The 115,343-nt window shown below is 62.0% G+C and carries 93 protein-coding genes and 3 pseudogenes (1 of these 96 running past the window's edge); 56 read left to right on the top strand and 40 right to left on the bottom strand.

Annotated features, from left to right (window positions below):
- Positions 1 to 195 precede the first annotated feature (195 nt).
- Positions 196 to 504 carry a hypothetical protein gene (locus Pan216_RS01480; protein WP_145253810.1) on the top strand — a complete coding sequence of 103 codons (309 nt, stop codon included), beginning with the start codon at positions 196 to 198 and terminating at the stop codon, positions 502 to 504.
- Positions 505 to 622: 118 nt separating this feature from the next.
- Here the strand turns inward: Pan216_RS01480 and pheT are convergent, their stop codons facing one another.
- Entirely contained in the window at positions 623 to 2,644 is a 2,022-nt protein-coding gene (gene pheT / locus Pan216_RS01475; protein WP_145253807.1) for a phenylalanine--tRNA ligase subunit beta, read from the bottom strand.
- A 564-nt stretch (positions 2,645 to 3,208) separates the two neighbouring features.
- On the opposite strand from pheT, the gene Pan216_RS01470 reads away from it, so the two are divergent.
- From Pan216_RS01470 to Pan216_RS01450, 5 genes are all read left to right on the top strand, one after another.
- Complete coding sequence (locus tag Pan216_RS01470; RefSeq protein WP_419193140.1) at positions 3,209 to 4,912, top strand: hypothetical protein; 1,704 nt, start codon at positions 3,209 to 3,211, stop codon at positions 4,910 to 4,912.
- Positions 4,913 to 5,114: 202 nt separating this feature from the next.
- Complete coding sequence (locus Pan216_RS01465) at positions 5,115 to 7,370, top strand: transglutaminase TgpA family protein (RefSeq protein ID WP_145253802.1); 2,256 nt, start codon at positions 5,115 to 5,117, stop codon at positions 7,368 to 7,370.
- 41 nt (positions 7,371 to 7,411) lie between these two features.
- On the top strand, positions 7,412 to 8,803 hold the full coding sequence (locus tag Pan216_RS01460) for a hypothetical protein (protein WP_145253799.1): 1,392 nt from the start codon (positions 7,412 to 7,414) through the stop codon (positions 8,801 to 8,803).
- Positions 8,804 to 9,129: 326 nt separating this feature from the next.
- Positions 9,130 to 9,927: an SDR family NAD(P)-dependent oxidoreductase gene (locus Pan216_RS01455; RefSeq protein WP_145253796.1), complete on the top strand. Its 798-nt coding sequence runs from the start codon at positions 9,130 to 9,132 to the stop codon at positions 9,925 to 9,927.
- Positions 9,928 to 10,096: 169 nt separating this feature from the next.
- Positions 10,097 to 12,364: an FAD-dependent oxidoreductase gene (locus tag Pan216_RS01450; protein ID WP_145253793.1), complete on the top strand. Its 2,268-nt coding sequence runs from the start codon at positions 10,097 to 10,099 to the stop codon at positions 12,362 to 12,364.
- Between the two features lie 144 nt (positions 12,365 to 12,508).
- Here Pan216_RS01450 and Pan216_RS01445 read toward each other — a convergent pair whose 3' ends face one another.
- The gene (locus tag Pan216_RS01445; RefSeq protein WP_145253791.1) at positions 12,509 to 12,916 is read right to left on the bottom strand and encodes a 2Fe-2S iron-sulfur cluster-binding protein; all 408 of its coding nucleotides are present in this window, start codon (positions 12,914 to 12,916) and stop codon (positions 12,509 to 12,511) included.
- Positions 12,917 to 13,199: 283 nt separating this feature from the next.
- On the opposite strand from Pan216_RS01445, the gene xylA reads away from it, so the two are divergent.
- Together xylA and Pan216_RS01435 are read left to right on the top strand one after the other, a co-directional pair.
- Entirely contained in the window at positions 13,200 to 14,516 is a 1,317-nt protein-coding gene (gene xylA, locus Pan216_RS01440) for a xylose isomerase (protein ID WP_145253788.1), read from the top strand.
- Positions 14,517 to 14,651: 135 nt separating this feature from the next.
- Complete coding sequence (locus tag Pan216_RS01435; protein WP_145253786.1) at positions 14,652 to 14,849, top strand: hypothetical protein; 198 nt, start codon at positions 14,652 to 14,654, stop codon at positions 14,847 to 14,849.
- A gap of 111 nt (positions 14,850 to 14,960) precedes the next feature.
- Here the strand turns inward: Pan216_RS01435 and Pan216_RS01430 are convergent, their stop codons facing one another.
- The 4 genes from Pan216_RS01430 to Pan216_RS01415 form a co-directional block, all read right to left on the bottom strand.
- Positions 14,961 to 15,299, bottom strand: a complete 339-nt coding sequence (locus Pan216_RS01430) for a gamma-butyrobetaine hydroxylase-like domain-containing protein (RefSeq protein ID WP_419193139.1) — start codon at positions 15,297 to 15,299, stop codon at positions 14,961 to 14,963.
- A gap of 22 nt (positions 15,300 to 15,321) precedes the next feature.
- Positions 15,322 to 15,486, bottom strand: coding sequence for a 50S ribosomal protein L33 (gene rpmG / locus Pan216_RS01425; protein WP_145253780.1), 165 nt, complete (start codon positions 15,484 to 15,486; stop codon positions 15,322 to 15,324).
- 36 nt (positions 15,487 to 15,522) lie between these two features.
- Entirely contained in the window at positions 15,523 to 15,810 is a 288-nt protein-coding gene (locus Pan216_RS01420) for an FmdB family zinc ribbon protein (protein ID WP_145253777.1), read from the bottom strand.
- Positions 15,811 to 15,872: 62 nt separating this feature from the next.
- Positions 15,873 to 16,616 carry a hypothetical protein gene (locus Pan216_RS01415; protein WP_145253774.1) on the bottom strand — a complete coding sequence of 248 codons (744 nt, stop codon included), beginning with the start codon at positions 16,614 to 16,616 and terminating at the stop codon, positions 15,873 to 15,875.
- A 353-nt stretch (positions 16,617 to 16,969) separates the two neighbouring features.
- On the opposite strand from Pan216_RS01415, the gene infC reads away from it, so the two are divergent.
- From infC to pheS, 4 genes are all read left to right on the top strand, one after another.
- The gene (gene infC / locus Pan216_RS01410) at positions 16,970 to 17,497 is read left to right on the top strand and encodes a translation initiation factor IF-3 (protein ID WP_145253771.1); all 528 of its coding nucleotides are present in this window, start codon (positions 16,970 to 16,972) and stop codon (positions 17,495 to 17,497) included.
- A 206-nt stretch (positions 17,498 to 17,703) separates the two neighbouring features.
- On the top strand, positions 17,704 to 17,901 hold the full coding sequence (gene rpmI, locus Pan216_RS01405; protein WP_145253768.1) for a 50S ribosomal protein L35: 198 nt from the start codon (positions 17,704 to 17,706) through the stop codon (positions 17,899 to 17,901).
- A 326-nt stretch (positions 17,902 to 18,227) separates the two neighbouring features.
- Positions 18,228 to 18,596 (top strand): 50S ribosomal protein L20, encoded by a 369-nt coding sequence (gene rplT / locus Pan216_RS01400; protein WP_145263530.1) that lies wholly within the window; start codon positions 18,228 to 18,230, stop codon positions 18,594 to 18,596.
- Between the two features lie 92 nt (positions 18,597 to 18,688).
- Positions 18,689 to 19,681, top strand: a complete 993-nt coding sequence (gene pheS / locus Pan216_RS01395; RefSeq protein WP_145253765.1) for a phenylalanine--tRNA ligase subunit alpha — start codon at positions 18,689 to 18,691, stop codon at positions 19,679 to 19,681.
- 36 nt (positions 19,682 to 19,717) lie between these two features.
- Here pheS and Pan216_RS01390 read toward each other — a convergent pair whose 3' ends face one another.
- A complete protein-coding gene (locus tag Pan216_RS01390; protein WP_145253762.1) occupies positions 19,718 to 22,741 on the bottom strand; it encodes a PAS domain S-box protein in 3,024 nt (1,007 codons plus the stop codon).
- A gap of 327 nt (positions 22,742 to 23,068) precedes the next feature.
- Here Pan216_RS01390 and Pan216_RS01385 point away from each other — a divergent pair, with 327 nt between their 5' ends.
- Positions 23,069 to 24,007 (top strand): hypothetical protein, encoded by a 939-nt coding sequence (locus Pan216_RS01385; RefSeq protein WP_145253759.1) that lies wholly within the window; start codon positions 23,069 to 23,071, stop codon positions 24,005 to 24,007.
- A 105-nt stretch (positions 24,008 to 24,112) separates the two neighbouring features.
- On the opposite strand, the gene Pan216_RS01380 is transcribed toward Pan216_RS01385, so the two are convergent.
- Positions 24,113 to 26,068 (bottom strand): response regulator, encoded by a 1,956-nt coding sequence (locus Pan216_RS01380; protein ID WP_419193138.1) that lies wholly within the window; start codon positions 26,066 to 26,068, stop codon positions 24,113 to 24,115.
- Between the two features lie 238 nt (positions 26,069 to 26,306).
- On the opposite strand from Pan216_RS01380, the gene Pan216_RS01375 reads away from it, so the two are divergent.
- From Pan216_RS01375 to Pan216_RS01365, 3 genes are all read left to right on the top strand, one after another.
- Positions 26,307 to 27,053 (top strand): lipoate--protein ligase family protein, encoded by a 747-nt coding sequence (locus Pan216_RS01375; RefSeq protein ID WP_145253753.1) that lies wholly within the window; start codon positions 26,307 to 26,309, stop codon positions 27,051 to 27,053.
- A gap of 264 nt (positions 27,054 to 27,317) precedes the next feature.
- Positions 27,318 to 28,685, top strand: a complete 1,368-nt coding sequence (locus Pan216_RS01370; RefSeq protein WP_145253750.1) for a fatty acid desaturase family protein — start codon at positions 27,318 to 27,320, stop codon at positions 28,683 to 28,685.
- An 81-nt stretch (positions 28,686 to 28,766) separates the two neighbouring features.
- A complete protein-coding gene (locus Pan216_RS01365) occupies positions 28,767 to 29,495 on the top strand; it encodes a DUF4339 domain-containing protein (protein WP_145253747.1) in 729 nt (242 codons plus the stop codon).
- A 286-nt stretch (positions 29,496 to 29,781) separates the two neighbouring features.
- On the opposite strand, the pseudogene Pan216_RS01360 reads toward Pan216_RS01365, so the two are convergent.
- Positions 29,782 to 30,900, bottom strand: a pseudogene (locus Pan216_RS01360) (IS481 family transposase); the annotation flags it as partial.
- A 381-nt stretch (positions 30,901 to 31,281) separates the two neighbouring features.
- Here Pan216_RS01360 and Pan216_RS01355 point away from each other — a divergent pair.
- Complete coding sequence (locus tag Pan216_RS01355) at positions 31,282 to 32,442, top strand: ISAs1 family transposase (RefSeq protein WP_145253744.1); 1,161 nt, start codon at positions 31,282 to 31,284, stop codon at positions 32,440 to 32,442.
- A 398-nt stretch (positions 32,443 to 32,840) separates the two neighbouring features.
- Here Pan216_RS01355 and Pan216_RS01350 read toward each other — a convergent pair whose 3' ends face one another.
- The 5 genes from Pan216_RS01350 to Pan216_RS01330 all read right to left on the bottom strand — a co-directional run bounded on the left by Pan216_RS01350 (position 32,841) and on the right by Pan216_RS01330 (position 39,896).
- The gene (locus Pan216_RS01350; protein WP_145253741.1) at positions 32,841 to 34,301 is read right to left on the bottom strand and encodes a hypothetical protein; all 1,461 of its coding nucleotides are present in this window, start codon (positions 34,299 to 34,301) and stop codon (positions 32,841 to 32,843) included.
- 890 nt (positions 34,302 to 35,191) lie between these two features.
- Entirely contained in the window at positions 35,192 to 36,919 is a 1,728-nt protein-coding gene (tnpC, locus tag Pan216_RS01345; RefSeq protein ID WP_145253738.1) for an IS66 family transposase, read from the bottom strand.
- Between the two features lie 358 nt (positions 36,920 to 37,277).
- A complete protein-coding gene (gene tnpB, locus Pan216_RS01340) occupies positions 37,278 to 37,670 on the bottom strand; it encodes an IS66 family insertion sequence element accessory protein TnpB (RefSeq protein ID WP_145253735.1) in 393 nt (130 codons plus the stop codon).
- Positions 37,671 to 37,672: 2 nt separating this feature from the next.
- A complete protein-coding gene (gene tnpA / locus Pan216_RS01335; protein WP_145253732.1) occupies positions 37,673 to 38,026 on the bottom strand; it encodes an IS66 family insertion sequence element accessory protein TnpA in 354 nt (117 codons plus the stop codon).
- Between the two features lie 1,576 nt (positions 38,027 to 39,602).
- Positions 39,603 to 39,896, bottom strand: coding sequence for a hypothetical protein (locus Pan216_RS01330; protein ID WP_145253729.1), 294 nt, complete (start codon positions 39,894 to 39,896; stop codon positions 39,603 to 39,605).
- A gap of 556 nt (positions 39,897 to 40,452) precedes the next feature.
- Here Pan216_RS01330 and Pan216_RS01325 point away from each other — a divergent pair.
- The 4 genes and pseudogenes from Pan216_RS01325 to tnpC (Pan216_RS27940) all read left to right on the top strand — a co-directional run.
- Complete coding sequence (locus tag Pan216_RS01325; RefSeq protein ID WP_145253726.1) at positions 40,453 to 41,556, top strand: hypothetical protein; 1,104 nt, start codon at positions 40,453 to 40,455, stop codon at positions 41,554 to 41,556.
- 861 nt (positions 41,557 to 42,417) lie between these two features.
- Positions 42,418 to 42,582, top strand: coding sequence for a hypothetical protein (locus Pan216_RS27950; RefSeq protein ID WP_419193137.1), 165 nt, complete (start codon positions 42,418 to 42,420; stop codon positions 42,580 to 42,582).
- Positions 42,583 to 43,932: 1,350 nt separating this feature from the next.
- Complete coding sequence (locus tag Pan216_RS27945) at positions 43,933 to 44,091, top strand: hypothetical protein (protein WP_419193100.1); 159 nt, start codon at positions 43,933 to 43,935, stop codon at positions 44,089 to 44,091.
- A 253-nt stretch (positions 44,092 to 44,344) separates the two neighbouring features.
- A pseudogene (gene tnpC / locus Pan216_RS27940) lies at positions 44,345 to 45,076 on the top strand (IS66 family transposase); the annotation flags it as partial.
- A 256-nt stretch (positions 45,077 to 45,332) separates the two neighbouring features.
- Here tnpC (Pan216_RS27940) and Pan216_RS01305 read toward each other — a convergent pair.
- Genes Pan216_RS01305 through Pan216_RS01295 form a run of 3 tightly spaced genes read right to left on the bottom strand, consistent with a single transcriptional unit; the run spans position 45,333 to position 47,937 of the window.
- On the bottom strand, positions 45,333 to 45,935 hold the full coding sequence (locus Pan216_RS01305; protein WP_145253712.1) for a Maf family protein: 603 nt from the start codon (positions 45,933 to 45,935) through the stop codon (positions 45,333 to 45,335).
- Complete coding sequence (locus Pan216_RS01300; RefSeq protein ID WP_145253709.1) at positions 45,932 to 46,441, bottom strand: hypothetical protein; 510 nt, start codon at positions 46,439 to 46,441, stop codon at positions 45,932 to 45,934. Before Pan216_RS01300 ends, Pan216_RS01305 begins: the two co-directional genes overlap by 4 nt.
- Before the next feature lie 8 nt (positions 46,442 to 46,449).
- Positions 46,450 to 47,937: a leucyl aminopeptidase gene (locus Pan216_RS01295; RefSeq protein ID WP_145253706.1), complete on the bottom strand. Its 1,488-nt coding sequence runs from the start codon at positions 47,935 to 47,937 to the stop codon at positions 46,450 to 46,452.
- Between the two features lie 132 nt (positions 47,938 to 48,069).
- On the opposite strand from Pan216_RS01295, the gene Pan216_RS01290 reads away from it, so the two are divergent.
- A complete protein-coding gene (locus Pan216_RS01290; RefSeq protein WP_145253703.1) occupies positions 48,070 to 49,638 on the top strand; it encodes an ABC transporter substrate-binding protein in 1,569 nt (522 codons plus the stop codon).
- A 227-nt stretch (positions 49,639 to 49,865) separates the two neighbouring features.
- Here Pan216_RS01290 and Pan216_RS01285 read toward each other — a convergent pair whose 3' ends face one another.
- From Pan216_RS01285 to Pan216_RS01260, 6 genes are all read right to left on the bottom strand, one after another.
- On the bottom strand, positions 49,866 to 50,285 hold the full coding sequence (locus Pan216_RS01285) for a hypothetical protein (RefSeq protein WP_145253699.1): 420 nt from the start codon (positions 50,283 to 50,285) through the stop codon (positions 49,866 to 49,868).
- A gap of 62 nt (positions 50,286 to 50,347) precedes the next feature.
- Positions 50,348 to 51,289: a DUF1559 domain-containing protein gene (locus Pan216_RS01280; RefSeq protein ID WP_145263528.1), complete on the bottom strand. Its 942-nt coding sequence runs from the start codon at positions 51,287 to 51,289 to the stop codon at positions 50,348 to 50,350.
- A gap of 291 nt (positions 51,290 to 51,580) precedes the next feature.
- Positions 51,581 to 52,741: a magnesium/cobalt transporter CorA gene (gene corA / locus Pan216_RS01275; RefSeq protein WP_145253697.1), complete on the bottom strand. Its 1,161-nt coding sequence runs from the start codon at positions 52,739 to 52,741 to the stop codon at positions 51,581 to 51,583.
- 929 nt (positions 52,742 to 53,670) lie between these two features.
- Positions 53,671 to 54,324, bottom strand: a complete 654-nt coding sequence (locus Pan216_RS01270; protein WP_419193708.1) for a response regulator transcription factor — start codon at positions 54,322 to 54,324, stop codon at positions 53,671 to 53,673.
- Positions 54,325 to 54,948: 624 nt separating this feature from the next.
- Entirely contained in the window at positions 54,949 to 55,701 is a 753-nt protein-coding gene (locus Pan216_RS01265) for a DUF4198 domain-containing protein (RefSeq protein WP_145253691.1), read from the bottom strand.
- A gap of 103 nt (positions 55,702 to 55,804) precedes the next feature.
- Complete coding sequence (locus Pan216_RS01260) at positions 55,805 to 57,223, bottom strand: sulfatase-like hydrolase/transferase (protein WP_419193136.1); 1,419 nt, start codon at positions 57,221 to 57,223, stop codon at positions 55,805 to 55,807.
- 429 nt (positions 57,224 to 57,652) lie between these two features.
- On the opposite strand from Pan216_RS01260, the gene msrA reads away from it, so the two are divergent.
- The 5 genes from msrA to Pan216_RS01240 all read left to right on the top strand — a co-directional run bounded on the left by msrA (position 57,653) and on the right by Pan216_RS01240 (position 62,450).
- On the top strand, positions 57,653 to 58,192 hold the full coding sequence (gene msrA / locus Pan216_RS01255; RefSeq protein WP_145253686.1) for a peptide-methionine (S)-S-oxide reductase MsrA: 540 nt from the start codon (positions 57,653 to 57,655) through the stop codon (positions 58,190 to 58,192).
- 744 nt (positions 58,193 to 58,936) lie between these two features.
- Positions 58,937 to 59,071, top strand: coding sequence for a hypothetical protein (locus tag Pan216_RS27935; protein ID WP_419193135.1), 135 nt, complete (start codon positions 58,937 to 58,939; stop codon positions 59,069 to 59,071).
- Positions 59,072 to 59,638: 567 nt separating this feature from the next.
- Positions 59,639 to 60,199, top strand: a complete 561-nt coding sequence (locus tag Pan216_RS01250) for a DUF421 domain-containing protein (protein ID WP_145253683.1) — start codon at positions 59,639 to 59,641, stop codon at positions 60,197 to 60,199.
- A gap of 491 nt (positions 60,200 to 60,690) precedes the next feature.
- Positions 60,691 to 61,758 (top strand): sodium:calcium antiporter, encoded by a 1,068-nt coding sequence (locus Pan216_RS01245; protein WP_145253680.1) that lies wholly within the window; start codon positions 60,691 to 60,693, stop codon positions 61,756 to 61,758.
- A gap of 68 nt (positions 61,759 to 61,826) precedes the next feature.
- Entirely contained in the window at positions 61,827 to 62,450 is a 624-nt protein-coding gene (locus Pan216_RS01240) for an SGNH/GDSL hydrolase family protein (protein WP_419193134.1), read from the top strand.
- Between the two features lie 64 nt (positions 62,451 to 62,514).
- Here Pan216_RS01240 and Pan216_RS01235 read toward each other — a convergent pair whose 3' ends face one another.
- Positions 62,515 to 63,342, bottom strand: coding sequence for a plasmid pRiA4b ORF-3 family protein (locus Pan216_RS01235; protein ID WP_145253674.1), 828 nt, complete (start codon positions 63,340 to 63,342; stop codon positions 62,515 to 62,517).
- 129 nt (positions 63,343 to 63,471) lie between these two features.
- A complete protein-coding gene (locus Pan216_RS01230; RefSeq protein ID WP_145253671.1) occupies positions 63,472 to 63,834 on the bottom strand; it encodes a winged helix-turn-helix transcriptional regulator in 363 nt (120 codons plus the stop codon).
- Between the two features lie 86 nt (positions 63,835 to 63,920).
- Here Pan216_RS01230 and Pan216_RS01225 point away from each other — a divergent pair, with 86 nt between their 5' ends.
- Positions 63,921 to 64,364 carry a cupin domain-containing protein gene (locus Pan216_RS01225; protein ID WP_145253668.1) on the top strand — a complete coding sequence of 148 codons (444 nt, stop codon included), beginning with the start codon at positions 63,921 to 63,923 and terminating at the stop codon, positions 64,362 to 64,364.
- A 102-nt stretch (positions 64,365 to 64,466) separates the two neighbouring features.
- Here the strand turns inward: Pan216_RS01225 and Pan216_RS01220 are convergent, their stop codons facing one another.
- Positions 64,467 to 65,516 carry a DUF1559 domain-containing protein gene (locus tag Pan216_RS01220; protein ID WP_145253665.1) on the bottom strand — a complete coding sequence of 350 codons (1,050 nt, stop codon included), beginning with the start codon at positions 65,514 to 65,516 and terminating at the stop codon, positions 64,467 to 64,469.
- 449 nt (positions 65,517 to 65,965) lie between these two features.
- Here Pan216_RS01220 and Pan216_RS01215 point away from each other — a divergent pair, with 449 nt between their 5' ends.
- Together Pan216_RS01215 and Pan216_RS01210 are read left to right on the top strand one after the other, a co-directional pair.
- Complete coding sequence (locus Pan216_RS01215; protein WP_145253662.1) at positions 65,966 to 66,235, top strand: hypothetical protein; 270 nt, start codon at positions 65,966 to 65,968, stop codon at positions 66,233 to 66,235.
- A 94-nt stretch (positions 66,236 to 66,329) separates the two neighbouring features.
- Positions 66,330 to 66,533, top strand: a complete 204-nt coding sequence (locus Pan216_RS01210; protein ID WP_145253659.1) for a hypothetical protein — start codon at positions 66,330 to 66,332, stop codon at positions 66,531 to 66,533.
- A 40-nt stretch (positions 66,534 to 66,573) separates the two neighbouring features.
- Here Pan216_RS01210 and Pan216_RS01205 read toward each other — a convergent pair whose 3' ends face one another.
- Positions 66,574 to 67,767: a glycosyltransferase gene (locus tag Pan216_RS01205; protein ID WP_145253656.1), complete on the bottom strand. Its 1,194-nt coding sequence runs from the start codon at positions 67,765 to 67,767 to the stop codon at positions 66,574 to 66,576.
- Positions 67,768 to 67,971: 204 nt separating this feature from the next.
- Here Pan216_RS01205 and Pan216_RS01200 point away from each other — a divergent pair, with 204 nt between their 5' ends.
- Positions 67,972 to 68,082, top strand: a complete 111-nt coding sequence (locus Pan216_RS01200) for a 30S ribosomal protein THX (protein WP_145253654.1) — start codon at positions 67,972 to 67,974, stop codon at positions 68,080 to 68,082.
- Here the strand turns inward: Pan216_RS01200 and Pan216_RS01195 are convergent, their stop codons facing one another.
- Genes Pan216_RS01195 through Pan216_RS01185 form a run of 3 tightly spaced genes read right to left on the bottom strand, consistent with a single transcriptional unit; the run spans position 68,083 to position 70,384 of the window.
- A complete protein-coding gene (locus Pan216_RS01195; protein WP_419193133.1) occupies positions 68,083 to 68,502 on the bottom strand; it encodes a VOC family protein in 420 nt (139 codons plus the stop codon).
- Positions 68,495 to 68,992: an Hsp20/alpha crystallin family protein gene (locus Pan216_RS01190; RefSeq protein ID WP_145253651.1), complete on the bottom strand. Its 498-nt coding sequence runs from the start codon at positions 68,990 to 68,992 to the stop codon at positions 68,495 to 68,497. The genes Pan216_RS01195 and Pan216_RS01190 overlap by 8 nt, the downstream gene beginning before the upstream one ends.
- Before the next feature lie 48 nt (positions 68,993 to 69,040).
- Positions 69,041 to 70,384 carry an FHA domain-containing protein gene (locus Pan216_RS01185; protein ID WP_145253648.1) on the bottom strand — a complete coding sequence of 448 codons (1,344 nt, stop codon included), beginning with the start codon at positions 70,382 to 70,384 and terminating at the stop codon, positions 69,041 to 69,043.
- 283 nt (positions 70,385 to 70,667) lie between these two features.
- Between Pan216_RS01185 and Pan216_RS01180 the strand changes: the two genes are divergently transcribed.
- The 3 genes from Pan216_RS01180 to tpx all read left to right on the top strand — a co-directional run bounded on the left by Pan216_RS01180 (position 70,668) and on the right by tpx (position 74,984).
- Positions 70,668 to 72,086: a magnesium chelatase ATPase subunit I gene (locus Pan216_RS01180; protein ID WP_145253645.1), complete on the top strand. Its 1,419-nt coding sequence runs from the start codon at positions 70,668 to 70,670 to the stop codon at positions 72,084 to 72,086.
- 563 nt (positions 72,087 to 72,649) lie between these two features.
- Positions 72,650 to 74,350: a vWA domain-containing protein gene (locus Pan216_RS01175; RefSeq protein ID WP_145253642.1), complete on the top strand. Its 1,701-nt coding sequence runs from the start codon at positions 72,650 to 72,652 to the stop codon at positions 74,348 to 74,350.
- A 133-nt stretch (positions 74,351 to 74,483) separates the two neighbouring features.
- Positions 74,484 to 74,984: a thiol peroxidase gene (gene tpx / locus Pan216_RS01170; protein WP_145253640.1), complete on the top strand. Its 501-nt coding sequence runs from the start codon at positions 74,484 to 74,486 to the stop codon at positions 74,982 to 74,984.
- A 13-nt stretch (positions 74,985 to 74,997) separates the two neighbouring features.
- Here tpx and Pan216_RS01165 read toward each other — a convergent pair whose 3' ends face one another.
- From Pan216_RS01165 to trpC, 3 genes are all read right to left on the bottom strand, one after another.
- Positions 74,998 to 75,762 carry a TIGR04283 family arsenosugar biosynthesis glycosyltransferase gene (locus Pan216_RS01165; RefSeq protein ID WP_419193132.1) on the bottom strand — a complete coding sequence of 255 codons (765 nt, stop codon included), beginning with the start codon at positions 75,760 to 75,762 and terminating at the stop codon, positions 74,998 to 75,000.
- 116 nt (positions 75,763 to 75,878) lie between these two features.
- Positions 75,879 to 76,862: a GNAT family N-acetyltransferase gene (locus Pan216_RS01160; RefSeq protein ID WP_145253635.1), complete on the bottom strand. Its 984-nt coding sequence runs from the start codon at positions 76,860 to 76,862 to the stop codon at positions 75,879 to 75,881.
- Between the two features lie 2 nt (positions 76,863 to 76,864).
- The gene (trpC, locus tag Pan216_RS01155) at positions 76,865 to 77,674 is read right to left on the bottom strand and encodes an indole-3-glycerol phosphate synthase TrpC (protein ID WP_145253632.1); all 810 of its coding nucleotides are present in this window, start codon (positions 77,672 to 77,674) and stop codon (positions 76,865 to 76,867) included.
- Between the two features lie 250 nt (positions 77,675 to 77,924).
- On the opposite strand from trpC, the gene Pan216_RS01150 reads away from it, so the two are divergent.
- The 6 genes from Pan216_RS01150 (at position 77,925) to Pan216_RS01125 (ending at position 84,011) form a co-directional block, all read left to right on the top strand.
- Positions 77,925 to 78,326 carry a secondary thiamine-phosphate synthase enzyme YjbQ gene (locus Pan216_RS01150; RefSeq protein WP_419193131.1) on the top strand — a complete coding sequence of 134 codons (402 nt, stop codon included), beginning with the start codon at positions 77,925 to 77,927 and terminating at the stop codon, positions 78,324 to 78,326.
- 2 nt (positions 78,327 to 78,328) lie between these two features.
- Positions 78,329 to 79,465 (top strand): CPBP family intramembrane glutamic endopeptidase, encoded by a 1,137-nt coding sequence (locus Pan216_RS01145; protein ID WP_145253626.1) that lies wholly within the window; start codon positions 78,329 to 78,331, stop codon positions 79,463 to 79,465.
- A 4-nt stretch (positions 79,466 to 79,469) separates the two neighbouring features.
- Positions 79,470 to 80,663, top strand: a complete 1,194-nt coding sequence (locus Pan216_RS01140) for a hypothetical protein (protein ID WP_145253623.1) — start codon at positions 79,470 to 79,472, stop codon at positions 80,661 to 80,663.
- 103 nt (positions 80,664 to 80,766) lie between these two features.
- Positions 80,767 to 81,462, top strand: coding sequence for a hypothetical protein (locus Pan216_RS01135; protein ID WP_419193130.1), 696 nt, complete (start codon positions 80,767 to 80,769; stop codon positions 81,460 to 81,462).
- A 23-nt stretch (positions 81,463 to 81,485) separates the two neighbouring features.
- Positions 81,486 to 81,902: a DUF2752 domain-containing protein gene (locus tag Pan216_RS01130; protein ID WP_419193129.1), complete on the top strand. Its 417-nt coding sequence runs from the start codon at positions 81,486 to 81,488 to the stop codon at positions 81,900 to 81,902.
- A 747-nt stretch (positions 81,903 to 82,649) separates the two neighbouring features.
- The gene (locus Pan216_RS01125; protein ID WP_145253615.1) at positions 82,650 to 84,011 is read left to right on the top strand and encodes a tetratricopeptide repeat protein; all 1,362 of its coding nucleotides are present in this window, start codon (positions 82,650 to 82,652) and stop codon (positions 84,009 to 84,011) included.
- Positions 84,012 to 84,218: 207 nt separating this feature from the next.
- Here Pan216_RS01125 and Pan216_RS01120 read toward each other — a convergent pair whose 3' ends face one another.
- The 3 genes from Pan216_RS01120 to Pan216_RS01110 all read right to left on the bottom strand — a co-directional run bounded on the left by Pan216_RS01120 (position 84,219) and on the right by Pan216_RS01110 (position 86,036).
- Positions 84,219 to 84,563: a DUF952 domain-containing protein gene (locus Pan216_RS01120; RefSeq protein ID WP_145253611.1), complete on the bottom strand. Its 345-nt coding sequence runs from the start codon at positions 84,561 to 84,563 to the stop codon at positions 84,219 to 84,221.
- Positions 84,560 to 85,675, bottom strand: a complete 1,116-nt coding sequence (locus Pan216_RS01115) for an alkaline phosphatase D family protein (protein WP_145253608.1) — start codon at positions 85,673 to 85,675, stop codon at positions 84,560 to 84,562. The genes Pan216_RS01120 and Pan216_RS01115 overlap by 4 nt, the downstream gene beginning before the upstream one ends.
- 157 nt (positions 85,676 to 85,832) lie before the next feature.
- Positions 85,833 to 86,036, bottom strand: a complete 204-nt coding sequence (locus Pan216_RS01110; RefSeq protein WP_145253605.1) for a hypothetical protein — start codon at positions 86,034 to 86,036, stop codon at positions 85,833 to 85,835.
- A 551-nt stretch (positions 86,037 to 86,587) separates the two neighbouring features.
- On the opposite strand from Pan216_RS01110, the gene ffh reads away from it, so the two are divergent.
- The 8 genes and pseudogenes from ffh to Pan216_RS01070 all read left to right on the top strand — a co-directional run bounded on the left by ffh (position 86,588) and on the right by Pan216_RS01070 (position 96,621).
- A complete protein-coding gene (gene ffh, locus Pan216_RS01105; RefSeq protein ID WP_145253602.1) occupies positions 86,588 to 88,126 on the top strand; it encodes a signal recognition particle protein in 1,539 nt (512 codons plus the stop codon).
- 33 nt (positions 88,127 to 88,159) lie between these two features.
- Positions 88,160 to 88,654 (top strand): 30S ribosomal protein S16, encoded by a 495-nt coding sequence (rpsP, locus tag Pan216_RS01100; protein WP_145253599.1) that lies wholly within the window; start codon positions 88,160 to 88,162, stop codon positions 88,652 to 88,654.
- Between the two features lie 175 nt (positions 88,655 to 88,829).
- Positions 88,830 to 89,513 (top strand): tRNA (guanosine(37)-N1)-methyltransferase TrmD, encoded by a 684-nt coding sequence (trmD, locus tag Pan216_RS01095; protein ID WP_145253596.1) that lies wholly within the window; start codon positions 88,830 to 88,832, stop codon positions 89,511 to 89,513.
- 4 nt (positions 89,514 to 89,517) lie between these two features.
- Positions 89,518 to 89,865: pseudogene (gene rplS, locus Pan216_RS01090) on the top strand (50S ribosomal protein L19); the annotation flags it as partial.
- 308 nt (positions 89,866 to 90,173) lie between these two features.
- Positions 90,174 to 90,566, top strand: coding sequence for a YraN family protein (locus Pan216_RS01085; RefSeq protein ID WP_145253590.1), 393 nt, complete (start codon positions 90,174 to 90,176; stop codon positions 90,564 to 90,566).
- Positions 90,567 to 90,777: 211 nt separating this feature from the next.
- On the top strand, positions 90,778 to 92,460 hold the full coding sequence (locus Pan216_RS01080; RefSeq protein ID WP_419193707.1) for an ArnT family glycosyltransferase: 1,683 nt from the start codon (positions 90,778 to 90,780) through the stop codon (positions 92,458 to 92,460).
- A gap of 74 nt (positions 92,461 to 92,534) precedes the next feature.
- Positions 92,535 to 95,651: a YCF48-related protein gene (locus Pan216_RS01075; RefSeq protein ID WP_419193128.1), complete on the top strand. Its 3,117-nt coding sequence runs from the start codon at positions 92,535 to 92,537 to the stop codon at positions 95,649 to 95,651.
- Positions 95,614 to 96,621: a ribonuclease H family protein gene (locus Pan216_RS01070; RefSeq protein ID WP_145253581.1), complete on the top strand. Its 1,008-nt coding sequence runs from the start codon at positions 95,614 to 95,616 to the stop codon at positions 96,619 to 96,621. The genes Pan216_RS01075 and Pan216_RS01070 overlap by 38 nt, the downstream gene beginning before the upstream one ends.
- An 8-nt stretch (positions 96,622 to 96,629) precedes the next feature.
- Here the strand turns inward: Pan216_RS01070 and Pan216_RS01065 are convergent, their stop codons facing one another.
- The 4 genes from Pan216_RS01065 to Pan216_RS01050 all read right to left on the bottom strand — a co-directional run bounded on the left by Pan216_RS01065 (position 96,630) and on the right by Pan216_RS01050 (position 101,004).
- A complete protein-coding gene (locus Pan216_RS01065) occupies positions 96,630 to 98,525 on the bottom strand; it encodes an alkaline phosphatase D family protein (protein WP_145253578.1) in 1,896 nt (631 codons plus the stop codon).
- 34 nt (positions 98,526 to 98,559) lie between these two features.
- A complete protein-coding gene (locus Pan216_RS01060) occupies positions 98,560 to 98,997 on the bottom strand; it encodes a hypothetical protein (protein WP_145253575.1) in 438 nt (145 codons plus the stop codon).
- 44 nt (positions 98,998 to 99,041) lie between these two features.
- The gene (locus tag Pan216_RS01055; protein WP_145263524.1) at positions 99,042 to 99,977 is read right to left on the bottom strand and encodes a DUF1559 domain-containing protein; all 936 of its coding nucleotides are present in this window, start codon (positions 99,975 to 99,977) and stop codon (positions 99,042 to 99,044) included.
- Positions 99,978 to 100,350: 373 nt separating this feature from the next.
- Entirely contained in the window at positions 100,351 to 101,004 is a 654-nt protein-coding gene (locus Pan216_RS01050; protein WP_145253573.1) for a DJ-1/PfpI family protein, read from the bottom strand.
- A 291-nt stretch (positions 101,005 to 101,295) separates the two neighbouring features.
- Between Pan216_RS01050 and Pan216_RS01045 the strand changes: the two genes are divergently transcribed.
- The 8 genes from Pan216_RS01045 to Pan216_RS01010 all read left to right on the top strand — a co-directional run.
- Positions 101,296 to 101,931: a hypothetical protein gene (locus Pan216_RS01045; protein ID WP_145253570.1), complete on the top strand. Its 636-nt coding sequence runs from the start codon at positions 101,296 to 101,298 to the stop codon at positions 101,929 to 101,931.
- A gap of 3 nt (positions 101,932 to 101,934) precedes the next feature.
- A complete protein-coding gene (locus Pan216_RS01040; protein ID WP_145253567.1) occupies positions 101,935 to 103,113 on the top strand; it encodes an AAA family ATPase in 1,179 nt (392 codons plus the stop codon).
- Positions 103,110 to 103,829, top strand: a complete 720-nt coding sequence (locus Pan216_RS01035) for a hypothetical protein (RefSeq protein WP_145253564.1) — start codon at positions 103,110 to 103,112, stop codon at positions 103,827 to 103,829. The genes Pan216_RS01040 and Pan216_RS01035 overlap by 4 nt, the downstream gene beginning before the upstream one ends.
- Entirely contained in the window at positions 103,819 to 106,581 is a 2,763-nt protein-coding gene (locus Pan216_RS01030; protein WP_145253562.1) for an iron-containing alcohol dehydrogenase, read from the top strand. The genes Pan216_RS01035 and Pan216_RS01030 overlap by 11 nt, the downstream gene beginning before the upstream one ends.
- A 174-nt stretch (positions 106,582 to 106,755) precedes the next feature.
- Positions 106,756 to 109,590, top strand: coding sequence for a hypothetical protein (locus Pan216_RS01025; protein ID WP_145253559.1), 2,835 nt, complete (start codon positions 106,756 to 106,758; stop codon positions 109,588 to 109,590).
- A 447-nt stretch (positions 109,591 to 110,037) separates the two neighbouring features.
- Entirely contained in the window at positions 110,038 to 112,218 is a 2,181-nt protein-coding gene (locus Pan216_RS01020) for an HAD-IIB family hydrolase (protein ID WP_145263522.1), read from the top strand.
- Entirely contained in the window at positions 112,215 to 114,182 is a 1,968-nt protein-coding gene (locus Pan216_RS01015) for an alpha-amylase family glycosyl hydrolase (RefSeq protein WP_145253556.1), read from the top strand. Before Pan216_RS01020 ends, Pan216_RS01015 begins: the two co-directional genes overlap by 4 nt.
- A 41-nt stretch (positions 114,183 to 114,223) precedes the next feature.
- A protein-coding gene (locus tag Pan216_RS01010) for an HAD-IIB family hydrolase (protein ID WP_145253553.1) crosses the window boundary here: on the top strand, positions 114,224 to 115,343 show its 5' portion. 1,526 nt of this gene lie beyond the right edge of the window; only the first 1,120 of its 2,646 coding nucleotides appear in the window; the start codon lies at positions 114,224 to 114,226; the stop codon falls past the right edge of the window.

Genomic DNA, 115,343 nt, shown 5'->3' with positions numbered 1-115,343 from the left:
ACCGAGGGCCCGGCGGGCATCTGAGGCGACGTGGAAGGTCTTCTTTCCGAATGGAGGGTGCCACGCGCAAAGGTGGAGGTTTTGCCCGATCCATCTATGCGCGTCCCAGAGGCTCCAGTAGAATTGAGGGTAGGGATTGACGCCCACCATGCCCGACAGGGTGACAACTACCGCAGCGGAGGCCGGCGGAACCAGATGATTCACTATACCTGCGATCTTTGCGGGAAACAGATGGCTTCCAACGACAAGGATCGCCATGTGATCCACATCGAGATTCGACCGGCCGACAGCAAGTGGGAACTGACCGAGGAAGACATCGACGAGGACAACCTCGCGAAGGTCAGTCAGCTCATCAAGCAGGCCGAAGGGAAGGGGACCGATCCCTACGACGACCCGACGCCGATTCGGATCCGCTACGACTCCTGCCCCACCTGCAAGGAGAAGTTCCTCAAGAACCCCTTCAATTGCAAGCCGGTCGCCAAGGTGACCTTTAGCGAGAACTAAGCATTTGGGGTTTTCGGATTCGCCGTGCGACACTGGCTGCTTGCAGCCAGTGATTGGCGCACGCTTGGGAACACTGGCTGGCAAGCAGCCCGTGGCACCCTACGCCGGTTGTTCCCAACTACGCCCGTAGCTCGCCACCGAACTTGCTGGTCAGCGCGTCGATGACGGCGGACTGGTAGCCGTCGACTTCGTCGCGGGTGAGGGTTCGCTCCGGCGAGCGGAAGGTCATGCGGAACATCACCGATTTCTTGCCCTTCTCGATCGGCTTGCCGCGGTAGATGTCGACGTAGCGCAGATCTTCCAGAAGAGGCCCAGCCGTCGCGCGAACCGTTCCTTCCAAGTCCGACCATGCGACCACTTCGTCCAGGACGATCGAGAGATCACGCTGCATGCTCGGCTGGTCCGGCAGCGGCGTGACGTGGGCGACGAGCCGCGCCGCGTCGATCAGCGGAGCGACTTGCAACTCGGCTCCCACCACCTGGCCCCGCAAGTCGATCCCGTCGCGGATCTCGTCGGCGATATGCCCGATGACGCCGATCCGCTTGCCGTCCAAGATCATCTCGGCTCCCTCGCCCATTCTAAAGCCGACGACCTCGCGCGGCTTGAACGAGACCCCGAGCCGCAGACGGGTGAAGAGCTGTTCGAGATGACCGCGAACGCTGAAGAAGTTGTACGTCGTCATCAGGCCGACCGCGACCGGCTCCTCCGGCAAGGCGTCTCCCGACCCGGGAAGGTAGATCTGGGCCGACTCGAAGAGGTGAATGTCCTCACAGCCGCGCGCTTCGTTGACGCGGGCGACCGACAGAAGGTTCGGCAAGAGCGACTGCCTGAGCCGGTTTTCTTGCTTTCGGCTGGAGTGCTTGACCAACAGCGGCTCCTCGGTCGACCACGGACGGATCGACTGGACGGTCGCGGCGTCGGTGAAGCTGAAGGTGACCGTCTCGCAGTACCCGAACCCGACGAGCTGATCGCGGAGGATCTTCATCACGCGCTCGTCGGAACGGCGCGGCTCGATGGCCAAGGGGATGGCTCGATCCTCGGGGATGCTGTCGTAGCCGTAGATGCGGCCGACTTCCTCGATCAGGTCGATCTCACGCGTCAGGTCGCGACGGAAGCTCGGCGGCTTGCCCGCGATCACGCCGTCGTCGCGCGATTCGATCTCCATCCCGAGATCCCCGAGAATACGCGCCGCGTCGTCCTCGGCGACCTCGATGCCAAGGACCTTCGGGAGGCGCGCGACCCTAAGGGAGATGGTCGGCCGCTCCGTCTCCTCGGTCCCCAGGTGAATGAAGCCCTTGGCGACCTTCCCGCCGGCGAGCTCTTGGAGAAGGTGGCAGGCCCGATCGCTCGCCCACGCGACCCCCTCGGGGTCGATCTTGCGCTCGAAGCGGTAGGAGGAATCGCTGGAGAGATCGAGTGCGCGCGAGGCGTGCCGCACCCACATCGGGGCGAACTCGGCGGTCTCGAGCAGGATGTTGGTCGTTCCCTCGTGGACTTCGGTTTCGGCGCCGCCCATCACGCCGGCGAGGGCGATGGCTTTCTCCGCGTCGGCGATGACCCCCATCTTCGGGGAAAGCTGAAACGTCCTCTCCTTGTCGACGATGCCGACGAAGGGTTCCCTCTCTTTGGCCGGTCGGACGACGATGCGGTGGTCGGCGAGGCGGTCGTAGTCGAACGCGTGCAGCGGTTGGCCGCACTCGAGCAAGACGTAGTTGGTGATGTCGACGACGTTGTTGATCGGCTTGAGTCCCAAGGATCGCAAGTGTCGTTGCATCCAGGTGGGGCTGGGAGCGATGGTGACTCCCTCGATCACGCGGGCGCGGTACCGCGGGCACCAGTCGTGGGCGTTCCCCTCGATCGAAACGCTGGTCAAGTCCTCGACCGATGTCTTGGATTCATCGAAGCTCGTGTCGGGGAAGAGGAGTTCCTTGCCGAAGAGGACCGCGACCTCACGCGCGACGCCCAAGTGGCCGAGGCAGTCGGGGCGGTTGCTCGTCACCTCCAAGTCGATGGCGAAGTCGCCGTCGACCTCCTCGATGCCTTCGAGGTTCAGTCCGCTCATCATCAAGCGATCGACGAGGGTCTCGATCGACATGTCGAGACGTACGTACTGTTTGAGCCAATTCCAACTGACGATCATGACGCGTCCGTAGCTGATGTCGTTCGGGATGATAGGCGGCCCGCGCGAGGAGCGCCTCGGGGGCCGCGATGCAACGAGTTCCGAATAAGTCTTGGTATGGAAGGGACTGCTTTTGTCGACATCGGCGGGGCTTGGGAGCGGGGGATGACCAGCGATCGGGCGGTCGGACGAAGGGGCGGCGACGATGGGGCCGCTCCGGTCCGATTCGCGTCCCAATGATTGGCCCGGCGACAACCGAGGGCTCGTCTACTTTAAGGCGGGGCGGGGAGGTCAATCCGTTGCGACTCGACTGAGGTCCCCGAGTGGACTCGTCGGCGCATTCGTTTCAGCAGTCACGGTCGCGCTAAGAGTCGCGACCCTTCTCCAATTTCACCAAGATTCCCTCATTCCGCATCAGTCCCGGACTCAGCGGGGGGCGGCATCGTGCATAGTTTCTCCGTGCACCGAGGACGCGAGTAGCCTGTGAGGCCAGTTCCCGCAAGCGTTCTCGGTCGCTGCATGCGGTATCCCTGGAAGCTTCGAAACGACGGTCCAACATCGGTTCGAAACGCGTGGAGGACAGGAATGATCAAGAAGTTCGCCTTGCCCGTCGCGGTCCTGGTCGTCGGCGTTATGTCGACCAGTTCTGCTTGGGCGTTTTGCGGCGGCAAGAAGTACTCCTGCTGTAAGAAGAGTGCTTGTTGCCAGCCCCAATGCTGTTACACGACCTACAAGAAGGTCTGCCAAACTTGCTACAAGACCGTTTGTGAAACGGTTTACGAGAAGCAGACCCGCACCCGTTGCAAGACCGTTTGCGACAAGGTGTGGAAGGAAGAATGCAAGACAGTCATGAAGCCGTGCTACGAGACTCGCTACCGCGAGTGCCAGTACACGGTCTGCAAGCCGGTTTACGAGACCAAGATGGTCGAGAAGCAGATCAACTGCTGCAAGCCGGTTTACGAGACCAAGTACCGGACCTGCTCGTACACGGTCTGCAAGCCGGTTTATTCGACCAAGATGTGCACGAAGAACGTCGTGACCTGCAAGCCGGTCTACGAGACGAAGTATCGCACGTGCACCTACACGGTCTGCAAGCCGGTTTACTCGACCAAGATGTGCACGAAGAACGTCGTGACCTGCAAGCCGGTCTACGAGACGAAGTATCGCACGTGCACCTACAAGGTCTGCAAGCCCGTCTACGAGACCAAGATGGTGACGAAGAACATCGTCACGTGCCGTCCGGTCAAGGAGACGAAGTACCGCGAGTGCACCTACACGGTCTGCAAGCCGGTCTGCGAGACGGTGATGAAGACGGTTCGCCGTTGTGTCACCAAGCCGATCTGCGAGACGAAGACGGTCTGCGAGACGGTCTACGACAAAAAGCAGGTCTGCGAGTGCGTTCCGGGCAAGACCTACTGCAAGAAGGTTCGCGATCCGGGTTGCTGGGTCTGCGATCCCTGCACCTGCAAGCGGAAGTGGGTCAAGGGCCAGAAGCGGACGATCACGTGCAAGGAGCCCGATCGCCACGTGACCCGTTGCGTCAAGGTCCCGCGCACCGTCGCTCGTGAGGTCAAATGCGTTCGCTACGAGAAGAAGATCGTCTGCGAGCAGGTTCCCTGCAAGGTGACCCGCTACGAGAAAGAGACCTGCACCAAGCGGATTCCCTACACGGTCTGCCGCATGGTTCGCGAGTGCAAGCAGGTTCAGTGCCCTGTCCGCACCTGCCGCATGGTCACCGAGTGCAAGACCAAGCAGGTTCCCTACACCGTCTGCCGGATGGTGAAGGATTGCAAGCAGGTCCAGTATCCTGTCCGCACCTGCAAGATGGTCCAAGAGTGCAAGACCAAGCAGGTTCCCTACACCGTCTGCCGGATGGTGAAGGAGTGCAAGCAGGTTCAGTATCCTGTCCGCACCTGCAAGATGGTCAAGGAATGCCGCACCAAGCAGGTTCCTTACCGGGTCTGCCGTATGGAGAACTACTGCAAGACGATCCAGGTTCCGGTGAAGACCTGCCGCATGGAAAAGCAGATCTGCACCAAGAAGGTTCCCTACCGCGTCTGCAAGATGGTTCCCGAGCAGATCAAGTGCAAGAAGTGCGTGCTCGTTCCCCGCAAGGTCGAGGAAACCTACACCGTGTGCGTCCCGCGCAAGGTGACCAAGAAGGTTCCCTACCAGGTCTGCAAGTGCGTCCCGGTCTGCGTCTGCAGCGAGCCGACTTGTGATTCCTGCGACAGCGGTTGCAGCGAGGCTGGCGAGAGTGGTTGTGCCTGCAACGGCGACGACGACTAAGCTCGCGAGCGTGACGTGTCCCACCGAGAACCTGCGAAGGATCTAGGACCAAACGACCTCGAGCGGTCCCCTTCGCGAACCTGACGTTCTCTCCAGAAACCCCCGGCCGGGTCAACCCGCCGGGGGTTTCGCTTTTCATCCCTCCCCGTAGCCGCTACCGTCAACGTGATGATCACTCGTTCGACGAAAGCGACAGGCCCCGATGGATCCGCGGCGACTCCACCTCATCGTCACCTACTTGATGCTCTGCCTCGGCACCACCGCGCTTTGGATGGGCGAGGCCGAATACGTCTTTCCCTACCCGATCCTCGTCGTGGTGTGCGCGATCGTCGCCTACATCTGGGTCGACGGAAAACGTCTCACGAGGATGTCGACGCGACTGGCGAACATTCTCGGACTAATCATCATGACGCTCATCGGCGTGGAGGTCGTTCAAGGAGTCGTCAGCGCCGTCACGGCACTCGCGCACTTTCTCGTTTATCTCCAGGTCGCGATGTTCTTCCGCGAGAAGAGTACCGATGAACTCTGGCGGCTCTACGGGCTCAACCTCCTTCAAGTCGTCATCGGCTGCGTGCTCAGCCAGTCGCCCCTCTTCGGTATGTTGCTGTTGGCGTATCTCTTGCTCGCGGTCCTCTCGTTGGGGCTGTTTCAGCTCGTTCGGCACCAGGACCGACTCGGGCCAGAGATGCTTGGCAAGCGGGTTCGAGTTCCCCGCCTGGCCTTTTCCGGCGTGCTGCGGCGGCTGAGCCTCTTGTTCCTCGCGAGCATTCCCCTCGGGTTGGCGATCTTCTTCTTCGTTCCCCGGGGAGGCGCCATGTTCCACGTCACGACGATCGACGCCTCGAGCGCCTCCTCGCTGCGGACCGGGTTCTCCCACACCGTCAGCCTCGACGAGATGTCGCGAATCCTTGAGAGTGACGACATCGTCTTCGAGGCCTGGGTCACCAACGCCGAGGGCCAGGATGCGCGACTGCCGCCCGAGATCATGTGGCGGGGTAACGTCTACACCTCCTACGTCGACAAGCAATGGCGAACCTCGCCGACCTCCTTCCGGCGCAGCTTGCGCAATTGGTCGAAGCAGCCACCCTTGCAGTCCGATCAGCTCCTCGTCCGGATTGAACAGGAACTCCAGACGGGGGCGTCGCTCTTCGCGCCCAAGCCGCTCTACTGGGCCGAGGTTCACGTTCAGGGCTACGAGGAACGCTACCTTCCCTACGATGGCCGATTGGTGCTTGGCAAGGTCGGCGATCGCAGCGGCGGGGAGCCCAAGGACATCCGCTACTCGTTGATCATTGGCGCCCGCCAGAGTCTGACGCACGATCCATTCGAATTGCCCCCCTCGGCCCGCTACCTCCGGATGGCGACCAGGGTCCCCGACCACCTCGGACGGATGGCCGAACTGGCCCGCAGGCTGACCGCTGACCTCGCCCCCGATCGAGTCGACGAGAAGATTCGCCGTCTGATGACCTACCTCAAAGTCGAAGGTGGGTTCTCCTACTCGCTCGACATCATCCCCGTTGATCAGGGGCTCGACCCGGTCGAGGACTTTCTCTTCGAACGAAAGAGCGGCCATTGCGAATACTTCGCGTCGTCGCTGGCGCTCATGCTTCGGGCGATCGGAATTCCCTCACGCGTTGTCACCGGGTTCAAGGGGGCGTCCTACAACAGCGCCGGCGGCTACTACCGGGTTCGGGAGTACCTCGCCCACAGTTGGGTCGAAGCATACATCCCCGAACTCAAGTCGTGGCGGACACTCGATCCAACCCCCGCCACGGGTCGCGACGAGATCCTGGCGCTGCAGCAGTCCTTGCTCGATCCCGTGATCGACTTCTTCGCGGCGGCGGGCCGCGTCTGGGTGAGTTCGATCATCCAGTACAGCAACCAGGACCAACGTCGCTTCACCTTCGAGTTCCTGAATACCCTGGGGCGGGATCTCTTCGGTTTCTCGGAGGAGAACGCCGAGCCTGCCATGGCGAATGTCGACGAGACGATGCCGGGCTTCTGGTGGATTCCCCGTTGGGCGATTGTGCTGGCGTTCGTCGGAGTGCCGCTACTCTTTCTGGCCTCGTGGGTCGCGCCGTCGCTTTGGCGTCGCTGGCGACGGTATCTCGGGAGATCACCCCGTCGCCGGTCGCTGAGGCCCGGTCAGGTCCTGCCCCTCTATGGGCGTTGGCTGCGGCTCTTAGCGCGACAGGGCGAGCGGCGTCAGGCGACGCAAACGCATCGTGAGTTCGCCCTCGATGTGTCGCTGCGGTGGCAACAGGACCAGGAGCTGCGCCCCTGGGCCGACCTTCCACTTGCGATGGTCGACCGCTACTACGCGGTTCGCCACGGCCATCAGTCCTTGGAGCCAAGCGATGCCAAGGACCTCGAGCAACGTCTCGCTGGGTTCGAGCGGCAGATCAAGTCGAGACGTCGTCCGAGTCCCGCGACGACACTCGCCGGTCGCGAAACGTAGAATGCAGCATGTCCGAACATCGCCCTGGGAGCCGTCACGTTATGATCGTTCGTTTCGTTCCGATGCTGCTCTTGCTCGGTTGCTCCGTCGCGCTGGCGGACGAGGCCGCCAACCGGGACCGCATCCAGCCCTACGCGAAGAACCCGCACTACTGGCAATACAAGGGGAAGCCGGTACTCCTGCTCGGCGGCACCATCGAGGACAATCTCTTTCAACTTGCCGACGTCACCTTCGAGCTCGAGAGTCTCGTCCAGGTAGGGGGGAACTTCGTCCGCAACACGATGAGTTCCCGCGACCAGGGGAACCTTTGGCCCTTCAAGAAGGTTGGCGAGGACTACGACCTCGAGCAGTGGAACGATGAGTATTGGCAGCGTTTCGAGCGGTTCCTGAGTGAAGCGGCCAAACGCGACGTGATCGTTCAACTCGAGGTTTGGGCGACCTTCGACTTCTACCAGGGAACGTGGCGGGACAACAATCCGTTCAACCCAAACCTCAACAGCAACTACAAGCCGGGAGAGGCCAAGCTGCCCATTCGCGTCAACTCGCATCCGACCAGGACCGAGAACCCCTTCTTCGAGACGGTGCCCGGCGAGGACAACAACGAGCTCGTGCTCAAGTACCAACAGCGGTACGTCTCGAAATTGCTCGATCATTCGCTCAACTACGGTAATGTTCTGTACTGCATGGACAATGAGACCTCCGTGACGCCCAAGTGGGGAGCCCACTGGGCGAAGTTCATCCGCGATCGGGCGGCCAAGGAGGGGCTCCACGTCGAGACGACCGAGATGTGGGACTCCTGGGACCTCAAGCATGAGTCGCATCGAGCGACCTTCGATCACCCCGAACTCTACAGCTTTGTCGACCTTTCCCAGAACAACCATCAGCGGGGCCAGCGACACTACGACAACGCGATGGCGATTCGGGAGCGCTTTCTAAAGAGCACGCCCCGGCCGGCCAACAACGTGAAGATCTACGGGGCGGATACCGGCCGTTTTGGCCGGGCACGCGACGGGGTGGAGCGTTTCTGGCGGAGCATCTTCGCGGGGCACGCCGCCGCGCGGTTTCACCGGCCGCCCTCGGGATTGGGTCTGGGCGAGGTCGCTCTTCAGAACCTCCGCGCCGCCCGAGCCTTCACCAACGCGTTCACGATCTTTACCTGCGAGCCGAACAATTCGATCCTCGGTCAACGGGCTCCCAACGAGGCCTACGCCCTGGTCGATCCGGGGAAGGTCTATGCTCTCTATTTCCCCGCACGCGGGTCGGTGACGCTCGACGTGGTCGGCATCGACGCCAAGACATGGTCGGTGCGGTGGTTTCAAATCGGGACCGGCGAGTGGAAAGACGAAGAGACGGCGACGGCCAACTCCGGTCGCCTCACGCTGCAAACCCCCGAGAACGATGCCTGGGGCGTCCTGGTGACACCGAAAGGATAGAGCACTTTCCGGGAACGCTTGCCAACGTCATCTTGGGGGCATTCTCTTGGGTGCCATGCCCACGCTTGCGTGGGCATGCTCGGAGAGGATCACGCTTGCGTGGGCATGCTCAGAGAGGATCACGCTTGCGTGGGCATGCTCAGAGAGGATCACGCTTGCGTGGGCATGCTCAGAGAGGATCACGCTTGCGTGGGCATGCTCGGAGAGGATCACGCTTGCGTGGGCATGCTCGGAGAAAAGTGGGCAAGCCGAGGCAGACGCCAAGTAAACACGACGCTCACTCCTGAGCGTCCCGGTAAGGCTTCAACAACGAGGAGCAGAGAACGATGAAGATCAACGGCAAAGCGGCCATCGTGACCGGTGGCGGTACCGGCGTGGGCAAAGCGACGTCGCTAATGCTCGCGCAAGGCGGGTGCGCGGTGGTCATCAACTATTCGCGTTCCAAGGAGGATGCCGACCAGACCGTCGAGGAGATCAAGGCGGCGGGCGGACAAGCGATCGCGGTGCAAGGGAACGTCTCGAAGGACGACACGGCCCAACGCCTCGTTCAGGGGGCGCTCGAGTCGTTCGGGCGGCTCGATGTCCTGATCAACTGTGCCGGGACCACGGAGTTCATCCCCTTTGGCGACCTCGACCGGGTGACCGAGGACGTTTGGCAGAAGATCATGGCGGTCAACCTGATCGGTCCCTTCCAGTGCGCCCGGGCGGCCGCGCCGGCGATGCGCGAGACCGCCAAGCCCGAGGGAGGCGTCATCGTCAACGTCTCCTCCACCGCGGCTCTGCTGGCGAACGGCAGTTCGATTCCCTATGCGGCCAGCAAAGCGGCTTTGAACAATCTCACGGTGTCGCTGGCCCGAACGTTCGCCCCGGAGATTCGCGTCAACGCGGTGGCTCCCGGTTTCATCGACAGCCGCTGGGTCAAGAACGCCCTCGGCGAGAAGTACGAGAAGGGGAAGGCGACCATCTCGTCGAACTTGCCCCTCGGACGCGTCTGCCAGCCCGAGGACGTCGCGGCCGCGATCGTCGGTTTCGTCACCGGCAGTGATCTGGTAACCGGGCAAATCCAGGTCTGCGACAGCGGCATGCTCATCATCGATCCGTTGGGCAAGGGGGCCCTCGAGTAATCGCTGTGCGACGTTAAGCCTTCGGTCTAAAAGAGTTCCGATTCGCCGGGGAGGGAGGTAGACTCGGCGGAACGTCGAGCGATTCTCGGCGATCCGGTGTCCAATGGTGGAAGATCAGGCTCTAATTCCGAAGGGAGCCATCTATCCACACCTGCGAGCGGAACCCAACATGCCACGCTTTTTACTCCTTTCGGCCATCTTGCTCAGTCCCCTGGGCGGGATTGCGTCCGCGTCCGACGTCCTGGTGGAAGCCGAGAGCTTCGACGATCATGGCGGCTGGAAACTCGACACCCAATTCATTGACGAAATGGGATCGCCTTACCTCCTCGCCCACGGGTTGGGCGAGCCGGTCAAGGACGCGACGAAGGAAGTGACCTTCCCGGAGACGGGCACCTATCGCGTCTTTGTGCGGACGAAGGACTGGGTCGCTCGATGGAAGGCTCCCGGCACGCCTGGTCGCTTTCAACTCCTCGTCGATGGCAAGCCGCTCGAGGAGACCTTCGGCACCAAGGGAGCCGAGTGGTCCTGGCACGATGGCGGGACCGTCAAGATCACCAAACCGAACGTCACCCTCTCGCTCCACGACTTGACCGGCTTCGACGGTCGCTGCGACGCGATCCTCTTCACCAAGAAAGGCCAGGCGCCGCCCAACGAGTTGGCCAAACTCACGCCCTGGCGAAAGAAGCTGCTCGGGCTGCCCGCCGAGACGGAGGAGGAGGGCCCCTACGATCTCGTCGTCGTCGGTGGTGGCTACTCGGGCATGGGAGCCGCGCTCTCGGCCGCTCGGATGGGGTGCAAAGTCGCGCTGATCCAGAACCGACCGGTCCTCGGTGGCAACGGCAGCAGCGAAGTTCGCGTCTGGGCCATGGGTCTTATCCGCCGCGGCAAGTTCTCGCGCGTTGGCGAGATCATTGAGGAATTCGCCGACAAGGCCACCCTCTCGCCTGGCACCAAGGAGGAATTCGGCGACGAGAAGAAAGAAGCCCTCGTTCGAGCGGAGAAGAACATCGACCTCTTCCTCAATCACCATGCCGACCGCGTGGAGATGGAAGGCAATCACATCCTCTCGGTCGGGGCGTTCGATACCCGCACCGGGGCGCGTCGCGACTTCAAGGGAAACCTCTTCGTCGACTGCACCGGGCACGGCACGATCGGGGCCCTCGCCAACGCCGACTGGGACATGACCGACAAGGGCCGCATGGGGATGAGTAACATGTGGCGTTGGGAGAACACCGACGAGCCGCGGACCTTCCCCGAGACGCCCTGGGCTCTCGACCTCGAGATGAAGGACTTCCCCTATCCCAAGCGTTTTCACGGCCAATGGTTCTGGGAAAGCGGCTTCGACAAGGATCCGCTCGCGGACGCCGAGGGGATTCGCGACTGGAACCTCCGAGCGGTCTACGGCGCGTTCAACGCGATGAAGAACGGCGATGGGGCGGCCGATCATCCCAACGCTCGCTTGATCTGGCTCGCGTTCATCGGCGGGCCACGGGAATCGCGCCGGTTGATGGGCGACGTGATCTTGACTCAGGAGGACATCGTCGCGAAGAAGGACTTCCCCGACGGCTGTGTCCCGAGCACCTGGTCGATTGACCTCCACTACCCGAAGGAGCAGTACGCGGAGAAGTTCAAAGACAACCCATTCATCTCCTACGCGGTCCATGACCGCCGCGTCGATCGCCAGTTCGGTTATCCGGTGCCGTATCGCTGCTTCTACTCACGCAACATCGACAATCTCTTCATGGCCGGCCGCTGCATCAGCGTGACGCATCAGGCCCTCGGCACCGTGCGGGTGATGAAGACCTGTGGGATGATGGGCGAAGTCGTGGGCAAAGCCGCGGCGCTTTGCACCGAGTTCAATTGCAAGCCGCGCGATGTCTACACAAATTATCTCGGCGACCTCTTCGACTTGCTCGAGTTGCCGGGCAAGGCTCGTCGCATCACCATCGGGGGCCCGACGACCATTCCCGACGACGTGCTTCCCAATGCCGGTTCGCGTGGGCCCTACACCGGGCTCGATCCCGGAAAGCTCGACGGCATCGTCATCGACGACCAGCAAGCCAAGAAGGTTGGCCAATGGACCTCGGGAACGGGGCTCAAGGGCTACGTCGGCTACAACTACCTCTACAGCAGCGGCGGCAGTGACGCGAGCATTCAGTTCGATTTTGTGCCCAAGCAGAGCGGACTGCACGAGGTGCGACTTGCCTATCTGCCGCACGAGAACCGTTCGTCGAACGCCCACGTCGAGGTTCACGCGGCCGACGGCATCAAGACGGTCTCGGTCGACATGAAGAAAGATCCGCCGCTGGCCAACGGCTTCATCTCGCTCGGGGAGCATCTCTTCAAGAAGGGGCAGCCGGTGAAGGTGATCCTTTCCGCCAAGCCGTCCAAGGGGACGGTTCACGCGGACGCGGTCCAGATCCTGCCGCTACAGTAGCGGGGGGGGAATTGCTCCGAGGGAGGTGTTCGCGGAGCGATATGATCCGCGAATTGAGGGGATGAGCTGGAGCGGCGTGCCCCAGCTCGTGTCGTCTGACGACTCTAGCGGCCGCTGACGGCGATCGCGCCGGCCGACGGTTGCTCATTTGAAGAACGCATCGCCGGTGAGATTCATCGCCGGCATCGTTTCCACTTCGATATCGCCCGTGACCTTGACCTGACAGGAAAGACGCATCTCGTCCTCGCGTCCGATTGCGCTCGGCGCGACCGCAAGGCGGATTTTTTCCTTCATCGACTTCGGCGAGCAGTTTTCGGCGCCCTTCTTGATCAGGACGCTGCATGTGCCGCAGTGGCCGCCCCCGAGAAAAGGCATCGTGCGGGAGCAGTTCGTGTAGGACGCGATCGAATTGGAAAAGGTCGCGACGGAATTGTCCGCGCCGAGCCCCACGTGGTGCAACCCGACTTCATTGGCGAGCGCGACTTCGCGAAGGTTGGCTCCTTCCTCGACTTCGATCTCTTTCTTTTCCTTGACGAAGGTGATCTTCGGCATGCTCTAGTCTCCACCGATGTGTTGTAAGCGCGGGAGCTTCGCCATGGGCGCCGTGCGCCTTCTCCACGGACCGTCAACGTGTCGTGCTCGACTTCGCGGGGTCGTGGCGCGTTGCCTCCCAGGAACAACCACTATATAGAGCCACGAGTCGTTCCGATCCACCCCGACGCTCCCGCTCGACTTCCTGGTTGAGATGACGTGGTCGCCCTGCTATCGTAGCCCGCACGTTGGGTGTTTCACGATACTGACCGCCTCCAGCATGCAATCCACAGGGTAACTGACGATGACCTACTTCTCCGAAGTCGACAAGATCCGCTACGAGGGGCCCGAGTCGACCAATCCGCTCTCATTCCGGCACTACAACCCCGACGAAGAGATCGAAGGCAAGCCGATGCGCGAGCACTTCCGCTTCGCGGCGGCCTATTGGCACACGATGCGAAACATGGGGAGCGATCCCTTCGGCCCCGGATGTGCTCTGCGTCCTTGGGAAGACGGGACCGACTCGGTCGAGATGGCCCTCAAGCGGGTCGAGGTGATGTTCGAGTTCCTGGTGAAGATGGGACTCGACTACTACTGCTTCCACGACCGCGATGTCGCCCCCGAGGGGAAGAACTTGGCGGAGACCAACGCCATCTTCGACAAGATCGCCGAGTCGCTCCAGGCGCAACAGGAGAAGACGGGCATCAAGCTCCTTTGGGGAACCGCCAATCTCTTCAGCAACCCTCGCTATGTCCATGGAGCGTCGACGAGCTGCAACGCGGACGTCTTCGCCTACGCCGCCGCGCAGGTCAAGAAGTGTCTCGAAGTGACCAAGGCACTCGGTGGTGAGAACTATGTGTTCTGGGGCGGGCGAGAAGGGTACGCGAATCTCTTCAATACCGATCTCAAGCGCGAGTTCGATCACCTCGCTCGCTTCTTCCACATGGCTGTCGAGTACAAGGAGAAGATCGGCTTCAAGGGCCAACTGCTCCTCGAACCGAAGCCGAAGGAACCGACCAAGCACCAGTACGACTTCGATGTCGCCAACTGCATGGCGTTTCTGCGGACCTACGGCCTGGAAGACCACTTCAAGATGAACATCGAGGCCAACCACGCCACGCTGGCCGGTCACAGCTTCGCCCATGAGCTCGCTTATGCCCAGACGCAGGGGGCGCTTGGGTCGATGGACGCCAACCGGGGCGACTTGTTGCTCGGATGGGATACCGACCAGTTCCCGATGGACGTCGCCGAGACGGCTCATGCGATGCTGATCCTGCTCGATCAGGGCGGGATCGCTCCGGGCGGCATCAACTTCGACGCCAAGGTTCGCCGGGAGAGCTTCGAGCCGGTCGACCTCTTCCACGCTCACATCGGCGGGATGGACGCGTTCGCGCACGGGCTGAAGATCGCCGCGAAGATCCGCGAGGACGAGGTGCTCGAGGACTTGCTCAGCGGTCGCTACGCATCGTGGGACTCGGGTGTCGGCGAGGAGATCGAGTCGGGCAAGGCCGACTTCGAGAGCCTCGAAACGTACATGCTCGAGAAGGGGGATGCCGACAAGAACGTCTCCGGTCGCCAGGAGATGATCGAGAACGTCATCAACCGCTACGTTTTCGGCTGAGACGTTGTGATTCGGGGGGACGTTGAACACGGCGTCCCTCTGAGGGAAGATTGATCCGCCTCCCCGGCGATCGTGAGCTATGGTTTCAGTGGAAGCGGACTCAGGTCGTGATGAATCAGTGTTGGGGAGGCGTCGATGAGTAGTGTGAGTGGTGCCGCTGGTTCCGAGGCGCTCCAGCAAATCAACCAACTCTATGCCGTGCTGCAGGAGTCCGTGACCAAGCAGACCGAGCACACCAAGACGCTGAGCAAGATCAGTGTCGAGCAGTCGATCCAGGCGCAAAAGCAAGCGTCGTTTGAGGATGCGTACCACGCCCTCAACACGGTTGCCTAGGCTGGAGCGTCAGCCTATCCTTCCTGTCTTTGCTCTTTTGTGACTAGTGCCGTGATTATTCAGGCGATCGCTGAGCCTGGGCTCGTCAGGCGATGGCTGAGCCTTGGCTCGTCAGGCGATGGCTGACTCAGAGACACCGTCGTCGGTGGCGAGTTGGCGGAGATATTCCCAGGTGAAGATGCCGACATCATGCCCGTCCGCCCAAATTGGGCAGATGGCGTAGTTTCCGACCATGCGCAAGTCGGCCATCTCGCTGCTCGGAATGCTCCCCAGCAGCGCCAGCGGATCCTTGGAATCGTCCGCTCGTGCCGTCCGCTCGCCGGCGGAGGGGCAGTTCTCGCGGAGAAGCTCCCACGGATAGTCGTGTCGAAAGCCGTCGGACCAGAGGATGACGAGCTTTCGGCCGACTTTGTCGAGTTGAATCTTGGCGGGGACGGCGCTCGAGGTCACGGCTGGTCCCTCCAAAAATGTCCTATTTGCGCTTCTCGACGTGAAGCGTGTGCTTGCGGAGAGCGGGGCAGTACTTCATAAGCTCCAGCTTGTTCTCGCCACGCTTTTTGCGAATGGTGTAGTTGTGGTTGCCGGTCTCCTTGCAGACCATGTGCAAGATTTCGACGATTTTCTTCTTCTTGGCCATCGTTGGTTTCCAGTGATCTCGAGATCGCTACAGGGGTTATCGCTTAATCGCGTCGGGTCCCTTGCCGGCGGCCTTTTCGTAGTAGCCGTCGCCCGACTTGACGTACTTGGTGAATCCCTTTTCCGCAAGGTTCTTGTTGGAAAGAACTTCGGCGGAGCGTCCGGCGCCATGAATTGTCGGCGCCGAGAGGACGCGGTGAACCGGCCCTTGGCACTTGGGGCAGTGCGTGAGGGCGTCGTCCTTGATCGATTGGATTTCCTCGAAGCCGCCGCGGCAATGCTCGCAGCCAGGGGGCTCCGAGGAGACGTATTCGAAGATCGGCATCTCAATCGTTCCTCAGCGGGAAAGTTTTCACCCGCGATCGCGCGATTCGCCAAGCAGTTAGTTTATCGCGCCGAAATCGCCTCGGAAAGAGGGACTACCACGTTCGGGATGACGTAGGAGTCGACGAGCTGGACACCCGTCTCGAATTGTTGGCGATAAGACTCAACGAACGAGAGCGACATTGCCTGGTTCCAGTACTGACGAACCGTGAAGTAGACGCTGATGGCGTCTTCGTTGAACTGGTTCGTACGGACCTGGTACGAGTTGGTGCGGGTGACGACGCTCAAACGGCACTGGAGCCGACATTCCTCGTCGAGGGCGATCGTCAGGGTCGGCTCGAAATTGATCAGCTTGCCCTCGGGCATGCCGACGAGGCTGCCGAGTCGCCCTTCGGAGGCGAAGACTTCGCCGACAATCTCGTCGTGGTTGCCTTTGAAGCTGAAGTCGAAGCCGAACATGACGTCGACGGCCTCGCAGTCGAGTGGCGTGACCGAAAGGAGGTGCGGCGCCAGCTCGAGCATCAATTCATGCTGGGCGTGGCAACTGTCCGGGCTCGGCGGGTTCATGTAGCCCGAACAGGCCCGGCGTGGCTCCAGCGAGATCCATCGGTACGACCCCAGTTCGCGATCTTCCTCCAGCACATATTCGTTGGCATCCTGACCATAGAAGTTGGTCATGGTCGGGAATGCTTTTCCAATCTGGCCGAAATAGTGAAGAACGGTATCTCGGGAGCGGGGGAGTTCCAGCTCCGTGTTGAGGTAGCAGTAGAGGTAGAAATCGTCGCTGAAGGAGGCATAGGGATTCATGCACTGGCCCCCGTGTGGTTGGCATGTGGTCGCGGCCGGGCCGCGGTGAATGACGTGCGATCTTCCCGCGGGACAATCGCGGCTTCACTATTCATTCTCCGACATTCTCGAGCGATGGCAAGCCTGGCGAATCCCCGTGGGGAGGCGAGGGAGGAAGATTTCGCCCGAAAAATACAACCTTCGACGCGCTCGCGGCCGGGGTGGCGGCATCGTCGTAAATAGTCTTCCCGAAAGGGAGTTGACGTTCCCATGGGGTAGCGGGTATAGAGGTATACTGGCGAAGAGATGCGGGTTCTCCCAGGCGCAGTCCGCGGCCCGCGTCGCGAAAACAAAGATGGAGGTCAGACAACTTAGTGTCATCCCGTTCGCAGGCACCTAACAACACCGACACGACACGTGTCAACGATCAAATCCGAATCAGTCCACTTCGCGTCATCGATGCCAATGGCGAGTCGCTCGGTATCATTTCTCGGGACGAAGCCATCGACGCCGCGAGGCGGCAGGATCTGGATCTCGTCGAAGTCGCTTCCCAGGAGCGTCCACCGGTCTGCAAGATCATGGACTACGGGAAGTACAAGTACGAACAGACCAAGAAGCTTCGCAAAGCGCAGAAGACGCAGTCGCAACTCAAGGAGATTCGGGTTCGGCCCCGCTGTGGGCAAGCCGATCTCGATACCAAGATTCGCCACGCTCGCGATTTCCTGGGCCATCGCCACAAGGTCATGATCACGGTCCAGTTCCGTGGTCGTGAGCTGGCGCATGTGGAGCTGGGGCTTGAGCTGGTCAAGTCGATGGTCGCGGAGCTGGGGGATGTCGCCAAGGTCGAACGTCACCCGACTCGGGATGGACGCCGTATCACGGCAATTCTCTCGCCCAGATAGCGCCCCAGTCGATCCGGCACCGCGTTGGCCCCGGCCCGCGACATGCGAGCTGGGCGTGGCACGACCGGTCTTTCCGCTTTCCTCTCTGTGGGTCTTTTCATAAACCAACCGTTTGCGCTACGTCCGCGCGTACTCCCCCGATGGTGGAGCACCGACGCGGGCGGGGCCGCGCGAAACGGTTCGAGCACGAATAGGCGAGCGATATCATGCCGAAAATGAAGACGAACAAGTCCCTCACCAAACGATTCAAGGTGACGGGCACGGGGAAGGTCGTCCGCCACAAGTGCGGCAAGAGTCACCGGATGGTCAGCTTTACCGGCAAGCGTGTTCGGCAGTTGCGCCGGACCACCACCGTGGGCGGACTTCGGGCCAAGAAAATCCTCCGCGCCATGCAAGCGGACTAGGACTGACGCCGCGCCCTTGGAGCGGATCGGTTCAGCGTCCACGCCACGGGGCCGGACGAAACCGACGTCCACGCCAGGTGGGCGGACGAGGACAGCCTCGGTGCCAAACCGGACACAGCCGGCGGTGCTCGCCGTCACTTGTGTCCTGGACAGTGCCTCGGTCGAGACTCCTTCTTCCCGATGGGATCGGGTCGCGAGTCGACCGCTCAACGCGACGGATCGAACAGCCTCAACAGAGAGACCTACTCGCGGCCAATCGTCCCACGCGGCTTCCGCGACGATGAGTAAAAGGCGCGAGCTACCACAGAACGGGAACGAAACAGATGGTGCGTGCACGTAAGGGAGCCGCCCGCCTCCAGGCGAAGAAGCGGCTGTTCAAGGCGGTTAAGGGCTATCGCGGCGGTCGTCGCCGTCTTCTGCGGACCGTCAAGGTCGCGATCCTGCGGTCGGGCCAGTATGCCTACCGCGATCGTAAGGTCCGCAAGCGGATGATGCGGCGCCTCTGGATCCTTCGGATCAACGCCGCTTGCCGCCAGCGCGGTTGCCGCTACAGCGAGTTCATGCACGCGCTGAAGGAGTCGGGCATCGACCTAAACCGCAAGGTGCTCGCCCAATTGGCAATCATCGATCCCGCCGCGTTCGACAAGATCGTCGAGACCGCGGGCGTCGGCCAACTAGCCGCCGCCTCGGCGTAGTCCTCGTGGACCGGTCGTCGTTTCCACGAACGGGCCTTCGGGCTCGCGGCGGGAATTCGCCACAGCCGGGTTAGTCGCATGGGAAGGAACCGATGGCCGAGGACGATCTGACGTCGTCGCTGAAACGGCTCGAAGAGGCTCGGTCGGCCGCGTTGGCCCTCATCGACAGCGGCGACCTCGAGCAGGCCAAGTCGAAGTACCTTGGTCGCAAGGGCGAGTTCCGGCAGCTGCAGCAGCTTCTGGGAAAGCTTCCCGCCGACCAGAAACCCGAGTACGGCAAAGCCTTCAATCAGTGTCACCGCGCCGTCGAGGACGCCTTCAAGGCGGCCCAGGCGGGGCAGTCAGCCAAGAAGCCCAAGGGGCCTCGTTTCGATCTCCTTCCGGGCGCTCGCTTTCCCGTTGGCGTCCGTCATCCCCTGATCCAGACGATCGAGGAGATTTCCGACATCTTCGGCCGGATGGGGTTCCGTCTCGCCGAGGGTCCCGACGTCGAGGACGTCTTTCACAACTTCGTTGCCCTGAACATCCCCGACGATCATCCCGCCCGCGACCCGCGCGACAACTTCTACATTGACGACTCGTTGATGCTGCGCAGCCAAACCAGCACGGTGCAGATCCGCGTCATGGAGAAACAACCGCCACCGGTTCGGATCATCTCGATCGGACGGGTTTACCGGCCCGATACCGCCGACGCGACCCACTCCCCGATGTTCCATCAGGTTGAGGGACTCTACGTTGCCGAGGAGGCGACGATGGCCGACCTGAAGACCATCTTGCGGATGTTCTGCCAGACCTACCTCGGCGAGCACGTCGACATTCGGTTTCGCCCCTCGTTCTTCCCGTTCACCGAGCCGAGCATCGAAGTCGACATGCGCTGGAGCGAGTCGGAAGATCGCTGGATCGAGCTTGGGGGAGCGGGCATGGTCGACCCGAACGTCTTCAAGGCGGTCGGCTACGATCCCGAGAAGGTTTCCGGGTTCGCGTTCGGGCTTGGGGTCGAACGCCTCGCGATGCGCCGGCACGACGTCAGCGATCTTCGCCTCTTCTTCGAGAACGACGTTCGCTTCCTTCGTCAGTTCGCGTGAGTCGGGCGGAGCACGTCGACTTCCGACGGTCTTCGCTCAGACGCGTTCGGCTGACCCTTCCAGCACCCCGGTGACGACGCGAAACAAGTCCTCGAGTCGGAACGGCTTCTTGATATAGCCGTCGGGCGCATCTCCATCCTCTCCTTCGACCACGTCCTCTTTCGTGAATCCGCTCATGAGCACGACTTGCGCCGACGGTTGAATCTGTCGGATGAACCGCATGGTCTCGAGGCCACCGAGACGTGGCATCGACATGTCGATGAGGGAGAGCACGATATCGTCGGCGTGAGCGGCGAAGGTCTCGATTCCGTGTTGGCCGTCGACGGCGAGCAGGACCTCGAAGCCGCGACTTTCCAGCGCCTGCTTGAGAATCGATCGGATGAAGGACTCGTCGTCGATGACCAGGGCCGTGCCATGGTGTGTCGACTCCCTGGAGGGCGCGCTGCTACGCGGTAGCGTCGGCTCGTGGGGGGCGCCGCTCATCTGGGGAAACGCGACGGTGAACGTGGTCCCCAGGCCGGGGGTCGTGTCGCAGGTGATGAGCCCATGATGTCCGCGGATCACGCCCAGAACTGCCGCCATCCCTAGGCCCCGACCGGTCGGTTTCGTCGTGAAAAAGGGATCGAACATCTTCTCCAGCGTCGAGGGGCTCATGCCGCACCCTGTGTCGGTTACCTTGGCGTAGACGTACGTCCCCGGCTCGCATGTTCCGCCGGCGAGGTTGCTCTCGCAGTCGAAGGAGTCGTAGGGGGCTCGTCCGGTCTCGATCGTCAGTTCGCCCACTTCATCGCCGATCGCGTCCGACGCGTTGGTGACCAAGTTCATGATCACTTGCCGCAACTGAACTTCATCGGCTTCGACTTTGGGAAGGTTCTCGCCGAGCTTGAAATGTACCGCCGTCTTCTTGGAGAGGGAAACGTGGATCATCTGCTCCGTCTCGCAGACGAGTGAGGACAAGTCGACCGGCTTGATCACGAAGCTCCCCCGGCCGGAGTAGGAGAGCAGTTGGCTGCACAACTCCGCGGCGCGTTCCGCGGACTCACCGATTCGGACCAGCATGTCGCGGTTGTCCCGGCTGATCGTCGGTTCGTCGACAAGCAGGTTGGCGTAGCCGAGGATGGCGGTGAGGATGTTGTTGAAATCGTGCGCGACGCCGCCGGCGAGGATGCCGAGACTCTCCATTTTCTGGGCGTGAAGCATTTGGGTTTGAAGCGCTCGAACTTCCTCTTCCGTCTTCTTGCGCTGGGTGATGTCGCGTGCGACGGCCAGCATCGACTTGACCTGGTCCGGATGCTCGGGGTGCCAGAGCGGGACGGCATGCTGCTCCAGCCATCGCCGCGTGCCGTCATTCGAGCGGATTTCAAAAGTTTGGAACGTCTTCTCCCCGCGAAAGACCGCTTCGATTCCCTTGCGAAACTCCGCGTGATGCTCGCGTTCGACGATGTCGTAGGCGCTCTTGCCGAGGACGTCCTCCAAGGATTCGATGCCGAGCATCCGCAGGCCGGCGGGATTCATGTCGAGAACCTTGCCCTGCCGATCCATCAACTTGACGCACTCCGGTTCCGATTCGACGATGGCGCGTAAATGCGTCTCGCTCTCTCGGAGAGCCTCTTCGGCCGAACGTCGCTGGGTGACGTCCTCATGAGCGACGACCGCCTTGGCGGAGCCGCCGCTGGGAAAGGGGGTGACGCGACAGACGAACCAGCGATGGTCATCGTGGCGACCGAGGGCGTACTCGATTTCAACGAAGTCCGTTTGGCCATCGAGGACCGCGCGCACCCCATCCTCGCATGCTTGCGCGTCGGCTTCCTTCATCGCGTCGTCGCGGACCTCGAAGTAGTTGACCCCCTCGACGAACGAGCTCGGCCGGGAGTCGTCAACACTGTGGAACTCGCGCCAAGCGCGGTTGACGGCGAGGATGGTGCCGTCGTCGCCAATCGCGGCGATTCGAGCCGAGAGGCTGTCAATGACGCCACGGGCGAAGATCTCGGCGACTTGGGTTCTCTTAGCCGCATCGTGGAGACGGTCTCTCGCACGCGACACCAGGAAGGTCGATCCCAGGATCAGCGAGGCGGCGAGGAGAAAGCCGACGCGTTGTAACCAGATTCTCCCCGGATATGCCGGCCAGCCGTCGCGCGGAACCGCCGCCATCGTCCACGACCCGTAGGGCAAGGGGACTTCCGCCACGACGGGGTTGTCCTTAAAGATCGCCTCGTCGCCAAAGAAGACCTCGCCATGGGAGCCGATGCCCTCCACGCTTCGGATCGCGATATTGATGGGAAGTTCGTTGCGGAGACCGCTTTCCCGGATAAGCGCCTCTTTACCGACGACCGCGGAGATCACGCCCCAGAACTGCTCCTTGCCATCGGCGTCGGGCAAGAAGACGGGAATGCGGCCGATGAACCCCGTGCCTCCTTGGACGAGTTCGATCGGGCCCGCCAGGACGAGTTGTCGCGTGCGCCTTGCGAAATCAATGGCTTCAAAATGACTGGCCGTCTCTCGATGGTCGAGCCCCATGATGACTTCGTTTCCCTCGATCGGATAGAAGATCTCGACGATGAGGTCCGGAGCGACCGCGATGTGCCGCAGTTGGGAGTCTCCCTGAAAGAGCGGCTTGACGGCTTTGGCGAACTGCTCTTGGGTCACATCGGGAAGAATGGCGATGATGCCGGGAAGACCGCGCATCAACTGGATGTTGCCCTGCAGGCACGACTCCAGCCGGGTCCGGGCTTTGGTGAGTTCTTCCTGGACTTCGGCTCGGATGGAGGTGGCGAATTGTTGGGTGGTCGCGTAGTCCGCGAGGAGGGCGGTGAGGAATAGCCCCGCCGCGATCAGAATCGCCGTCGCGCGAAAGGGCGACGTTCCTGGTTCGTAGGAGCCACCTCTGCGATGAAGAAAGGGAAGCAGATCGCTATTGGCCCGAAGCTGATCGAGATTCTCCACGTCGGGACAGGCACCGTCGCCGATTTTCTTCGCCACGTTGCCGGTTGAGGTTGAGGGCGCCACGGACTGGGGGCGACGCGTTTGGTCGTGATTCTCATTCGGCGAATGGGAAGTCATGAAATTGGTTTCCGTCGTTTCCACCGTCTTGCTAGGATTCTATTCGTCGCCGTCGCCTTTCTTCCGCTCTCCGTGGTAATTCTCAAGTTTCATGCCAAATATGAGACGAACGATGCGCTCCATGGGGATAGTCACCCCCCCCCATGTCCGGTTGCCGTCGCGTGGTCAGCAAGACATTCCACCGATTGGCCGGGATTCCCAGTCCCGCGTGGTTCCCCAGTTTTTGACCACCCTTTACTCTACCTGATTCCACCAAGTCTCTCTTGGTTCTTTCTCGAACCTCGTCTATTTGGTCCTTTCGAGGAGCGATCTTGAGGGAGGGCGTCGGTGACTCTTGGGCGTGCGCGAGTCGTGGTTGCTTTTACTCTATTGGGGACGGGGTGCCTCACGGGCAAACTCCCCCACGTTGGGCGCGATGCTCCCCGCGAGCATGTGCTACGAACCGGACCCTTCGTCTTCACCACCGACTTCGAACTCGCTCGGCGGGATCCGCTCGTCGATGATCTCTTGGGACTGCGTCAAGCGATCCACGAAACACTCTTCCTACCGGAAGGCAACGGACTTGTGCGGATCGTGGTGTTTGACAGTCAGCAGGGCTACGACGAGTTCGTTCGGACCAACTTCCCGGAGTTGCCAAGTCGCCGGGCCTTCTTCGTGCAGCAAGCGCAAGGGGAAATGGTCGTGATCGCCGCGCAAGGGGATCGGCTCCGGGGGGACTTGAGGCACGAGGCGACCCACGCCTTGCTGCACCGGTCGATGATGTCGGTTCCGCTTTGGTTGGACGAGGGGTTCGCGGAATACTTCGAAGCGGGTCCGGAAGGGCTCAACAGTCGGCATGTCGCGCGGCTCGACGTCGATGCCCAGCGAGGCTGGAAGCCCGATCTGCGCCGCCTCGAGCGAATGCGCGATCTCTGGCAGATGAACGCGAGCGACTACCGCGAGAGTTGGCTCTGGGTCCACTTCGCATCCTGCCAGTCGTCGCAAACCAGGCGGGAACTACTCACCTATGTCACCAATCTCGCCCACGGGGAGCCCGATTCGCTGGCCGATCGCTTGGAACGAGTCGACCCGCACTACGTCGAAGCGTGTCTCGCCCATCTTGATGATCTGGCCGGAAATCTCGCGAACAAGACGCTTCCCGAGGAAGGGGAGAACTATCACGTCGGATCGTCGATTCCGATTTTGCCCGCGGGAGACGTGATCCGATCGTTCCTGCCGCGGCGTCCCTCCCTGGTTGGGACCGACTCGGCCTCTCCCGATCGCTAGCTGGATGGCATTGGCCGTCAGGCAACGCGTCGTTCAATGGTTCTCGCGGGTGCTTCTGGCCACTTGTCGGCAAGTGGCATTCGGAGGGATTCCGCCTGCAAGCGGCTACGATCCCGACGCATGAATCTTGGAAATGTTGCCGTCGATCGCTTCGCGGGTAGTGCGCGAGAGTTCTTCGAGCCGGAATGGCTTCGTCAGAAAGGCAAGCACACCCATCTGGGCGACACTGTCGTAGCGATCCGATTTTGAATAGCCGGTCGTCACGATGACGCGCACGTTCGGGTCGTGTTCCCGCAGACGCGCGAGAGTCTCCTCGCCGGAAAGTCTCGGCATCGAGAGATCGAGGATGACCAGGTCGATCGAGTCTCCTTGATCCCGGTAGATTTCCAAGGCGCTGAGGCCGTCCTCGGCTTCGAGCACCGTGTAGCCGAGTCGGGTGAGGATTCGCTGGCCGATGCCTCGGACCATCGGCTCGTCGTCGATCAAGAGAATGGTCTCGTGGCCGGTCGCATAGCCGGCATCCTCGAACTCCTTGGGACTGGGAGCCCCCGACGACTCTGACTCCGCGGCGGGGAGGTAGGCGGCGATCGTGGTTCCGTCCAGGGACCGCTCTTCCACTTCGGTCCAGCCTCCGTGTTGATTCATCAGGTCGTCCGCCCAGGCGATGCCCAGATCTTCCTCGACGAGGGTCGAATCAGAGAGCGACAGCGTCCCAGGGGAGGCTTCGCGTTGGGCGAAGCTGCCGGAAAGCCCTGTGTCGGCGACGGCGATGCGGACATACTCACCGGCCCGGCGCCCATTCCGTTTGCACTCCTCCTCTCGCAAGACGCGACTCGAGGTCGAGATCGCCAGCCGCAACGGCGCCGCCTCGTCGCGGTAACGCCTCGCCTCGAGGGCCTCGCGAGCGCGAATGCAGAGAGTCAGCACCAGGTGGTGGATCTGCTCGGGATCGGCGAAGACCTCGGGCAGCCCACCCTCCTGTTCCAGACTGACGTCGATCCGGCGATCGAACGTCCTGCCGACGATGTCGACCACTTCGCCGACCAAGCTCTCCAAATAGACGCGCTTGCGACGCGGGGCCGAACTCTGGCCAAAGGCCAGGAGTTGGCCGACGAGCTGCGCCGATCGTTCGCTGGCGGTGAGCGATTGTTCGAGAAGCTCGGCGATGTCGCCGGAGACCTCTTCCTGCGCGAAGGAGATGTTGCCGATGATCACCTGAAGCAAATTGTTGAACTCGTGAGCGATTCCCCCGGCGATCTGTCCGATCGCCTCCATCCGCTGTGCCTGTCGCAAGCTCTCCTTGAGGAACCGGCGCTCGGTCACGTCGTTGGCGATCCCGGCGATGCGGACGACATTGCCCTCGGCATCCTTGACCGGGAAAGCGCGATTGCGAACCCAGCGCAGAGAGCCGTCGGGACGTAGGATGCGGTACTCGCAGTCGAACTCGGTTGTGCGGGTAAAGCTCTGGTCGTTGAGCGCCGTCGAGCGATCTTGCGGGTGAATCCGCAAGAGCCACGGGTAGTACGACAAGTCCTTGGGAGGGGCCGAGCCCCAGACCGCTTCGTAGTAGGGACTCATGTAGAGGAGCTGGTGCGTGGTGCCGTCGACCATCCAAAAGACCGCCCGGATGTGCTCGACCAACTGGCGGAATTGCTCTTCCTTGCGGGCGAGGGTCAATCGGTTCTGGTCGTTTTCCGCGACCCGCCGTTCCGCGATCGCGAGCCGCGTGTGAAGCGAATCGGACGAAAAGGGTTTGGCGAGAAAGTCGTTCGCGCCGGCGTCGAGCGCGGCCTGAATGTCATCCGCGGAGTCGTGGGCGGTGATCATGAGGATGAAGGGCTCCACCGCAAGGGCCTCGTCGCGAACGCGCCGACAGAGGTCGAGCCCGCTCGATCCGGGAAGGGACCGGTCGAGCAAGACGAGCGACGTGGTTCCCTCCCGCAAGGACGGCCACGCCGATTCCCCGTCCCGAAAGGCACTTACCTGGTGGCCCCGGCGTTCGCAGATCGCTTGCAGCAACAGCAGTTCGTCCGGGTTGTCTTCGACCAGAATCACATGCACTGACGCTCGCCTCCTATTTCGTGCGTCCGAGAGGGGCGTGGCAACCAAACGTCACTCCCGTCATTGTCCCACTACAATACCGAGATTCCAAACGGAAACGCTGGCGCTGTTTTGAGTCACACGCTCAATCGCGTCGCCCGGCGGGAGCAAATGTCCCGGTTTGCCGATACGCACCCGGAATCGCTCGCGCGTTGATCGCCGGGAGGAAGAGTCCACTACCATTGGAGTCAGGTCGATCGTGAGCATTGATTGTCGTCTCATTCCTCAAGCGACGTTCGACGGCGTCACCAACATGGCGATCGACGAGGCGATCCTCGATCAGACCCTCGCGGGCAACTCCGCGCCCGCCACGCTCCGCTGGTATCGCTGGTCGCGGCCTACCCTCAGTCTCGGCTATTTTCAAGAATGGCAGGAACGACCGCCACAGCTCGCCGAGCTTCCCTGCGTCCGGCGGATCACTGGCGGAGGGGCGATCCTCCACGATCGCGAGTTGACCTACAGCCTCGTCTTCGCCCCCGGCCGTTGGCCCGATCCCGACTTTCGACAGATGGTCCGCCAGTTTCACACGCTGGTGACCACCAGCCTGATCAGCACCTTGCCACCCGAATTGAGTCCCGGAAAGTCTTCGTCCGGCGGCGAACCGTTTCTATGCTTCGAGCGCCGTAGCGAGGGCGATGTGGTCCTCGGTGGCTCGAAGATCTTGGGCAGCGCCCAGCGAAACCGTCGGGGCGCCCTGCTACAGCATGGATCGATCCTGATTGAACGGAGTGACGCGACACCACAGCTTCCCGGGCTAACCGATGAAGGAGCCTCGTTGCCGGAGGCGGGACTCGCGGAAACGTTGACCGAACGGCTGGCGAGTCTCTGGGATCTCCGCGTCGAACCCGGCCCGTTGACCGACGACGAGCGGGAGCGAGCCGAGGAATTCCGACTCGGCAAGTACGCCCATCCCGAATGGACCGAGTCGCGCCGACACCCGCGATGATCGTCCCATGCCGCCGAGAGTCGCTGTCCACCCTTCTTGGGTGAGGGCCGGTCTGTACCGATTCTCCGACGAAAAGATTGCCGCAAATGACGGCGAGACGTCGAACCTGATCTGTGAGAGTGGCGAGTCTGGGTAAAATAAACCGCTGCCTAGGGGAGGTCTTCTTCCCCTCGACGAGGGTTCGCGAAGAAGGTACATCCTCGCCCAAGGCCTGTACGCCGACGCTCGAGTCGGAATCATCGAAAGGAACTTTTGGGGACTCCGATGGCCACCGTGGAAGCACCGACGCACGAAGCACGCACGCTGAAGAGTTCGGCCCTGAAAGAGGGGCTGCGGAAACTCGTTCAAGCCGACAACACCACCAACATCTTCTACCTGGTGCGGACCTGGCTCTTCCTCGTCGCTTGCATCGGGGGAGCGCTCCTCTTCGATGCCTGGCGCGTCGAGCAGGGGCTCGCGTTTTGGTGGAGCGTTCCGGCCTACGCCCTCGCGATCGTTTGCATCGGGGCCGGTCAGCATCAATTGACGGGCTTGGCCCATGAAGCCTCGCATCACACGCTCTTTCGTCATCGCATCGCCAACGATCTGGTCTCCGATCTGTGCTGCATGTTCCCGCTCTTCAGCTCGACGCATCATTACCGCCTTCAGCACATGGCGCATCATCAGTTCGTCAACGATCCGGAGCGCGATCCCGATGTCTCGCAACTGCGCACCAGCGGTCACTGGCTCGACTTCCCGCTGCCCAAGGACGAGTTCCTGCGGACGCTGCTGGCTCAGCTCTGGCCGCTAAACTTGATTCGTTACATCCGCGTGCGGGCTCAGTACAACGCCATCGGGACCGACAAGAACCCTTACATCAAGAAGAACGTCAAGCAGTCGAAGCTTCCGGTTCGGGTTGGCATCATCTACCTGCTTTCGATGGTGGCATTGCTCACGCTGCTGGTGACGTTCGGCCAGACGCTCTTGCTGGCGATCGTTCCGGTTGTCATGTGGGTGTCGGTGATGACCTTCTACGCCGTGATTCCGAAGAGCCTCTTTCATCAGAGCCGGGTTCGTCCCGTGGTGTCGTCGCGCACGATGACTTTCTTGCGGATCACGTTCCTGACGACGCTCTTTCTCTCGATCGCGTGGACGACGCATTTGACCGGTCATTGGGTGGCGATCGACTTCTTCCTTCTCTGGGTGATGCCGATCTTCACGTCGTTCTCGTTCTTCATGATCCTTCGGCAACTGGTTCAGCACGGCAACGGCGATCGGGGTTGGTTGACCAACACCCGTGTCTTCTTCATCAACCCGATGATCAACTTCGCGGTCTTCCCGTTCGGACAGGACTACCATCTGCCGCATCATATGTTCGCGACCGTTCCCCACTACCGGCTGCGGCAGCTCCATGAGCTCCTGCTGACCTTTCCCGAGTATCGTGAGGAGGCGACGGTCGTCGAAGGATACTTCGCGCCACCGCGCCATCCCGCGAAGCATCCGACCGTCGTCGATGTCCTCGGTCCGGAGTTCGCGCCCCACGGCGATCACGAGGCGTTCATCGACCATAGCGTGCTCGAGGGCAACGAGATCGAGGATCGCCAAGCCATCCTCGAGCAGGAGATCGCCTCGAAGAGAGAAGCCTCTTCGTGATTGCCACCGCCTCGGCATTTCACGCTATACTGATACTCAGCATGTCCGGGGATCAGGGACCGAGGTGACAAGTCGAACGATATGGCTTCGCGCTGGTACTTCGTCGAGGATGGTGAAGAACGGGGACCGATGACGTCGCGCGCGATGCGCCGTTTGGCGATCGAGGGCGTCATCGACGAGGAGACGCTCGTTCGCAAGGGCAAGGAGGGCCGCTGGGTCCCCGCCCGCCGCGTTCGCGGACTTCTCGTGGGCGAGCGATTGCTCGAGGAAGCCGACTTCCATCGGTTCATTCCCTCCAATCCAAGCGACCTACCGGAGATGGAGGTGATCCCTCAGGACGTCGTCATGGCGCCGGCGATGGATCCTCGGGAAGAGGAAGTCATCGAGGTCGTTGACGAGCCCGCCGCGCCTGAGCCACCCTCCGAGGAGATGCCGACGTCAACGAGCGACGTCGATACCAAGGAGGCCACGGCGCCGACGCTCGCGCCGGCGTTGGAACGTCGCTATCCCGCCCTTCGCGTCATCGTACTGTTGGCCAAGCTTTGCACGATTCCGATCCTGCTCGCGGGCATGTTCAACTTTGTGGTCGGGATCGTCATGTGGCTCACGATGTCGCTTGAGAACTTCACGCCGCTGCAAGCGACCTTGATCAACATCGCGACGCCACCGATGCTGGCCCTCGTGGCGCTGCTGGTCTATGGGTTGCCGCCGCTGCTGCTCTTCGCGCTTGCGGAGGGTATTCGGGTCATCCTCGACATCGAGGAGAACACCCGCGCCGCATCGCTCGGCGCCGACGATGTCCGCCGATGAGTCGGCCCGACCCTCGGGCGCGCGTCGTCAAAGGCCAGGAGGATTCCCGATCCTCGCTTCCCGCCCTCTTGTGTTCTTCCGTCCCCCCTTGTCCAAGGGGGTGTACGGGCCGGAGTCAAGGGTAACAGGTGTCCGGGGACATGGGTAACACGTCCTCTTCTTCGGTTTCGGGGGTGGAACGGACGGAGGGATCGCAGCGACCGCAGTCCGTGCCACCCCCGGATCCCTCGTTCAATCCCCTCGGGCGCCGACGGACCACCCGTCGGCGTTCACCACTGATCGACTGGTCCAGCTCACCGAGCCAAACTCGTCCAAACCACACTTCCCACACGCCATCGACGAGCGTCGGACGGAGTCCCACGTGCTCGCCAGAGAACGCCTGGCTCACGTACCACTGCTGACCCTGAAAATGGAACTCGCCCCGACGCTGAACCTTGCGAATCTCGTCGATCGGACTGAACTCCAACGGAGGCACCTCCTCCGGATAACGACGAGCACTCGCCTCGTAACGCTCCCCCGGTGGACGCATCCCCAACGACTCGTGTGGACGCTCGAAGTTGTACACCGACCGCCAGCGATCAAAACGCTCTTGCGATTGCTGAAGGTCCCGTAGCGGCCCTCCTTGCAGCACTTCCGCCTTCAAACTCTGGTGAAAACGCTCCAGCTTCCCCTGCGTCTGAGGATGACTCGGGCGGCCATGAAGCACCTGCACTCCCAACCGCAATAGCCACACCGTCAGCGGCGTCCAAGGACTCTCGCGGTCGTTGCCCCACGGAGCACCATTGTCCATCAGCATCGCCTCGGGAAGGCCATAGACGCGAAACGCGGCCGTCAACGCACCACGAACCGTCTCGCCACGCTCGTTGCCGAAGGCTTCGATCACCAGCGAGAAGCGGGAATGGTCATCCAGCATCGTCAGAGGATGACAACGCGTCCCGTCAGCAAGTCCGAAGTGACCCTTGAAATCCATCTGCCATAGCTCGTTGGGCCTCTCCCGCTCGAACCGCTGATAGGGGCCCAACGTCGATTCCTCACGAGGCGACAACTCCCCGTGACGCCTCAGAATCTCCGTGATCGTACTCGCCGCGGGTACCCCCGAGACTCCCCGGTCAAGCAAGAGCTGACGCAGCTTGCGACCACCCCATGACCTATTCATCTCTCGGTGAGCCGCCAGCACCACCGATTCCATCTCCTCGCTGGTCCGCCCTGGAGAAGAAACCGGACGACGCGAACGGTCCTCCAGCCCCGATCCGCCCGAAGCTTCGTACCTCGCCAGCCACTTGTAGCCAGTCTTGCGCGAGATGCCGAAGCGACGGCAAAGCTCCGACCTGTTCGCCCCCTCCTTCGACGCCAACTCCACAAACTCCCGACGAATCGTTTCCACACTCGCCACCTTCCAAGGCATCGCTCGACTCCTTCTGAAGAAGTCGCTTACGATACCCAAAAGGTGTTACCCATCTCTCCGAACAAGCGCCACCTATGTCCACAGTCCGTACACCCCCAGGGACAAAGGCGGGACGTTGGGTGGCCCAGGTTGCTCGCCAAACCTGGGCGTGCCAAGCACGCAAGAGACCCCGCGTCGAGTTCCATCGGCCGGAGCGCGAATCAGTCGTTCGGGGCACAGGGAATTGAGCGAGTGAGGTTGGAATCGCCCCCCTCTTTCCCCAGGGCCAGCGCGCAGTTTCGGGGGATTGGGCAATCGAGGGAGGGTTGCGCCAGTGGTGAGCGATGAGTAGAACGTCTTGCATGGTCCCGAGGGATGGTGAGCATGCAAGGAGAGGTTCTGATGAGCAAGGACGTTCGGGTAACGCTTGAGGATGTCATTACCCACTTTGAAGACTTGGAAGATCCACGTTCGTCGATCAATCAGCGTCATCCGTTGGTGAGCGTGGTGGTGATTGCGGTGATGGGCGTTCTCGCGGGGGCGAGCGGCCCGACCGGCATCGCGAAATGGGCGCGCATGAAGAAAGACTTGCTGCTGGGGACGCTCGAGCTTCCCAACGGCATTCCGGCCAAGGACGTCTTCCGGCGGGTCTTGGCGGCGTTGCGACCGGATGCCTTTCAATCCTGCTTCGTCGGGTGGCTTGAGTCCTTGCGGCAGGCGGCTTGCGAAGAGGGTGCTGTTAGTCAACCGGTCTTTGCCGTCGATGGCAAGACCAATCGCCGCAGCCACGACCGCAAGCGCGGGTTGGGAGCGTTGCACGCGGTCAGCCTTTGGGCCAGCGAGTTGGGCCTGTCGCTGGGACAAGTCGCCTGCGAGGAGAAATCGAACGAAATCACGGCGATTCCCGAGCTTTTACGGTTGGTCGATCTCCAGGGAGCGATCATCACCATCGACGCGATGGGAACGCAGAAGGCGATCGCGAAGCAGATCGTCGAGGGCGGAGCTGACTACGTCTTGGCAGTCAAGGGTAACCAAGAGAGCCTCGAAACGGCGATCGCCGATGCCTTTCTGGCCGAGACCGAAAACGACTTCGCCAGTGGCAAGGTTCGCAAACATGAGACGACCGAAACCGCCCACGGCCGCACGACGACACGAACCTATTATCAAAAGCCGGCTCCGCGAAGCCTGGTGGACTCGGCCGCGTGGGCGGGACTTCGGACGATTGGCATGGTCATCGCGGTCTGCCTACGTGACGGGAAAGAGACGGTCGAGATTCGTCGCTACATCAGTAGTCTTGGGATGGGCGTCCAACGGTTCGCCCGTGCCGTCCGCGGCCATTGGGGGATCGAAAACTCCTGCCATTGGATTCTCGACGTCGTCTATCGCGAGGACGATTCACGCATCCGCGATCAACGCGCCCGCGAGAATTTCGCTTGGCTCGATCGTTTCACGCTCTCTCTACTCAAGCAACATCCAAGCAAGGACAGCATCGCGATGAAACGCCGAAGCTGCGGCTGGAGCGATGACTTCTTGATGGAAGTCCTTACAGGAAAAGCCACTTAGTATGCGCTGGCCCAGGCGTTGACCCCAATAGGGCTGAGTGTCGAGCTTACACCGCGCAGATGAACTGTTTGAGGCGAGCCCTAACAAGGGAATGCGACCAGTACAATCAACAGATAAGAAGGGTAGAATGCCGACTCTCCAATCTTCGCGAACAGCTATGGATAAGCCAGCAAGGCAGCGGGTACTGCGATCAGGTTCCAGGCGTGAGCCTTCCCCCAGTGTCCCCTCCACCAGGGATCCAGTGATGGCTGCTGGAGCCAAGCGTCAAGAGATTGATGAGAGCACGCGAATTCCAGGACACCGAGCTGTTTAATGCCAGGCAGAGCCAATGTGAGGAGCGTGACCAGTCCACTCCTCGCAGCGTGTTTTCTCGACTGTCTCAGATTGGCGGCAATAAGCTATCGCATACGTGGTCGCGGCAGTTGCCGGGTGTTCACGCGAAAGCTCCCTTCTGTTGGATCCTTCGCATCGTCTCCGTAATCATCAATGGAATTCGCGCCAAGAGTCCTGATGCAAAAGCCAGTTCCAGCTGCGTCGACTTCATAGATTAGCTGCTTACCGGAGAACAGACACTTCGGAATGGATCGAAGATCTACGTCAGTAACCTCATATAGTGTCGCTGGCAGCACACCATTGTCCGCATGGTAGCGATCGACTCGCAACCCGATTCGAGCCAGAACAAGCTGCTGGCGATACCAAAGTATGGCGTCACGGATTATCGTTCCACGGGGAATGAACCAGAGAATGAATTCCTTTGTCACTCCCAGCTTCGCACACGCTGATTCGTGTCGCAACGTCCATTCCTCTATTAACTCATTTCCACGCGGCCCTGGGATGTCGATAATTTTGACGAGTTCTCCGAATGCCCTCAAGGAAGTCACCTGAGATTGAAGGAGCATGTGACGACAGAATGGCGAAAGAATGTGTGATCCTTCGTAGCAGTCACGCGTGGATGCGAACCAGTCAGATATTGTCGTGGGCACTACGTACATGTTGGAACTCTCGTAGACGACCCCAAGAGAGTAGAGACGACCCATCGAGAGGTGTTCCATTTGGGTTAGGGTGATTGCTCGTCCATTAGCTATCATCTTTCTGGGATTGATTGAATGAATGGCGGTTCTTAGTGCTGCATCGATGCGTTTGAACTCGGCTTTGGTGAGGTTATGTTCCGCGAGCACAATCGCTAATGACATGAGGGCGCGGGCTCCGTGCTGGTAGCGTAGTACATGATGCAACCAGAATGTGTCCTCTCGAAGGAACTCGGAAAGTGCCAGCCCCTTCTCTACGTATTGGATGGCGATGTCCCTGTCCCGGACGTACAGCGAAGTCAGCACTTTGGCGTGAAGCAGTTCTGAGAAGTACTCCATTCTAGTGGCGATGCCAGAATCAATCTCCCACACCATGTCGTCGTCGTAGTCGTAGTCGAAGCGGAGTGGGGGCTTTGCGACGGCTCGCGAAATTGCGTCAAGTGCTTCTCGGTTTGCCTCAAGATCTCTCTGAAGCACGGTGAACTTCTCTCGCGTCAACGGCAGTGTAATAGCATGTTCAAACTCCGCCGACAGCGGTGCCATCTTCTGGATTGCGGTCTCAACGTGTGGCAACGCGTCTTGTTCCGGAGGTCTCGGCGACGGTTTCAACTCCCAGAAGTGCACTGGTTCACCATGTTTGCGAATCTTCGTGATTTCGGCTTGAAGTTCCCTATCGGCAGTCGCATGGCTCCCAACCCAACTGCCAATTCCTATCGCCACCAAGGCCATCGGACAGAAGGCGAATCCACGCCAACGTCCATGCGTTCTCCTCTTGTCACAAATCAGATCACTTGCACAATCGACGGTGCCGTCATGCCCATTCATGCTCATGTGGTCCCTCCCGTTGGAATTCTCAGTGCTGCGGCTCGAGATCTCTCCAGTCAAGCATGGTTCCCTGAGTCCTGGCGGATTTACATTGAGAGAACACGATCTCACTGCCATGCATCTATTGCTCTACAGTCGACGCCGCTGTAGAGCTGAGATGTTCAGGTCCAACAGTCATTTCCGACGATTTGTTTTGAGGCAGTAGGACAACGACTTGATTCAGACACATCGGCTCCCCCCCCCGGGCTGCTAACTCCCTTTTCCGGCCACAATTCACCGCGCAGTCGATTCTGGCAGGTACTGCTTTTTAGGGAAGACCAGAATGTCCCCGTTTTGATTCTGGTCGCGTTCGATGCCGAGTTGCGGCTACTGGGATTTGTGGCTTCTGTAGACGGGTGTGCCGAGTTGCTTGAGGTTTTGGAGGAGCGTGGCTCTCGGGATGGTGGTGACTGGTTGACGGAAGGTCGACTTACGCGTGGAGTAGGATTTCTCTTTTGGGATTGCTGGTGCTGGTAGCGGCGGAGCCTATTTCGTCACGGCGGTGACGGAGCGTCGTCGTCGGCTGCTGACAACCGATCTGGGGCGAACGTCTGTCTCTCCGTGGAACCATCCGGACCACACGAAAACGTCGTCCCTTCGCCGGGGTCACGGACGTCCCCCTCCCGGAGCATCGTCATGGCGTTTTGGGGAATGGCGACGGGGCGACGATGACCTCTCGACGCGCTCGCTTCATCTCCCATCGGACCTCATCGGGAGTAACTTCCCACCACTGAGCGAGCTACTCAACCCTTTGCCCCACTCGGCCAACCCGATCCGGAGGCTCCGCCAGCGTGAGCGTTGCAACGGTGGCGTGTGGGAGAAGCAGGAGCCGATGACGACGGGGAACCGGTCACCGATCAACGAGGAGTGGCGGCAGGGGCGCGGCGTTGGGCTCGGCGGGCGCGTTTGCGGTCGGCTCGTTGGCGAGCTTCGTCGGCGCGCTCTTGGAGACGATGCTGGGGGTGCTCGTCGATCCAACGGTCGGGTAGCAACGAAGGGAGATCCGAAGCCGGAGTGGTCGGCAGGCGGGTGTAGACATCGCGGAGGTAGGCGAATGGATCGACGTGATGGCGGTTGCAACTCTTGGTCAGCGTGAAGAAGGTGGCGGGGGTCTCGCCTCCTTGGCTGTTGCCGAAGAAGAGCCACGCCTTGCGGCCGAGGACGGCGTACTTCAGCGCCGCTTCGGTGCGGTTGTTGTCGATGGGAATCGCCCCATGGTCGAGATAGCACGCGAAGGACTGCCACCGGTTGGTCATGTAAGCGATGGCGGCGCGCAGCTTCGATTTCGGAAGCTCCCGCTCGTGCTGCTCGAGCAGCCACTGATGGAACTCGGTCACGATCGGCTTGGCGTCGCGTTGCCGCAGGGCGCCGCGTTGTGACACACTACTGTCACGGGCGCGATCTTCGATGTCGTAGAGCCGCTGGAAGTAGCCGAGGGCGGTGTGCGTCCGCACGCTCGGCGCGCTGAAGTGGATCTCCTCGAACTTACGGCGCGCATGAGCCCAGCAGCCGACGGGGACGATCCGGTCGTCCGCCGCGGCGATTCGCTCGTAGCAGGTGTAGGCGTCCGACTGCAAGTAACCCTGGAAACCGGCGAGGAACTGTTCCGGTCCATCGCGGCTGCGGTCGGGCGTGAAGTGGAAGCAGTCGTAGGGATGGGCATTGTCGCCGACGGTGCTCCAGAGATAGGTCTTGGTGCAGCCAGGCGGCTCGCCCGCCAACATCTTGACCGGCGTTTCATCGCAGCCCAGCACCTCGGACTGCAACGCCAGCCGACGCATCAGTTCGACCAACGGCGCGACCGCCAAGGCCAGGGCGAAGAGCCAACGCTGTTGGGTGCCGCGGCCGATGCGGCAGCCGTGGCGAGCGAGGATGTCCTCTTGTCGGTAGCAGGGCAGATGGTCGGCGAAGCGACTGGCGGTCAGATGAGCCCAGAAGCCGGGACCGGTGTAAGCGTCGATCAACTGCGGCGGTTTCTTCGCCGTGGCGATCGTCGTCTCGCCCGATGCTTCGTCGCGAACGATCACCTCTTGGTAATGTTCGATCACATGGATCGAAGCGGGCGTGAACTCCAGTTGCTCGCTGGTCTTCTTGAAGAACCGCCGGGCGGTCGGGTCGTTCCTCAGCTCCTCGGGAATCTCTTGCTCGTCGAGTTCGTGACGGACCGTCTTGCGCGGCAGCAACTCGGGGAAGAGACGCCGGCCGCGTCCCTTGCTCGTGCGGCGTTCTGGTGACGGTTCGTCGTCATCGCTCTCTTCGTCGTCGCCGGAACCTGAATCGTCGTCCGCCTCGACGATTGTCGAGTCGAACAGGAGCCCCTGCTGGGCATCGTCGACGAAGCGTTCCCGCCGCCGGCCGTACAAGGTCCGCTTGAGCAAGTCGACGTCGCTCTGCAAGCGATCGATCGTCTCCTGCTGCTGGGCGATGATTGCTTGTTGTTGGGCGATGGTCTCTTGCTGCTGGGCGATGGTCTCTTGCTGCTGGGCGATGACGGCGGCTTGCCGTCGGCGCTCCCGATCGAGTTCGAGGATCAACTCGTGGCAGGCGTCGATGTCGCGGGGGAGGTTCACGTCGAAGGCGTCCATCAAGCCGATCTCAGTTGTCGCGGGGACACCCTAGCACGTCGGCGTCGGAGGCGCCAGAGCAGTTTCAGCAATTTCGTCGGAATGACGAGAAAACCTGCGAGTCCTCCTCGTCGCTGCCATCACCATGACATCGTTGTCGCTCGCGAAGAGAACGCCAGGGTCGATCGTCCAACGAGATTGGCAAGCGAAGAACCCTGGGTCCGAGGACAACCGAAGACAAGACTCGGTTTTGGTCGCGTGCCGTCCCATGGCTTCCAGGCTCTCGCCGCCGCGACGGGGAACTGGCGTCTCGAAGGAGCAGCGGCGCGTCCTGGCTCCGCGGAGCGGCGAGCATCATTCGGGAAAGAGTGAAGGGAAGTCACGAACGACGGGACGACGGCGTGTCACGGTGCTGATCGGAGACTTGAAAGCGCTTGCGATGACGAACCGAGGAAAGGTCGATGCCCTCGAGAATGAGTGACAATTGTCCGGCAGTGATCTCGAGGCCGGCCTCATCGTCGGCCGCCTGGACGTCGGGAAGCTGATAGCTCCCTTCCTCCAACTGCTGATACCAAATGCAATAGCCGACGCCGCCCCAATAGAGCACCTTGAGGCGATCCCGGCGGCGATTGATGAAGACGAACAAATGGCCCGAGAGAGGATCTTGCTCGAGCACCGACTCCGCCAAGGCGATGAGTCCGTGAAAGCTCTTACGCATGTCGACCGGTTCCCGAGCCAGGAATATCCGCACCTGATGAGGGACCGACCACATGCTCACTCCTCCTCGACGCTATCGAGGGCCGCAAGCACTTTGCGCAACGCGTCGCTGTCGACTTGGGCCGGCGCTCGCACGATGTAGCCTCGGGGATGAACGATCTCGATCACGCTCGTCGATTCGGGGACCACCCGCAACGCCACGAACGGCGACGGACACGTCCCACCGCCATCGACCGCAGGCGACCGTTTCTCTTTTCGATCGCGTCGCTGTAGCTCACGCCGCCAACCGTAGAATGACGCCTCCGAAATCCCCTCTTCCCGGCAGAATCGTCGAACGCCCCGCCCGCTCTCCTCTTGCCGACGAACGACCTTCCGCCAATACGCTTCCTTCTCCGCACAACGAACTCGCATCTTCCGCCTCGCGATCAACCCGGAGCAAACACCCCAAGCCTACCGCAAACCAAAAGACGCCACCGTTGCAACGCTCACGATTCAACGACAAATGACCGTGACCCGGAGACAGACACCCCGCCAGTAAAACACAAGCCGCCTCCTCTCGTCGGGCCCAAACATTGACAAGGCAGGAGGTACTGGAAATCCAGGCGATCGTTGACAAGTACGAAGTGAGCATCGATGTTGGAGGAAGCCGGGCACGGGGAGAAGGACGCAATATCAACAACTGGGAGTTGCCACCTGACAAGGGACCCGATTCCCGTAGTGATATTGACTTTATCGTCGATCCTTTTCACCCGCAGTTCAATGATATCATGGCCGAACTTCGACAAATCGGAGGAGGGGCCGGTAGCCTTCATCCGGAATCGTCACTACTCTCAGTATGGCGCTACGCACGGGAAGCGTCCCAACAAGACTACCGTTTCCGATTTGACCCGGGAACGCAGCCAAGGGTTGATAAGCTTCCCTAGGAAAACACACTACGCGCTTCGGGCGGGAGGGCGGCATGATCAAATGGGCGTTCATCCAGCAATACCTGTGGACCGAACCACAATATCAGTTTTGAGACAAAGCCTAGCTTCGAAAGTACAAGACAGGCTCTAGTCGCGATGTGCATAGAAAACAACTCAAAGTAGTCGCGTAGAGGTTAGCGAATGGTTGTGTCGAAGAGAAGTATCGCCCTTGTTGGTATTGTTGTAGTCTCGCTTCTCGTATACTCCTGCTGGATGACTTCAGAGCGTTTTTGGCAGCAAATGCAACTGCTGGCGGCGTATGACAGTTATAGTATCTTTGAACACGCTCGAATCCGTGCCGTCTCCGCCGACGTAGACGAGACTGCCGACCAGCTTGCATACATCGTCGGATACTATCCTTCTGGCACAAGACTAGCGAAAGATTCCCCTTTGGATAAGCTCGTGGAGTGCTGTCGGAACTCTGCGATTCGAGAGCTGATCGCTTTATTGAAAGAGCAGACAGACAAGGATCTCGGAAACGATCCGGTTGCCTGGATCTTGGTGCATGCCAGCGACGACTCCAAACGTCCATATTTGATCCGGAACCCTTAAGTTCACCCGTTTTAGTCCTGGTCACATTTGTGGCTCTACTCGGTTTTGTGTGGGTAGAGGTCGAGTCCGCCGCAGTGGAAGTAGATGGCGTTTCGGAACAGGGCCAGCGCGCAGTGTCGGGAGCCTGGGTAACCAGGGGAGAGTTGCGCCGGTAGTGAGCGATGAGTAGAACATCTTGCATGGGACCGAGGGATCAAGAGCATGCAAGGAGAGTTCCCGATGAGCAAGGACGTTCGTGGCGCACTTGAAGATGTTGTTATTCACTTCGAAGACTTGGAAGGCCCACGTGTCCCAGTTCGAATTCTGGTCGCATTCGTTGCCGAATTAGGGCTGTAGGGATTTTGGGATGTTGGAGGCGGTGTTGCCGAATTGTTGGGAATTCTGGAGGAGGAAGGGCGCGATGGGATTGGTTGGCTCGTCGCGTGCGCATGGCCGGTCCTTTGGGAGACTTGGTCCGGTGGGCTGCCGTCCTACTTGGATGGGAATGGCGGGGTACGAGTTTTGTTTTGGGATTTTTGGAGCTGATAGCGACGGAGCCATTGGTCGAGGAGGGTGACGGCGGCGTGGAAGTCGTAGCCGAGTTCGAGCAGCAGGTCGATGTTGTTGAGGTTTCGCTTGCAGCAGAAGCAGTGGGCGAGGTTGTTGCATGGGTTGACGGTGGCGCGGAGTTCGTCGTGGTGCCGGTAGGGGAAGTCGTTGCGATGCCGACACCAACGACTTGCTTGCCAATCCTCGGGGTCACGTGCAACTTCGAGATCGGACAACCACCCGGCGACGCTCGCCGCCCAGAGAGTTTTCTCAGATCGACGACGACCACAACCTCGGAACAGGCCCTTCCTAGTTAGCGATGAAGTCAACTTCGACCTCCACTTCTCCTGACCTCACACTCACTGTTTGGGTCGCGGGAACGTTGTAGCAGTTGCCCCATCGATCGGCGGCGACTCGCACCTTCAGGCCGGCCCTCGGCCGATCCAACGCATTAACCACCAGTCAACGAAGACTCGCCGGGCGTGAAGGCGTGAGATCGAAGCCGTCGATCACTTGTCCAGGCTTGGTCCTCATCGGCTCCGAGACTTCATTGGGCCATCCGCTGTCGTGGTCGATCGGGCGAAAATCAGCACACCGGGGCACGTCGATGCTCCTGCCCGAGTATCGTCATCGTGAGTTGATGCACTAACGCCGACTAGGGTTTCCCTCCACAGGACAGTTTCCTATTCGACAATCATTTCCCGTTCGGGAAAATGTGGTATGCTGGGAAACAATTGAAGCGATGAAGGCGGGCGATCTTTCCCGAGAACACGTGTTTTCCGAATCAAGAAAATGACAACCAGCGAGAAACGGTTGACGACCAAGAGCTTGCAGGACTCCCTCCGGAGGATGGGAGAATGCTTCTACCCTGCGCGCATCCGTGTTGTCGAGACCGCAAAGCGGCTGGGGGCGTCTGATCGCGTCGACGCCGTTGCCGAAGTCGCCTGGAACAAGAGCACGTTCGCCTTCGCGGTCCAAACCCGCGTGCAGTTCAACCCGAAAGCTATCCAGGAAGCCGCTCAACAAGCGACACGGCTCGCCAAGCAACTTAAAGCGAACCCGATGATCGTCACGCCCTTTCTTTCCGAAGAGCAGCTACGATTCTTGGAATCCCAGCAAGTCAGCGGCATCGACTTGTGCGGCAACGGCGTCATCCTTGTCCCCAATCGACTGCTGATCTACCGAACGGGAAATCCGAACAAGTACCCGAGCAGCAGCCCAATCCGAAACGTGTACCGAGGAGCAAGCTCGCTTGTCGCAAGAACGTTTCTCTTGCGTGCCGAATACGAGACGTCGCAAAAACTCCTCGACGAGATCAGAACTCGCCGTGGTGACGTCACTCTTTCGACGATCTCCAAAGCATGCTCATCCTTGGAAGATGACCTCATCATCGAGAGACAACGAAAAGGGCGGACGACACGCCTACGCTTGCTCCAGGCGGAGAAACTCTTGAACAGCCTCGCCGACAACTACGAGGCTCCGGTCATTCGGCAAAAATTCATCGGCAAATGTGATCTGGACGATCAGGCGTTCGAGGCGATCGCACGAGATTGGAGCCAGGAGACACAGGAACGCGTCGTCCGCACAGGATCGTCATCCTCCGAACACTATGCGACGATGGCGCGTGAGCCCATCCGCTGCTACTACTGCACTGATGCAACCGGAATCTTGAAACGACTGGGCAACTCGGCCCGTGAGACCGAGCGTTTTCCAAACTTCCAAGTCTTGGAGACTGACGATCCCATCGTCTTCTTTGACGTTCGCGATTCCGTTGATGCTTCTCCCCTCCAGGCGTTTCTGGAACTCAACGCTGGCGACAAACGGGAACGCGAGACGGCCGAGCAGATTCGGCAACGACTCCTCAAGGACGTGGGGATTCCGAAGAGGTCGCCATGAACGCGCTCGACATCTTGAAGACCGATCTGGCGGAATGTGGGACTCTCGTACCGGGGAGTACATTGCGAAGATGTGGGAGGCACTCTAAGTGGAAGCAGCCAAAAGTAAGGTCGATTGGTGGTGCGAGGCATCGCTTCGGATTTGCCACGCGTGCCTCGACCCCACGAATATCTCGGAGTTGCTCAACTCAACACCTCAAATTGCACAGCGCCCGGGTGAAACGAAGATCCCGCACGGTGACTGCCGTTCCGCAGGTTACTGGTGCATGGAGTACCGAGTAGATGCCCCAGACCGACCAACCATGTCGATTCAATGGGCCGAGGAGTTCGTAAAGTCTCGGGAAACACCGCTCGGCCAGTTGTTGGAGCAAGGGTTCGACGTAAATGTGTACATCGGCGTCTTTTCAAACGTTCTAACCCTCGGATTCGATGTGCCGCCGACACCGACACTTTGGAGATTGCAGATTCCTTTGGGAATCGAGCTTTTCTCAAAGTAGATGGTCGACCAAGTTTCGCTGGCGATTGTTTGCGTTCGCCCGTCCGTGAGCGTGCAGCTTCGCAGGCTGAGCCGGGTTGAATGGCTGAAAGCGTGCCGGTTGAGCAGGCTTCCACGGCTTGAACAATGGCACCCCAAACGGCGGCGGCTTGGCTTCTTGCTCAAGCTCTTGCTGACCGTTGAGTCTCTCGGCAACGGGTTCATCTTCGATAGCCCGGTGACGGCGCTCTTGTAATTGAGCCGAAGCCATTCCCTTTGCCGCCGCCGTCGCTCTGTCAACCATTCGTGATGCTGTCCAAACACCTGCGAAACCGCCGTCAACACGCCGCAACACACTCCTTGGCGACTGGCTGATTGATGCTCTGCATGCTCTTCGTGATGCCCTTCCTGTTCAAGGGTGAGTTCGGCGGCGAGGGCGATGCGCGAGCCTCGCTACGGCTGTCGCGCGACCTATCGGTGAAACGAGGAGCATTCGAAGACCTCAAGGTCGGCGATCTCAGAGAGGTACTCGGCTCCCTCGACGATCAATGATTGAAAGGCGGTTCCGAGTCACCTGCGGCCATCGAGAATTGCGTTCATGGAGGGGGCAACAAGTCCCAAACTGCGTCCTTTTCGTATCACCGATCGTATCACCAAATCGTCGGCCAAAATGTATCACCAATCAATAGACGCAACACCTTGCCATCAAACAGGTTACGCATCCAGCTTTCCGAAGATTCGCAACGGCTCGAACGTTGACATCGTAGAGGTCACTGGTTCAAGTCCAGTATCGCTCATTCCTAAACCCTTTCAAAGCAACACGTTACCGCCCGCCATATTGGTCCGTTAATCGGTCTGTCTTCGTGGTCCGTTATTTTGTCACGAAACGTGACACGGAGAGCCTCCTCTAGGCTCTCTGGCAACACCTCCTCTCCGGGGCAAACCGACGGTGCCCCCGAACGCTCTGCGATCGACACGGAGCATTCTGACCCCCTTCTCGATCGTTTCTGGCCCCTGAGTTCATTTTTCCCGCCTCTTCGGGCCAGGGTGCCCCAAATTCTCATCTCGCTTCGGAAACCCGATTACCCTTCATGTCACCGTCGACGCTTTCGAGCGGCCACATTGGCGACGTCGCTCACCGCCCAAACCCCTCCACGCGCGAGATCAACCATCGTTCCTACCCAGAGCACGAACCTGCACAAACCGCACGCATTCGACCGCTCGATCGCGATTGGAAACGATGAATGGCCGCGACGCTGCCGCACTCTCGACGGAAGCCTCCTTGCCGATTGCGGGAAGTGGGGCACCTCCAACATGGTCCGATGACCCTACGAAACGTCAACGCCTCCCACGATCACGCCAGGAATGGAAACACGCAATCCCCTCAGCTGGCGCCCGGAACATCGCGACCGGCCAAATCGCTCCCAATTCCGCTTCGGAAACCTTCTTCGACCCGACGATCGTGAAAACGACGCGATCATCGAGTCGAACGATTGACAACACATCAGACTCGCGCCTGTTGCCCTTCACCGAGACAGCGATCACTCATCTAAAACACGACGATTGACTCAGGCACATTCCATACCCCTTCGGCGAAATCGCCCTGCCGTCGCCAACTGCGCCAGACAGCGATCGCTGTACACCTATCGCGGCAACTGTGGCAAAATGGGCAACTATGCTCAACCGAGGAGGGTCTCCTGTGAACAAAACCAATGGCCTAGGTCGGCAACGTAATCGTGCTTCGGCAAAGAAGCCTAAAATGACGCCACGCGAAGAACTTACGCGATGGCTGGAAATGATCGTCAAGCCTGGAGAAGTAACCGAACTCTTCGTCAAGGAGTAACCGTTCACACCCTGCGAGTTGGTCTTTTCACGAAAGGGAGTTCGTGAGAGAATTCGTTCATGACAGGGAAGTCGAAGATACCTCCTGAACTCGCGGCCCAGATGACGCCGGAGGTGCGTGCCTTCGTCGAGTCGTTGTTGCTGCGAATCGCGGAATTGGAAGAAGCACTTGGACCTCCCAAGAACCCGCGGAACTCGTCGCTGCCTCCCGGCAGTTAGCACCCTCATGCCAAGACACCGCGCAAGGCGCCGTGATCGAAGCGGAAGCGTGGTGGCCAACCAGGTCATAAGAAACACGAACGTTCTTTGGTTCCCACCGAGGAATGCCAGGAAGTCGTGACGCTGCTGCCGAAGACCTGCCGGCGTTGCGACACGCCGTTGACGGGAGAGGACGCCGATCCGTTGCGGCATCAAGTGTGGGAACTCCCGGAAATCAAGCCGATGATCACGGAGTACCGTCGTCACCGACTCGCTTGTCCTTGGGGCCGACGAGACGCCGACCAAACAAGCGGGGCAGAAGGCTTGGTTGTGGACCTTCGTGGCCAGCACCTTCACCCTCTTCACGATGCGTGGCTCGCGGGCGGCCACGGTGCTGAACGAACTGCTTGGCGAGACCTTCTCGGGCGTCGTGATGTGTGACCGAGCCAAGATGTACTGGCAGCTTGGCCGCCTGCCGTGGTGTTGGGCTCATCTCAAGCGTGACTTCCAAGCCTTGATCGACAGCAGCGACCACCAAGTCAAACGCCTGGGTCATGACCTGATGCGACCGACGAAAAGACTCTTTCGCGAATGGGCACGCTGACGAGACGGAACCATCACACGCCGAACACTCAAACGTCGTCTGGCTCCCGTTCGTCGCGAGATCGAACACTTGCTGCTGCGCGGTCTCTTTAGCGGCAACCCGAAACTGATCGGCATGTGTCGGGAACTCTACGACCATCGCCAATGGCTCTGGACCTTTCTCGACCAAGATGGCGTCGACCCGACCAATAACCTCAGTGAACGTTCGCTACGTCACGCCGTGATCTGGAGGAAGCTCTCCTTCGGTACTCAGAGCGCCGCGGGAAGTCGATTTGTCGAAACCACACTGACCGTCATCGAGACCTGCCGACAACAATCCCGCGACATCTTCACCTACCTCACCGACGCCGTCGACGCTCATTTCCGATCGCGACCCTGCCCATCCCTTGTCACCAAACCGTGAACGGTTACAGTGGGAGGCTACCAGAGGCCGACGAAGAGTTCTTGCGAATAGTGTATCCAGACTTGGTGAGGATAGAACAGAGTCCAGAGAACGTTCGTAGGAGATTTGGCTTCACGAGCAGAGATGATTTGGGGCTGATGGGTCCAGGCCCTTGGCCGATCGCGCTCCCAGGATACCTGTTCCACTCCTTGAAGAGAGCGACCCAAGAGAATCCACGTCCAGATCCGTAAGGGCCTTCAAGTGTCCAGGACGCGTACTACCCCTGAACATCATGAAGGCGCGACACCAACTCAAACAACTCCCCCAAGCGTTCCATCGGTAGGCCGATGACGTTGGAAACGCTTCCCTCGAGCGCCTCGACGAAGGGATCGTCCTTGTCCTGCATGCCGTAGGCACCCGCTTTGCCCGCCCAACGGCCGCTATCGAGGTAGCCATCGATCGTGGCGTCATCGAGCGGCCGCATGAGAACGGTGGTCGTCTCGTGAAGCCCGAACCAGAGGTCTTTGCCGGGAGCGTGAAGACAGACGCCCGTGGTCGTTTGGTGACGTGTTCCTTGAAGGGTTCGCAAGATCCGTTCAGCGTCCTCCCGATGAGCGGGTTTGCCGACCACCAGCCCGCCGATCGTCGCGACAGTGTCCGCCGCGAGGACCCAGCGACCCGCCGAGTCGTGAGCGACCGTGGAGGCCTTGAGCCACGCGGTATGCTGCACGTAGGCCAGGGCGCTGGCGAAACGCTCCGGCGGTGGTTCGGTGGCTCCGCTGACCTTCACATCGAAGATGTATCCCGCTTCTTCGAGAAGACGTCGCCGAGCCGCGGATCCGCTGGCCAAGAGAAAGGGAGGCGTCGAGGGAACCGTCATCGCGTCGGCGCTCCGGACGGGGAGGTGTCCTGGTTCGGATCGAGGTCCTTCCCGTGCTCGACGAGCAGTCGGCGAACCTCGTCGGCCAGCCCTGGCTCGATCGGCATGCGGTACCAGCGGACCGCCTTTCGCAAGTGGATTGCCTCGTCCCCGTCGCGCACTTCCCACGCGATGGTTCGATCGTCGTCCACGAGCGTTTGGACCACGACCGCTTCGTCGGGGGGCGAGCTGAACCGCCAAAACTTCTCGCGAAAGGTCAGCTTGTCGGCGAGGCCCGACCAGTGCCGGGGATCCTTGAAGCGGATCCACCGGACCGGTTGATCATCGCGCCATTGGAAGACCTCGACCATCTCCGCGTCGCGCAGAAGCCGCCGCATCTCCTCTTGGGTCGGGATCGCGTTGAAGGTGACCCAGAGCCAAAAGTAGCCCAGGACGGTCAGGCCGACGATGCTCCCGAAGGCGATCATCAACAGTCGTCCCCGCTGAGGGCCCGGCGCGTCGGGCATCTCGGCGCTCATGGGGCGTACTGCCCGGCGAGGTCGACGAGCGTGCGGACGAAGTAGCCGGTCGCGCCGCCGTCGCGGTGAGGAGCCTCCTTGGCCGCGAACGAGGGGCCCGCGATGTCGATGTGGGTCCAGGGGACGTCGCCGACGAAGTTCGCGAGCAGCTTCGCCGCCGTGATCGCTCCGCCCCAGCGTCCGCCGCTGTTCTTCATATCGGCGACGTCGCTCTTGATGAGGTCGTCGAATTCCTCGTACATCGGCAGTGGCCACGCCAGCTCGCCGGTCCGTTTGGCGGCGGCGAGAACCTGCTCGGCCCACGTGTCGTCATTGGTCATGACGCCAGCGACGTCGTTGCCCAGGGCCACCATGCAGGCACCGGTGAGGGTCGAGAGTTCGACGATGTGGGCGGCCCCGAGATCGACCGCGTGGCAGAGGGCGTCGGAAAGTACGAGTCGACCCTCGGCGTCGGTGTTGACGATCTCAATCGTCTTGCCGTTTTTCGCCGTCAGGATGTCGCCGGGACGATAGGAGTTCCCGCCCGGCATGTTTTCCGCGAGTGGCGTCAGGCATAGGAGGTTGACCGGCAGGCCGAGCCGCGCGACCGCGATCGTCGCGGCGACCACGGTGGCCGCTCCCCCCATGTCGCACTTCATGTCGACCATGCCGTCGGCCGTCTTCAGCGAGAGCCCGCCGCTGTCGAAGGTGATACCCTTGCCCACGTAGGCGAGCGGCGCGGAGTCATCCTTCTTGCCGCGATAGCGAAGGATCATCAGTCGCGGGGGACGGACCGATTCCTGGCCGACGCCGAGAATGCAGTTCATGCCGAGTTCCTTGAGCTTTTCCGGCTCGAGGATCTCGACCTCCAATCCCTCGACCGGCTCGGCGAGTTCGAGGGCGCGCTTGCAGAAGGTCTCGGGATAGATCTCCGCCGGCGGCCGATCGATCAAGTCGCGCGCGGCGTTGATCGCCTCGCCGAGGATCGTTCCGCTGGCGATGCCCTCCTGGGCGGCGGAGTGGGTCTCCTTCGTGGCGGCGAGCGAGAAGCTGTCGATGGCGGTGCCGTTGGACGCGGACTTGTAGATCGCCTGGCCTTGACTCGCCATCAGGGCGCCGGTGATCGCGGCTTCGGCGAGTTGCTTGGCGTCGAGCGATGTTCCGGTCGGCAGCGAACCGACCATCGCGGTGCCCGGCTTCTTGTTCGCGTGGCGGACCGCCGTCGAGACCGCATTGGTGAAGGTCATCCGATCGAAGGAATCGGGCTTGCCCAGACCAACGAGCAACACCCGCTCGGCGGCAATGCCCTCGACGCCATAGAGGGTCAACAGCTCGTTCTTTTTGCCCGAGAAGTCCTCGAGTTCGCGGCGCCGCGCGATCGTCTCGGCGAGCTTCGGTTCGAGTTCCGCCGGCAGCGTGGCAGCTTGATCACCTTCAAATATACCGATGGCCAGCCAGTCGGTCGTGACACCATCGAGCGGTTGTTGACAAAGATCGATCTTCATTGATTGGAGTTCCTAGGCCACTGTGTCCATGGGCGTCGCGGGAAGTCGACGCGTTGGGTTCCTCTCTTCATACCAAAAGAGAGTTGGGAGCGTGATTGCTGGCGCGAGTTGAACCGCGGAGGTATCCCTCGAATGAGTCGTCGATGGTTGATGGGCCTGTTGGGTCTCCTGGTGGGATGTGGTGGTGGGCCCTCCCCCACCGGGTCGCAAACGACGTTGATTTTCGGACGGGGCAACGACTCGGTCACGCTCGATCCCGCCGACGCCGAGGATGGCGAGAGCGCCAAGATCATCAACAACGTCTTCGATACCCTCGTCACCTACGCCGACGACTCCTCACGGATCGTTCCGTCGCTGGCGACCTCGTGGCAGGAGAGCGACGATCGCCGCTCGTGGACCTTCACCCTCCGCGAGGGAGTCACCTTTCACGACGGCACGCCCTTCGGGCCCGACGCGGTCAAGTTCACCTTCGAGCGGATCCTCGACCCCGACCATCCGGGCAATCACGGGCTCAAAGCTCCCTATCGCCAGGACTACGCGATCATCGAGGAGATCGCCAGCGCCGCGTCCAACGAAGTGACCTTCAAGCTCAAGCGACCCAGCGGCGTCTTCCTCGCGAACCTCGCCACGTTCTCCGCGAGCATCGTCTCCCCCAGCGCGGTCACGGAGCATGCCGAGCGCTTCTCGGTTCACCCGGTCGGCACCGGTCCGTTTCGCTTCGAGGAGTGGATTCCCGAGGTGAAGCTGACCCTCGCCGCCAACGAGAAGTACTGGGGTGGGGCGCCAGGCGTCGAGCGCGTCATCTTCAAGCCGATCCCCGAACCGACCGCCCGGCTACGACAGCTTCGTACCGGCGAGATCGACATGGCCGACGGGCTGACGATCCCCGTCCGTGCCGAGGTGCGCCAGGACGATTCGCTGAAACTGCTTCGCGTGCCCGGCATGAACACCGCCTACTTCGCCATGAACAACCAGCGTCCCCCATTCAACGATGTCCGTGTTCGTCGGGCGCTCGGTCATGCCATCGACAAGGAGGCCCTCGTGAAGAGCGTCTACGAGGGGGAGGCGGTCATCGCGACGTCACTCATCCCGCCGCCGATGTTCGCCTTCAACGAGCATTGGAAGGGCATCGACTACGATCCCAAACGCTCGAGGCAGCTCCTCGAGGAGGCGGGCGTCGCCAAGGGAACGTCGTTTCGACTTTGGGTCATGCCGAACAGCCGACCCTACATGCCCGCGCCCGACCGCGTCGCCGCGATGATCCAGGAGCAGCTTCGCCAAGTCGGGCTCGAACCGGAGATTCACAGTCCGCCCTGGTCGCAGTTTCTCGAGCAGACCGGCAACGGCGAGCATGAGACGGCGCTCTTCGGCTGGATCACTGACAATGGCGACCCCGACAACTTTCTCTTCGCCCTGCTCGACAAGACCAACGCGGAGCCGCCACTGGCTCGCAACGTCGCCTTCTACCTGTCCGAGCCGGTTCACGAGTTGCTCTTGAACGCCCAGCAAGAGTCCGATCCCGACAAGCGGGCCCAGCTCTACGATCAAGCCCAGCGTCTCATTGACGAGGACTGCCCCGTCGTTCCACTGGTCCACGTCGATCTCGCGATGGCGCTGCGGGCCAATGTGAAGGGCTACGTCATCAATCCGGTTGGGATCGTTCGGCTCAAGGGCGTGACGGTCGAGTCAGGCAGCAAGTAGAATCGTCGAGAATGTCGTCCTCGATGGGACGGGCAAGCGTACACGCATACCCACGCGAGCGTGAGTCACTTCTACATACCCACGCGAGCGTGAGTCACTTCTGCATGCCCACGCGAGCGTGAGCATGGCACCCAGAAAGCATCCGGCACCTGTAGGCACACGAACCGGACGCGGGTTCAAGTCGCTTGGGGAAGAGTGAACCCTCCCGTGGCAGAGGATCGCCAAGCTCACTGCTCGCGATCGGTGAGTTCGAAGGAGAGGGTGTTCCCGCGGGCTGAGGTCAACTCGGCTTCCAGTCCCGAGGTGCCCGGGCTCGCGTATTCGATCGGCAGCATCGAGAAGCTGTTGAACGGGTCGTTGGGATCCTCCGTGGATGCTTCGATCACGACGCGATGATGCCCAGGGAGCGCGCCGTCGCCCTCGCGGAAGGTCGTCACGTCGACGATGTGACCGTTCTTGATCCTGCCGTAAGCGGCCCTGCCATTGTCGGGATGGAAGGTGATGACGCCCTCCCGCAAGGGATCGCCGTTATAGGTGACGGTCCCACTCACGGGGTAGGTCGACGGTTGCATCAGCTCGCCGCAAGCGGGAAGTGCCAGACCGAGCAGCAGCAAGCCGACGACTCTTCGGCGCGCAAGTCCCTTCACTTCTTCTTCCCTTCAACCCGCGAGGCGAAAGCGATGCGTGACGTGACAGTGGTTGTTTTTATTCAGAACTCGGTGATCTCGCCACCCGCTCTTGAGCCCATCGCCCGATAGGTCGTCCCGTCGATCGCTTCGCTGAGGAATCGGACCGACCCGTCGCCAAAGAGAAAGTTGGCTCCCCCCACATGGCTGCTTCGGAAGATGATGCAGCGGGCCGAGGCGAGCACGTTCTCTTGGTTGCTCGCCGCCAGCGCTTCCTGATTGAAGGCGTTGATCGGATGGGCCATCGTCGACCAGTTCTGGTACCCCCAGTGGTGCCAGCGACACCAGTAGCCAACCACCTCGCCGACGAAAATCGTCTTCGAGAGACCGTCGCTCACTTCCTTCGGGCGAGCACTGTAGCCATCGCGACCAATGACCCCGCGGGTCCAGGACGATGCGGTGGCGGTCGTGTGGGTGCCCGAATATTGGCCGAACGTCGGGAGGTGCCCATCGCCGGCGGGGCTGCTCACGCGATGGTCCCCGACCGAGGCGGCGTAGCTGGTCGACGCGAGATCGAGCGTTCCCGCGTCGTCGGCGGCCAGATGACTCCGTCCCGCGAGCGTGTCGGAGGGACAGTTCGCCGCCGAAAGCGGTTCCTGGATCAGCGCCAGGTTGGGGGCGATGATGCCGCTGCGCTCCATGTTCATGCGATCAAAGAGGGGCTGCCGGTCGATGAACGGGAGAAGGTGGACCATCCAGCTTCGCCGCGTTTCGGAGGCATTGCCGTTGCCGCCCGCGACGGAGTTGTCCAGACGTGTCGCTTGCAGCGGCAAGATGCCATGGGAGTCGGCGTAGTTGGAGATCGCCAGTCCCCACTGCTTCATGTTGTTGACGCATTGGGCGCGACGGGCGGCTTCGCGGGCTTGCTGGATCGCGGGGAGCAGGAGAGCGACCAAAACACCGATGATCGCGATGACGACGAGTAGTTCAACGAGCGTGAACGCGGAACGGAAACGGTGGAGCATGGGAGGCACCTTCAGTGAGAAACGAGACGGGTACTCTCGACACCTCACCCCCCGACCAGGGACTCTAACCTGGAATGACTGGTACCGCAATTGTTTTCATGGCGAAGACTGGTGGTCAGCGACGCTAAGGGGCACCCGGCGGGTTCCTGCTGAGTTCGAGGCCGTTCTCTGCATGCCCGCGCAAGCGTGAGTATTCTTTGCCCCACGTTCGGCGAGATGCCTGTGATCGGGGCAATGTCCCGCACGATCGCAAAGGCCGAGATTGCATGAACGAACTTGCCAATCGGGACACTAGTGATACACGCCGCTGCCAGGCGGGTTGTCGGCGTCCTCGCCACGCTGGTCCTTCTCGAGCTTCGGCGTCGAGAACCAACCGGCCAGCCAAAAGCCGGTGATCGAAATCGACGCGAGCGTCGCCATCAAGCTCAGCGCGTAGGGATAGCCGTAGTACCAATCGAGTTCCGGCATGTTCCACGGCGACTTCTCGGGGTCGAAGTTCATCCCGTAGAGGCCGGTCACGAAGGTTAGCGGAACGAAGATCGTCGCGATGACGGTCAGGACCTGCATGATCTCGTTCATGCGCTTGCTGGCGCTTGAAAGATAGAGGTCGATCAGGTCGGCGCCCAGCTCGCGGTACATCTCCACCAGGTCGAGAATCTGCACCGAGTGGTCGTAGCAATCGCGCAAGTAGACCGTCGTTTCGAGCGAGAAGTAGGGACGCGGATCGCGCGCCACTTGGTTGAGCGCCTCGCGCAGCGACCAGATGCGACGCCGCAGCCCCATCATGTCCCGCTTGAGTTCGTGCAGGAGCCGGACCGGGCTGGCTTCCTCCTCGAAGAGGATCGTCTCGCGAAAGCCCTCGAGCCGCTCGCCGAACTCCTCGAGGACCGGAAAGTAGGTGTCGACGGCCGCGTCCAGGATCGAATAGGCGAGATAGTCCGCCTCAGAGTTGATGATCTGGGGAGTGCGGCGGCGGATGCGGTTGCGAATCGGTTCGAGCAAGTCGCCGTCGTTCTCGCAGAAGGTGATGACGTAGTCGTCGCCGAGGATGATGTTGAGCTGCTCCCCTTCGAGTAGTTCACCCAAGCGGACCCAGTGAACGACGATGAGCCAGTTGTCGTCGTAGCGGTCGACCTTCGAGCGTTGCACGCCGTTGGTGATATCTTCGAGCGCGAGCGGATGGAGGTTGAAGGTCTTGGCGAAGGCTTGGAAGACATCGACGCTCCCCAGGCCCCCGACGTGAAGCCAGAGGACCGGCCAACGTTCGCGAAGCTCCGGAAGCTGACTCAAGTCGAGAAGGGTGTGTTCGGTGATGCCCTCGGGTCCGTAGCCCATCACCGTGATCGCCGAGCGCCGGGCATCGGGATCGATCATCAAGGTTCCGGGAGCGACTCCCGGCGAGTGATGGAGCCGCAGGGCCCGTTTCTTGCGTCGTCGCACGCGTTGAGGCATGAATCGTCCGTTCCTTCGTCGCCGCCCGGCGACACTCGCGTCGTCGCTTGGGCCAGAGCACCCGTTGCTCGCCGTCGAGTCGGCCGATCCGCCCTTGATCGGAATAGGAATTTCATCGTCGCCGCGGCAAGGTCTGGGCGAAAGCCACACCGGAAGGTTGTCGCCATGCTCGCGGCAACGACGGCCGCGATGACGATTGAGGCTGATGCCGTGCCGAGGTGACACGTGCGCCGTCGAGATCTGGCATTCGGGGGCCGCGCACAGCGTGTCAGCCAGTCAGACCGAGTATTCCGATCGTCAATCCGAACTTGGACGGTCACGAGTGGCCGGCCGCGAATCGATCAACGGGATTCGATGAAAATGTCCCCGCCGAACTCGTCGAGGAAGCGGGGGACGGGGTACTACTTGTCCTCGCCGACGACGCCCGACAATGGACGACACCCGAACACCGCGAGCGAGAATATGAGGTGCTGGATCACCTCGGGCGAGAGTGCTTCTCTGTCAAGGATGGTCCGACCACCGAATGGAAGGTTCCCGACTGGTACGGCATATGGGAAACGAAGAGGGCGGAACGCAAGAGAGTGGAGAGTCGACAACGCGAACGTTGAGCCTAACGACGCGATCCTCCAAGCCGGTGATCGCGGATGTCACGGGGCTCTCATCATCAAGAGAGATCCGGAGGCACCCTGTCTGATGGCACTTGGGGCCGAGCGAACACTCGGTCGTCGATCGGCTCGCTCGTGTCCTGATTGGTCAATTCATTGCCGAGAAATCGCTTGGGTGCCATGCCCACGCTCGCCGTGGGCATGCGGAAAACGCCTGTGATTGGGTCATCCTCCGCACGACCTGAGGGCCGAGATTTAACAATCAGGACTGCTAGGGGACGCCTTCCTCCGACGCCCCCGAATGTCAGTGTGGTGACCGCCGACCTACGGCGCGACGAAACCTTCCCGAATTGCGTAGCGAGCGAGACGGACGCGATCGTGAATGTCGAGTTTGACCATGAGGTTGGCGGTGTGACGGGCGACAGTCCGCGGGCTGATGTTCAGCTTCTTGGAGATGTCTTTCCGGTGCAAACCGCTGGCGATGTCCTTGAGGACCTCCCGTTCGCGATTGGTCAGCTTCGAGATCGAGCGCGTTCCGTTCGGGCGAATCTGGATACCCTTGCCATTGACGTAGAGACGCTCTTGAACGGAGGGCGAGAAATAGGTCCCGCCGGCGGCTACGGTGCGGATCGCCGCGACCATGTTGTCCATGCCCTCGTCATCGGTGATGTAGCCCGAGATGCCGGCGCCGACCGCTTCGCGAAGGGTCAGGTCGGTGACGAGATCGCCCGATAGGATCACCGCGGTGCGCGGCAGTTCGAGCTTGATCCGCCGAATTCCCTCGAAGACGTGAAAGTCAGGGGGATCGATGTCGGTGATGATCACTTCCGGGCGGTGTTGGAACGCCGCTTCGACACAGGACTCTCCGACATCAGTCGTCGCCACCACGGCCAGTTCCTCGCGGCGACCAAGGAAGTGACTCATCAACTCGCGGTGCAGTTTGCGCTGTGTAGCCAGAACAAGGCTCGTCGTAATCATCATTACCCCCCAATATCGGCTAGGCAGCCATGTTGACCCGGACGCCCCTTGATGTGCCGAGTCGCCTAAGAACGTGAAGAACTGTTTGGCCCAGTTTCTGCTCCCACTCACATGCAACAGCCGTGCCAGAACTGACTGATGGATGTCTAGGCCCAGGGCAAATTGGTTATTTCGTGGTGATTCATTTAGGTACACAGGAATGCCATGACGGCATTCGCGAGGTGCGCCCGAAGGTGTTCTTGCTTGGGTGGATGGAGGGGCGCCCGCGCCGGGTGCCTGAAGATGACCTCAAAAGTGCAGGACTCGTAAGGCGTTACAGCAAAGGATTGGGAATCATTCGGCGCAGGAATTTGCCGAGGTCTGACGGCGTAAAACTGTACCGTTCATCGACTTTCGCGACGCATTGAGATCCGAGATCAATTCTAAACTAATCTCACTAATGCTGAAATCGGGCGATTCGGAAACGGCGCATCCTCTTTCAATATGAGAATGTTCCTCATTTCGATAACACGGAATGAGAATCGGGTCTACGCTTCAGCCGCAGGCGAACCGATTGGACCCCTGGCGTTGCCCGATCGTTAATCATCGGCCCAACGCCTTCGGAGCCACTTCTTGGTACGACGTCTAGTTCCCGATCGTTGGATCAACCGACTCGCTTGACGGACTCCTGTCGACGCTTCCCTTGGGTAGCTCGAATGTGATGCTGTTGGTTTCGGTCACGGCGCTGTAGCTCTTCCCGTCGAACTCGCCCGTCTCGGGAAATGTCAACTCGGCCGAGATGGCGTAGCGGCCCATTCCCTCGCTGGGGAAGCGGACCTTGCCGTCGGCTCCCGTCACCGACGCGGCTTCGTCGAGCTTCGGACCGTGCAGGACGACCCGGGCTCCCTCGACCGGTTGGCCCTTCGAAAAGGCCGTGATCGTCAACTCTCCATCCTTGAGGCTCGGGACGAGCTCGAAGCGAGTCTTCGCCATTGGCCGAGCGCTCCAACGATCCGGCTTGCCGAGGATCGCCTTGGCGCTTTGTTCGACGAGCACGTGTTGGTCGCCGGCGACCCGTTCGAGTCCGAGCGTGACGCGGCCGACGACGATCCCCATGCGTTCGTCTCCAATCATTGCCTTCGACATCCCCGTTTCGCGATCAAACGTCAATTCGAGTGGTCGTTGGGTACCATTGGGGAGCAATAATCCAAAGCGAGTTCGCTTCAGAAGGTCTTCCCAGTTCGGCTCCCACTCGTCGGGGTGGCCGTAGCCGGCTCGAACCTCTTGGCTCTTTCCCAGCTCCCAGGCTTCCACCCAAAGCGAGTGAGCGAAGGCACCACTCGGAAGAGCCAGGGCTAGGAGCGTGGCGGCGATCAAACTGGGTCGCTGAGCGGACATGGGACGTTCCCTCGAAGCAAGGCGGTTCGCAAATCTACCTGGCGCTATCTTAAGCGTCTCGCGACGTTCTTTCGAGCCCTACCCCTCGACCGCTGCCGTTCCCTCAGGGCTTGCTCGCGTCCAGCGACGGGAGGGAGCATCGCCAGCCGAGCAGTTTCTTCGAGTATCGATCCACCAACTCCGGCTTCTCGCCCGCGAGGTTCCGTTGTTCCCGCTCATCGCGAGCGAGGTCGTAAAGTTCCGGGCGCGTGCCGTCTTCATTGACGAGGAACTTCCACCGTCCGTCCCTCATCGCCAAATTGGGGCTTCGATCGGGCTCGGCGCCGGGGCGCAGGTATTGACCATCGCGGCCGTACTCCCAGAAGATCGCCGGGCGACGCTCCCGTGGTGAACCAAGCAAGGCGCTGCTCACATCGACGCCATCGGAGTCCGAGTTGGGATCGGCGTTCGAAATACTCGCGAGTGTCGGGAGAAAATCGACGGCGGTCATGATAGTCTGGTCGTCGACCTGCCCGGCCGGGATCGTTCCCTTCCAGCGAGCGATCAGCGGCATGCGGATGCCCCCTTCGTACAGGCTCCACTTCCGCCCCCGAAACCCCGCGGTGCTACCGGGCGGCTCGCCGCCTTCCTTGTAGTAGCGGGGCCAAGCGGTCGGGCCATTGTCACTCGTGACCAGGATGAGCGTCTCCTCGCCAAGCCCCGCGTCGTCAATGGCGCGGACCAACCGTCCGAGTTGCCGATCCATTTCGTCGAGAACGGCGTGAAAACGCTGATGCAGCGGATGGTCGGATGACGCCACCCGCGCGAGAGCCTCTTTGCTAGGCCGATGGCTATCGTGAACATCGTTGAGCCAAAGCTGGAGATAGAAGGGCCGATCGCGATGGTTTTCGACGAAATCGATCGCCCGATCGACGTAGATCTCGGTGAGTTGGTGCTTGGGGGCACGACGGATGGTGCCGCGGCCGAGCAAGGCGCTCTCTTCCGAAAGTCCCCCCGGCGGCAGGACCCGATCGCCGAGCCCTTCGAACGACGTCAGCGACTCGTCGAAGCCGTAGGCCTGGGGTAAGGGAGCATTGCCGACGTCGCGGCCTCCCCCCATGTGCCATTTGCCGAAGTGAGCCGTGGCGTAGCCGGCCTGTTGGAGCGTCCTGGCCAGCGACGGGGCGCGAGGGTCGAGGAAATCGCGCATCCCTCGGTCACGATTGCGCTTGCGGGATGCGAGGTAGGAGTGGATCAAGTGCCGAGCCGGGTACTGCCCCGTGGTGAACGCCACCCGTGACGGGGAGCAGATCGGCGACGCGACATAGAACTGCGTCAGGAGAAGACCCTCGCGGACGAGCCGATCGAGGGATCTCGTTTGGACCCGTTCGTTTCCGGTCAAGCTCAGGTCGCCGTATCCCATGTCATCGATGAGGATAAAGACGATATTGGGAGGCCGGCCGGGACCGTCAGCGGCTTGGAGCGCCCGGGTCGAAAGGAGCCCAAGGGTGATGAGGATCAACATCGCGCCGCGACGATTCATGGAGGAGCACCACTCCGCACGCGTACCGAGGGACAGGCCAATGCCGTCGATATCATTTCTAAAGTTAATCAACAAAGTGCGGGGATGCAAGCCCCCATCACCGGCCCTCGGCAGTCTCTCGGGCCGAACTCGACGCTCGGACCGGTCGCTCGGCGACCGTTTGAGGGGCATTTTGGTCGAGAATCGGGCCACTTTGGCGCAAAACGGGCCCAAATCGGTCCGAATCGGGCCCAGAATGGAGCTAAATCACTCCCAAATGGCCGGCAATCGCCACCACGCGACCGACGAGACGGGTCGCCGCCATGCTCGTGTGACCGAACCGACGTCTTCCCCTCCTTCCCTCGTGACCGTCGTTGCCGGTGTCCTATGATGGGAGGGCACGGAGCGACTTTTTCGGCTCCGACAAGATTCTGCAGTGAAGGCGGAACGATGGCGACGCAGGTAGCGACACTCGGGGGTGGTTGTTTCTGGTGCCTCGAGGCAGTTTTCCTCGAGCTGCGCGGCGTCAGCGGAGTCGTCTCGGGCTACACCGGCGGCACCGTCGAGAACCCCAACTACCACCAGGTCTGCGGCGGCACCACCGACCACGCCGAAGTGATCCAAGTTACCTTCGATCCCGAGGTCGTCAGCTACGCGGAGATCCTCGAGATCTTCTTCGCGATCCACGACCCGACGACGCTCAACCGCCAGGGCAACGACGTCGGCACCCAGTACCGCTCGGCCATCTTCGTCCACGACGACGACCAGCGCGCGACCGCCGAGGCGATCAAGGCCCAACTCGACGCTTCCGGCACCTACCCCAATCCCATCATCACCGAGATCGTCCCGGCCCCGGTTTTCTATCCGGCCGAGGACTATCATCAGAACTACTACGCCGAGAACAGCACCCAGCCCTATTGTCAGTTCGTGGTCAAACCCAAGCTCGACAAATTCCGCACCCACTTCGCCGAGAAGCGCCAAGAGGTGTAAGGCGTCCGCCCGTCGTCCGGAAGTTACGGGAGGCTGAACCTCGCCTTCCTCGTCCGACGTGGTCATGTCTGGAAGTGTGCTCGGTGCGACAGGCAATGCCGCGTTGATGGCCGGGTCCTATGCCGAAAGCATTGCCCAATGAAGATGGGATCGCGCCGAGCGCCGGAAACCCTGGAAGGGTTTTTCTAGCGGAGGAAACGCCTGGTGCGAAGGGTTAGAAAACACCTTCGGCGTTTGGAGGATGGCCGGTTGGTACCCAGGGTGCGCGAAGCGCGACCCTGGGCTTCACTAGACAACGGCGTTGCCGTTGAAGAAGTGCTAGTCGACGGCGTTGCCGTTGAGGAAGTGCTAGGCTTCGTCTCAAAAGTTGATCGTTGGTCCGAGGCTCAGCGAGTTGGTGCGGGACGAGGAGGGCGAAGCAGGCGAATCCACTGGATTCGTCGATGCAGCCCGACAAAGTCCCGCGCCGACGCAGCCAGCCGAAGCCAGAGCCGACTTTTGAGACGGAGCCTAGTCGACGGCGTTGGCGTTGAGGAAGTGCTAGTCGACGGCGTTGGCGTTGAGGAAGTGCTAGTCGACGGCGCTGGCGTTGAGGAAGTGCTAGTCGATGGCGTTGCCGTTGAATTCACGTCGGGTGGATGCTTGACCCACCGCCACAGGTTGCGGATGGCAAGGCCAACGGTGAAGGCCTCGGGTTGAGGCTTGGTCGCTCCAACCGGCGGAGACATGTCACGAGAGAAGAGAATGGCAGGCAATGGCCTGCCCTACGGGAAGATGCCGCGGCCGAACCCGACGCGCCATCTGGACATGCGCTGGGATGCCTACCTCGGCGTGCCCGATCCCGACGGCGATGTCCTCGTTGTCGGCCACGTTCGGTAGGGGCAAGCGCACCGTCAAGCCCCAACGATTTCGATGGACCAGGGCACTAGCAGTCCGTTGATTTAAGCGGGCCAAGGCGGGAACGAGCCATGTTGGCCAAGATCAAGGAGAAGAAACGGAGGCGAATCTGTGGATTCGTCGAGTTTTGTGGACGCCGAGATTGGTCAAGAGGGCCGTTCGTAGCCTGCATCGAATAGGTCAACGGGCTGCTAGCCGTCCAATGGCTGTCTGTTCGCGGGTGGCGAATTGCCTCGACATAGAGGGAGTCGAGGTCTCGCGTGGCTGGTTCGTGAGCGACCAGTTGGGAGGGGCCATGGTCAGCGATGGTCCAGGTCGTCTGAGCTTGACGTCTGGTTTCTCAAGAAGCGTTTGTGAAGACGAACCCCCTCACCCCTGGCCCGTCTCCCGGCGGGAGAGGGGAGAAGACGGGTCGCGTTTCGGGGATGTCGAAAGAATGCCGCGAATGGCGAGCGATTTGCAACGATGGACGCGCGGTGGGAGAAACACGTCGCCATCGGGCCGCTGCGTTGGTGGTGGAGGGCGACGATCGGGATGCGGAGGTGAGCGTTGGGAAACTCGGCGTGGTTTGAGTCGTGGGACAGCCTCTACAAGATCGCCGTCAGCGCGTTGGTCGGCTACCTCATCTTGATCGTCTACGTGCGGCTCGCGGGAAAGCGGTCGACGTCGAAGATGAACAACTTTGATTGGATGGTGACCGTCGCGGTCGGCTCGGTCTTCGCGTCGATGGCAATCCTGAAGGACGTGACCGTCGCGGATGGGGCGCTCGCGATGGCGCTGCTGTTGGGCTTTCAATATCTGCTGACGACGGCGACGAGTCACTGGGAATGGGCGCGGGGGCTCTTCCTGGCGACGCCTTCCATCCTCTACGCCAACGAGCAGTTTGACGATGCGGAGATGAGAAAACAACGCGTTTGCCGAGGCGAGATCATCTCGGCGATTCGCGAACGGGGAATCGGGTCACTGCGGGAGGTCGCGGTGGTGACGCTCGAACCGGACGCGGAGATGTCTGTCGTGATCAAGGGGAAGGATGGGGAACTCGACACGGTCGATTCGCTTCCCGGCTACGAGGAGTTGGCGGGGGTCGGCGAAAGCCGCGAGACTCGGTGAATGCTGGCGTCCCTCGGTGCGGGAGGGCTCCGATCGGGGGTCCTTGTTGTCCGCATGGAGGTTGGTTTCCGAAGAGGAAATCTCGATGGGAGTTTGGGCCGGGTTCCTAGAGAATGGCGACCGGCCAATGTCCTGATTGGCAAGTTCGTTACATCAAATCTCGGCCCTCCGATGGTGCGGAAGATTGCCCAATCATAGGCGTTTTCCGCATGCCCACGACCAGCGTGGGCATGGCGCCCAAGAGTCTTTTCGTCAATGAACTAACCAATCAAGACACTAGCAGAGCGTTGATTTAAGCGGTCCAGGGCCAGAACGAGCCATGTTGGCCAAGATCAAGGAGGAAAAGCGCAGGCGAATCCGTCGATTCGTCGAGGTTTGTCAACGCCCAGATTGGTCAAAAGAGCCGTTCGCAGTCGGCAGCGAATAGATCAACGGGCTGCGATAGGGAAGACCGCAAAGGGGACGATCGGCAAAGAAGGAGAGGAATCCACGTGAGCTTCGATCTGGCGACCTACCCGATTTGGCTGAATCTTGGCGTCTTTCTCACTGGAGCCTGCTTGGTGTGGTTTGCTGGCAACCGGCTGGCGCAAACGGCGGATGAAATCTCCGAGCGAACCGGGATCACCAAGGCGCTCGCGGGAGCCTTGCTTCTGGGGGGAGCGACGTCGTTGCCGGAGATCGCGACGACGGTGACCGCGAGCGGACTTGGGAATGCCTCGCTGGCGGTGAACAACCTCTTCGGCGGCGTCGCGATGCAACTGGCGCTGTTGGCGTTGATCGACTTCCTCATGGTCAAAGGGGCGCTCACCTTCGCGGCGCCCGAGCCGGTGTTGCTGCTGAGCGGGGTGCTGCTGACGCTGCAGATCGCGGTCGGGGTGACGGCGATCGCCTCGGGCGACATTTCGCTGTTCGGCTACCTTGGGTTTTGGCCGTGGGTGATCATGGCGGTCTATCTCCTCTCCCTGGTGGCGATGAATCGCTTCGCGCGGAATGAGGCGTGGGTGCCGGCGGAGTTGCCGGAGACGCCGGGCGAAACGGAGAAGAAGCGCCAGGAAGAAGTCGGATTCAAGTCGCCGAGTAGTCTCATTCGACTTTGGGCGGGATTCGCCATCGTTTGCTCGTTGGTCCTGTTGGGTGGATTCCTGGTCTCATCCACGGCCGATGCGTTGGCGGAGCAAACGGGGCTCGCGGGCGGCTTCGTCGGGGCGACCTTCGTGGCGATGACCACTTCGCTGCCGGAGATCAGCACCACGGCGGGGGCGATCCGTCTAGGCGGCTACACGATGGCGATCTCGAACATTTTCGGGACGAACTCGCTCGAAGTCGCGCTGCTCTTGCCGAGCGATTTGGCGTACCTTGGCGGTCCCATCGTCAATGCGGTCGATCAATCGGTGGTCTTCATGGGGGGAGTGGGCATCATCCTGACGAGTCTCTACCTATGGGGGCTGCTCGAACGGCGCGATCGGACCGTCGCCCGGATGGGGATCGACTCCTGTTGGGTCGCGAGTATCTACATCCTAAGTCTCTTCATTCTCTACACGATCTCAGGAACGACTTAGCATCCGTGGGCGATGAATCGGAACGGTCGGACCAGCGTAGGCGATCTCCCAAGTGCGAAGGCGAACGCATGCACCCTCGACGGATCGCGGTCTTCGGTTCGAGCACCATCTACGGCACCGCGGACACGGAGATGGGGGGCTTCGTCAACCGGCTAAAGTTGTGGCATGAAGCCAACGACGAGAAGAATCGCGTCTTCGGTCTGGGGATCTGGGGCGAGCGGACGCCGGAACTGCTTGAGCGGATCGTTCCCGAAGCAAGGACTCGCAAGCCGCATCTGCTGCTGATCTATCCCGGTTACAACGACTGCCATCGCCGCGATGCTCCCGATGGGCCGATCGCGACGTCGCCCGAGGTATTCGCCGACCTGATGAGGGAGCTTCTCACCAAGGCCCAGTCGGTCGCCCCCGCCGTGGTGATGACTGCTTACCCCTTCGACGAGTCGCGGACCCGCCCCTACCGCTACACGAACGCTTACTACTGTCTCGACGACGCCCGCCGATACATGGCGATCCTGGTCGAGGTGGCGGAATCGCTTGGCGTGAAGGTCCTCGACTTCTTCGGTATGTTTCGAGAGACCGACATGACGCCCCTGCTCTCTTCGGACGGCTTGCATGGCAACGCCGCGTGCCACCAACGGCTCTTCGAGCTGACCAAGCGGTTCTTGGTCGACGAGTGCGGGGCGAGAGGTTAGCGGACCGCATTACTGGGCCTCGGTTGTCGCCGCGGATCTCGTGGCAATTGGAACTGGAGATGCACTAGCCCTCTTGCATCGCCTTGGTGGTTTGCTCGACGTCGAACGCCTCGGGATCGAATGGGCCGCCCCACATGAGCATCCACTGGTGACGTTCGTGACTGGGATCGGCCAAGATTTCAAGGTACTCGTCGTATCCCCATATGCCTCCGACATCTTCCGGGGGACAGGCTCGCGCGCCTTCCAGGCAACGCGGGTACCGGACGTTGTTGTCGAGGGGCAACCAGCCTTCGAGGATGACTTCGTGCTCCCAGCTATCCCCGAAGTCGTACTCGTAGAGGAATGACACTGGCTTGCCGTTTCGGGGCAGGAGACCACTGAGCTTCGTCCTGGTCGAATCCCGACTCCTGGAGAAATCGTCATCTTCGCCGAGAATGTGGATATCGACGTAGTACTCGTCGTTGATGATGAACTGGTGCAGATGCGAGTTGGTCCAGCCCATGGCGAGCTGAATGTGGTGATGAAGCTCGTCGAGCGTCCCGTGGTTCATTTGGATTCGCCGCCAGATGGGCGGATCGGAGCCGATGAGGGTGATCTTGAGCTGGTAGCATCGCTTGGTGACGGGAGTCGCCGCGATCTTCGTGGCATCGCCGAGTGCCTCGCTGAGTCTGTCAACCAAGCGTTGGAGAAAGATTCGCTTGGTGCCGTGTTCCTCCTTGAGAGCGAGTTGCCGTACGGTTTGCCGGGTGATGAGAAGCTCGGCCTTGGTGAAGGCAATCGACCGCGGTTGCTTCTTCTCGACGCAAAGTCGTTCGGTGAGTTCGGGCGTCAACTCGGCGACGAAGGTGCGCTGCGTCTGGGTGAGTCGAACGTCAATCGACGTCTCCGGCATGCGTCTTCCCTCTTCAAGTGAGCATGAAGCGTATTGGTTGACACTCCTCGGGGTTGCTGTCCGCGTCGACCGTGTCCTATTGCCCCGGCCATCACGAGCGCCGCGGGGCGGGTGACGTTCGCGAGGATCTCACAACTCCGGGTGCTCGGCCGAGGTGTTGGGGATATTCTTGAGTCCCCAACGAGCAAGCAACCCCATTAGCGTTTTAAGTTCCTTGCCCCGTTCCGTGAAGGTATAGATCGACTTTCGCTTGTCGGCGGGTTCAGTCTCCTTGGTGATGTAGCCGGCGGCTTGGAGTCTCTTGAGCCGGTCCGAGAGGATGTTGGTCGCGATCTTCTCGGGGGAGTCGAGGAACTCCTCGAAGTGGGTGACGCCGAGGGCCAGATCGCGGACGACCAGCAGCGTCCACTTGTCGCCGACGAGGTCGAGGACGCAGGCGACGGGGCAGTTGGAGCGTCGGTCGAGGGTCGGTTTCTTCTTCCTGTTCGCCACGATGATACCTTGCAAAATGCAATGAAAGCCGCTATCGTTCAAAGTTCCTTGCAAAAGACAATCTATTCGATTCGAGGGAGAAGGACATGGTGACGAGTGAATCGGGAACGATCCGCCGCTACGAGGCCGGGCCGATGGAGACCTGGGGCGACCAACTCTTCGCGATCCCCGGGATGCCGGCGGTGCCGAAGTGCTTTCTCAAGGGACGGCTGGGAATGAAGGGGATGGAGGTCTCGCTCAATGCCCTCAAGCCGGGGGTGGCGATGCCCCAAGTTCATCGGCACCGCGTTAACGAGGAACTCTACCTCTTTCTCTCGGGGCGCGGGGAGTTTCACGCCGACGGGGAGCTTTTGCCGATCGAGGCGGGGACGTGCATCCGCTGCGAGCCGGAGGTCGGGCGCTCCTGGCGGAACACGGGTCAGACCGAACTGGTCTTCGTCGTGATCCAAGCTCCCAACCGCGAGAGCGGCAGCGCGATGATCTCCGATGGCGAGTTGGTGGACGAACCACCGCGGTGGGCGAAATCGTAGATCGGCGGGATTCGTGTAGGGAGGCCGATGCTGGGGCGGGATCGCCCCAGCGTTCGTCGGTGTCGGGCGGGATCGCCCCAGCGTTCGTCGGTGTCGGGCGGGTCAGAACTGGTCGATGATCTGGCCGTCGGAGGCGGACATCAGCCGTTCGAAGAGGCTGTCGACGGTGCCGCCGCCGGTGTAGAAGTGATTGTCGATCGCCTCGTTGAGGAAGGCGACGCGACCATCGCCGAAGAGGAAGTGAGCTCCGCCGGGGTGGGAGCTGCTGAAGGCCATGTTTTGGGAGGTGTTCCCCGTCAGGGGTGGGTTGATCCCCCAATGGCTCGTACCGGCGTAGGAGGTCATGCCTTGGTTGGAGGCACTGTTGCCCGACTTGTCTTGGGCGGTGGGGCCGTTGCCGGGGCTGCTGTTGCCGCGGATCGCGAGCATCATCGCGGCGAGCATGAGATTGTTGCCCCCGCCGCTGTAGTAGCGCTCACCGGCGAAAACCGTTTTGCTGATCCCGTCGCTGACGTCGCGAAGCTTGGTGGCGCTGTTCTCGTAGAAGACGCCGGTCGCCCCGCTGACGCCGTCGTTGGGATCGCTGGCCTTGTAGGCACGAACGTAGGCGTTGTTGTTGGCGGCGACGTAGTTGGTGAGCGACACACCCGTGTTATCGCTACCGGGATTGGCGTCGAAGGTATAGCCGATGGCACTGATGGATGTGCCGTTGATCGTGACGCTGTAGCCGCTGTCGAAGGCGTTGGGGCCGTCGTCGGAGGGGCAGCGAAAGGTGTTGTAGCGAGCCTGCATCTCCTCGGTGTTGAGACCCAGGGCCGTGCTGGCTTGGGCGTTGCCGACGTTGAGCCGGTCGTAGAGTTGGGCCTTGTCGACGTAGGGCAGAATAAACGCGGTCCAGACCCAGTGCCCCTCGTCGTCACCGGCGATCGGGTCGAGGATGTGACCCGGCGGCAGGGTTCCATGGGCTTGAATGTAGTTGTGCAGCGCGACGCCGATCTGTTTGAGGTTGTTTTGGCACTGGGAGCGGCGGGCCGACTCGCGAGCCTGCTGCACGGCGGGCAACAAGAGTGCCACGAGCACGCCGATGATGGCGATCACGACGAGAAGTTCCACCAAGGTAAAGGCGCGTAACGCCCTGCGTCCTTTGGACATGCTTTCGGTTCCCGGTTGATTGAACGATGAATAGAGTGCCCGCCCCCGAGCATTCTTAACACTAGTTCGCGATGACCGGTCCTGTCAAGCAGGAACTCCCTCCCCTCCCCGGCGACTTGAGCCAAAAACGTTCGATTGCAAGTGCAGTTCGGACTTGATCGAGGTTCCTTCCGCGAGCGAAACGTTTCCTGACCGGCAAACTTTGCGCTGTTTGACGCGGATTGGCTCCTTTCGCGAGCCTCGGTCCTTTGTTGGACAGTTGCCTGGCGATACCATCGATTGTCACCTCTGAATTCCGACACCTTTTGCCGCCGTTCGCACGCTGGCCGTCATGGATGATGGTCCCACGAGCACGGCTCGCCGGTCCCGCGGGGAGGGCGAGTGAGTGCACCAAATCACGTTCCCGATGAGGAGCAGAAGGGGCGTCCAGCGAGTCTGGAGCATCTCTCATGAACACGCTTTACCGACTGAGCGTCATCCTGTGCCTGCTGGTGGCGGCCGGTTGCGAGACGACGGCCGGATTCTACGTCGAGAAAGACACCTACACCCAGACCCCGGCGGTGGGCGACCCGGACCTGCGGACGAGCTTCAAGCTCGAGTTCACCGAGAAGGATCTCTTCGCCCGGCCGCCGCGGCGTCCCCGAGTGGCGCCGGCGCGGGCCGCCGCCCCGGTCGCATCGGAGATGACGATGTCGTATGATCCCTTGGATGAGACGTGACGCGGTCCTGTCATGAGTGGTGAGCCGCCGTCGGTCTCGTTTGCCCGACCTTGCCGAAAGCGCGAAGCCGCCAACGAGGGAAAGTGGATCGCCCATGCCTGAGACACGCAACTGTCCCGACTGCGACGCCGAGGTCTCGATCGACGCGACCGTCTGTCCGAAGTGCCAGCGAGCCCTCGAGCCCTACGCGCCGAAGACGGCCCCCATGGTCCCGGTGTACATCGCGATCATCGTGGTGATCTTCATCGCGGTCGTGGTCTACTTCAACTGGCTGCCGACGCCCCCCGAACTCGAGTGAGGCGTCCCCCTTCCCTTCACCGACGAATCGCGGCCGGCCCTCACGCGTCGCGAATCAATTCCTCCACCCGATCGGCGACCCGCGTTCCGAACGCGTCGCAATCCCAGTCGGCGTAGCGATCGGCGAACGCTCGCGCGTTGGCGGCGTACTTGTCCGATTCGAGCATTCGGTCGAGTTGGCGAACGACCTCGTTGGGTTGATTGCCCTGAACCATCAGCCCCGCGCCCATCATGACCGCTCTGGCGGCGACCATCTGGGACTCGAGCGTCACGGGAAACATGAGCGTCGGGATTCCGGCCATCAGCATCGCGATCGTCGTCGAGAGATTGGCGTTGAGAATCGCCAAGTCGGCCTCGCGCCGGACGTGGGCCAAGTCGAGCCGATCCCGCTGAAAGCGGAGCGTCGCGGACTCGCAGCGTTTGAGGAGCGACTCATCGATCCCGGAGGGATAGATGAGGGTCGGATGTCCCAACTCGTTGAGCCGGTCCAGGACGGTCGGGAGAATCGGGAAGGCTCTCAGGTAGCCGAAGATCTTGGGGCCATCGCCCTCGGGCCACTCGGGAGCGGCCCCCGGCACGAGCGGTGGAGGTCCCCAATAGGTCGCGCCGACCCGGTCCTCGTAGTGGTCGAGCTCCTGAAACGAGAAGATGATCGTGTCGTCCAATTCGCCGAAGAGCTGGCCGAGTCGTTCGAGTGGCGCTCCGCCAAGGCTCTCGATCGCGGCATTGGCGTTGGCGAGAATTCGGGCTTCGTCCCGCTCGAGTTGTTCGGGCGTGTAGCGCAGCCGGGGTTCGAGGACTCGGAAAGGGGTCTCGTCGGGGGGGCAAGTGAAACCGCCGCCGATGTTGATCTTCTTCTGCGGAAGGGCCCGCAACGCGACCAGCGCCGTGGGGCTGTGATCGCAGAGGACGATGGCCGGATCGATGGTGGAGATCAAGTGCCACCAGGCGTTCGCGTGCGAGGAGAGGTCCTTGGCGTTGTCGAACCCGCTGTCGTTCATGACTTGGGGGAAGGTGGCGGTGGTGCGATAGTACGGCGACACGGGGCTGCTTCGGTAGGGGGATTGCAGCATGCGGATGGGCAAGCCGTCGAAGGCGCGTCCCAGGGAAGTGAGGTTCCGGGAGGCGAAATAGATCTCGTGTCCTCGTTCGAGAAGGGTTTCGACCGTCGGCCGGTGCGGCAGCAGGTGCCCCATGCCGAGGCCGAGTTCCCAAGTGAAGAGGATGCGTGCCATTGAGGGAGTCCTAAGCAAGTCCCCGAGGAGATGAACAATCTCCACGCGGGCATGACGTCGGTCCATGGAACTTGACCGGAAACGTCTCGGGTGGTTGGCTTCCAGGGCCGTTGGCGTACACTATTCCATTTCGCGAACGCGATATCGTCGCGAATAGCCGAACGTCCTTTTCGTCGAGAGACCTAGAGCGAGGAAGTACCTTACATGGGCAAAGGTGACAAGCGAAGCAAGCGGGGCAAGATCAGCCGGGGCACTTTCGGCAAGCATCGCCCTCGGAAGTCGAACCAAACGAGCAAGAAGTCGGCCGGCAAGTAACTACTCACTCATCGGATGGGCGATCTCGAGGAGGTTTCCGTCGGGGTCGCGCACGTAGAGGGACTCGATCGGTCCGGTCGCTCCGGTCCGGCGGACGGGGCCTTCGATGATGGGTGTTCCCGTGGCGTCCAGATGACGGGCCACCGTCGTGAGTGGCGTCGACGTGAGCAAGCAAAGGTCCGCCGATCCCGCGATCGCCTGGGCCGCGACCGGTGGGTGGAGATGCCCCACCTCGTGAAGATTGATCTTTTGCCTGCCAAAACGAAGGGCGCGGCGGCCCGCGCCGAACGTGACCGCTTCCATCCCGAGCACCCGCGTGTAGAACGCGATCGTTGCGTCCAGGTCGCTGACCGTGAGGACGAGATGATCGAGCGATTCGATCGTCACCGCGGGGCTCAGGTTTTCGGTCGCCTCACTCAATGTCGATCGGCACCTTCTTCTTGTGAGTGGCCTTCAGCTTGGCGAGCCGCACGGTGAGGATGCCGTGGCCGTACTTCGCTTTGACTTGATCGGCGTCGATCGCCACTGGTAACGTCACCACGCGGTTGAATTTGCCATACTGCCGTTCGCAGTGATGAATCTCGCACTCCTCCCCCGCCGAGCTCTGATTCTTCTCGCCCCGGATTTTGACCGACGTATCCGCGACCGCGACGTCGAGGGATTTGACGTCGACGCCGGGAATCTCCATCGTCAGGACGATGTCCTTGTCGGTCTCGGCGATCTCCACGACCGGTTCGTACTCGTCGTTCAAGATGTCCGAGTAGACGGGGTACATGTTCCACTGTCCGCCGGTGAGCCGATCGAAGACGGAATTGAACTCGTCGCGCAACCGGTGTAGCAGCGAATGAGAAGGCTCCTCCGCGGGGGGGAGGTCGGATTCCCGTTGTTTGCGAACCCTGGGCTTGGCCATCGGTATCCCTTCAAAAAGCAGCCTGAACTCCGTTCGAACGGGGTCGTTCTAAACATCCCACCAGTTGGAATCATCCTCTTGTTGGCGAGATTGCGAGGCTGGGTCGGAGGCCATGGGTCCGTTGTCCTCCGCCTCTTGTTCCGGGCTCTCGTCGACTTGATCCCAGAGGTCAAGCAAGTCATTCTTCTCGGGAGCCGCGGTGGCCGGTTCTTCCGCGACTTCCGAAGGTGGTGGCGGTGGCGGCTCGTCCCGGGGCTCGGGTTCGCTCTCGGCCTGCATTGAGGGAGTTGGGTCGTGGTCGGGAGCCGGTTCCCACTCGGCGACGGTGTTCGATGCGATTTGGGGCGACTCCTCGCCAGAGTCGGCCGGGACGATGGCGGCCTCGCGGTCGGCTTCCGGCTCCTCGGCTTCCTGGTGGAGGGGCGCTCGGACCGGCTCGGGAGTAGGTTCCTCGGCGATGTCGTCGGCCGCTGGTGGTGCCTCGGGTGTCGGCGACGGTTCAACCTCTTGAGCGGGCGCCTCGCTCCACGCGTCCGCATCGGGCGGGAAACTTCCTCCGTCATCGCTGGCGTTCGGAGAGGCGGGTGGTGCCTCCCGCTCGATCGGGGCTGACTCGACGTCTTCCGGTTCCGACGACTTCGCTTCGTCGATCCCGGTCGCCCAGGGATCGGGTTCGTCCGTGTCCGAATCCTGAGACTCCGCGGCCATAGGTTCAGATCCCGAAGGCTCCGGGGGCGAGACCTCCGAGGACTCGGGGTTTGTACCGATCGGCGCAGGGTCATTCGGTTCCGACGCCGCGGGCCACGGATCATCTTCCAGGGAATCGGTACGAACGGGATCGTTGGCTTCGGGTGGCACGGGAGCCGGTTTGTCGACCTCCGGTTCATTGAACTCCAGTTTGTCGACCTCCGGCTGGCTGGCCTCCGGTTCCGCGGCCGGCGGGACGGGAGCGGCTTGTTCGGGGGGATGATCCCACGAGTCCCACTCCGGCGGCAGGGCGCTCTCGGCGGCGCGCGCGTCGGGCTCGGTCGTGTGCCCGCGATCGGGAAGGTGGTCGAACGACGTCGCCCCGGTCGCGTCGGCCAAGTCGGGGCACTGGAACACGAAATCGGTCGAGCCGGCGCGAATCCGGTCGCCGTCCTTGAGGGGGACCGGGTCGACGACGCGGTGACCGTTGAGGGTCGTGCCGTGGCTGCTACCGCAGTCGGCCAACATGAACTCGCACTCGGTGGCGATGATCGTGAAGTGGCGTCGCGAAATATAGCCGTCGGAGATGGCGATGTCGTTGAGGTTGCGTTGGCGTCCGAAACGGAGCTCTTGCCCGCTTTGGACGGTGAACTGCTGACCGGTCAGCGGTCCGGCCTCGACGATGATCGTGGCGGAGAGCGTCATCGTTACGTCCGCATCCTGGCGTCAAGGGGACTGGGTTTGCTCGTGGAGCGTCGGTGTCGGCCCTCGTCGTGATGAACCGAAGCGCTCCCCGACAGCCTCTGTTTTAGCAAAGAGGTGGTGGTCGTCTCCATACAATGCGGCGGGATCGCGCGGATGAGTGCGACGCGCGGGTCACGTTCCAGAACCCGCCAACGGCGTGCGCCCTTCCTTCGACAGTTGGTGGGCGCCTATGGTTAGACGAGTGGGTCGGGCCATCGCCTGACTCTTTCCTGAAGCGAGAAGGATGGACGCCTTGCATGACCGACCCTCCAACCTGCACGAACTCCGTGAGAGTGGTTGGCAGTCCCGCACCGTCAAGGAAGAGATTCAGCACAACTTCCTCCGCATGATGGAGAGCGGCGAGGATCTCTTTCCGGGCATCATCGGCTATGAAGATACCGTGATCCCCGAGATCAACATCTCGCTGATCGCCGGCCACGACATGCTCTTTCTGGGCGAGAAGGGGCAAGCGAAGAGCCGGCTGATGCGCTCGCTGGTCCGTTTCCTCGACGACGCGGTTGCGTACATCGACGAGCCCGGCCTGCCGGTGCACGAGGATCCCCTCAAGCCGATCACGCGCCGCGGGCGCGAGTTGGTCGCCGATCTTCCCGCCGACCAGATCCCGATTGCCTGGTGGCGACGCGAGGATCGTTACGCGGAACGGCTCGCGCCGGGCACCAAGTTCGCCGACGTCATTGGAGAGATCGACCCGGCGAAGCTCGCCGGCGGCGCCAGCATGTCGGCGGAGGAGGCCCTTCACTTCGGACTGATCCCGCGCATGCATCGCGGCATCTTCGCGATGAACGAAGTTCCCGAACTCGACGAGTTGATCCAAGTCGGCCTCTTCAACATCCTCGAGGAACGCGACGTCCAGATTCGCGGCTACCCGATCAACTTCGACATCGACGTGCTGGTTCTCTTCTCGGCCAATCCCTCCACTTATAGCCGCTCGGGAAAGGTCATCCCTCAGCTCAAGGACCGGATCGGCTCGACGATTCACACCCACTACCCACGCGAACGCTCGATCGGGATCAGCATCATGGAGCAGGAGGCGGCGCTGGCGACCGATGGCGACTACCCGGTCGTAGTCCCCTACTTCATGAAGGAGATCGTCGAGCAGATGTCGATCGCGGCCCGGCGTTCGAAGTACGTCGATCATGACTCGGGGGTCTCGGCCCGATTCAGCATCGCGAACTTTCGCACCATGGTCGCCTCGGCCCGTCACCGCTCGGTAAGGCTGGGCGAGAAGCCGGCGGTCCCACGCATCAGCGATCTCGGGCACACCTACAGCTCGTCGCTCGGCAAACTCGAGCTCGACCTGATGGGGACCCACCAGATGAGCGAGCGACAGGTCCTTGAGGCGATCCAGGCGGAAGCGGTTCGGACGGTCTTCGAGGAGTACGTCGATCGCCACGGTCTGAGCGAGATCGCCGAAATTTTCGGGCGTGGGATCAAGATCGAGGTAGGTGACATGCTGCCGTCGTCGGCCTACGCGGAGCGTCTTCGCCGTGTGCCGCCCGCTTGGGACAAGGCCTTCGAGGTCAACGCCTCCGAAAGCGACGCGGTGCGGGCCTCGTGCGTCGAGTTCGTTCTCGCCGGGCTCTACGCGAGTGATCAGATTTCCCGCGCCGAGCACCACGGCCGGATCACCTACGAGATGTAGGCTCCTATTGCTCCTCCCTTTCCGATGCTCCCCCTTGCCCTGGGGGAGAACAGATTGCTCCCCCTTGCCCTGGGGGGAGAACAGATTGCTCCCCCTTGCCCTGGGGGGAGATAGAGGGGGTCGGCGATTGGATCGGTCGCGATTGGATCGGGTGCCATGCCCACGCTCGCGTGGGCATGCGCGAGAGGTGTCGTTTTCAGATGCGGTTGTGGTCCACCATCGGACCGGAACTGTCTGCGAAAGAGGGAATTTCCCGGGGGCCTCTTGCGTGTTTCGCACGCCCAGGTTGACGAGCAACCTGGGCCACCCAACGACGCTTCCTGCTCCCCCTTGCCCTGGGGGAGAACAGATTGCTCCCCCTTGCCCTGGGGGGAGATAGAGGGGGTCGCGAATTGGATCGGGTGCCATGCCCACGCTCGCGTGGGCATGCTTGAGAGGTGTCGTTTTCGGGCGTCCGGTCGCCACTGGCTACTTGCCTGCCGGTGCTCGTCGATCAGGTGAAACCATCGGGTGGGCCTCGACCCACCAACAAGACCTTACTCCTTGCCGAGGGACTCTGGATCATGACTTCCCGCGAGCGCCTTGGCGGCATCATCCACAGCTACCAGAAGTACGACCCGGTCAGCTTCCCCAGTCCGACCGCGCCGCCGCCGGACATGGTCTCGTCGGCCTTCGACCACATGCTCGCCTATGGCGACATGCGCCGCTTGACGCCCGAGGAGTTGGCCCGCGCCGTCAAGATCGACCCGAGCCAGATCCAAGGGCTCGGTCCCAGCATCGACGCTCTCATCGCGATGCTGGAGGAACGCAAACGCAAGATTCTCGCAACTTACGAGACCGACGGGGTGCGAAAGAAGGCTCGTGGCGAGTTCTCCATGCAAGCCACCGAGACCGAACCACCCAAGCAGCATCGCAAGCAGTTCCGCCGCGCGGTCCGTGAAGAGCAGATCCACGACCTCGAGCAGCTCTGGTATCAGGCCGGAGACGAACGCAGCCCCTTCGCCAAGTCGCTGCTGCACCTGATGGAGGCGCTCGGGAACGTCTACCAGATCGACGAACTCGCCTCGAAGTACGCCTTCACCGGCCACGAGGCGATGACCGTGCCCCAGGCCCTGCGGATCAAGGAAGAGCTCGAGGCGATCGACAAGCTCCTCAAGCAGTTGGAGGAAGCGAGAGAGACCGCGCAGATCGGCGTGATCGACCTCGAGGAACTCTCGCAGTTCGCCGAACCGGGCGACATGCAGCAGTTGGAGGAACTGCGGGCGCAGGTCGAGAACTACATGCGCGAGCAGGCCGAACGCCAGGGACTTGAATTCGAGAAGGGAGCCTTCCGCCTGACGCCGAAGGCGTATCGCGTCTTTCAGGGCAAGCTACTTGAGCAGATCTTCAGCGACTTAACCGCGTCGCGCAGCGGCCGACACGAGGGACCGGTTATTGGCGAGGGGGCGGTCGAGACCCAGCGGACCAAGGACTACGAGTTCGGCGACTCGGTCACCCACATGGATGTCGCCAGTTCGATGGTCAACGCGATGCTTCGCGACGGCCCGAGCCTTCCCATTCGGCTCAAGGGCGAAGACATCGTCATCCACAAGACTCGCAACAACCCCAAGTGTGCCACCGTGGTCCTGCTCGACATGTCGGGGTCGATGCGCTACGGCGGGCAATACATCAACGTCAAGCGGATGGGCTTGGCGCTCGAGGGTCTGATCCGTTCGGAGTTCCCGGGCGACTACCTGCGGTTTCTGGAGATGTACACCTTCGCGAAGCCGCGTCATCCGTCGGAACTGGCCGAGTTGATGCCCAAGCCGGTCACGATCTTCGACCCCGTCGTCCGGCTCAAGGCGGACATGAGCGACCCGGAGATCAGCGAGTGGCAAATCCCACCCCACTTCACCAATATCCAGCACGGCCTGCAACTTGGGAGGCAGTTCCTCGCCTCGACCGACACGCCCAACCGCCAGATCATCATCATCACCGACGGTCTGCCGACGGCGCACTTCGAGGGGGAGATGCTCTACCTCCTCTACCCGCCCCACCCGGAGACCGAGGAAGCGACGATGCGCGAAGGGCGACTTTGCGCGCGCGAGGGGATCACGATCAACATGTTCCTCCTTCAGAGCTGGAACCAGACTCGTGAGGACATTCAGTTCGCGTACAAGCTCTCCGAGGGAACCAAGGGTCGGGTGATCTTCACCGCCGGCCACGACCTCGATCGGTTCGTCGTCTGGGATTACCTCAACCGCCGCAAGACGATCATCGGTTGAACCCGTCGTCTCCGTCGGCGATCTCGCGTCCCGTCGCGTTGACTTCGTCCTTGCTCCCCATACGTCAATCGCGAGTCGTACCAGTTCGTGGCGCGGCGGTCATTTCCATGACAGAAACGAGGAGACATCGCACATGGCCAATGTGACATTCAAGGGTAGCCCGGTGGAACTTGTCGGCCCGACGCTGAAAGCCGGCGACAAGGCCCCCGACTTCAAGCTCCAGGGCGCCGATCTTGCCGACGTGACCCTCGCCACTTCGGCCGGCAAGTCCCGCATCCTCGTGGTCGTGCCGTCGCTCGACACGGGCGTTTGCTCGACGGAGACGAAGAAGTTCAACGAGGAAGCCGCCAAGCTCGACGGTGCCGTGGTGCTGTGCGTCTCGGTCGATTTGCCCTTCGCCCAGAAGCGTTGGTGCGGCGCCGAGGGCGTCGACAAGGTCGCGACGCTGTCGGATCATCGCGACGCGTCGTTCGGCGAGGCCTACGGGGTTCGGATCAAGGGTGGTCCGCTCGATCGCGTGCTGTGCCGAGCGGTGTTCGTGATCGGACCGGACGACACGCTCAAGCATGTCGAGTACGTCTCGGAGATCGCCGAGGAACCCGACTACGCTGCCGCGGTCGCCGCCGCGAAGTAGCGCGGATCGTGGCTTACGAAACGCTGATCGAGGTCGAGCTGTTGGAAAAACGCGACGGCTCGGCCTTTTTCCCTCCCCGCCCGAGATTGTTGGCGCGATAGGCATTGGCGAAGGCCTCGATATCCCGGCCGACCAAGTCGTAGTACCAGTACTTCACGTCGCTCGCGAAGACGCGAAAGACGCCTCCTTCGAGAAACCGCCGCGACGACGTCACCATCGGCTTGTGGATCAGCGTCAGTTTACCCTCGCGCCGCAGTCGCATGCAGAAGGCCGACGCCTCCATCAAGCCACGCTCCGGATAGCCGCCGATCGCCTCGAAGACCGAACGCCGCACGAAGATCCCTTGGTCGCCGTAGTACCAGGGCCAGAGGCGGTAGCGGATGCGGTTGATCACTTCCACCAGACGAAGTCCCGGATGGGTGCCGTCGAGTTTGAATTCGAAGGCTCCCGCGACCGCGCCCTTGCGCAGCACGTCGGCGATCGAGCGATCGTAGGCCGGTGGTGGAATCGTGTCGGCGTCGAGAAAGAGCAATTCGTCGCCCGTCGCTTGGCTTGCCCCGAGGTTGACCGCCTGGGCGCGGCTGGTGGGCGGGACGTCGCTGGTCGCCAAGCGGACACCCAGTCGCCGGGCGATGCGGCGGGTGTCGTCTCGGGAATCGCAATCGGCGACCACGATCTCCGGACCACTCCTCGTCGTGGCGTAGCGACGCACCGCGACCACGGCCGCTTCCAGATAGCGATCCTCGTTGAGCGTGGGGATAATCACACTAAGGGCCACGCCGAGTCTCCTTTCGGCGGCTATTTACCAATCCATGAACCGTTCGCGTTGGCCGCGAGACCGGTCGCCACGTCGAACACCGGGTCGAGCCTCCGGCCCGGCGATGGCGGGGCGGCCTACTTGTCGGGTCGTGTGAAGATTTCCGGATCGACCGTACGTTTTAAACGCCCGTCGGCGGGATTGATCATCACCAAATAGGCGTCTTTTTCGTCCCAGGGGACAAATCCCTCGGCATCATACATGGCGCGCGCGGGCCAGTTCCGCTCATCGCACGCCAGTGTCAGCAAGCTCACGCCCGCCTCGCGCGTCTCGCGAAGGGCTTGTCGGGTCAGCTCCCGCCCGAGTCCCCGTCCGCGCGCCTCGGGCACGATGCCAATATAGGCGAGTTCGAACGCATCGAGCTCGCGGAGGCGCACGAGCAGAATGCAGCCGACCCACTCCCCCTCTTGTTTGATCAGCTTCCAGTACTTCGGCTCGAAGAGTCCTTGGGCCTGGTGGCTCTCGACAATGTCTTCGAGATCCCGAGCTCCGTTGAGTTCCGGACAGTCGCGGCTTCCTCGATAGCTCCGTTCGAGGATGTGCAGCAAGTCCTCGTGGTTCTCCGGTCCGTAGGAGTCGACCTCAAACACCTGACCGGGCTCGTCGATGGGTGGTTCGAAGACCGAACGACGCAAGTAGATCAGTCGCGTCAGGTGGACGAACCCGGCCTCTTGGCTGCTGGCGACGAGGTGCTGTTGTTGGTTGCTGAGCAGGAGCTGCGCCATGCGGACTTCGCGCGAGCGGGCGTAGTCGACGGCGGCGACGAAGAGGTCCCGTTGGATGCCGTGGGCCGTACCGGGGGGAGGGGCCTCCCGAAACCGAGGTGGCCAGACGAGAAGGGAGCGTCCGGGGGTCTCGAACGCGATGGCGATCGCGATCGGTTTGCGCTTGCGGTGGCACCACACGATGCCGTCGAGGCGAACCCGCCCGTGCGCCTCGCTTTGGAGTACCGATTCCACTTGTCGCATCTGGTCGCGCGGCGGCAAGTGGGTGTAGAGGCAAGAGAGCGCGAGGCTCCAGTCTTCACGCGGACATCGTTCGACGACGACGCTCGAGCCCACAACTACGTTCCCCCCGTGGGAGCCGGGATCGGTCGTCCGAGCAACTCGGCAAGCTTGGCTCCCGGGTCGTCGGCCCGCATCAGCGTTTCCCCAACCAAGATGGCGTCGATTCGCGCTTCCTCCAAGCGGAGCACGTCGGCGCGCGTTTTGATACCGCTTTCGCTCACCAACGTCACGTGGTCGGGAATCTTGTGGCGAAGTTCGATCGTATGGGCCAGGTCGGTCTCGAAGGTCTGAAGGTCGCGGTTGTTGATGCCGACCAAGCGGGCTCCGCTGTCGAGGACCTTCGAGAGGTTGGCCGCTTCGTACAGTTCGACCAGGACCGTCATGCCGAGCTCTTTGACCAGCTTGACCAGTTCGTTGAGCTGCGTGGCCTCGAGGCACTCGGCGATCAAGAGACACGCCGACGCGCCGGCCAGGCGCGATTCGAAGATCTGAATTGGATCGAGAATGAACTCCTTGCGAAGGATGGGCAAAGCGACCGCTTCGCGAACATCACGCAAGTAGCGTAGCGAGCCCTGGAAGAACTCCTCGTCGGTGATGACGCTCAGGCAAGCGGCGCCGCCGGCGGCGTAGCGCGTCGCGATCCACGCGGGATCGAAGTCCTCCCGGATCAAGCCCGCCGAGGGAGAGGCTTTCTTCACCTCGGCGATGACCGAGACACTTTGGTCCTGGCGAATGGCTTGAAGAAAGTCCGCCGGCGGGGAGAGGGAACGCGCTTTCAATTCCCAGGCCTCCTTGCGAGCCGTCTCGCGCAGGGCCTCGATCTCCGTCCACTTATGCTCGACGATCCGTTCGAGAGCATTCTTCATGCGTCGTCCGCCTTCTCAAGCCAATATTGCCGACCGCGTTCGTGCTTGCCGGGCGCCGCGAGTCCGTTGCTTGCCGCCACGGGGCGCAGAGCGTACTTGCCGCCACGGGGCGGAGAGACCAGAAATGGTCTTGCCGCACCTGAGCGAACCTCCAATCCTGAAGGAGTTGGGGCCACGCGAGGTCGGGCGATCCACGCTTTGGCCCCGGTGCCGAGGATCTGGTCCGGGCCGCCGGGCAAGGGAGATACCATTGTATACGCTGGACATTCGCACCCAAACGCGAACCGAATGCATCGATGTGACTGAACAGGTGCAGCGCGTCATCGATGAGGCGGGCCTGCGCCAGGGAGCCGTCATTGCCCAGGTTCCCCACACGAGCGCCGCCTGCACCCTCAATGAGAGTGCCGATCCGGAGGTCGGTCGAGACCTAGTCAACTACCTCGATCGGTTGGTGCCGAAAGATAGGGAACTCTACGGACACGAGGAAGAGAACGCCGACGCCCACATCAAGACCTCGCTCGTCGGCAGCAGCGTTCACTTGATCGTCGAACGCGGTCGGCTCGTTCTCGGAAGGTGGCAAGGAGTCTTCTTCTGCGAATTCGACGGTCCGCGTGACCGAAAGATGCACCTGCAGCTCCTTCGGAGCGTCTAGTCGTGAATGTCGCCCCGATCGCGTTTCTCTTACCAGCGCTACTTCTGTTCGGGGCCGGCTACGCGCTCGATCAACGCTTGCGGCGCTGGCCGAACATTCGCTGGCGGCGCCGGTTCCCGCTCAAGCTCAACGGCTTCGGATTGGCGTCCGTCATTCTGGTCGTTTTCCTCTTCTACAGCATCCCGCCGTTGCGGTCGGGCCCGATCGATGTGGGAGACGTTCGCGATTGGGATGGGTTTCGAGCCCGTCTCGCCCAAGAGGCCGGAGACGGGCGGACGCCGGGAGCTCACATCGCCTCTCGGATCGACCCGGCGATCTGGGAGGAGTTTCAGTCGGCCGACCAGCTCTCGCCGGAACTCAAGCGATCGATGGCTCGACAGCTCTCGCAGCTCCTGGGCAAGCCCGATCTCTACGAGCCGGAAGCGTATGCCAAGGTCGATCTCTCGCCCCAGCTCCTCGACGAACTCGAGCGGGCGACCGCCGGCAACCTCGACGGATCGGATCTCGTCCAGCTCCAACGCGTCTTGCTCGTGAGGACCTATCCCGAGTTCGTCTCCCCCGCGATTTTCCAGCGCTTGGCGGTCATGATGTCCCTGCTGCTGGTCACGTTGCTGGTGCTGATGAAGGTCGCCCTGCGGCAGCCACTCTACCAGCTGGGCATCCACACGGCCCATGCCGGAACGATGGCGGCCTACGGCGCCGCGCAAGCGTTTGTCTGGGGGCCGGGGGCGTTGCTCCTGAGCCTCTTCGTGCGCAGCGTCGTTCCCCAGGACCGGCTTCACCCCGCCCAGGAGTTCCTGCTCAGCGGAGGGCACTGGCTCGACTGGTTGGCGTTGGGGACCACGGTCGTCGTGCTCGCCCCCTTGCTTGAGGAGCTGTTCTTTCGAGCGACGCTTCAGGCGTGGCTCTGCAAGTTCATGTCGCCGTGGAACGCGATCCTCCTGGCCGGATTCCTCTTCGGCTTGGCCCATGGTGGCTCGTGGCCCGATCCGGTTCCCCTCACGCTCTTGGGGGTCGGTTTTGGCGTCACCTACCAGCGAACTCGCTCGCTCTGGGCGCCGGTGCTCTGCCATGCGACCTTCAACGGCGTCATCAACGGAGCATTGATTCTGCTCGGCCGACTGCTCGAGGGAGGTTGACGTGATGTCATCGCACGAGCCACCGGAGACCTCGCCCGCCGTCGACGCCGACGCGACCGAGCCATCGCCATCTGACATGAGAGCGACTTCGGATGCCGACCAGGGGGAAACCCATCGGTTCAGGGTCGACGCCGCGGGCCACCGGCGCCGATCGTCACTGACCCATGTCACCCTGTCCGGCAAGATCGACCGGCCACTCCTGCAGCGTCCCGACCGCAGCCGACCAACGCCCTGTCAGGGCGAATATGACGCCGCGACGGATAGGACGAGTCTCTGGTGGTTGACCGACCCGTTGGGCGCGGAGGAAAGCTACGACGTCGATCTTCGCCTCGGCGTTCGCCAGCGGTCCACGCCCGCGCGGGTGAAGGTCGCTCCTTCGGCGACCGGCTGGGTCGTCAGTATCCGGGAGCGACGAAGCGGCGAGGTGCTCCTTTCCAAACGAGGCGTTCCGCAGCTCAGTCTACTGGATGACCGAGGGCGGCTCGCGACCGTCACGCATCGCGCCCGCAGTTTCGGCGAAGCGCTCGACCCGACGCGCGGGGCCGCGCGACAACGGGTCCGGCGCGGGCAACCGATCGCTTGCGATGGGGCGGTCGTTGGCACCGTCGCCGGTCGGTTCGCACAGCTCGATGAGAAAGCTCGCGTTAACTGGATGGAGAGCCATTGCTACCGGTTCCTCGATGGGGACGAGAAGGCGACGATCATCGACGCGACCTACTCGTGGCAGGCGACCACCGGGCCGATTCCCTTGGCGCTGCCTCACTCGGTCCCCGCGAGCAGGCCCTGTCATTTGCCGGTGCTGCGGTTGGCTCTCGCCGGTGGGGCGCGCGTGAGCTGGTTCGGCGATCTCGGCTGGAAGGGGCAGGAGGAGATCGCGGCCCATCCTTCATGGATCGTGCTGGCGATGAGTGAGCATCGCTGCCTGGCATTGGTGTTGTCGTCGAGCACTTGGGGGCAGCCACCCCGCTGGCGTTTTGTCGGGAACAGGAGCGTCGAGGCGCTGGCCTCTCCGGGGCTTCCGGGAGCAAGCCAAGGGGATCACGTTCAGCTACCGCTCGGCAGTTCGCTGACGCTGCGGTATCGGCTCCTCTCCTTTCCTCCCACGGACGACGCCCTCGACTTCGCGCGAGAGCAGCTCCTCGATGCCGAGTATCCACCGCGAGTGCGTCCGTTGGAAGAGCCCGCCGAGCGTCCGTGAACCGCCCGGCTTCGCGGATCTTCAACGATTCATGTTGTTCGTCGCATGTTGCAGCCGTAGGCATTTCCCGACGCGGGGTCTGAGCAGACGGTGGAGAATGAGCATGAGCCAGGACGAAGTCTTCAATCCCTTCGCGGCGCCCGAGGCGTCGGAGCGATTCGATCAAGGGGGCGCGAGCCAAGGAGAACGCATCGGGCCGCCGTGGGAGAAGGAAGGCCCAGGGATCAGGTCCTTCTTCGACACCGTCTTCGGAATGGTGCTTCGGCCGGGCAAGACCTTGGCCAGGATGCGGCGCACGCCGAGCATCGGGCTTCCGTTCGCGTTCGGGTTTCTGGGTCTCTACCTCTTCGCGCTGCCCTACAACCTGCTCATGCTGGCGGGTATCGACCTCGCCCCGTTCGCCAACGACCAGCAGCTTCAGGTTCCCAAGGTGCTCCTGTTCGCTTGGATCTTCCTGATCGGGCCGATGGTCGGGATGCTCATGGCGCTCGTCTATTCCGGGTTCATGCACCTCTTAATGCGTTGGCAGGGATACACGGAGATGCCGTGGGGCGTGACGGTGCGCTGTATCTTCTATCCGATGGGCTCGACGGCGATCTGGCAACTCATCCCCTTCGTCGGCCCTTTCATCATGGTGGTGCAAAACATCTGTCTTCAGGTTTGGAGCCTCAAGCGTCTCCACGAGCTGAGTTGGTGGCGCGCGATTGTGGGATGGCTCTCGCCGATCATCGTCGCGTTCTTGGCCGCTTTCATCTTGTTCCTCGGGATGGCGATGATCGCGATCCTCGCGAGAGGCTAGCAGGCCGCAACGAGCGCCCCGTCATGAAGCTCACATGGCATCGTCCCGTCCGGGGCGACTTCGATCACGAACGGCTGTGGGGAGGCGTGATCCTCCTCGCGGCGGTGACGATGCTCGTCTGGTTCGGCTTGTTTGCCTTGCCGACGCCGAGTTGCTTGTTCAAGGAGTCGACCGGCCTGCCCTGTCCGACGTGCGGTTCGACCCGCGCGGTGGAGGCACTCCTCTCCGGCAAGTTCGGAGCGTCCCTTCGGCTCAATCCGATGGTCCCCGCGGGGGCCGTCCTCGTCAGTCTCTACCTTTGCTATGCGGTCGTGGTCGTCGTATTCCGCTTGCCGCGAGCGCGACTTCAAATCGACGATGGGATGTGGTGGGCATTGCTGAGCATTGCTTCGGCCGGCTTTCTCGGCGTGTGGATCTATGTCGTGTTCGACGGTCGCTAGGCTCCGTCTCAAAAGTCGGCTCTGGCTTCGGCTGGCTGCGTCGGCGCGGGACTTTGTCGGGCTGCATCGACGAATCCAGTGGATTCGCCTGCTTCGCCCTCCTCGTCCCGCACCAACTCGCTGAGCCTCGGACCAACGATCAACTTTTGAGACGAAGCCTAGTGCTCTGTTCCAACTTGAAGTTGGTGTTGGTGCAACCCTAAACCTTTGGCACTGGCTAACAAGCAGCCAGTGGCACCCAAAAGTTAGATGGACCGATGCACTAGGCTCTGTGGTTCCATCGCTTTTCTGAAGACTCTCGAACGGCGCGTTCACGCCGACTTGGACAAGGATTGCAATGAGAGGCGTCTCCCGTATGCCCACGGCGAGCGTGGGCGGCACCCGGCAAAGGTTGAGGTTGCCACTCCCTGGCAACTGTTGGGGACGTGTTCCAATCGGGGCTGTTGAGAGAGCGCCATTTGTCCACGATCACTCCGAGGGCCAGAATGTCGAACGATTCCGTCGACGCGTTGGGCTGACGGCGGGTCTTTTCTTGTCCGAGCCGAGTCGGGTGATGGGAAATGGCCCGGGGAGCGAGGATTGGCCTTCCGGCATTTCACGGCACTTCCGATACCCTCTTAGTGAGCATTTGGCCCCAAGGAGTGATTCCGCGCGTAGGATGCGAGAAGAAGCCCACCTGCGACGAACCCCGACGAACCGTCCATTCGCTGGTCGCCCCGGCGTTTCCCCGAGCAAGGACATCAAGCGATGAACAGACCGACAAGCTCGCTGAAGCCGTCCTTCCTGATGATGGTGATGATCGCGACTGCTTCTCCCGTCTTCGCGGCGGATCCGGCGCCGGTCGATCCGCACCGGGCCCGCGCCAGCGATCGCGGTGTCCGCGACCTCTTCGAAGCGACCTGGGAGGCTCCCCCCGAACGGCTTAAGCAACTCGGCCGCGCTTCGCTCAGTCGGGCGGCCCGCGACGGAGCCGACATGGCGCTGCTCAACTACACCTACGGTGTCGTCTTGATGAAGCACAACGACGTCGACGCCGCGCTTTCGACGTTTCGTCGAGCATCCCGAGCCGCGTCGGAGCCCTTTCTCAAGCGACAAGCGCTCTTGAACCAAGCGATGGCGATGTTCCTGGTCGGTCAAGGGGCCGGGGCGCTGCGCACGCTCGAGGAGATCGCCAAGGAGGGTAACCCCGATCTTCGGACCGTCGACTTGATCGCGAGTGTGGCGACCTTCTACCAAGTCAACCCGAGTTCCTCGGTCAGGATCGGCCCGTTGCGGCAACTCGAGAAGGACTACTTCGCGACCCTTCCCGCCGAGCTCCAGACTCGCTACCGCCAGCGGGTGAAGGAGACCCAGGACTACATCGGTCAGATCCCCGCTCTTCGGGAGAAGATGCTCGCCGAGGTGACCAAGCTGGAAGAGGAGATGGGCAAGGTTGCCGAACAAGGGCGAGCCGCCGAGGTGGAGCGGGTTCGGCAACAGCAGGAGATTGACGCCGCGACCCTTCAGGTTCGCCTCGAGCGCCAGCAGCTTGAAGCGATGCTCCTCTCCTACGATCGGCTCATCCAGAAGGCGATCGAGTTGGGGGACACCACGTTGGCCAAGCAACTGACGCGGCAAAAGGCCGATGCGATCGCTCGTGCGGATCTCTCGCTCAGCATTCATCGGACCAAGCAACAGCAAGCGGTCGCCGCGCGGGCGATCATTGACGAGAACCTCGGTCTCCTGACGCGGAAACATCGAGCCCTGCAGCAGCAAACGCAATCCGAGCGACGCCGGATCGACGATCAACTATCGCGTCCGCCGGTACCCTTCGTGCCGGAGTACGAAAAGAAGGCGCTATTGGAATACGCCGCGTCACTCGCCGCGCTTCCCGCGCCCGCCAACCCGATGCCGACGATCCCCACGAAGAACGAGCCGGCGGAAGCCTCGCCCGACGATGAAGGGCGGGCTCGGAGCTTTCTCTCGATGGCGCGGACGCTGGAGAAGCGGGGAAGGCTCGAGCCGGCCGCGGAACGCTACCAACGAATCGTGGACGACTTTCCCAAGACGAAAGCCGCCACGGAAGCCGCCGACCGCTTGAAGGACCTGAGGCGAACGACCGGATCGTAGTGCGTTGATCCATGCTTTCCCTTAGGTGCCACTGGCTGCTTGCCAGCCATTGGCAACGTTCAAGCAAGCCACGACAACGTCGCTATGTCTTTTCCACCTCCGACGCACGGTGGCTGAATCGACTGATGGCGCCCACTGGCCGGCAAGCAGCCAGTGGCACGCGAAGTCCTGAGTCTAAAACGGTGGCCAGATACTCAGAATCGGTCGTCAGTCGTCGAGCGGGGGGATGATCCACTGGCCGGCGTCGCGTGGGACGGATTCGATCTTCGTCACCGCGGAAAGGTTGATCGGGCCGTAGAGGTGGGGGAAGAGTTCCCCGATGCCGGGATCCTCGTCGACGACCTTGGGCTCGAGTTTTTCCTCGTCGAGGGTCAGAAGGAAAAGATCCTCCGTCGGTTCGCCGCCGAAGAACTCTCGGGCGACGCGTTCGAGTTGGTCACCGGTTCGCGAACCGTGAATGAAGCCTTCGCTGGTCAGTGACGCGTGACGATAGTGCGTGTCGTCCTTTCCCTGCTCCCATTCGGAGCGCCAGCAATAGTGGTAGATCGTCATTTCGTTTCCCGTGAAGAGCTGGACGTGGGGCTGACTTGCAACTGGCTCAGTGGCATCGCGTGTTCGAGCACCGGTTGTCCCGAGACATTCCTGATCTGGAGGGCGACAGTCGGATCGGGTTGCTTCCAGTCGATGGTGATCATGCCGAAGTTGGCCTGCCAGTAGACCGAGCCTAGCCGATGGGGGTTGACGTCGTTGGCCCAGTCGGCGGGGGCGTTGAGCGAACTCGACGTCACCTCGAAGAGCGGGTAACCGATGCCGGGCTTGAGTTGGGACAACTCCGCGTGGTGTCGATCGCCGCTGATCAGGACGACGCCGTTGGCTTTGGTTCTCTTGATCAGTTGGAAGAATCGTTCCCGTTCCGCGGGGAAGTTGCCCCAGGTCTCGAAGCCGTGCTCGGAGGAGATGAGTTGGATGCTGGTCGCGACGATCCGAAGGCGAGCCGGCACCTGGAGGGTCTTCTCCAACCAAGCCCACTGTTGTTCGCCGAGGATCGTCATCGTCCGGTCTTCGTGCGGCGCGTAGAAGCCGCGCCGGCCCCGAACCGAGACGGGGAGCTCCTCCTTGCGTTTCAGCGGATCGCGGAAGTAGCGGGTATCGAGCAGGATGATCTGCACCCGCTGGTCGGCCGGGCCGAAGAGGTACGAGCCGTAGACGCCGGGTCGATTCCAACGTGCCGAACCGGACGGTTCCTTCAGAAAGCGGAGCAGTTCGTTCTTCGACTGTTCGCGCGAGGGGAACTCCTTGCCGGCGTCGTTGGCGCCGTAGTCGTGGTCGTCCCAGGTGGCGAGAATCGGGCAAGTCGCGAGGAGTTTCCGGTAGCCGGGGTTGGCGGCAAGTTGGTCGTACTGCTGGCGCAGGATACTCATGTCTTGCGTGTCGCCGTAGACGTTGTCGCCGAGGAGGACGAAGAGGCTCGGATCGGCGGCGACGATCGCGTTCCAGATCGGCTGGGGTTGGTCCTGGCGAACGCAGGAGCCGAAACCGATCCGAGAGAGGACCTTCTCTTTGGCGAGTGTTCCGTCCGCGATTGTCTCGGCGCGCAGACTCGCTGTCGCGATGACCAGCAGGATCGTGAACGTGGGGACGAGTTGTCGAGGGATTGTGCTCATGGATCGTTCTCGCGCGGTTGGGACGTCCGTCCGCCAGTGGGACGTCGCCGCTATTGTGCGCGAGTCGATCGCCGAAAGCACGCTCGGGTCCGCCGAGCGACGGAAAATGGGGGGGCGGAGTGATCGTCGACCACTCGCGAAGGCCCCTTGACTCCGCTCAGGCCGCTTGGGCGGCGGAGGTCTTGAGTTGCTTGACCACGGCGCGGAGGGAGGGGAGGACGTCGTTCGGAGCGACTTCCCCGAGATCGATCTCCTCGACGACCGTTTCGGTCCCGATTTCGAAGGTGAGGACGAGGGAGAGGCACTTTTCGTCCTGGCGGACGCTCATCTCTCGGACGGTACGTTCTTGGTTGGTCGTCATGACGCGGGCTCCTATGGGTGCTCGGAATCAACGTGCGAAGAGGGCGATGCGATGTATCGGGGGATGGCCGCCGATGGGCTCGCTCGCCGGGACACTCATCCCCGAGTTCGAGTAACGTCTCTTCCCTGATCCGTTGGCTCTGCTCCACCTGTACCAAGGCCCTGGTCGAATGGTCGGGCAAGCGTGGGTGGAGCTTCTCCGGTATATCCTCGATGAAGAATTGAGGGAAGGTCACTCTTCCGGCAGGAGCTCAAATCCGACGAGTTCGATGGTGGCGTTCCCCGCGCGTCTCGAAGGGAGGACGCGAGAGGATCGGATGGGGCAGCCACCGCGCCCGATGGACGCCGCGGTGGTCGATTCGACGTGGAAAACTGGTTGGCAGTTCCGATGGTACGAAAGACGGAAGCTCAGGCGGGCAAGCCCTCTTCGAGACGATCGCGCCGGAGCATTGAACGTTGCTCTTGCGTTCCATACACTAACCGTTTCGCGCCCAGGGTATGTCCTGAAGTCGCGACCCAGGCCTAGTTCGTCGACGTCTCGGATTCCAAACCGTGTTTGAAACGATCCAACAAGGCCTCGGCAGCGCGTTGAAGTCGCTCCGAGGAGGCACCCGCTTCACCGAAGCGAACATGCGCGAAGGCCTGCGCTCCGTTCGCCGGGCGTTGCTCGAAGCGGATGTCCAACTCGACGTCGCCAACACCTTCGTCACCCGGGTGGAAGAAGCGGCGCTCGGCCGTGAGGTCCTCAAGTCGGTCCGTCCCTCGGAGCAGATCGTTCAGATCGTCTACGAGGAATTGGTCAACCTGATGGGGCCGGTCGATTCCTCGATCCGGCTCAACAGCGGCCGTCCAACCGTGCTGATGATGTGCGGTTTGCAGGGTAGCGGCAAGACGACGACGTGCGGCAAGCTCGCCCGGATGCTCCACTCCCAGGGACAGCATCCGCTCTTGGTGGCGGCCGACCTGCAGCGCCCCGCCGCGATCGAACAATTGAAAGTGCTTGGCGAGCAGCTCGGCATTCCGGTTCACTTCGAAGACTCGAAGAACCCGGTCAGCGTTTGCCAAAACGCGATGAAGGTCGCGAAGAGCCAGAGTCGCAACGTCGTCATTCTCGACACCGCCGGCCGTCTCCATGTCGACGACGAGTTGATGAAGGAGCTGGAACAGATTGACCGAAAGGTCGGTCCGGACCAATGTATCCTCGTCGCCGACTCGATGACCGGGCAAGACGCGGTCCAGAGCGCCAAGTCGTTCAACGACGCCCTCGAACTCGACGCGGTCATCCTCACGAAGCTCGACGGCGACGCCCGCGGTGGCGCGGCACTGTCGATCAAGGAAGTGACCGGTGTCCCCATCAAGTTCGTCGGCATGGGCGAGAAGCTCGATGCCCTCGAGCCCTTCCGCCCCGACGGGATGGCGTCGCGGATCCTCGGGATGGGCGACGTGCTGAGCCTGGTCGAAAAGGCCCAAGAGGCCATCGACGAGGAAGAGGCGCTCCGTCAACAGGAGAAGATGGAGCGTGGGAAGTTCGACCTGAACGACTTCCGCACGCAATTGGAACGCATCGGCCAGATGGGCTCGATGCGGAGCCTGCTCGAAATGATGCCCGGCGGATTGGGCAACATGCTCGGCGAGGATGCCGACCCGGAGCAGGAACTGAAGCGGGTTCGGGCGATGCTCGACTCGATGACGCCCCACGAGCGGGCCCAGCCTGACGTCATCGGGGCGAGCCGACGGCGCCGTATCGCGCTGGGATCGGGTGTTCAGCCGCACGAGGTGAACGGACTGATCAAGCAGTTCGAGCAGATGCGCGGCGTCATGAAGCAGATGTCCAACATGAGCATGATGGACCGCATGAAGAAGCTCGTTGGGCTCGGCCAGAGCGGCGCCCTTGCCAACGGTGCCTCGCTCAAGCAAAAAGAGAGATCCAAGCGCAATCAACTCAGCGCCAAGGAAATCGCGCGGGTCCGCAAGAAAGAACGGCAGAACAAGAAGCAAAACCGCAAGCGAAACAAGCCGAAGCGAACCGCTCCCAGGCCATGGTCGCCGAGCGGAAGAACGTGGCAGTCTCCGCGTCGGCGCGGCGTCTAGACATTCATTCAGGTAAGTAAAAGGGATCTGCAAGTGGCAGTACGAATTCGACTGAAGAAGATGGGACGGCGTCATCGTCCCTACTACCGAATCTGTGTCATGGACTCGCGTGCGCCGCGCGACGGCCGCTCGATCGAGGACGTCGGAACCTACGACCCGATGATCCGCGATACCGATCAGCGGGTCACGATGAAGCACGAGCGGGTCGACTACTGGCTCGGCGTCGGCGCGCTGCCGACCGAAACGGTCCAGCGATTGATCGAGAAATACAAAGGCAAGGTGCCGGAAGCTCGGACGGAGCGGCCGAAGGACAAGGCGATTCCCGATCCGACCCCGATCCTCGCCGATCCGAAGGAAGAGCCCAAGACCGAGGAAGCGGCCGCCGAGGGTGAGGCTCCGGCCGAAGCTGCCGCCGAGGGCGAAGCTCCGAAGGAAGGGGAAGCCGCTCCCGCCGAGGCGAGTGCGGAAGAGAAGCCCGCCGAGGAAGCTCCCGCGGAAGCCGCCGCCGAAGAGAAGTCGGCCGAGTAAGCTCGCGTCGGCTGGGCCCCTCGAGGATTTCGGGTGGGCAGGCGACTGGGAAAAGGGTGGATGCCGTTGATCGCCCGCTGAAGGAGCTGGCGACGACGCGAGGTCGAGACGCCAAGGAGTCGTCTCCCTCGATCGCGACGCGTGGGGGCCAGGGCCTGGAGGAAGTGAGAGTCCGATGGCGATTCGCTTCGACATCGTGACGCTCTTTCCCGAGATCTTCGAAGGTTTTCTCAGCGAGAGCTTGATCCGGCTGGCGATCCAACGCGATCTTGTCGACGTCCGTCGTTGGAACCTTCGCGACTGGACCTTCGATCGGCACCACTCGGTCGATGACCGGCCCTACGGCGGAGGACCAGGCATGGTGCTCATGCCGGAGCCGGTTTGCCGCTGTGTCGAGGAGATCCAGGCGAAGGCCGACCCGGGGCTCCTGGTGATGCTCTCCCCGCAAGGGGCACGGCTGACTCAACCGCTGGCCGAGGAGTTGGCCGAGCGCGAGCGGATCGTCCTGATGTGCGGGCGGTACGAAGGGTTTGACGAGCGAATCCGCGAGGAACTCGCTCCGCGCGAGATTTCGATCGGCGACTACATCTGCAACGGGGGCGAAATCCCCGCGATGGTCGTGATGGAAAGTGTGATTCGGCTGGTCCCCGGCGTGGTGGGGGATGCCGAGAGCATCAAGGAAGAGACCTTCAGTCAGCCGGGCTGGCTGGAGTATCCGCAATACACGAGGCCGCCGAACTTTCGGGGCCGGAAGGTGCCTGAGATCCTCTTGAGTGGGAATCATCGCGAGATCGCCGAGTGGCGGGCCAAGCAAGCCCAACAGCGCTCGCAAGCAAAACAACAACAGGTGAAAGGATAGAACGATGTCGATCCAGCCCCTGCTCGCGCATGTTCAGAGCAGCAGCCTCAAGTCCGATGCCCCCGAGTTCCAGATCGGCGATACCGTCGACGTTCACGTGCGAATCCTGGAAGGGGACAAAGAGCGTATCCAGATCTTCACGGGAATCGTCATCGCTCGTCGGGGTCAGGGAACGAGCGAGAACTTCACCGTCCGCCGTATCGTCGCGGGTGAGGGTGTCGAGCGAATCTTCCCGATTCATTCGCCGAAGATCGCCAAGGTCGAGATCGTTCGCCGGGCGATCGTTCGTCGGGCCAAGCTCTACTACCTCCGCGACCGGATCGGCAAGCAGGCTTTCCGTCTGAAGGAACGCCCGATCGAGAAGAAGAAGGAGACGGGTCGCGCTCGTACCCGCGTCAAGGCGCGGAAGGCTCGTCAGGCCGCCGCCGCGACCGAAGAAGCCGCCGCTCCCGAGAAGAAGAAGCGTCGTCGCAAGACGAAGAAGACCGCGGGCGATGCCGAAAGCTAGCTCTCCTTTCGGGTTCCTCTGTCGTCCATGGGTGCGCAGCCCACGCATTGCGTGGGCATCCGGTGAACGCATTGCCCTCGCCCGAGGGACGAACCGTCATCGCTCCCATCTCGCGGGGCGAACGCCGAGCGGAGACGTGAGGGGCCGCCGCGATGCCGTGGTTTCGTCCGCATTGGTTGGGCCGTCGCGGCGAACGTATCGCCGGTAGCTTCCTCAAACGTCGCGGCTACCGCATCCTCGCTCGATCCTTTCGCTCTCCCTTGGGGGAGATCGACCTCATCTGCCTGTCTCAAGGCGTGCTCGTCTTCGTCGAAGTCAAGACCCGCTCCTCCGCCGAACGCGGCGAGCCATGGGAAGCGGTCGACCGCAGGAAGCAGCGCCGCATCACGCGGGCCGCGGTCGGCTACGCCCAACGGGCCAAGATGGCCGATCGGCCGATTCGCTTTGACATCATCGCCATCACGCTGCCTGATCGCTGGTGGGAGAAACCGCGCATCGACCACTTCGAGGATGCCTTCGAGGCCCAGGGGCCCTGGAGTCTCTGAGATGGGGTGTGGCTCTCGATACTGGTCAACAAGGGAACTCTGGCTACCGCCGGTTGACTCAACCGGGGCCGACGCGGACGGTTAAGAGTTTCGACCTCTGAGACGTGCCCAACGCGTTCGCTCTTTTCTCATTCCATCGTCCGTGGTAGGGCTCGCGCTTGCCGGTCCAACGTGAACCGGCGAACGTGGGAGAGGACGCGACGTGGGAAGTATGCAGCGACTTCGAGCTTGGGGGGAATGGGCGCTGCCGGGCATGTTGCCGGCATTGACCTGCTTGTTGATCGCATGGATCGGCAACGATCGGACGAGCCTCTGGGACCGGGACGAGCCGCGCTACGCGGGCGTCGCCCAGCAGATGCTCGAAACTGGCGACTTCATCGTACCGTACTTCAACGGAGAGCTGCGGTACCAGAAACCGGTGCTCACCTATTGGCTCGTCGCGTTTGCCCATTGGACGCTAGGGGACGGGGCCTTCGCGTCGCGTTTCTTCTCCGGGCTCGCCGCCGCCGGCGCTTGCTTCCTGACGTTTGTGCTCGGCCGGAGCATGTTCGGTCGTCCGGCAGGCATCATCGCGGCCTGGATGTTCGCCCTTTGTCCAGTTGTCTTTCTGTTGAGCAAGCTCTGCATACCCGATGGCCCCCTGCTCTTTCTGTCGACCGGCTGCTTTGCCGCGCTGTACGCGACACATCCCTCGTCCGGGGCGACGACGGAGATGTCGTCGCGGGCCGCGTTCGGCTTCTGGCTCGCGCTGGGGCTGTCGCTCCTGGTCAAGGGCCCGGTCACGCTCGGGATGGTGTTCGCCACGCTCGTCGTGCTGCGTCTTCTCGCCGGTGTTCGACTCTGCGACTTTCGCTTGCGCTGGATGGTGGGGCTCGGGGTGATGCTCGTCGTCGCGCTACCTTGGTTTCTCGCGATCCGCTACACGGCGGGCGACGGCTTCTATGCCGAGTCGGTCGGCAACCAGCTTGTCGGTCGGGTCTGGCAGTCGTTCGATCGAAAATTCCTTCCTCCAGGCTACTACGCGGTCACGTTGCTCGTTGGATTCGCACCCTGGTTGATGCTCACGCTCTTGTCCGCATGGCGACTACGAGGGGAGATCCGTCAGGGCGGTCCGGTGAGCTTTCTGTTCGCTTGGATCCTCGGATCGATGATCTTGCTGGAGTTCTTCCGGTCGAAGCAGGTTCACTACTTTGCCCCCGCCTACCCGGCCCTGGCGCTGATCGGCTCGGGCTATCTCGCGCGGGTGGTTCGTCGGGAGCGGGTCTGGATCGACGACACCTTGGCCGTTTGGTCGGTCAGGTTGACGGTGATGACGGTGGGTGTCCTGGCGATGCTGCTCGTCGCGATCGCGTTCGCGCGGCCTTCTTCAGGAACCCCGGCGGCACTGATCGCCGCCCTCGTGGGGATGGTTGGTGTGGGTGTTGGTGCCCGGTACTGGTACCGCCATCAGTTTCCCCAAGGGGTCTACGCGCTGGCGGCGTCGCTGGCGGTCGCCTATCTCCTGGTCGCGGGCTTTCTGTTGCCCGGCTTTGAGTCCTCACGCGTCCTACGTCCGATCGCCGAGGAGATCGCCGCCGTCCACGAATCGACGGGCGAAGCGGTCGTCGTTCATCAACTGGTGGAACCGAGCCTGACGTACTATTCGGGGCTCGCGATTCCCGGCTACGTTCCGCGGGAGAACCTCAAGCGGACGCTCGAACGGACCGAGCAATCGATCCTCTTGCCGGTGCGCGAGGATGGCTTCGAGCTGTTGTCCGAGCAGTATCCCGGCCAGGTCGACGTTCTTCGCACTTGGGAAGGTCTCGTCAAGATGCAGCATCGGACGGTTCGACTCGTCCGGTTTCGTCCGAATGCCGTGATCGCCAACGCGGAAGAAGATGCGACGAGGCGGTAGCGCTTTGTCCCGCGGCCTCCTTGGGTGCCACTGACCTACGAACTAGTCGCTCCATGACGTTAGGAGACTCACGGATGAGTCATCGTTTTCCTTGGCGCCCATTCCTGCTCGGGTTGACTCTCGGCTTTCTCCCGGCGATCCCGCTTCACGCCCAGGAACACGAGGACGCGACCCTGCGGGGCGTCGTCTTCGTCGATCAACACGAGGGATGGGCGGTCGGTGACGAAGGGACGATCTGGCATACGCTCGATGGAGGCGAGGTCTGGGAACGCCAACCGGCTGACACGAAACTGACACTTTCCGGCATCACCATGCGCGATCGCCACCTTGGCTGGGTCGCCGCTCGGAAGAGTTCTCCTTTTCTGAAGGGGAGCCAGGGCGAGGTCTACTGGACCCGTGACGGAGGCAAGACCTGGAGCAAGGTCGCTAAACAGTACTTCTCCGGGATTCAGTCGGTCCTCTTCTTCGACAAACGCCTCGGCTGCATCGTCGGCGAAACCACCGAACAACATCCCTGCGGCGTCTTCGTCACCGACGATGCCGGCAAGAACTGGAATGCGGTGCTGGGAGGACAGTGGCCGGGATGGAAGGCCTCCTGGTTTCGCGACGCCAGCTTCGGCGTCCTCGGTGGCATTCACGGCTCCTTCGCGGTGCTGCGCGATGGACAGTTGATTCCGGCGCCCTGCGACTGGAGCCCCAACAGCACCGTCCACGACATCGCCGAAGCCAACGGAACCATCTGGGCCGTCGGCGATCGCTGCCAAATCTTCTCCTCCAGCGATGAAGGCGTGACGTGGGCCCGGGCGGAAACGCCGATCCCACGCGAGGTGCGCGAGAGTTGGAATCTCCACTCGGTCAGCGCCGTGGGGGATCACGTGTGGATCGCGGGTCGCCCAGGATCGCTCGTGCTTCACTCCCCGAACAAAGGTAGGACATGGGAGATCCTCCCGACCGGTTCCCCCATGCCGTTGGAGGATCTCTGTTTCGTCGACGAGTCCCACGGTTGGGCTGTCGGCGCGATGGGCACGATCCTCGCCACCAAGGATGGGGGGAAACAGTGGACGGCACAGCGCGAAGGGGGAAGTCGCGCCGCGGTCCTTTGGATCAATCGCCAAGGGCGTGATATTCCGTTGAGCGTCGCCGCTCGGCTCGGCGCCGAGGAGGGCTATCGCCAAGTCGCCTTCGAGCTCACCGTTCCCGAGCGATCACTGGGAAGTCCCGGCGGCTTGGCGGCGTCGCGGCGCGTGAATGATGCCCTACGTCAGGTCGGGGGAACGGTCGCGGAGCACTCCAATCGCTTCCCGCTCGACCCTTCGCGCGTCAACGATCCACCCAACGCGCTGATCGCGGAGTGGAACCGGCTTCACGAAGGCAAGGCAGGCGAAGAGATCGAGCGAGAGCTGATTCTCGCGCTGCGGCTTTGGCGTCCCGAGATCGTCATCACCGACGACATCGTCCCCGGCACCCACAATCCGATGGCCTCGGCGCTCGTGGCGCTCGGGGTTCGACGTTGTTTCCGACGGGCCGCCGACCCGCGCGTCTTTCCGGAACAATTGGCTTTCCTGCAGCTTCGTCCGCATCAGGCCAAACGATTGTTCGCGCACGTTCCCTCGCTGGAGGCTCCGCAGGCAGAAGGTGGTGAGCCGGCCAAGGGCAAGACGATCGTGATCGACCGGCTGGCGTCGAAGGAACTTGGTGCCCGTCTGGGCAAGTCCTATCTCGAGGCCGCCAACGAAGCGATGCCCACTCTCTGGCCCGAGTTTCACTCGACCGAGCGCGAGGCTCGTTTCGGGCTGCTCGCGTCCGATGGCGAACGGAGCGTCGGCCGCGTCACCCTGATGGGCAGCCTCCAACTCCAACCGGGAACCGAGGCGCGCCGCGATGTCGCGCCGGTCGCGGAGGAGGCGATCGCGACGGATGGATCACAGGAGACGATGCGCGAAGTCGTCGCGGCGGTGCAGCGGCTGAAGATCGGCAACCAGTCCGACGCGACGCTCGCCCACCTGGGGACGATGACGCGCGATCTGCCTCCCAGCAGGGCCGGCAGCGTCTTGCATGAGACCGGAATGCGGTATTTGCGTTCGGGTCGATGGGATCTCGCGACGCAGACCTTCCAGTACCTCGTGGAACGCTTCCCCGAGCACCCGCTCGCCCTGCAAGCGTCCCGTTGGTTGATGGCCTACTGGACCAGTATCGAGGCGCAGCGTCAGGCCGAGGATCCGACCCTGTTGGGAACCGCTCGCGCGAAGTATACCCGCAACGAGTCGACCGGAAAGACGACAACCGTGGGAAGTAGCGGCGTGCAGCTGCTTCACGAACGCGGCCGCACCCAGCGAGCCAACATCCAGGCGGTCGCCTACGGCCAGCATCTACAGGGATCCTCGCGTCACCTTTGGTCCGATCCCCAGATTCAGCTCTGTCTCGCGGCCGCCCACCGCAAGATCGGACAGCTCGAGACGCGCGAGGGTCACTTTCGCGTCATCCTCGACGCCGACCCCGCCAGCCGCTGGAAGGATGTCATCAACATGGAACGCTGGCTCTTCGACCAGGCCCGGCGCTGCCCGCGGCCGACCGGCCGTAGCGTTCACGCGCCGAAGCGTCCCTACCTCGATGGCCAACTCGACGACGAGTGCTGGCGGCACACCAAGGAACTCGTGCTCGGTTGCGAAGACGAGATGACCGGCGAAATCTTCCGGACAACCGTTCGCTTCTGCCACGACGATGAATTCTTCTACCTCGGTGCCATCGCGGGTCAACCCGCCGCGCGTCCGGGGATGGAAGCGACGCCACGACGAGGCCACGATGCCAACATCGCCCACTCCGACCGGATCGAGTTCCTCGTGGATCTCGACCGGGACTACTCGACGTGGTACCGGCTCAGCGTCAATCACGAGGGGCAGGTTCGCGATGAGTGCTGGGGACAGCCGTCCTGGAATCCACGCTGGTTCGTCGCGACGGCGAGCGGCCAGGGATACTGGAGTCTTGAGACGGCGATTCCGATCACCGAGCTTACGCACGATACCGGCTTGACCCACCAATGGTGGGCCTTTAACGTGCAACGCATCGTTCCGGGCCAGAAAATACTCGCCGTCAGCCAACCCGCGTCCGCGGAGGGGCGCTCCGACGGCTTCACCCTGATGAAGTTCATTCAACGTGATCGGCGACCAGACCCAGTCCAGCAAGCCAACTAGTTCGAGTCTCGTCGTCGGCATCGACGAGGCGGGCTATGGGCCGACCTTGGGGCCGCTCTGCGTCGCGGCCACCGCCTTTCGCGCTCCCGAGCGGACGCTTGGCGACGACTGGTGGTCCCTTCTCGCCGAGGGCCTCTCGCGCAAGCCGACGAAAGAGGGCCACCTACTCGTCGACGATTCCAAGCGGATCCTGACTCGTCCCGGCGGTCGCCAGGCCCTCGCGCGAACGGTTCACTCCTTCCTCGGACTCGCGAACTCGGACCAACCGCGTGGCGGTCTACGTGAGCTCTTGGCCAGCCTCGCTCCCGAGGCGATCGACTCGCTCGACGCGGAACATTGGTACCGGTCCGAGCACGTCGAGGGTCATGCGACCGGTTCCCCGTTGATCGATGACGCGGATGTCGCTCGTCTGAGCACGACTCTGGCGCCGAGGGAGGTCGCGTACGTCGACGCTCGGGCGAGGGTTCTCTTTCCCCCGGACTTCAACCGTTCGCTGGAGCGACTGCCGACGAAGGCCGATCTCAACCTGGAGTTGGTGGAGAGTCTTCTCGCTTGGGCGCTAGAGCTGCCTCACGAGGGGGTGGGCATGATGGTCACGGTCGACCGACTCGGGGGAAGACGATACTACCGTGAGCTGCTCGAACGAGTGGCCGGTGAGGTCTTTCCCACGACGCTTGAAGAGGGCCCCTCGCGAAGTCACTACCGCTTCATGCACGAGGGTCGCGCGGTCGACGTCGTCTTTCGCGTGAAGGCCGACGGCGCCAGTCTCCCGGTCGCGCTGGCGTCGATGATCGCGAAGTACCTGCGCGAGCGGGCGATGGAGTCTTTCAACGAGTTCTGGCGCGAGCAGTCGCCCGCTCTCAAGCCGACGGCCGGCTACCCGCAAGATGCACGTCGCTTTCTCGCGGAGATCGAGCCGACGCTGGCGAAGCTCGGGATTCCTCTCGAGGCACTGCGCCGACAACGCTGATCACGTCCCTACTTCGATGTCACCGTGTTGTCCTTGCGGTCGACGAGATCGAGCGGAGAGATCGCTTCCGCGTAGTGAAGGTTCCCCGTATAGCCGTCGTGGAAGCGGACGACGACCTGCGGATGCTGGTAGGCGGTGTACTGGTGTCCCGTCCCCTGCGGACGTCCCGACGTCATGATGTTGTTGACTTGGACGACGGTGTAGTAGGTGTTGCGAAGCCGTTGATAGGGCATGTTGTTCGGGAAGCCCGCGATCCACTTGACTTTGACGTGCCGTCCTTGGCTCTCCCACCAGCCACCCAACGGCGGATCGCCCGCCGTGTTGCGAGGGTGGGCGGTCGAAGCCATCGGGCCGCACATGAACTCCCAAACGTTGTCGCTGATCTGCACCGCGAGCGAGTTGTGAACATCGCCGGTGAAGATGAGGATCGGTTTGTCGACTTGGTCGAAGTGATCGAGAAGCCGGTCACGTTCGTGGACGAAGGAGGCGTAGCCGTCCCCTTTGGGGGTGAGGCTCCCCCCGACGTGCGCCCCGGTATGGTAGACCATCCAGGGATCGGGCGAAATGATGAAGATGAAGTCGGCGTCGGTCGACGCCACTCCCTTGGTGAGCCATTCGAGCTGTTCGTCGCCGAGAACGTAGCGACTCGGATCGCGCGTGTCCTTGCCGTTTGGCCGGGATCGCTCGCCGCGGGAATCGAGGGCGAAGTAGTGGCAGTTGCCGACTTTCCAATCGAACCAATGATGCGTCCCGATGCTGTAGTCGATCGTCCCGTCAGTCTTGAAGGCGGGACGAACCCGCAATCGGTGTTGATCGACAACCTCGACGAGATCGTAGACCCCGGCATGGGGACGTTTCCGCGGGGGAGCCTGGCCGCCGGTCGTCCAGGGCCCGAGATGAATCGTGCTCACCTGTCTTGAGTCGAGGTCGCGGAAGTCGGCGTCCTCGTCGACGAGCAGGTCGCTTCCCTTGGTGAGTCGCGCCTCACCGAAGCGAATCGGCGTCTGTCTCGGTGAGGCGTAGTCGGCCCAACCGCAGTACTCGGACCAGGCCCGCAAGCCGATGTCCCGAATCAAGTGACGGCCGTCGCGCAGCCCCACTTCGCCGGCGCCGTGAATGTCCCATCCGATCTCATGATCGTCGTAGAGAAAGAGGCTGGGGATGCGTCGCAGGAGGTTGGCGAAGGAACGTCCCCGGGAAAGATAGAGTTTGTAGTTGTCCCGAACGCCGTCGAGTGTGCCGTCGCGCATCTCCTCATAGATGGTGTCGCCGTTCATGAGGTGGAACATGACCTCGTCCCCGTGGCGATCGAGAAGCGTCTTGAACGATGGTGGGCTCGCGTAGTGTCCGCCGCTGCGGGTAGGGTCCTGGGAGGCGCAGCAGCCGACCGAGAAGCAAATGTTGAAGAGGCCCTTCGGGTTGTTCGCCTCATCGGCGTAGCTCGTGCGATCGGGCAAGGTTCGGAAGCTTGGCCATGGGTCGGAGAAGTCGGCCCGCAGGTCCGGGAGCTGACCGTCGATCTCCACGGCATAGAAGTACCGCGTGTTCGGGCGAAGTCGCGCCAGGTCGACGAAACCCGTGTTGTCGGCACCTTCCGTCGTCTCCCCCGCGATCGCGGCGCTTTCGGCGTCGAGGGGAAGGCTCGTGCCGTGAAGGACGCGAAACGCGGTCGGCTCGGCCGTTCGGATCCAGACGCGCATCTGGTCATTCGTCGGCCGGCCGAGCATGGGGCCGTGGGTCAGGCCTCCCGTGTGGTAGGGGACGACCTCGTTGGCGATGGGGCTTGGCCAGCGTGGCTCTTGTGCGGCGCTTGACGAGAAGAACGCGCCGATGACGACGGCGACAGCGAGCATCGAGCGAAGAAGTCGGATACTCGGAGCATGGGGAAGGTGGGCTGGGTTCACGGGGAGGTTCTCCGGTGGGATTCGTGGCCATTGTCTAGCGGTCGACGTCGCTCGGTACTTCCAGGCTCAGCTCGGAATCCTCCGGGGGGAGTTCGACGGTCGTCGTGTACTCCGCGAAGATCGGTTTCCCGATGTCGAAGGGAGTCTCGGAGCCGGCGGGGTCGTTCATATCGGGAGGTGTCGCCACCCCGTCGCCTCCGCGAATGCGGACCAGGTAGGAGCCGGGCCCCGTTCCGCGCGACGCCTCGGTCGTAAACTTCCCCTCGATGATCTTGGCGAAGCCGCTGGGAGCGACCATCTCGGAAGTCGAGGCGGGCTCGAAGTAGATCGCACCCTTCGGAACGGGCTTGCCGTCATGGGTCACGGTACCCGAGACGCGGTAGCGCGTCGGTCCGGCGTCCGAGCAACCGGTCATCAGGAAGAGAGACGAGGCGAAAACGAGGGAAAGAGAGAATTGAAACCAGGTAGGCATGTCGTGATCCCTTGGTGATGACGGGCCGTTGTCAGTTGGAGCCGTTACAGGCCGCCGAGCGGCAGATCGTCGTTCTTGATGCCTAGGGATCGGAAGACGTTTAGGTTCAAGTTCTCGTTGAGAAAGTGAACCGATCCATCGGCCATGACGGCGTGGGCGCCGCCGGGGTGTGCGCTGGCGAACGTCCGCTGCGACATCGAGACACTGTTGAGGGTCGTGTCCTTGACGTTGATGGAGCTGACGGCGGCGGTGATCGGTCCGATCGTGGAATAGGTGCCGCCGGGACGAGCGGTCGAGGCCCAGGACCAGGCGTCCGAGGTGCTGTGATTGAGGAAGATGTTCTCCGCGAGCATGAAGGTCTTGGTGGTGCCGTCGGCGACATCGCCGATCTTGGTCGAGGAGTTGGCGTAGAAGATCCCGTTGTTGAAGTAGTTCCTCGGACCGGGCGTGCCGTGGCACTGGACGTCGCTATCGGTGCCGCCCCCCATGACGGCGGAGTAGTCGGTCGTGTAGGATTCCGCTCCCTGGTGGGCTTTCGAGGGGCAAAGAAAGAGCGGGAGTGGCTCCTGTTGGTAGGGAACGTTGACCCCGGTGGTCGGGTAGCCGCAGCAGAAGAGACCCATGAAGGGTTCTTCGAAGTTGAACTCATCGTAGCGGGCGATCTGATCGAGCTGGGGCAGGATCAAGACCGACCAGCCGGCGCGGCCGGAGGTGAACTGTCCACCGGTCAAGCCACCACCACTGGCGCCATTGGGGCATTGCCTTCCGGTGTTGCCGGCGCCGATGGGAAAAAGGCCGTGCGAGGAATGGTAGTCGAGGATCGCGAGGCCGAGTTGCTTGAGTTGGTTCTTGCACTGGGTCCGCCGGGCCCCTTCCCTCGCTTGTTGAACCGCGGGCAGAAGAAGCCCCACCAGGACGCCGATGATGGCGATCACGACGAGAAGTTCGACCAGCGTAAAGGCACGGCGCCGTGGAGTCATGATGTGTTCCCCTGCAATGGTGACTTGCTTGGCGTTGATGCCGCGGACCGATGGCGTTCACGAGCGTGAAGGCTGCCAAGTGCGCGTCGTCGCGGAAGAGCGACGTGTTCGGTCCGATCCCTGTACCCCAATGCGATTATCTTCCGGTGTGTCGGTTCCGCAAACATTCCGTTTTTGCGGCAAAGCAAGCAGACTTTGCGTCAGGGATGTTTGGGACGCTCACAGAGTGATCGCGGGGACGCGATGTGCGCCAGAGGCATGGGGGCCGACGATCGCTTTGCGAGATCCAAGAGTTCGGGTGGCACTGGTCGCTGGTCAGCCAGTGAGAAGTGATCGTGGGTTCACAACCCGAAATCTAGCGATTGACGCAGCATTAGCGGGATGAGGTCGGTTGGGCGGGCTGGCCGTTCGGTCGCTGCGAGCGGACGCTGGCTTGTTCGGCTTGCTCGAGCAACATCTTGATCCAGGGTCCGAGATAGCGACCATTGTCGTGGAACGTTCGGCCGGAGACGAGGTTGCCGTCGACGACGCACGGCTGATCGACGAAGATGCCACCAGCGACTTCGAGATCGAAGCGACACTTGGGGACGGTCGCCATACGCCGTCCCTTGACGCAGCCGGCATACGCGGGGATCTCCACCCCGTGGCAGACGCTCGCGATCGGCTTGCCGGTGGCGAAGAAATGACGGGTGATCGCGACGAGGTCTTCGTCGTAACGGATGTACTCGGGCGCTCGGCCGCCGCTGAAGAAGATCCCCGCATACTCGGATGCGTCGACGTCGGCGAATGCGATGTCCGCGGCGAGGGAGTACCCCTCCCACTCCTTGGTGATCGTCCAGCCCGGCTTGACCTCGTGCATCACCAACTGATAGCGGCGTCTCTCGGGCGCGGCGACGACCGGCTCGAAGCCAGCTTCCTGGAGTCGATAGTACGGATAGAACGTGTCGAGCGTTTCCGCGGCGTCGCCAATGATGAGGAGGACTTTGCCGCGTGAGGTTTCTTCAATGGTGTCGGTGTGCTGAGGCATGTCGGTTCCTTGGAAGAGGCGACGTGAATGATCTGGGCGAACGGTCTATCGACGGGCCTACCGCTTGCGATTGCGTGGAAACGTTCGGGTGGCGTGGGCCATCGCCCCTTCTCTTCAGAGTAGATGTCCCGGGTTCGCTCGTCATGCGGCTTTTCCGTCACGCCGTGCAGACTTTTTGCCGGGAAGGGGCGGGTTTGATCGCCAATGGGGGTCTGGTGAACCTTGAAACCCGCGCCGCTCTCGTTCAACGTGAGCGGGGCGAGATCGGCGCGCGACGTGAGGGGAATCGACATGGACTATGTCCAATTCTGGAAGGATCTCTTTGAAGAGGGACGCCTCGCCCTTCCGGCGTTCGCTGCGCTCACCGAGCGAGAGTTGAGCCAGGGCGCCTCGGTGCTCGTCGCGTACGAGGGGAGACTGCGGCGCGAGTTGCCCAGTGGCTTGCCGAAGCTCGAGGTCGAAGCGGTGAGTTGGGCGGGACGAAACTTCTATCGCGCCTCCCAGTTTGTCGTTTACCGTGACGTCGGCGCCGAAACGATCAACGAGGAGCTTTTCCCGTCGTGGTCGGGCCGGGTCGATGCGAGCGTTCACTACTCGGTCGACGTCGTCTTCCGTTATCTCCCCGACCTGGTTCGGTTCGCGGGCAGCGCCGCGCCCGGCGATCCGCTCCTCGAGCACCTCGGTCGTTGGGCACGCGACTGGCCGCTCTCCTCGGTCGGGATGGAGGGGATCGTTGGAGTCGACATTGCCGCGATCGCGGGGCATCGAGCACTCATGAGCATCTACATCGATCGCATCATCGCGACGAGGGACACGTCGCGGCTCGCCGACAAGCGCGTCCGCGAGGCGGTCGACGCGGCTCTCGGAATGTACCCGGAGTTGGCGGCAGGACTACTCGCGGATTGTGAAGCCAAAGAGGGAGACTGATTGATGCAAGGGGCGAATGACGACCACCGACGACTGGGCGAACGGCTCCGCGTCGAGATCCTCGAACCGATGAAGCAGGCCTTCGTCGGCAAGGACGAGATCATCGACTTGCTCGGCGTCTGTTTGGTCGCGGGAGAGAACCTCTTCATCCTCGGTCCGCCGGGAACGGCGAAAAGCGCCTTGGTCCAGGAGTTGTCACGGCGCATCGAAGGGCGCGTCTTCGACTACTTGCTAACGCGATTCACCGAGCCGAACGAAATCTTCGGTCCCTTCGACATTCGCCGCCTGCGCGAGGGCGATCTCGTGACCAACACCGAGGGGATGTTGCCGGAAGCGTCGTTCGTCTTCCTCGACGAGTTGCTCAACGCCAACAGCGCGATCCTCAACAGCTTCTTGTTGGTCCTCAACGAACGCGTCTTTCGTCGAGGTCGCGAAACGCGTCCGTTGCCGACACTCATGGTCGTCGGAGCGAGCAACCGGCTTCCCGAGGACGATGCGCTGGGGGCGCTCTTTGATCGTTTTCTTCTCCGCGTTTGCTGCGACAACGTCCCGCACGAGGAACTCTCGCAAGTGCTCGAGGCGGGTTGGGCGCTGGGATCGGGTCATCCGCGCGATGGTGCCACGATTGGCGTCGACGAGGTAAAGGAACTGCACCGCTCGCTGCGCAGGGCCGACTTCTCGCGAGTTCGTGATGCGTACGTCGCTCTGGTCCATCGCTTGCGTCACGCCGGAGTCGCCGTGTCCGACCGTCGGGCGGTGAAGCTTCAGACGATCCTCGCCGCGAGTGCCTTGCTATGCGGCCGTCTGGAAGTCAACACGACCGACCTCTGGGTGCTGCGCTATATTTGGGATACCGAGGAGCAACGGGATGTTGTCGCTTCGATCGTCGCGGACGCCCTCGCGAAAGCGAACGAGGAGGAACGGGCGACCAGCCACCCGCGCTCGCGCGGGACGGAAGCTCCCGATCCCGAGCATCTCGCACGCGACCTCGAGCAGATCGGCGAGCGTTTGGAGACAGGCGATCTCCCGGACACCGATCGGTCGTTCGTTCGGGATCAACTCGGCCTCTTGTCGGCGCGATGCCAGTGGGTCGAGGATCAACAGCAACGAACGTATCTCGAGTCGCGCGTCGAGACGCTCCTCGAGCGGCTCGCGCAAGTCGCGGGGGCGAGCGAGTCATGACCGGGAGTGTCGCGGTTCGACTTCCACGCCATGAGACGGCGATGCTGGGACGGCTGCGATGCCATCGAGGCATCACGCTGCATGACGCCGGCGAGTCCCTTTGGCTACGCGTCGATGGTGAGGATGACCGGCGCGATCGAATTATTCTCGCGCTGCCGGGTGATCGATTTCGGGTCCTGCCCGATGGACAACTCGTGAGGCCGCACCAACTTGTCCCCAAAGGACGCATTCCTGAGGGGCCGTGGCATCCGCTTGCCGAATGGATGTCGGTCAGCCTGGCTCCCGCGGGTTTCGCCGGCGAGTTGGCGGACCGACGGAAACTGACGCTCGTTCGCGGTGGGACCGTCCGAGACGCGACTCTCTTGCTCACCTCGGTTCACGCGTGGCGGGACTACGCGGCGAGCGCGCCACGGGTGCGGCTCGACCCGTTGGTCTTCGCGATGAATCGTTCAGGTGATGTCATCATCAAGGGATCGCCGCTGCCCCCGTTGGTCGGTACTCGCTACGTCGAACGGGACGGAGTCGCGGTGGAGGCGGGTTGGACTTGGGAGCCGGCCCTCGAACCAATCGTGGTGGCCCAGGCATTCGGGATCGAAGAGGGCGATCTTGTTCTTCTAACCCGCGATCGCGGTTGGCAGCACCTCGGTGCCGGGGACTTTGTTCGCGCGACGCGCCAGGCGGCTCGCGCCTCGTTCGAGGTGGCCGATGCTGAGTAACGAACTCGAGGTGGTGAGACGGTACTTCCTTCCGGGGCGCGACTCCTTCTGGGAGTGGCGTGACGGCGGCGATGTCGTTGCTTGGCGGGATGGGCGAACGATCGCCTTCCGGCTCGAGCTCGAGTACGTCGTTCGCAAGCTTTCCGACCGTGGCCTGCCGCCGCTGAACGCCCTTCTCCTGCTCTTGGCGGCGACGCGCGACAACTGGGAAGATGGACCACAGGTCGCCGGACTGGTGTCCAGCCACGTCGGGGAGTCCGGATCGGGCGATCTTCTGGTGGAGGTGCTCGACGGACTGCATCGCATCCGATCGATGCCCGCCGAGGAGTGGAAGCCGCTTCGAGAGAAGGCGTATCTCGCCTCGATGATCTTCGAGGAGAGCAAGTCGAAGACATCGCCAAACGACGGCAAGCTGCTCGCCGATGCGCTGCGTGACCATCTTCGCGAGATGATCGACGTTCCCGATGATGAGGCTGTGGCCGTGGCCTCTCCGGGGGCGTTCGAGCGACATCTCGAGATTCTGCGGGAGGGGCTGCGTCGCTTCGACGAAGAAGCGCTCGAGCTTCGGCGGACGACCGGGCTCGATCGGCTCCCGAGGAAAGCGGAACTCGAGTTGCCGGTCGCCGAACGGATTCGCGCGCTACTCGGTGAGCTCGAGCAGGAGGCCTCGCTGCGTGGCGTTGCGAGGCTGGCCCGGCGGATGATGGCGACGGCGACCTTGCCGCGTGCGATCGCGGAAGACGATGAGATGCCGCTGGGAGGTGTCTCCGACATCGCCAATCGCGGGGAACTGGATCGGCTGCTCCTCAGCGAGTTGGCGCACGATGATCTGACCCTAGCGGTGCGCGTCGCCGAGAACGAGGCTCTCTACTTGAGACGCGAGACGCCACCACGGACGCCGGAGCGGGCGCGGGTACTGCTGCTTGATGTCGGCATGCGCATGTGGGGGCTTCCCCGGCTCTTCTCCGCCTCGGCGGCGCTCGCGTTCGCGGCCAGCAATGATCCGACCCATTCTTTTCAGACGTTCCACGCCCGTGGTGGCAAACTGCGGATCGCCGATCTGACGACGCGCGACGGGCTGGTCGCTCATCTGTCCACCCTTGATACGGACTGTCACCCCGGCGCGGTGCTGCGACGGTTTCACGCGGTGCTTGCGAAGAACGAGGCCGAGGACAAGCCGGTGGACCCACTGATCCTGACCACGGACGCGGTGTTGGAGGATCGGGCCTTTCAACGAGCGCTCGAGGAGTGTCGCTTCGACGTCATTCATTTGGCGAGTGTCAGCCGCGACGGTTGGTTTCGACTCCACGAGCGAACGCGGCGGGGTCGCAAGCTGCTTCGTGAGGCGTGGCTCGATCTGGAAGGGCTGTTCGAGAATGGGGCCGAGCAGTCGCGGGCTCTCGTCGACTTCGCGTGGGCCAACAACTTGCCCGCGATCTTCTCCGTGGAGCCTTTTCCCCTTCTGTTGCCAAAGCCGGTGACGCGCAATCGGGTGTGGAGCATTCCCGATCAAGGCGTCTTCTCCATCCCGCGAGACCGACGACTGCTCTTCTGGTCACGCCCAGATCGGGGAGCCAGACAGTTCGCACTTCACGTGCCGCCGGGAGAGGTCCAGTGGACGTCGCACGACGAGTACGGGCGAGTCACCCACGCCTTGGTCGGCCCGCTGTCGAAGGGCAATGTCCACTGCCTCCGGATCGACCTGGAGCGATCTACTTGCGATATCGTGCCTCTCCAGCTTCGCGAGGAACGGTACGGACACGTCGCCGGCCACCAGGGGATGATCTTCGCGGTCCACGAGCAAGAGGTCGACGTCTTCCATGCCCACTCGGGCGAGTTGTTCACGCGATGGTCGGTTCCCTCAGGTCTCTTCCACGCGCATGGTCGGTTCTTTCAGGACAGCCTCTCTCGGTGGCATGCGTTGGGATTCGATGGGTTCGATGTCCAGATCGACCTGGTCTTTGATCAGGAATTGCCACAGCCCTTGGTCTATCTCTTCGACCGGCAGGGTGTCGAAGGTCCCCTCGCGATCACGCAACAGGGACATCTCTTCACGGCCGATCGTGGGATGCGTGAAGTCGACCATGGGCTCACGTCGCCCATGGTGCGCTCCGTCGCCAGCGATGGAAGTCGATTCCTGCTGGTGGGAACCAACCGCGACCCGAAGAGGGGACGAACGGGACAGAACGCGAGCGTTTATCGACTGGTCGACGTCGATTCGCTGGGCGTGGTGACGATTCCCAGTCATGAGGCATCGTTCGCGGTGGAGAAGCCGCAGCGATTCGCCTTTCCGCGGAGCCTTCGCAGCAACTTCACGGACGCCGCCATTGATGGTCACGGGCGGATCAATCTCTTTTCGAAGAAGGGAGCACGGCTGGTGGTGGGCTACGATAGTGCTATCGAGCAAATCTGCCTGAACGTTGTGGGGAGCAAGGATGTCAACTTCGTGGCGGCAGCGCAGCCTCTTCGACCGATCGACACGCCTGGCGAAGTGGGCTTTCGGCTCTCGATGGCGACCTTCGACGATGGGAGCAAGCTCTTTCTCGATGCCCGAGGACTTTTGCACCTCTACAGTGCCGACCGCGAACTTGTACCGGAAGCGACCCTCGTTCTGAACGAGGGGATGGTCTCCGGATGGTGTGCCGATGGACGAGTATGGGGCGAACGCTACTTCATCGGAGACGTCGACCAGACGCCACCCAGAGATGTCTACGATTCGGTGGTGCGGGCCTTCTGCGAGCGAATCGCGTGACGAGCGAGCCCCAAAGACGCAGAGCGAATCGCGTGATGAGCGAGCCCCAAGACGCAGAGCGAATCGCGTGATGAGCGAGCCCCAAAGACGCAGAGCGAATCGCGTGATGAGCGAGCCCCAAAGACGCAGAGCGAATCGCGTGACGAGCGAGCTTGGAGACAACGAGCGACTCCTATGATCAACGTGCCGCTGACGATAGAGCTTGCCCCGACGCCGCTTCGGCGACCGCACGCGCTTTATCTGCCGGGCAACGACCTGCGCGGATGGCTAGAAGAACTGACTAGCTGGGATGTCGCGCAATCATCCCTCAAGCTGCTAGTGGTGCCACGCTCCGCAAGGGAGCGGACGCCAGCGGGACTGCTCGCGGTTCTACCCGAGGAGGCGATCTCGGCGGTTGGCGTCGGTCGAGGCGTGCCGTTCGGATTGGTGGCGGGCCAGCTCTATCTCCCGACGACCGCTCGCTTCGATCCCGCGGTGTCCGACGACGAACTGACCACGCAGTTGGGTGGAGACCGAGTGTTCGTGTGGCACCCAACACTTGGGTTGACGGCCTTCGAGGAGAACGATCGACTCGGTGTGGCGGACCTCCTCTCGTGGGAAGCGCCCCAGCGGGACTCTTGGGGATGTGCGATGCCGGGAGAGCGGCTCGCTCCGCGGATCGTTTCTCTCGGCCCGGCCTTTTCGTTGACAATCGAGACGCTTCTTCGCGACGGGCAAGATGACATCGGGACGAAGTCCGACGCGTTGGATGAGCTACCGCCCCATCCGGAGGAACCGAACCCGACGTCGAGCTTTCCGGCGTCGCGCCACGTCTCGCGCGCAGTGGCGAAGCTGACGGTTTGGGTCACGCAGCGTCTACCGGCCAAACCGAGCGACCCGACCTGGGTGAACCGACTGGAGGAGTGGGCGCTGCGATACTTGGCGCGATCGTCGCCGGGGATCAACGACGACCGCGACCGGGAGATCTTTCGGCTGCTCAAGATGCTCGAAGAGAATCCGGACGAAGGCCTTCGCTACGCTCTTCCGCTGACAGGTGACGCCCATCGCGGCATCGCCACGCCACGTAGGGAACTGCAACGGAGAGAGGTCGACTTCAATCTCTCGCGACTCGGTGGTGGAGGCCCGGCGAACTTTTGGGACGTCGACGCGAACGTTCAGTACCGGCTTCAGGCCCGCTATCGCGAGTTGGCCAACCGGGAGATGCGGATCGGAAGGCATCGCCGGGCCGCGTACATCTTCGCGGAGTTGCTGGGCGACGACGATGCGGCGGCTCGGGCGCTCGTCGATGGGGGCCATTGGCGCGAGGCGGCGACGCTCTACGAGAAACGGCTGAAGCTTCCGCTGAAAGCCGCCGGTTGCCTGGAGCAGGGACAGCTCTGGACCGAGGCGGCGGCTCTCTACGAGACTCACGGCGAACATGAGAGAGCGGGCGATCTCTACGCCAAGCTCGATCAGTTCGACCGGGCCCGAACGCAGTATCGCCTGGCGGTGGAGAAGCACCGAGAGCGTCACGATCGGCTGGGGGCGGCGGAGCTGCTACTCGGGAAGCTGGCGTCGCCGGACGAGGGGCTCGCGGAGCTTCGTGGCGGTTGGCCCGAGTCCGACCGGGCGAGGCACTGCCTCAACAAACTGTTTGATCACCTCGGCCGACTGGGGCGACATGAGGAGGCGAGCGAAACGGTCACGACGCTGCGCTCGCAGTCGTTGCCCCAGGACCAGGCGGTCGATGCCGTCGCGGTCTTGGCGCAGCACGCCCGCTCGTATCCGAACCCGGCCGTGCAGCGATTCGCGAGTGACACCGCCGTGGTCATGTCGTCCGCGCTGCTTCCCGAAGCATCGCCCAATCGTCAACGCAAGCTGTTAAAGTCGATCGCGGCCCTCGCCCCGGAGGATCGCTTGTTGCTGCGCGACTGCGAACGCTATGAGCGGGAGCGTGGGATCTCGGACAAGCGGAGCGGAGCCAAACGACGGCGTGGAGCGGCGCCTCGCTTGGTGAAGACCATCCCGCTCCCGGATCCCGCTGTGGCGTGGCGGGAAGCGATCACCTTGGGCGATACCTTCTACGTCGCGGGGACGCACGAGCGAGGCCACGTCGTCGTTTGCCGCTGTGATGGGAACGGCGTTGATACACGATTGGCGCGATGGCCGATCGTTCCCGCGCGGACGGAGTCGCCGATCGTGCTCACGGGTGCTCGGGGCGGTGGGCGCACACCGGTTCACGTCTTGCTCGTCCATGCCGTCGGACAGGCGCCTTTCGAGAAAGGCGAGCATCTCTATCCTTCCGACACGTGTCGAGCGGACGCGATGTTGGGTGGTCTCGGCCATGCCACGGAATCGACCGTCGGAGCGGCAACCGGAAGTTCGGGCATGACTTGGGTCTTGGAGCATCGGCTCGATCATCTCAACTTGGTCGCACTTGGTGGGGATGGCAAGCAGGTGGCGACTCGCACGGTCGGGCCGATTCGTCCGCTGCCCCTCCCCACTCCCGAGGAGGACTCCTCGATCACGACGGTCAGTACCACCGACGTTGACGCGCTAGATCCCGAGAGGCCTCGGCCCTACCCGATCCTCGCTCGCGAGCCGTTGGTCTATGTCGGGTGCGATCAATTCCTCTACGCGGTGAGGAACGACACGGATCCGGTCGATGGCGTGATGTTCGAGCAGCGGATCGTGTCGATCGTCGGTTCGGCTCCGCACACCCGGGATCGGATCGTGGTCACCTTCGCGCGTGGGGCGAAGTTCTATTGGGGAAGTGTCTCCGATGGACAGGGACACGAGATCGCGGAGGAGATGGACGCTCCGATCGCGTGTTTGAACAAGGGAGGGTACGTCATCTTGGCGAGCGAGCATTGCTGCGAGGTTTACAGCACGCGCGATCAACGATTAAAACGCGTGGCGAGCGATCTTCAGACGGGCATTCGCCCCGTCGCGGTATTGCCAGGGCCCGAGGCGGATCAATTCGTGCTCGTGTCCGATACGGGGGAGATCTCCCATTTCCGGATTTCCTAGTGGACGGGAGGGACGTACACGACCCGCATGTTCGGCGCGGTCGACCATTTGGGGGTACTGGGGCGATCGCGACGGTTGTATTGAAGAGTCGTGGCGAACGCGAGCGAGGGGACGTTGATCGGGGGAGTTGATCGTTGCGTCCTTGACGAGCACGTATAGACTTTGGTGTCCGCTTAACGACCGGCAATCGGTTGCAAGAGTTGCGTCCCGACGAGAAAACCTGTATCCTCGAACGCGAAATAGAAGACGCACTGCCTCGAACTGAGGACAGATTTCCATCGATCCATTCCCAAGTCCGCCAATATTCCTTAGCCCCTACAGCGAGCCACTCTGGCAGTGGCCCTACTTGCCCAACGTATGGTTTGAGTCAGGGGACGTCCGCAACGAGCCGAACCTCAAAAGCTAGGAACAACGATGTCGTCACCGTTGACCGACGAAGCTCCCGCGATGCTTTCCGACTGCGAAACAGAACCTCCTCCGCAAAAGGCCGGCAAGTTGAAGATTTCATTAATCAGCCTGCACGGGTTGATTCGCGCACACGATCCCGAGTTGGGTCGCGATGCCGACACCGGCGGGCAGATCAAGTACGTGTTGGAGCTGGCCCGCGAGCTTGCGGCCCGTTCCGAAGTCCGCGAAGTCGAACTCCTCACTCGACAGATCGTCGACCCCAAGGTGAGCGATGACTACGCGAAGGTGGAAGAGTCCATCGCGGAGAACGCCAAGATCGTGCGGATCCCGTTCGGTCCGAAGCGCTACTTGCGCAAGGAGGCCCTTTGGCCGTACTTGGAGTTCTTCATTGATCAAACCCTTCCCCACTTTCGTCGCACCGGGCTGCCCGACATCATCCATGCCCACTACGCCGACGCGGGCTATGCCGGGTCACAACTCGCCAGGCTCCTGCACATTCCGTTCGTATTTACGGGACATTCCCTGGGTCGCGTCAAGCGGCAGCGTATGACGGTCGGCAAGGCGAACCCGCAGACGCTCGAACGCAAGTACAAGTTCACGCAGCGTATCGAAGCGGAGGAGATCGCGCTCGAGACGGCCTCGATGGTGGTGACGAGCACCAATCAAGAGGTCGAACAGCAATACGAGCTTTACGACCACTACGTCCCTTCGCGGATGGAGGTGATCCCGCCAGGCGTCGATCTTTCGTCCTTCTCGCCCGTCGTCGAGGGCTGGCAGCGGCCGCGGATCGCCGACGATCTCGATCGATTCCTTCGCGATCCCTCCAAACCGATGATCCTCGCGATGGCCCGTCCGGACGAGCGCAAGAACCTCGCGACGCTGGTTCGCGTCTTCGGGGAGTCGGAGGAACTGCAGGAGCAGGCGAACCTTGTCTTGGTGATGGGTACGCGAGACGATCTCAACCAGCTTCCCAGGGAGCAGCACTCGGTCATCAACGGCGTGCTGCACCTCATCGACCGCTACGACTTGTACGGCCGCGTCGCCTATCCGAAGAGTCACTCGCCCGACGACGTGCCGGAGCTCTACCGGCTTGTCGCGTCTCGGCGAGGCGTTTTCATCAATCCGGCCCTGACCGAGCCGTTCGGGTTGACGTTATTGGAGGCTGGTGCTTCGGGCCTGCCGATTGTCGCGACCAACGACGGCGGCCCACGGGACATCATCGCGAACTGTCGCAATGGGATTCTCGTCGATCCGATGGATGATGAAGCGATCAAACGGGCGCTGCTTCGCGCGTTGACGGAACCGGAACAGTGGGATGAGTGGTCCGCCAACGGTATCAGTGGCACCCGCGAGCACTATTCGTGGACCAAGCACGCGAAACGCTACTTGCGCGATATCAACGATATCTTCGAGCATGCTCCCGCTCCGACGTTGTCCCAGAAGCAGTCGTCGCGGCGCCTGCCGGAGTTCGATCGACTGATCATCACCGATCTGGACAACACGCTTACCGGGGACGACGCTTCGCTCGCCGAGTTCAACGAGTTGATTCGGGACAACGAGCACGTTGGTTTCGGCGTCTCGACCGGGCGGACGTTGCAAAGCGCCATGGGGTTGATCGAGGAACTGGGGCTTCCGCAACCCGATCTCGTCGACACGGGAGCGGGAACGGAACTGCACTACGGGGAAAGGCTGACGCCCGATCTGAGTTGGCGCAAGGACATCGGCTACGCTTGGAAGCGAAGTGAAATCGAACGGGTGCTCGACGAGCTTCCGGGGTTCTACCGGCAACCCGACGAGCATCAGTCGGAGTTCAAGGTCAGCTACGAGATCGACGTCAAGAAGTCTCCCAAGACGACGGCGATCAAGAAGATCCTTCGGGAAGCGGGCTTGCGGGCGAAGGTGGTGTTGTCGTTGGGAATGTATCTCGACGTCATCCCGGTCCGAGGCGGGAGTGACATGTCGATGCGTCACGTCCTCTGGAAGTGGGGGTTCGCTCCGGAGCATGTCTTGGTGGCGGGCGATTCCGGCAACGACGCGGGGATGCTTCTCGGCCGAACCCTCGGCGTCGTGGTGGGCAATCACAGCGCGGAACTGAACCGCTTGCGAAACTTGCCTAGAATTTATTTCGCCCACAAAGCGCATGCCGCTGGCATTCTTGAGGGCATCGAATACTACAACTTTCTCGGAAAAATCGTGATTCCCAATGATCGTATCGAATGAGCCCCGCAGCCGATGATCTCGACTACAAGGCCGATCTGACCCTAAAGCGACTCCAGCCGAGGCTCGACGACGTCTGGCTGGAGAGTCAAGTTGATGACGCGAAGCGCCACGAGTTCGACCTTCGACTCGCCGAGTACTGGCGTCCGCTGTTTCGACTGCTGTTTCACCTGTACGGATCGTGCTACGACTTCATCTACCATCTCGAGCGGGTGTTGATGACCGCTGCGCGATCCTGGTCGGAGCGATCCGACGACCTTTGCGTTCTCGATCACCACCGGATCAATGAGCCCGATTGGTTTCTTTCCGAGAAGCTCGTCGGCGGCGCCCTCTATGTCGATCTCTTCAGCGAGAACCTGAGCAAGCTCCGCGATCACGTCGGCTACTTCAAGGATCTTGGGCTCAGCTACCTGCACCTGATGCCCCTTTTCGCCGTTCGCCCGGGAGACAACGACGGCGGCTACGCCATTAGCAACTACCGTTCGGTCGATCCTCGGTTGGGGACGATCGACGATCTCCGGTTGTTTGCGAAGGAACTGCGCGAGGCGGGTATCTCCCTGGTCCTCGACTTCGTCTTCAACCACACGTCCGATGATCACGAATGGGCGATGCAGGCCCAGTCGGGAATCCCCGAGTTCCAAGACTACTACTACATCTTCCCGGACCGTCAGGAGCCCGAGGAATACGAGCGGACGCTGCGCGAGATCTTTCCGACCGTTCGCCAGGGGAACTTCACCTGGCACGACGGCATGCACCGCTGGGTGTGGACGACCTTCAACAGCTTTCAGTGGGACCTCAATTACAGCAATCCCGCCGTCTTCCACGCCATGCTTGAGGAGATGCTCTTCATCGCGAATACGGGGGTCGACGTTCTTCGGTTGGATGCGGTCGCCTTCATCTGGAAGCGGAAGGGCACCAATTGCGAAAACTTGCCCGAGGCACACACGCTGATTCAAGCCTTCAACCTCATGGCGCGACTCGCGGCGCCGGGGCTGATCTTCAAGTCCGAAGCGATCGTCCATCCCGACGAGGTCGTCAAGTATATCGGTTCCCACGAATGCCAGATCTCCTACAACCCGACGCTGATGGCGCTACTGTGGGAGTCGCTGGCGACGCGTAGCGTGAGGCTGCTTGTCCAGACGCTCGGCCATCGTTATCGGTTGCCCGAGAACACCTCCTGGGTGAATTACCTCCGCTGCCACGACGACATTGGGTGGACATTCGACGACGCCGACGCCCACGCCATCGGAATCAACGCCTACGATCACCGGCAGTTCCTCAACCAGTTCTACACCGGCCAGTTCGCCGGATCGTTCGCTCGTGGAGTCCCGTTTCAGGAGAACGCCGTCACCGGCGATATGCGCATCTCCGGGACGATGGCGTCTCTCGCGGGGCTCGAGCAAGCGATCGAGGAGGAGGACGAGGAGAAGAAGGAATTCGCGATTCGCCGGATGATGCTCCTGCACGGCATCACCCTGAGCATTGGCGGAATTCCGCTCCTCTACCTAGGCGAAGAGTGGGGAATGCTCAACGACTACGACTTCGTCAAGGATCCCGCGAAAGCGGGTGACTCTCGGTGGATTCATCGACCCAAGATGAAGTGGGAGTTTCTCGAGGAACTCGACGACACCATCGGCGCCGAACACGGTTCCATTCGCCGACGCATCTACCGTTCAACGCAGAAGCTCATCAGTTTGCGAAAGACACTCCCCGCCCTGGCGGGCCAGAAGATGGAGTTGCTGGCGACCGCGAACCGACAATTGCTCGGCTACGTGCGGATTTGGGAGGGGCATCGCTTGATCGTCCTCGCCAACTTCTCCGAGACGCCCCAACAAGTCGACGGCAACCGCCTGCGGACCGTCGGCCTGGGCCGCTTTTTCGTCGATGTGATCCAGGGGAAGACTCACGCGACTTCGGAACCGGTCCAACTCGAACCCTACCAAATCCTCTGGCTCAACCGAAGCTGACCCGAGCCGACACCGACCCACCCGATGCGGAGCGCCGCAAGATGATGCGACCAACCACGCGCGTTCTGGCTACCGACTTGGACGGGACCTTCATCCCGCTCGAGGGAGTCGCTGGCAATCGCGAAGACCTGCGCCAGCTCGAGCGGCAACTCGTCGCCAACGACGTCACGTTGGTCTTCGTGACGGGTCGGCACCTCGAATCGGTCCTCGACGCCATCGGCCAGCACCAACTCCCTTCGCCCGAGTGGATCATCTGCGATGTCGGCTCGTCGATCTACAAACGCGAGCCGGGAGGCTACGGGCAGGTCGATGCGTACCAAGAACACGAAGCCGAGCTGGTCGCCACGATGCCGATCGCGAGCCTTCGGGAACAGTTGAACGACATCGATGGCCTCCGGTTGCAAGAGGAGGAGAAGCAGGGGCGATTCAAACTGAGCTACTACGTCGACGCAGGTCGTCTCGCAGCGTTGACCGATCGGATTCAGGCACGTCTTGGCGAGACGAGCGCCCCCTATTCGATCATCGCCAGCGTCGATCCGTTCAATGGGGATGGCCTGATCGACCTTCTTCCCGCCCGGGTCTCGAAGGCCCACGCCTTGTCGTGGTGGGTCGCGTTCAACGGATGGGATCCGGAGTCGATTGTCTTCTCCGGCGATTCGGGCAATGATCTGGCGGCCCTGACCGCGGGCTTTCGCGCGATCCTGGTCGGGAACGCCGATCGGTCGCTCGCCCGGCGGGTGTACGACGCCCATCGTGATGCGGGATGGAACCACCGTCTCTACCTGGCAAAGGCACTCGCGACCAGCGGTGTCTTGGAGGGCTGCCGTTGGTTTGGTCTCGCCGAGGGAGTTCACGACGCGGGTCTCCATCGCTTTGGAGCGACCCCGGTCGGGTGCGACAGGACGGGGTTTCGCGTATGGGCTCCCGGTTGCGAGAGCATCGAGGTCGAATTGCTCGACGAGTCCCCTTCGGGACATCGCCGCGTCCCGCTCGCGCGGAGTGACGATGGCTTCTTCCGCGGGTGCTTGGATGGGGTCGCGCCCGGAAGCCGCTATTTCTACCGGCTCGATGGAAGCACCTCTCGTCCCGATCCCGCGGCGCACTTCCAGCCCGAAGGGGTACACGGGCCCTCCATGGTGATCGATCACGAGTCGTTTCCGT

The organism is Kolteria novifilia (assembly GCA_007748055.1).
Lineage (GTDB): Bacteria > Planctomycetota > Planctomycetia > Kolteriales > Kolteriaceae > Kolteria > Kolteria novifilia.
Note: the sequence above shows the minus strand (reverse complement) of the source record. Positions and strands in the feature narration are given on the sequence as shown.

Excerpts from the sequence above, each read along its gene's own strand:
- Pan216_RS01480 (WP_145253810.1), top strand. The coding sequence starts at position 196 with ATGATTCACTATACCTGCGATCTTTGCGGGAAACAGATGGCTTCCAAC.
- pheT (WP_145253807.1), bottom strand. The coding sequence starts at position 2,644 with ATGATCGTCAGTTGGAATTGGCTCAAACAGTACGTACGTCTCGACATG.
- Pan216_RS01470 (WP_419193140.1), top strand. The coding sequence starts at position 3,209 with ATGATCAAGAAGTTCGCCTTGCCCGTCGCGGTCCTGGTCGTCGGCGTT.
- Pan216_RS01465 (WP_145253802.1), top strand. The coding sequence starts at position 5,115 with ATGGATCCGCGGCGACTCCACCTCATCGTCACCTACTTGATGCTCTGC.
- Pan216_RS01460 (WP_145253799.1), top strand. The coding sequence starts at position 7,412 with ATGATCGTTCGTTTCGTTCCGATGCTGCTCTTGCTCGGTTGCTCCGTC.
- Pan216_RS01455 (WP_145253796.1), top strand. The coding sequence starts at position 9,130 with ATGAAGATCAACGGCAAAGCGGCCATCGTGACCGGTGGCGGTACCGGC.
- Pan216_RS01450 (WP_145253793.1), top strand. The coding sequence starts at position 10,097 with ATGCCACGCTTTTTACTCCTTTCGGCCATCTTGCTCAGTCCCCTGGGC.
- Pan216_RS01445 (WP_145253791.1), bottom strand. The coding sequence starts at position 12,916 with ATGCCGAAGATCACCTTCGTCAAGGAAAAGAAAGAGATCGAAGTCGAG.
- xylA (WP_145253788.1), top strand. The coding sequence starts at position 13,200 with ATGACCTACTTCTCCGAAGTCGACAAGATCCGCTACGAGGGGCCCGAG.
- Pan216_RS01435 (WP_145253786.1), top strand. The coding sequence starts at position 14,652 with ATGAGTAGTGTGAGTGGTGCCGCTGGTTCCGAGGCGCTCCAGCAAATC.
- rpmG (WP_145253780.1), bottom strand. The coding sequence starts at position 15,486 with ATGGCCAAGAAGAAGAAAATCGTCGAAATCTTGCACATGGTCTGCAAG.
- Pan216_RS01420 (WP_145253777.1), bottom strand. The coding sequence starts at position 15,810 with ATGCCGATCTTCGAATACGTCTCCTCGGAGCCCCCTGGCTGCGAGCAT.
- Pan216_RS01415 (WP_145253774.1), bottom strand. The coding sequence starts at position 16,616 with ATGAATCCCTATGCCTCCTTCAGCGACGATTTCTACCTCTACTGCTAC.
- rpmI (WP_145253768.1), top strand. The coding sequence starts at position 17,704 with ATGCCGAAAATGAAGACGAACAAGTCCCTCACCAAACGATTCAAGGTG.
- pheS (WP_145253765.1), top strand. The coding sequence starts at position 18,689 with ATGGCCGAGGACGATCTGACGTCGTCGCTGAAACGGCTCGAAGAGGCT.
- Pan216_RS01390 (WP_145253762.1), bottom strand. The coding sequence starts at position 22,741 with ATGACTTCCCATTCGCCGAATGAGAATCACGACCAAACGCGTCGCCCC.
- Pan216_RS01370 (WP_145253750.1), top strand. The coding sequence starts at position 27,318 with ATGGCCACCGTGGAAGCACCGACGCACGAAGCACGCACGCTGAAGAGT.
- Pan216_RS01365 (WP_145253747.1), top strand. The coding sequence starts at position 28,767 with ATGGCTTCGCGCTGGTACTTCGTCGAGGATGGTGAAGAACGGGGACCG.
- Pan216_RS01355 (WP_145253744.1), top strand. The coding sequence starts at position 31,282 with ATGAGCAAGGACGTTCGGGTAACGCTTGAGGATGTCATTACCCACTTT.
- Pan216_RS01350 (WP_145253741.1), bottom strand. The coding sequence starts at position 34,301 with ATGAGCATGAATGGGCATGACGGCACCGTCGATTGTGCAAGTGATCTG.
- tnpC (WP_145253738.1), bottom strand. The coding sequence starts at position 36,919 with ATGGACGCCTTCGACGTGAACCTCCCCCGCGACATCGACGCCTGCCAC.
- tnpB (WP_145253735.1), bottom strand. The coding sequence starts at position 37,670 with ATGTGGTCGGTCCCTCATCAGGTGCGGATATTCCTGGCTCGGGAACCG.
- tnpA (WP_145253732.1), bottom strand. The coding sequence starts at position 38,026 with ATGCGAGTTCGTTGTGCGGAGAAGGAAGCGTATTGGCGGAAGGTCGTT.
- Pan216_RS01325 (WP_145253726.1), top strand. The coding sequence starts at position 40,453 with ATGACAACCAGCGAGAAACGGTTGACGACCAAGAGCTTGCAGGACTCC.
- Pan216_RS27950 (WP_419193137.1), top strand. The coding sequence starts at position 42,418 with ATGCTCTTCGTGATGCCCTTCCTGTTCAAGGGTGAGTTCGGCGGCGAG.
- Pan216_RS27945 (WP_419193100.1), top strand. The coding sequence starts at position 43,933 with ATGACAGGGAAGTCGAAGATACCTCCTGAACTCGCGGCCCAGATGACG.
- Pan216_RS01305 (WP_145253712.1), bottom strand. The coding sequence starts at position 45,935 with ATGACGGTTCCCTCGACGCCTCCCTTTCTCTTGGCCAGCGGATCCGCG.
- Pan216_RS01300 (WP_145253709.1), bottom strand. The coding sequence starts at position 46,441 with ATGCCCGACGCGCCGGGCCCTCAGCGGGGACGACTGTTGATGATCGCC.
- Pan216_RS01295 (WP_145253706.1), bottom strand. The coding sequence starts at position 47,937 with ATGAAGATCGATCTTTGTCAACAACCGCTCGATGGTGTCACGACCGAC.
- Pan216_RS01290 (WP_145253703.1), top strand. The coding sequence starts at position 48,070 with ATGAGTCGTCGATGGTTGATGGGCCTGTTGGGTCTCCTGGTGGGATGT.
- Pan216_RS01280 (WP_145263528.1), bottom strand. The coding sequence starts at position 51,289 with ATGCTCCACCGTTTCCGTTCCGCGTTCACGCTCGTTGAACTACTCGTC.
- corA (WP_145253697.1), bottom strand. The coding sequence starts at position 52,741 with ATGCCTCAACGCGTGCGACGACGCAAGAAACGGGCCCTGCGGCTCCAT.
- Pan216_RS01270 (WP_419193708.1), bottom strand. The coding sequence starts at position 54,324 with ATGATTACGACGAGCCTTGTTCTGGCTACACAGCGCAAACTGCACCGC.
- Pan216_RS01265 (WP_145253691.1), bottom strand. The coding sequence starts at position 55,701 with ATGTCCGCTCAGCGACCCAGTTTGATCGCCGCCACGCTCCTAGCCCTG.
- Pan216_RS01260 (WP_419193136.1), bottom strand. The coding sequence starts at position 57,223 with ATGAATCGTCGCGGCGCGATGTTGATCCTCATCACCCTTGGGCTCCTT.
- msrA (WP_145253686.1), top strand. The coding sequence starts at position 57,653 with ATGGCGACGCAGGTAGCGACACTCGGGGGTGGTTGTTTCTGGTGCCTC.
- Pan216_RS27935 (WP_419193135.1), top strand. The coding sequence starts at position 58,937 with ATGGCAGGCAATGGCCTGCCCTACGGGAAGATGCCGCGGCCGAACCCG.
- Pan216_RS01240 (WP_419193134.1), top strand. The coding sequence starts at position 61,827 with ATGCACCCTCGACGGATCGCGGTCTTCGGTTCGAGCACCATCTACGGC.
- Pan216_RS01235 (WP_145253674.1), bottom strand. The coding sequence starts at position 63,342 with ATGCCGGAGACGTCGATTGACGTTCGACTCACCCAGACGCAGCGCACC.
- Pan216_RS01225 (WP_145253668.1), top strand. The coding sequence starts at position 63,921 with ATGGTGACGAGTGAATCGGGAACGATCCGCCGCTACGAGGCCGGGCCG.
- Pan216_RS01220 (WP_145253665.1), bottom strand. The coding sequence starts at position 65,516 with ATGTCCAAAGGACGCAGGGCGTTACGCGCCTTTACCTTGGTGGAACTT.
- Pan216_RS01215 (WP_145253662.1), top strand. The coding sequence starts at position 65,966 with ATGAACACGCTTTACCGACTGAGCGTCATCCTGTGCCTGCTGGTGGCG.
- Pan216_RS01210 (WP_145253659.1), top strand. The coding sequence starts at position 66,330 with ATGCCTGAGACACGCAACTGTCCCGACTGCGACGCCGAGGTCTCGATC.
- Pan216_RS01205 (WP_145253656.1), bottom strand. The coding sequence starts at position 67,767 with ATGGCACGCATCCTCTTCACTTGGGAACTCGGCCTCGGCATGGGGCAC.
- Pan216_RS01200 (WP_145253654.1), top strand. The coding sequence starts at position 67,972 with ATGGGCAAAGGTGACAAGCGAAGCAAGCGGGGCAAGATCAGCCGGGGC.
- Pan216_RS01190 (WP_145253651.1), bottom strand. The coding sequence starts at position 68,992 with ATGGCCAAGCCCAGGGTTCGCAAACAACGGGAATCCGACCTCCCCCCC.
- Pan216_RS01185 (WP_145253648.1), bottom strand. The coding sequence starts at position 70,384 with ATGACGCTCTCCGCCACGATCATCGTCGAGGCCGGACCGCTGACCGGT.
- Pan216_RS01180 (WP_145253645.1), top strand. The coding sequence starts at position 70,668 with ATGGACGCCTTGCATGACCGACCCTCCAACCTGCACGAACTCCGTGAG.
- Pan216_RS01175 (WP_145253642.1), top strand. The coding sequence starts at position 72,650 with ATGACTTCCCGCGAGCGCCTTGGCGGCATCATCCACAGCTACCAGAAG.
- tpx (WP_145253640.1), top strand. The coding sequence starts at position 74,484 with ATGGCCAATGTGACATTCAAGGGTAGCCCGGTGGAACTTGTCGGCCCG.
- trpC (WP_145253632.1), bottom strand. The coding sequence starts at position 77,674 with ATGAAGAATGCTCTCGAACGGATCGTCGAGCATAAGTGGACGGAGATC.
- Pan216_RS01140 (WP_145253623.1), top strand. The coding sequence starts at position 79,470 with ATGTCATCGCACGAGCCACCGGAGACCTCGCCCGCCGTCGACGCCGAC.
- Pan216_RS01135 (WP_419193130.1), top strand. The coding sequence starts at position 80,767 with ATGAGCCAGGACGAAGTCTTCAATCCCTTCGCGGCGCCCGAGGCGTCG.
- Pan216_RS01130 (WP_419193129.1), top strand. The coding sequence starts at position 81,486 with ATGAAGCTCACATGGCATCGTCCCGTCCGGGGCGACTTCGATCACGAA.
- Pan216_RS01125 (WP_145253615.1), top strand. The coding sequence starts at position 82,650 with ATGAACAGACCGACAAGCTCGCTGAAGCCGTCCTTCCTGATGATGGTG.
- Pan216_RS01120 (WP_145253611.1), bottom strand. The coding sequence starts at position 84,563 with ATGACGATCTACCACTATTGCTGGCGCTCCGAATGGGAGCAGGGAAAG.
- Pan216_RS01115 (WP_145253608.1), bottom strand. The coding sequence starts at position 85,675 with ATGAGCACAATCCCTCGACAACTCGTCCCCACGTTCACGATCCTGCTG.
- Pan216_RS01110 (WP_145253605.1), bottom strand. The coding sequence starts at position 86,036 with ATGACGACCAACCAAGAACGTACCGTCCGAGAGATGAGCGTCCGCCAG.
- trmD (WP_145253596.1), top strand. The coding sequence starts at position 88,830 with ATGGCGATTCGCTTCGACATCGTGACGCTCTTTCCCGAGATCTTCGAA.
- Pan216_RS01085 (WP_145253590.1), top strand. The coding sequence starts at position 90,174 with ATGCCGTGGTTTCGTCCGCATTGGTTGGGCCGTCGCGGCGAACGTATC.
- Pan216_RS01080 (WP_419193707.1), top strand. The coding sequence starts at position 90,778 with ATGCAGCGACTTCGAGCTTGGGGGGAATGGGCGCTGCCGGGCATGTTG.
- Pan216_RS01075 (WP_419193128.1), top strand. The coding sequence starts at position 92,535 with ATGAGTCATCGTTTTCCTTGGCGCCCATTCCTGCTCGGGTTGACTCTC.
- Pan216_RS01060 (WP_145253575.1), bottom strand. The coding sequence starts at position 98,997 with ATGCCTACCTGGTTTCAATTCTCTCTTTCCCTCGTTTTCGCCTCGTCT.
- Pan216_RS01055 (WP_145263524.1), bottom strand. The coding sequence starts at position 99,977 with ATGACTCCACGGCGCCGTGCCTTTACGCTGGTCGAACTTCTCGTCGTG.
- Pan216_RS01050 (WP_145253573.1), bottom strand. The coding sequence starts at position 101,004 with ATGCCTCAGCACACCGACACCATTGAAGAAACCTCACGCGGCAAAGTC.
- Pan216_RS01045 (WP_145253570.1), top strand. The coding sequence starts at position 101,296 with ATGGACTATGTCCAATTCTGGAAGGATCTCTTTGAAGAGGGACGCCTC.
- Pan216_RS01040 (WP_145253567.1), top strand. The coding sequence starts at position 101,935 with ATGCAAGGGGCGAATGACGACCACCGACGACTGGGCGAACGGCTCCGC.
- Pan216_RS01035 (WP_145253564.1), top strand. The coding sequence starts at position 103,110 with ATGACCGGGAGTGTCGCGGTTCGACTTCCACGCCATGAGACGGCGATG.
- Pan216_RS01030 (WP_145253562.1), top strand. The coding sequence starts at position 103,819 with ATGCTGAGTAACGAACTCGAGGTGGTGAGACGGTACTTCCTTCCGGGG.
- Pan216_RS01025 (WP_145253559.1), top strand. The coding sequence starts at position 106,756 with ATGATCAACGTGCCGCTGACGATAGAGCTTGCCCCGACGCCGCTTCGG.
- Pan216_RS01020 (WP_145263522.1), top strand. The coding sequence starts at position 110,038 with ATGCTTTCCGACTGCGAAACAGAACCTCCTCCGCAAAAGGCCGGCAAG.
- Pan216_RS01015 (WP_145253556.1), top strand. The coding sequence starts at position 112,215 with ATGAGCCCCGCAGCCGATGATCTCGACTACAAGGCCGATCTGACCCTA.